Origin of the sequence: Caballeronia humi (assembly GCF_001544475.1) — a bacterium.
Taxonomy (GTDB): Bacteria; Pseudomonadota; Gammaproteobacteria; order Burkholderiales; family Burkholderiaceae; genus Caballeronia; species Caballeronia humi.
The window spans coordinates 1-102,313 of sequence record NZ_FCNW02000020.1 but is presented as its reverse complement, the minus strand read 5'-3'; the positions used below and the strand labels follow the sequence as shown (position 1 = coordinate 102,313).

Genomic DNA, 102,313 nt, shown 5'->3' with positions numbered 1-102,313 from the left:
GCGCCTGAAAGAAGCATTGAGCCTCGCGCATGGGCCCGAGGAACCCTTCGATCAGCCCGCCGACCTGCCGGGCTGAATCGTTGCGCTCATCTCAATGCGCGGCGACGGAATCGAGCCCCGTCGACGTCACCTCTGGCTGCACGGCAGGCGACGCGAGATAGTCGAGCAGCGCTTTCGCTTCCTTCGGATGCTGTGCGCCAACCGGTATTCCCGCCGCGAAGCGCGTGACGGACTGCATCGATTCCGGAATCTTGCCGACGTACGCGGCGCCCTTCACTGGAAGCAACTCGCTCACCTGCTGGAAGCCCACTTCGTAGTCGCCCGTCGCGACCACGGACGCCACCGGGATCTTCGGGATCATCTTCGCCTTGGCCTTCACCTGCTCCTCTATGCCGAGCCGCTTGAACAACTCGCGCTCGATATAGACGCCGCTCGCGCTATCCGAATACGCGATCGACCGGGCGTGCAGCAAGGTTTCCTTGAGCGCCGCCTCGGACCCGATGTCGGGCTTCGGCGCACCGTCGCGCACGACCATGCCGATGCGTGAATCCGCGAGTTCGACGCGGGAATCGGGAATCACCTTGCCCTCTTTGATCAGGTCGTCGAGTGCGTAGCCGACCATGATCACCACGTCGGCAGGCTCGCCGCGCTGAAGACGGTTCGGAATGGCCTCCGGCGATTTGCCCATCGACGGGCCAAGCGCGGTATCGAGCGTATCGCCGGTCGATGCCGCGAACTTCGGGCCAAGCAGCTTGTATGCCGCGGTGAAGCCGCCCGAACTCATCACATGCAGATCGGCGGCCTGTACATTCGCCGCGACGGCCGCGCTGCCGACGAGCGCGGCGGTACAGAATTTCAGAAGAATGGATTTCATGTTCGAAAGGATGCGATGTTTCAGGACCCCGCATGCAGCGGAACGGGACGGCGCCGATACAGTGCCAGCGTCGCACCGAGTCCGCACACCGCGGCGAAGCTCATCCAGTAGCCGGGCGCGGCCTTGTCGCCGGTCATGTGAATGAGCGCGGTCGAGATAACGGGCGTAAAGCCGCCGAAAACCGCCGTCGCGAGGCTGTAGGCGAGCGAGAATCCGGCGACGCGCACTTCGACCGGCATCACCTCGGTCAACGCGACGACCATCGCGCCGTTGTACATGCCGTACATGAACGAGAGCCACAACAGTACGAGCAGCATGTTGATGAAGCTCGGCGCGTGGGCGAGCAGCGACAGCGCGGGGTAGGCGGTTGCGATCGCGAGGATCGTCATCGCGAGGAGAAGCGGACGGCGTCCGATCCGGTCCGAGAGCGCGCCGCCGATCGGCAGCCAGATGAAGTTTGAGATGCCCACGCACAGCGTGACGAGCAGGCTGTCGGCGGTGCTCAGATGCAGGACCGTCTTGCCAAAGGTCGGCGCGTAGACCGTAATCAGGTAGAAGCTCGTCGTGGTCATCGCGACCAGAAGCACGCCGGCGATCACGACAGTCCAGTTCTGCACGAGCGTTGCAAACACTTCCTTCATGCTCGGACGATGCTGACGCTGCTTGAATTCCTGCGTTTCCTCGAGATTGCGCCGAAGAATGAAGATGAAAGGCACGATCATGCAGCCGACGAAGAACGGCACGCGCCATCCCCACGCGGCGATCGCCGCCGTGTCGAGCCATTGATTCAGCGCGAAGCCGAGCGCCGCTGCCACCACGATCGCCACTTGCTGGCTGGCGGATTGCCAGCTCGTGAAGAAGCCCTTGCGTCCGGGCGTCGCCATCTCGGCAAGATAGACCGATACGCCGCCCAATTCCGCACCCGCCGAGAAACCCTGGAGCAAGCGACCGATCAGAACCAGCAACGGCGCGAAGAGTCCGATGGTCGCGTAGCCGGGGACGAACGCGATCAGGATGGTGCCGCTCGCCATGATCGACAGGGTGACGATCAGGCCCTTGCGTCGGCCGACATCATCGATATACGCGCCGAGGATGATCGCGCCCAGCGGCCGCATCAGGAAGCCGGCGCCGAACACCGCGAACGTCATCATCAGCGAAGCGAACTCGCTCGCCGCCGGGAAAAAGACCGCGGCGATCTGCGTCGCGTAGAAGCCGAACAGAAAGAAGTCGAACTGCTCCAGGAAGTTACCCGCCGTCACGCGTAGTACGGCGGATGCCTTCGATTGCCCGGGGGCCAGGGTGGTTGAGGAGGGATGCATCGAGGTGTCTCCAGAAATTTTGAACTTGCGGTGTTCAGGCGATTTATTGTTTGTCGAATACTCGCCCGAACGGTGCGAAACGATAAGTGCTATTTTCGGAACGATTGATGTGCGCTGGTTATCAGTCCCGGTCAAGCATTCACGCCACGAAGCGGCACTGGGAAGCGGGCGTGCGCGTGTCCATGTTGCGTCCGCGATTCAGGTGATCGTCGATTTCCGCCGCGCATCCGAGCATGCGGGGATAAAGGAAGATCGTGAACGCGGCGGTTTCCAGATCGGACTCGGCCAGATCGCCGCGTCGCAAGGGTTGCCACAGCATTTTGAGCAGCAACGCCGCGATCACCGCATCGACGTTCACGCAGTACACGTTGCGTGACACGCCGGCATCGAACAGCGCCTGCACGAGCTCGCGATAGAACGCATGGAACGCGTTGTATTCCCCGCGTTGCTCGCACAGGTTTGCGATAAACACCTCGCGCGGGTCGTGGTTGACGGGCCTGTCCTTGAACACCGGATGATTGACCCCTGGCAGCTTCGCTATGTCCAGGCTGCCCGCGCTTTTTTGCCGCGCCTTGTATTGCGCGTAACGCTCAACCGACCGCGCGGCCAACGAGCGCAGATCGACGCCGTGTTCAGCGTCCGACGGATCGCCGAGCGAAGTGTCGCGGAACGCTTCGATCAGGAAGGCAATCCCCTCGTACCCGTTGCCGCCATGCGTAAAGCCGGTATGCGAAAGGAAGCCGACGAGCGCCTTGTTGAGCTGCACGCGCTCGGGGCTTTCCGGACCGTCAGCCGATACCGCGCCTTTCGCGCCTTGCGCCGAGATGGCTCCCGGACCGTTGGTGAGCAGCAGTCCGGCGAGCGTCTTGAAGGCGAACAGATCGTCGGGGCCGGGTTCGAGATCGAGCAGTGCCGCAAAGCAAATCTCGGTGAGGCTGCGTTCGTTCAGGAGCGATTCGGTGGTGAAGCCGCAGAATCCTTCCGGGGCGTGACGAGATGCATCCGCCGAAGCGCCGATCAAACGTCCGAACAGCATGGTCCACCAGGGCAAGCTCTCGGCGGTCACGCGCGACACACGCTTGCGCATGAGCGGGCCCCACGCCAAAGTCGTGGTGATCGCGGCGAGGACGGCGTCCGCCGTCGGGTGCGCCGGCTGCGACGCCAGCCAGCGGATCAACACCGATCTGGCGCCACGCTTTGCAAGTCCCGCGAGCATCGCTTCGGCGCGCGGATCACGGGCATCGGCGAAGAGCGGCTCGCAGCCGGTGGTGTCGATCTGGCCGGTGTCGAAGCTTTCATCGAGCGCGTTCGTGAGGCCCGCAGCCGCGAAGTGATCGATCAGCCATTTGGCGGCATTACGCGCCGCGCGCTGACGATTCGGCCCGACGATCGATGCCGCAGCCGCCAAAATCGCGTTGGGGGCGTTGCCCGCCTCGCGCGCCGCCTGGGCCGCGACGAGTTCCGGCGTTCCATGCAGATTGACCGATGCCGCGATCGCCACGTTGATCAGCTTCTCGTCGTTCTCGCCGCCGGATTCGTGCAGCAGGGCAAGGTTCACGTTCGCTTCGAGTGAGCGCGTCGCGGCGTCGAGCATCGAGGTTCCGTGCAGGCTGCTGACTTGCGTTTTCGCATCCATTTGCGACGCGCCCGATGCGTCCTTGAGCGTCTGACGTGGCGTTATCGCCCCGATCTGGCTGTTGACCTGCAAGACCTGCTCGTCGTACGGGGCGACCGCGCCGACCACGGGAATCGCAAGCTCTGACGGAAGTCCGATACCCTGATCGGAGCCGAACCACGGCTTGAGCGCAAGGCTGCCTTCGGGCTCGAAGTCGGGCATCGTCGCGTTGGCGCGCATGACGGCGGTCAGCGCCGCCGGGATATGCGCGATGTTCGTGACGACCGCGCCCTTGGCCGAGCAGCATGGATTGTCGGGGCTGAAGAGCTGGTCGACGCCGACCTTCTCCATGAACCAGCGTTCCTTCGCTTGCGCGTCGTCGGAACCACCAGCCATCGCGCCCGCATGACCGACCGCGCGCGTCAGCCGGCTTTTCCACCGACCCACCACGCAGGCCACGACCGGCTTCGTGAAGGTCGCATCGGCTTCGTAATAGCCGCCCGGTTCGCAATAGAGCACGGCGGCCTTGCTGCGCGAATCGTTGGCGAGTGCGAATGCAAATTCCGGCGCGGCGTAGTGAATGTAGACGTCCTTGCCGCTCGAAATGACAGTCGACGTGCCCCAGCCGCTCATGCGCAGGTACTGCGCGATCGTCGTGCTGAAGCCGCCGGAGTTGGAGAAGATAGCGATCGAACCTTTGCGCAGCGAATCGTCCGGATTGTCGCCCCCGAGCGCTCCGCCGATCCTCACGCGATTCCACGAGTCCGCGACGCCCAGCCCGTTCGCCCCGAAGATGTCGATGCCCGCTTGCTGACCCATCGCGCGGATTTCGCGGGCGTCATGCACGGCGATCTTCTCGGTGATGATGAAAATCTTCTTGAGGTCGGGATTGACGCGGATCAGTTCGGCGACGCCGTCACGGGCAGCCGATGGCGGCAGATACACCACGCCGCAATTGAAACGGTGCCCTGCCTCCAGCCCTTCGCGGACGTTGTTGTACACCGGGATATCGCCGATCGATGTCGCGAGCGTTTGCCCGCCCTTCCCCGGCGCAGTGCCGAAGACGATATTGCCGCCCGAGAAGTCATGGCTGACCGGCGTTACGTCCGACGATTCGCCGCCGAGGATGTTGAGGATGCACACGCGATCGTCGCGGGTGGCAATCTGCGCGAGCGAGTTGACGCCGACGAAATACTTGAACGGGTTGCTGTGTTGTTTGTGCATGTCGCTCTCCTCAAGCCTGAGCCGTTTCGGTTTTCATCGTGGTCGCGCCGATCCGTGCTGCCACTTCGGCCCGGCCACCCTCGCGCATCCACGCGTCCGCCTTGCGTGCGTACTGGATGACTTCGCTGATGTCGGAGTCGAATCCGAAAAGTCTGTAAGGCAGGCCGAGCGAGTCGCAGGTGTCTCTCAACGCCGCCATGCCTCGCACGAGGTTCGGCCCGCCCCGGCCCAGCACCACGTAGAGCGGCGTCGGTCCATGCTCGCTGAAGTGTTCGCGAAGGGCATCGGCCATCGCGCGCAGCGTCTCGAAGATGTCGGTGTTGTTCGACTTGCCCCCGATGATGAAAAGCACGTTCGACTGCTTGAGCCAGTGTTTGAAGCAGATACGGGCGACTTCCTTCATCTTCGCGTAGGGCGGATTGCCCCCGAAATCCGACGAGATGATCGCGGCGTCGCCGAGCATTTCGGTGACCAGCGAGTTGGCACCGCCGCCGAACGTCGGCGCGAGGATCGTTCCCTTGTCGTTGATCACGTACACATCGCTTTGGCCCTGATGCGTGCGCAACTGATTGATCTCCTGCTCGAAGTCGGAGTAGTCGGCGGCGAACAGGTGTTGCGGCAATCCAAGACGCGTCCAGCGCGGATCGTCGCGATCGAAGCCGCACTTGAAGTCGCAGGCGACCGGTGTCAGCCGTCCATTCTTGTCCTCGCGCATCCGGATCGGATTGAGCTCCAGCGTCGTCATGCCGAAGTCGTGAAAGAGCTCCCAGAGTTTCGGCAACTGCTGCACGAGCGGAGAAATGATCTCCTTCGGCGCGCCGATCTCGCTCAGCGCGTTCGCCACGACGAACGCCTTGAGGCCCGTCAACGCATCGAAAGGCACCATCGCCACATGCTTCGGATCGACCTCTTCGATGTCCATGCCGCCCTTGTGCGAGAGCGTCATCGTCGGAGCACGAAAGCGGGTGGAATCGGTGATCGAGAAATAGACTTCATGCTCGGCTGGCACGCCGGCCTCGAATGTCACGCCATTCGCCTTCGCTTTCAGGTGGCCGACGGTGTGCTCGGCAAAGTACAACCGCTCTTTTTCGATCAATGCAGTCTTGAGATCGGTGGCGCGGCCGAGCAAGCCCGCCTTGCCCTTCTTTCCGACTCCGCCCTTGAAGACGGGCTTGATGAAAATCTGGCGATGACGATCGATCAAGGTCTTGATCTCCTCTTCGCTGGCGCTCGGGCCCAGGATTTCGCTCGCCGGGAATCCGACGAATTGAAGCAGGCGCGCGCCGTGCAACATACCGGTGATTTGCATGAAGTTTGTCTCCTGAAGGGCATTGCGATAGAAAAGAAACGAGTGTTCGGGCGTGACAACGCGGCCGCTGCGCCGCGGGCGCTCGGATCGCGATGTCTGGTATGCGTTGAGGCTGGACCGCGAGGCCGGGCGGCCTCGAGTGGCAATCGCTAGCCGCTTCGAATGCGTCTTGCGTCGTGCATGGCTTGTCTCCGATGCGTTTTACTTGCGTTCCAATTTGGCTGGAATCTTGAGTACAGATACTCACGCAAATAAATTGACGCGATAAGTGCATTTTTTAAAAGCATTGATGTGCGCACGTTATCAATTCCCGGATATTTGACGGTCGGCGCGAAATTCACTTCACACGCCAGCAGCTAATCAATGCACGGGATCGAGCAAAAGCATCCGTGAAATGATCGGTTTGCGTTGAGCACGCACGCGTCGAAGATGAATCTCCACCTTTCAGGCACGCCACGCTCATGTCCGTCACCTCTGCTTCCACCGCCGCGCCGGCGCTCATGCGTCGATTCGCGAGGCGCCCCGTATGAGCACGCTGCCAACGCCCCGGCGAAATGGCCACGCGAACTTGCGCGTGTTCAAGACGCGCGCCGCAAGCAGCAAGCGTCAGGTTTCGACCAGGGAACTCACGCGCCTCATCTTCCCGCTCGCATTGCTGCTGATCTGGCAGTTCGCGGCAACGGCGGGATGGATCGATTCTCACGTGCTCGAAGCGCCGCTCGATGTGGCCGCCGCCCTCGTCGATCTCGCCCGCAGCGGCGTCTTGTGGGACAGCCTCGTCGCATCATTGCAGCGCGCGGTCGCAGGCTTTCTGATCGGCGGCGGAATCGGCCTCGTGCTAGGTCTCGTGGCCGGCTTGTCGCGCATCGGCGAGCGCACCTACGACGCGCTCCTGCAGATGCTGCGGATGATTCCTTTCCTCGCGCTGATTCCGTTGTTCGTGATCTGGTTCGGCGTCGACGAGAAGCCGAAGATCCTGCTCATTGCCATCGCGTGCGTGTTTCCGGTGTACCTGAACACGTTTTCCGGCGTGCGCCATGTCGATGCGAAACTCGTCGAAGCCGCGCAGGTCTTCGGCGTGTCGCGCGCGGCGATCGCGCTGCAGATCGTGTTGCCGCTCGCGATGCCTTCGATTCTCGTCGGGGTCCGCTACGCGATGGGCACCGCGCTGCTCGCACTCGTCGCGGCCGAGCAGGTCAACGCGACTTCCGGCATCGGCTATCTCGCGCTCAACCCGCGCGCCGCGCTGCGCACCGACATCATCCTGGGCGTCGTGCTCGTCTACTCGTTGCTCGGCCTCACGATCGATGCGCTGCTGCGCGCCGCCGAACGCATCGCGCTGCCCTGGCGTCGCACACTTAACGAAGAGCGCCGCCGATGACACGCGACACCACCGCACGCGAGCCCGATCTCGCGGTTTCCATTCGCCAGGCCAGCAAGCATTTCGGCGAGCGCGCGATCTTCGAGCGTCTCGATCTGACGATACGGCGCCGCGAATTCGTCGCGCTGCTCGGCGCATCCGGCTCCGGCAAGACGACGCTGCTGCGCACCCTGCTCGACCTCGATTCTCTCGATGCCGGCGAGGGTTTCGTGGCCACGCCGCGCGCGGCCGTGTTTCAGGAGCCGCGCCTCATTCCGTCGCAGCGGGTCTGGCAGAACGTGCTGATGGGCGTACCGAGAACATCGCGCGCTCGCGAGCTCGCCATCGCGACACTTGCCGAAGTGGGCCTCACGCGCCACGTCGATGCCTGGCCCGCGACGCTCTCAGGCGGCGAGGCGCAACGCGTCGCGCTGGCTCGCGCATTGATCCGCGACCCGGCGTTGCTGTTGCTCGATGAGCCCTTCGCTGCGCTCGACGCGCTCACCCGCCTGCGCATGCAGGACCTCGTTCGCCAGCTCGTCGCGCGGCATGGCCCCGGTGTGCTGCTCGTCACGCATGACGTGGAAGAAGCCGTGCGCCTCGCCAGCCGCATCGTCGTGCTGCGCGATGCGCGTCTCACGCTCGATGTCACGGTCAGCGATGCAGCAGGGCAGCGCGATTCGTCGCATCCAGAAGGCGCCGCGCTGCGTGATCGTCTCTATGCCGAGCTCGGCGTGCGGCGCACGGCGATCAGCCCTAGCGCCGTCGCCGCGTGAACTTCCAACCAATCTCAACTCGAAGACGCCTCATGTCCATTGCCCGCCCTTTGCTTCATTCGCTCTTCGCTTTGATCGGCGTCACCGCTTGCGTCGCTTCATCGTCCTACGCCGCGCAGCCCGTCCTGCGCGTAGGCATCTTTCAGGACGTGACGCGCGAAGCCATCGAGGCGACCGATTTCCTGAAAGGCACACCGTATCGCATCGAATGGGCGCGTCTGAACGGCGCGGGGCCGACCGTGCAGGCGTTAGGCGGCAACGCGATCGACATCAGCTGGGGCCTGAGCGATACGGCCGCGCCGAAGGCATCGTCGGAGGATCGCCGCAACTGGACCGCTGAAACCGCCCCGATCAAGCTCATCGGGCTGCTCGCCCCGGTCGACAGCAAGCGCTACTCGCCGATGCTCGTGATTGCGAGCAAGGCATCCGGCGTCACGAAGATCAGCGACTTGCGCGGCAGGACGTATGCGTTCAACGAGGGCGGCAACGCGAACGCAGTCGGCCTCCTCGCCCTCGACAAGGCCGGCCTCAACGTGAAGGACGTGAAGCTGCGCCTGCTCACGTACGACGCCACCGCGCCCGCCGTTGTCGCGGGCGCTGTCGATGCGGCGCCGGCCACCCGCTCCCGGGTCGCGGACGCGCTCGCGAGCGGCGCGGTACGCGAGCTCGCGACCGAGAACGAAGTGGGCTTTCCGGGCTTCGTGTCCGTCACGGCGCGCACGGGCGCGCTGAAAGACCCGCAATTGAGCGAGGCGATCGGCGATTTCATGACGCGCCTCGCGCGCTACCTGAACTGGGCAGCCACGCACGACGCCGAAACAGCCGCCGCCTACGCCAAAGCCCAGCAGCTCACGCCGGATCAGGCGCTATTCGCGGCAAAAAGCGGCGCCTATCGTCTCGTTCCGGTGAAACACGACGGCGCGCCCTTCAAGGCCGAAGTCGAAGCGACCAAAAAACTCGGCGAGATCGGGTTCTATCCGCGCCCGGTCGATTTCTCGACGGTCGTCGACGACCGCTACACCGCGCAGATCGAGGCGGGCAATCGCTGACCTGATCCATCATTCATCGGAGCACTGTATGAGCAAGCTGTTTGAAGACCGCGTCTTCTGGATCACTGGCGCATTCGGCGCGCTGGGCGCGGCCACCGCAAGAAGGCTCGCACTCGCGGGAGCGAACGTGATCGCGTCCTCGCGCAACGTCGATACGCAGCTTTTTGCGGATTGGCCGCACGTCGTGCCGCTGTCGGTCGACGTCGCCGATGACCGCAGCGTACGCTCGGCCTTCGCGCAGATCGAAGAGCGCTTCGGCCGTCTCGATGGCCTCGTGACCAGCACGAACGTCGCTGCATTCGGCGACTTCCTCGACCTCACCGACGACGACTGGCAGCGCGTCATCGACGCCAAGCTGCTCGGCTCGGTGCGTCCGATACGCGCCGCGTTGCCGCGCTTCATCGCTCAGGGGCACGGCGCGATCGTCGCGATCTCCGGACGCGGCGGTATCGCGCCGCCGCCCAATCACTTTCCCGGCTCGAGCGTCAATGCAGCGCTCGACCTGCTGGTTCAGGGCCTCGGGCGCAGGTACGGTCCGCTCGGCGTACGGGTGAACGCGGTCGCGCCGGGCCCGATCCGCTCGCCGCGTTTCGATTCGATGGCCACCACGCAGGCGGCGACCGAGCCGACGCGCCTCACCGCGCTCGACGGCCCCGGCACGCCCGAAGACGTCGCGGCCGCGGTCGCGTATCTGCTCTCCGACGACGCGCGCTTCGTGACCGGCACGCGGCTCTATGTCGACGGCGGCGGCCCCCCTTACGCGTGATTCGCGCGCCCGCTTCGTCTTCCAAACTCAACTCAAAGGACTCACCGTTCATGTCCCGCCTCGTCTCTCCGGCGCAATTGCGCACGCTCATCGGTCAACGCACGGAACTCGCCCTGCTCGACGTCCGCGAGGAAGGCGTCACTGCGCGAAAGCGCCTCTTCTACTCGTCGATTGCGCCGGTCGGCCGCCTGGGTCTCGTGATCGAGCGTCTTGTGCCGCGACGGACCACGCCCATCGTGCTTGTCGACACACAGGGCGAGCACACGGTGCGCGCCGCCGCGCTGCTCGGGCGCTGGGGATACACCGACGTGTCGATCCTCGAAGGCGGCGTCGATGGCTGGGAACGAGCCGGCTTCGAGGTGTTCAGCGGCACCAATGTGCCCGGCAAGGCGTTCGGCGAATTGATCGAGCACCGGCTCCATACGCCCAACGTCGACGCGGTGACGCTCAAGGCTCGCCAGGATGCGGGCGACGATCTCGTCGTGCTCGATTCGCGTCCGTTCGGCGAATTCAACGCGATGAACATTCCGGGCGGCGTCGATTGCGCGGGCGCGGAACTCGTTTATCGGGCGCTCGCTGCGGCACCCTCGCCGGACACGCTGATCGTCGTCAATTGCGCGGGCCGCACGCGCAGCATTCTCGGCGCGCAATCGCTCATCAACGCGGGCGTGCCGAATCCCGTCGCGGCGCTGACGGGCGGCTCGATGTCGTGGCTGCTCGCGGGATTCGAACTCGAGCATGGCGAGATTCGCACCGCGCCGCGCCCGGATGCGGCGACGCTTGCCACGGCGCGCGAACTCGCCGCCGCCGCCGCGCGCAAAGCCGAGGTGCCGGTGATCGACGGCGCGACGCTCGCCCTGTTCGAACGCGAGAGTGGCGAGCGCACGCTGTATCGCTTCGACGTGCGTGATCCGCTCGAATACGAAGCGGGCCATCCGGCGGGCTGGCGCTCGGCGCCGGGAGGGCAACTCGTGCAGGCGACCGATGAATACGTGGGCGCGCTGCACGCCCGCGTGGTCCTGCGCGATGACGACGGCGTGCGCGCCCGCATGACCGCATCGTGGCTCAGGCAACTGGGCTATCTCGACGTGCATGTGCTCGACGACGCAGCAAGCGCCGCGCTTACTGCCGATACATACGAAGCCGGACCCGAGCCATTGAACATCCGTCCGCACGGCGCGCGCACGCACTGGATCGAGCCGGATGCGCTGTCGCGCGCGGTCGGCGAAGGCAAAGCGCAAACGATCGATATCGACAGCAGCGTCGCCTTCAGGCGCAATCATGTACCGGACGCGCGCTTCATCGCCGCGAGCGAACTGCGCGCGCGTCTCAACGGCTTTCCGCGCGACCAACAGATCGTGCTGACCTCCGAAGACGGCGTACTCGCCGGACTCGTCGCGGCGGAACTCGCGGCGCATCGTCCGGATATCGCCGCGCTGATCGGTGGCACGCGCCGCTGGATCGCGCTCGGGCTGCCGCTGGAATCGGGCGATGCCAACAACCTCACCGGCGACGACGATGCCTGGTACAGCCCGTACCACGCCGAACCCGGCCGCGTTGCCGAGCAGATGAACGCGTATCTCACGTGGGAACTCGAACTCGTCGAGCAAGTGGAGCGCGATGCGATCGCGTCGATCAATGTGCTCGACTTCGAAACCGCGACGGCGGAGCGCAGCCTCGAGCGTTTGAGCGAACCGAGCAGTACCGCCGCATGAACTCGATCGTCCTGCCCGCATTCGACGGCGCGTCGAGCCCCGCCGACATCCCCGGCAGCCCGCTTCACGCCGCGTTCGCGCAGCCGCTGATGCTGGGGCTGTTCCTGCCGATTCAAAACGGCGGCTGGTCCATCTCGACGCTGCCGCGTTCCACCGACTGGCGCTTCGACTACAACGCACGTTTGACGCGCACGGTGGAGGCGCTCGGCTTCGATCTCGTCTTCGGCCTCGCGCAATGGCTCGGCAAGGACGGGCATGGCGGCACGCTCAAGTATCGCGAGCAATCGCTCGATGCGTTCATCGCGACGAGCGCACTCGCCGCGATCACCGAGCGCATCCTGCTGATCTCCACCGTGCACGTGCTCTACGGACCGTGGCACCCGCTGCACCTCGCCAAGTTCGGCGCAACGCTCGACCATATCTCCAACGGCCGTTGGGGCCTCAACCTCGTGACGGGACACGTCGAAACCGAATGGGCGATGTTCGGCCAGCCGATGATCGCGCACGACGAGCGCTACGAGCGCGCCGCCGAGTTCGTCAGCGTGCTCGACACCTTGTGGCGCAGCAACGCGAATCTGAACATCCGGACGCCGCACTGGAATCTGCACGACGCGTTCGTGAGCCCGCGCCCACGCTATCACCGCCCGGTGCTCGTGAACGCGACGGGGTCGGCTGCGGGCATCGAGTATGCCGTGCGCCATTCCGACCTCGTCTTCATCACGAGTCCGGCGGGCGCGCATTTCGACGACGCCATCGAAGCGCTGCCCGCGCATACGGCCAGGATTCGCGAAGCAGCGCAGCGCATTGGTCGGCGCGTGCGCACGCTCATCAATCCGACCATCGTGTGCCGGCCGACCGAGCGCGAAGCGCGCGATTACCACGATGCGATCGTCGCGCATGCCGACGAGGGCGCGCTCGACGGATTCGTCGGTCAGGCTGCGCGTAGCGATGCAAAGGCGTGGGCGAAGCACAAGCGCGAGCAGCGCATTCTCGGCGGCAATCTGCATCTGATCGGCTCGCCCGAGCAGATCGTCGAACAGTTGCTCGCGTTGAAGCGCGCCGGATGCGACGGCGTGCAGCTCACGTTCTTCGATTTCGAGCCCGATCTCGCCTACTTCGGCGAAGCCGTCCTGCCGCTGCTCGTCGAAGCGGGCTTGCGGCATCCCGCACCGGCACCGACACATCAACCGATTCTCCAGACAACGCCATGACCCAGCCACGCCAGTTGCATCTGAACACCAACATTACGGGCGTCGGGCGCCATCCGGCCGGCTGGCGCAAGCTCGACAACCCGCGCGCGATCATCGACCTGAACTTCTTCAAGGAGATCGCGGCCATCGCCGAACGCGGCAAACTCGACGCCGTCTTCCTCTCCGATCTGCTCGCGCTGCGCAATCACGCCGAAACGCCTTCGCAGGCGCTGGAGCCGACCGTCCTGCTCACCGCGCTCGCGGGCGCGACGCAACACATCGGGCTGATCGGCACGGCCTCGACCACGTTCAACGATCCGTTCAATCTCGCGCGCCGCTTCGCGTCCGTCGATCACATAAGCGGCGGGCGCGTCGCGTTCAACGCCGTGACGACCTACGACGGTTCCGCCGCCGCCAATTTCAGCCACGACGTGCCGCTCTCGACCGAGGAACGCTACGCGCGTGCGCAGGAATTCGTGGAAGTCGTGACCAAGCTCTGGGATAGCTGGGAGGACGACGCCTTCGTCGCCGACCAGGCGACCGGGCGCTACGCCGATCCCTCGCGCGTGCATGCCATCGAGCATCGCGGGACGTACTTCTCCGTGCGCGGACCGCTGACGGTTCCGCGCAGTCCGCAAGGGCGGCCCGTGCTCGTGCAGGCCGGGTCGTCGGAAGGCGGCCGCGCGCTCGCCGCCCGTTTCGCCGATGCAGTCTTTACGTCGCAAACCACGTTGCCAACCGCGCAGAGCTTCTACGCTGAGATGAAGGAACGCGTGCGGCGGTATGGACGCAATCCCGATCATTTTCTGCTGCTGCCGGGCCTGTATCCGGTTGTCGGCGGCACCGAGCGTGAAGCGCGCGAGCGCAAGGCCGAACTCGACGCCCTGCTCGACACCGACCGCGAGGTCGCGCGTCTCGCGGGTCAGCTCGGGCTTGCGCCGGACGATCTGCGCATCGATGCGCCGCTGCCTTACGAGCGCATCGAGAAGGTCGCGCGTTCGGACATTTCGCGCGGTTTTGTCGATTCGACGGTCGCGCTCGCGAAGAGCGAAAACCTCACCGTGCGCGATCTGCTCGATCGCAATCCGGGTGCGCACCGGATCATCGTCGGCACGCCGGAACAGATTGCGGACGACATCGCGCGTTGGTTCGACGAACGCGGCGCAGACGGCTTCAACCTGAACGCCGATGTCTTTCCTTCGGGGCTCGCCGCTTTTGTCGATCACGTCGTTCCGCTCTTGCAGCGTAAGGGCATTTTCAGGCGTGAGTATGAGGGCTCGACACTGCGCGAGCACCTTGGCCTGCCGCGCCCCGAGAGTCAATACGTCCGCGCGCATCAGGCCGCGTAAGGCGATTCAATCAACACGGGAGGACCATGACCATCATTCTGGAGCGCCCGGGCGCCATGCAAACCGCCATCATTCCCTCGGACGAAGAAGCGCTCGATGTTGCACGCCGCCTCGCACGCGAGTTCGAAGCGGACGCACCGAACCGGGATCGCGAGCGTCGCCTGCCGCGCGCCGAAGTGGAGGTGTTCAGCCAGTCGGGGCTGTGGGGCATCAGCGTGCCGCGCGAGTTCGGCGGCGCTGATGTCTCGGTGCGCACCATTGCGGACGTCTTCGAATCGATCTCGGCGGCGGACCCGTCGCTTGGGCAGATTCCGCAGAATCATTTCGCCACGCTTGAACGATTGCGCTACGACGGTACGCCGGCACAGCAGGAATTCTTCTTTTCGCGCGCGCTCGCCGGTGAACGTTTCGGCAACGCCACCGCCGAGCCGGGCGACCGTCTGCCGTCCGGGCACGAGACACGCATACGGCGCAAGGACCGCGGCTTCGTGCTGTCGGGTCACAAGGTCTACTCGACCGGCGCGCTCTTTGCGCACTGGATACCGGTGGCCGCACGCGACGACGAGGGCTTGCCCGTGACCGCGTTCGTCCCGCGTCATGCGCGCGGGGTCGAAGTCATCGACGACTGGTCGGGCTTCGGCCAGCGTACGACGGCAAGCGGACAGGTGCGGCTGACCGGTGTCGAACTCGACGCGCTGCAGATCGTGCCGCGCGGGTGGCATGCAAGGATCGATACCGCCAATGCCGTGTCGCAACTCGCGCACGCCGCGATCGATCTGGGCATCGGCCGGGCTGCGCTCGACGATACGAAGCGCTTTCTACGCGAGCTGTCGCATCCCGCGCGCGGTAGTGCCGCAACGCATGCCACCGACGATCCTTTTACGCTGCGCGACATCGGCGCGTTGACGATCGATCATCACGCCGCGCAAGCTTTGACCGCGCGTGCCGCGACGCTCATCGATTCAGCGCGCGGCGATGCTTCACGCGAGGCCGTGGCCGCCGCCATCGTCGCGACGGCGGAAGCCAAGGTCCTCACGACCAATTTCGCCCTGACCGCCGCGAACAAGCTCTTCGAGCTCGCGGGCACGCAATCGACGCTCGAAGCACACAACCTCGACCGCCACTGGCGCAACGCGCGCACTCACACGCTGCACGACAGCGTCCGCTGGAAGTATCACGCGGTGGGGCAATACGCGTTGAATGACTTGCTCTGCGATCCTTTCACCTACGCGCATCCCTATTCGCCGGTCGCCGGTTGAGACACAAAGGGCGTGCATCGCGCACGCCCTCGCCACTTCATTGAAGCCGGTCAGCGCGCAGCTACGGCCTGCCCGTCGTAGACCGGATTGAACTCCAGATCGACCTTGATCTCATTCTTGATGTCACCCGAGCGATAAAGCGTATCGGCGATGCGCTGCTCGCGCGCCACGAGCGACTTGTCGAGCGGATAGAACACCGAGCGCCCGTTCTCGGCCGAAAACTTTGCGCGCGCGGGGCTCTGCTTCATTTTCTCCAGATAGATCTTCTCGACGGCCGGCACGTTCTGCGCCCACCACGCCCACGAGTTCTTGAGACGCCCGAGGAAGTCACCGAGCGCGCGGCTCTTCGCCGGATCGCGCAAGACGTCGGTGCGTGCGGTGAACACCGACAGCGCGGGAATATCCAGTTCGTCGCTCTTGATCACGATACGCGCATCGCCCTTGTCGACTGCCTCTTTCACCGGGCCGTATCCACCTGAATAGACCGCGACCTGTCCCGCATTGAACGCGGAGGCGGACACGTTGCCGTCGCCGAACTTGACGCTCTGGATGTCCTTCGGCTTCAGCCCGGCCTTGTTATACGACAGCACGTATTGCAAGTAATTGAAGCCGCCGAAGTTGTAGCCCCACGTCTTGCCGCGCAGATCGGTGAGGCTCTTCACCTCGGCCTCCTTGCGCACCACGGTGACAATCGGCGGATAGCTGCTGTCCGGATTGCGCCATCCCGCGATGATCTGCAGCGGCGCGGTCTCGGGCGTCCACGGCACGCGCGCGTTGCCCTGCTCGATGATGAGCGACGTATCGCCCATCAGGCCCACGTCGAGCACCTTCGAATAGAGCGCCGACAGTTGCGCCGCCGGGCCGGTGAGCACAGCCCACTTGACTTTATAAGGCGCGCCGTCAAGCACGTGCGACGCCTCGACGATGAGCGGCCACGCGGCGTCCTGCGTGCCGATCTGCAAGGTAAGCGGCTCCTCTTCTGCGAAGGCGCCGCTCGAGCCCGCCGATACGAACAGGCTCGCCACGATTAGAGCGGTAAAGCGTTTTCTGGTGCGCATGTGTGTTCGATGAGTGAAGGAAATCGTCATGCCGCGTCTCTCGACGCAGTCTGGAAAGCGTCCGCCTGGCCCACGCCGAGCGCGGCGAGCAGCCGCGTTCTGAGCGCGACGGCGGCTTCGTCGCCGCGGGAGCGCGGCCGCGGCAGATCGACGGCAATGTCGGCGCTGATCTCGCCCTGCGACAGCACGACGATGCGGTCCGAAAGCAGAATCGCCTCGTCGATGTCGTGCGTGACCAGCACGACAGCGGGCGTGTGCGCGCGCCAGAGCCGCGCCACGAGTTCGTACATGCGGATTCGCGTGAGCGCGTCGAGCGCGGCGAACGGTTCGTCGAGCAGGAGCAGCTTCGGCTCGCGCACGAGCGCGCGCGCCAGTGCGACACGCTGCGCCTCGCCGCCCGAGAGCGTCTTCGGCCAGCCGTCCGCCTGACGCGAGAGGCCAACCTCCTCCAGCGCCGCGAGCGCCGACGGTTTCGTCGCACGCAGCCGCTCGTGGCCAATCACGACGTTTTCCCACACACGCTTGGCGAGCACGAGGCGCGGCTCCTGGAACACGACCGAGCGCGCCCCAGCCACGCGCACGCGGCCGCTGTCGGCTTGATCAAGTCCAGCGAGGATGCGCAGGAGCGTCGTCTTGCCGGCTCCCGACGCGCCGAGCATCGAGACGAACTGGCCGCGCTTCACACTGAGCGAAACGTCCTTGAGCACGGCGCGTCCGGAAAACACGCGGCTCACCGCGTTTAGTTCGAGCGCGGTTTTGCGCTCGCCGTGACGGGTCTTCAATGCGTCGATATCAGGCGAGTTCAAAGCGCGGCCTCCAGGGCAAGGCGAGATGTTCGAGCGCGCGCATGATGAGGTCCGTCGCGATGCCGAGCGCCGCGTACACGAGAATGCCCGCGATGATGATGTCCGCGCGCTGGTTCTGGTTCGCGTTCACAAGGATGTAGCCGATGCCGTTCTGCGCGTTGATCTGCTCGGCGACGACGAGCGCGAGCAACGCCACGGCGGACGAGTAGCGCACGCCGACGAGGATCGAAGGCAAAGCCGTCGGCAGGATGATGCGCAGCGCCACTTGCCGGCTCGACAGCCCGAACACCTTCGCCGCTTCGAGCAGCTTCGGATCGACGCCGCGTACGCCCGCGTATGTATTGAGATACATCGGGAAGATCGTGGCGGCGAGGATGACCGCGACCTTCGCGCCCTCGCCGATGCCGAACCATGTGATGAAAAGCGGAATGAGCGCGATGAACGGAATGGTGCGCAGCATTTGCAGCGGTGCATCGACGATCTCTTCACCCACACGCCACAAGCCCGCGAAGAGACCCGCGAAGAGTCCGATGCCACCGCCGATCGCAAGCCCTGTCGCCGCGCGCAGCAGCGACACGCCGATCGCGTTCTGAAGCTCGCCATCGGCGATCAGTTCCTTCAGCGCCGCGAGGATGACGGTGGGCGGCGGCAAGGTCTCGGGTGCCACGAGCTTGAGCGACGAAGCGAGTTGCCACAGCACCACCAGCGCGACCGGCACGCCGACGCGCAAGGCGCGCGATCGCAGGAGTGACCATTGCAGCGCGGTGTTGTTCGCGGCGGCGCGAGTCGGCAGATCCACGAGAGCGGGGGTGTCGCTTGAGCGCGGGGCTGTCCGTTCTGGCGGCGTGGCCGGGTCGAGCCCGATCACGGCGGAGGGAAAGCGAGGGACGTTCATGGGCGTTCGTCGAGGATGAGTGGAACGAACGATGGTACGGTCGCGCGCCTGGGCCTCCAACAAACGGTTTTCCAGATGCTAAGCGCTGCCAGCGTGATTTGAAATCCCGATCGAATGAAATCGATAGCGAAAACCGTTATGCGCTGCATTGCTTATCAGATTCACTTGGTTGGCGAATCAAGACGGCTTGAATAGTGTGTGCAGATTGCGGTGCACCGATCAACAACTGGACAACCGAGCGTCAATGGGACATATCGAATCGAACCTGTCTGCCGGTCGCGGACGTGGCGAACATACTCAGGCCGTCAGACCTGCTTCAACGGCTCTGCGCGAACTCGTTTCGGCAATCGAAGAAGGCGCGCATGCGCGTGCGAACGGCGACGCGGATACTCGCGACGCGATCGCGCTCATGCGCGAGGCGCGTCTCGGCGTGTATCGCCTGTCTGTGGCGGAAGGCGGAGGCGGTGCCACGTTGCCGCAGCTCTTCGAGCTCGTGTTCGATCTCGCACAAGCCGACTCGAACATTCCGCACATCCTGCGCAACCACTTTGCCTTCGTGGAGCGCGCGCTGCGCACGCCGAATCAAGCCCCCTACTCGCGCTGGCTCGACTCCGTCAAGGAAGGCGCGCTATACGGCCTCGGCGCGAGCGAACTCGGCAAGCAGAACATCGGGGACGGAGATGGCGCCACTTCGCTCGCCCCCCAAGGCGACGGCTTCGTGCTCGACGGTGTCAAGTACTACAGCACGGGCAATCTCTACGCGGACTACATCGTCGTCAACGCGAAAGCGCAGGACGGACGATTCGTCGCGGCGCGCGTCGCAGTGGGGCAAAAAGGCGTGGACGTGCGCGACGACTGGGACGGCATCGGCCAGCGCCTGACGGCGAGCGGTACAACCGTCTATGACCACGTCGAGGTGTCGCGCGACGACGTGCTCTATTACGACGACGAATTCAAGGTCCCGTGGCAGGCCACTTTCTCGCAGCTGTGGCTGACGACGATCATCGCGGGCATTTTGCGCCGCGTGGTGAAGGACGCCGTGGCGCTGCTCAAGCGTCGCGATCGCAACTATTACCACGCGGTCAACGCCCGCCCGGCCGACGACCCGCTGTTGCAGCAGATCGTCGGGCGTCTCGACAGCGCGGCCTACGTCGCGGAATCGAGCGTGCTGCGTGCCGCCGATGCGTTGGGCCGCGCCTACGATTCCGCGCTTGCCGGCACGCCCGACGAGGCGCTCTTTCTCGAAGCGGCATTGAATGCGGCGCGCTCGAAAGTGCTGATCGACGAACTCGCACTCGACGCCGCGACGAGGCTCTTCGACGTGGGCGGCGCATCGGCGGGCAAGCAGAGCGCGGCGCTCGACCGGCACTGGCGCAACATCCGCACGATCGCCTCGCATAATCCGGTCGCGTACAAGGCACGCGTGCTCGGCGAACATGCGCTGCACGGAACGCCTTTACCGAAGGCCGCGTTTTTCTGAAAGCCTGCTTCCCGGCGCGTGATGCGAGCCTCGCTTCACGCGCTGCGGCGATATCCCTCATATCCTTAGCGCAATTCGTGCTTTCCCGTGGACACTCTTGCTCGGTAGCATGTTCTTCCTTAACGAGCGCAGAACGGGCGCGCCGCAGTTTCCCTCTTTCAAATCCCTGGAGTGTTGATCTTGTCTCGAACCCCTTCATCGCAGAGGCCGCTGGTCGTCGGTATCGGCGGCACGACGCGACCTGCGTCATCCACGGAGCGCGCGCTCGCTTTCGCATTGAAAGGCGCGCAGGAAAGCGGCGCGCGCGTGCAATTGTTCGGCGGCGCATTCCTCTACAGCTTGCCGCACTACGCACCTGAAACGGGCCACTTGACCGACGAGCAACGCGAGCTCATTGAAGCCGTGCGCAACGCGGACGCGCTCATCGTCGCGTCGCCCGGGTATCACGGCGGCATCTCGGGGCTGGTGAAGAACGCACTCGACACACTCGAAGAACTTCGGCTCGACGAGCGCCCTTATCTCGATGGCCGCGCGGTCGGCAGCATCGTGACCGCGTATGGCTGGCAGGCGGCGGGCACGGTGCTCACGTCGCTGCGCTCGATCGTGCATGCGCTGCGCGGCTGGCCAACGCCCTTCGGGGCCGCGGTCAACACGCTTGAAACACGCTTCGAAACGCCCGATACGTGTTCGGACCCGAAGGTCGTCGAGCAGCTTTACACCGTGGGCCGGCAGGCGGCGAGCTTTGCGCTCGCGTTCGGCGCGAACCGTACGGATGCATATCACGAAGCGCAACCGCGCGTGGCGGTTGCGCAGAACTGACTTGTTAGTCAGCCTGCCGATTCGACATCGGTCTCGCGATAAATCCGATGTTCGTATTGCGCGGTGTCGAAATCTGCTGGAACGCCGGAATTCATTCGCGCCTCCTGTGCATCGAGATCTTCGAGGAACAGGTCCTGGCTGATCCGACGGATCACGGCGGGAATGTCGCGCTTCATGCACGGCACGTCGCCGACGGGCACGCCACGGCTCACGAAGCCGGCCGGGTTGAAGACGTGCACGTTTTTCGGAAACGGCGCCGCGCCCGGAGACTTTTCCAGATATTCGAGCGCGTCGCCGAGATAAGGATGGGCGCCGAGCGCATCGTCGCGTTCATCGGACGCCGGGACGTAGCAGTCTCGACATAGCAGCACATGATCGGCGATTTGCGCGAGTTCGGGCCGCGCATGGAGATCGACGGCATAGCCTGTGCCAGCAATCACGAAATCGAAGTCGAACGACGTGTCTCCTGCGCGCGCTCGAACGCGACCGTCGACAACGGCGGCGTCATGCCACGGCGCGCCGAGATGCAGATGAAAGTTGGAAAAGCGCGTCGCGCGCTGCACGGCATCGGCGGGCGCCGTCGAACCCGCGCGCCGGAAGCGCAACGCCTGCCGCCAGCGCACCGCATTGGGCAGCGCGGGATAGTTGTCGTAAGCGCCCGGATAAGCACGCGCGCGGCTCACCGGCACCGCGGGCAGTTCGGCGCGTCGCACGAACAGATGCACGTCGGCGGCGCCCGCTTCGAGCGCCGTCGCAGCGGCATCAAACGCCGAGGCCGCGCCGCCTATCACCGCCACCGACTTGCCGGTGAGCGACGCGAAATCGATCGCATCGGACGTGTGGGCAAGATGCGACGAAGGCAACGACGTAAGCGGCGGCACGATATTGGGTTTGCCGTTGCCCGCGAATCCATTGCCGAGGATGATCTTGCGCGCGGTCTCCACGCGATGCTCGACGCCCCTTGCCGTGCGAATCGTCAGATGCAGCGCGAAGTGCATGCCCTTCGGTTCGATCAGCGTGAGCGTCGTGCCGTATCGAATCGGTATGCCGAGAAAGTGCCGGTACCACGCGAGATACTCGGCCCATTGCCCACGTCCGATGCGCTCGATGTCCGCATACGACGCCTCGCCGAAACGCGCTTCGTACCATGCCTGAAAGCTTAGTCCGGGCAAGCCCGCTTCCGGCCCCGCGAGCGACTTCGGCGTGCGCAGCACGTTCATCCTTGCATACGTCGTCCAGCTTCCCGCGCGCGTTTCATCGGGCGCGGCATCGATCACGCTCACGCGGCCGATGCCCGCGCGCCGCAGTCCGAACGCAAACGCTGAACCGGTCTGCCCGCCGCCGATGATCAGGACGTTGTGATCGATGCCAGGACGGCCGATCACCCAGTCCTCTGGGTCGGGGCCGATGAGGCGCAGCGTTTCGCGCGCGTGATCGTCGTGATGAAGCGGTCGTGTCATAAAAGGCTTCCAGAGCAAGGACCATCAAGTATCGATCGCGCACCGCCCGTCGCAAACGAACGATTCGTGCTTTCGAATTTCACGAAGCGTGAGGTCGACGACCAAATGACATCTGCTGCAAAGGTCGTGAGCGCCCCTTCGATATCGATATGCGATTAAGTCGCTTCGAATCGACAAGGGACCGGTTCATCATGATGAATTCAAGTTCAACCATCCCCGGCGAGCCGATGTCTGTCTCGCCCAGCACTTCGACCCATCCATGCGCACGCTTTCGTCAGTCCTTCGCGGACTGGTTTTGTCCGCCGCTTTGTCCGGCGCTTTCATCGACCCTTCACTCGCGGCGAGCACGGCTCCCGCAGTCGATCGCGACACCGTCGTGATCGGCGTCGAAAAGGAGTTCTACAACCTCGATGGGCTGGTCGCCGTGAGTGGCGATTCGCTGCGCTACGGCTGGCAAATCTACGACACGCTCTACGGATTCGACACCAAGGGCAATCTCGTGCCGCGTCTCGCCACGAGCGTCAAGGTATCCGACGATGCGCGCGTATTCACCTACAAGCTGCGTCCCAATGTGAAGTTCCACAACGGCGCGACGCTCACGTCGCGCGACGTGAAGGCATCGCTCGAACACGTGCTCGATCCGCGCAGCAAGAGCACGCGCCGGCCGTTCTTCGCGCCGGTCATCGATACCATCGAGACGCCCGACGACCTCACCGTCGTATTCAAGCTGAAGACGCCCGATGGCGCGTTCGCGAACAAGGTCGCGGGCTACCTGTACATCGTCCCCGCCGACTATCTCGCGAGCCTGCCGAATCCGGATGCGTTCGCGCAGAAGCCGATCTCGCTCGGACCGTACAAGTTCAAATCGCTCGCGCCGGGAGGAAGCGAGCTGGTGCTTGAACGTTTCGACGACTACTGGGGCGAAAAGGCGCGCGTGAAGACGCTGATCTTCCGCGCGATCACGGAGCCTGCGAGCCGCGTCAATGCGGTGCTGCGCGGTGAAGTCGATCTTTCCGTGGCGTTGCCTTTCTCCGACTATCAGCGGCTCAAGAAGGAAACCGGACTCGATGTGATCGAGAGCCGTGTGGCCTCGCCGGTCTATGTGCGCGTCTATACGAACGACAAGGCCTCGCCCTTCTCCAACATCAAGGTGCGTCAGGCGCTGAGTTACGCAATCGACACCAAGGCGATCATCAAGAGCGTGCTGTACGGCGTGGGCGAACCGCTCGGCACGATGATCTCCAACTATTACCCGTATGGCGCGGACCGCACGATCCAGCCGTACCCATACGATCCCGCCAAGGCGAAGGCGCTGCTCGCGGAAGCGGGCTATCCGAAGGGCTTCGAGACCACGCTCAACATTCAGGGTGACATGCCTCAGGGCGTGGCCGAGGCGCTCGCCGCCTACTGGGGACAAGTCGGCGTGAAGGTCAAACTCAATCGCCTGACCTATGCGACCTTCCAGCGCCTGAACAACACGCATACGTCCGGGCCGCTTGCGTTGAGCCAATTCACGAATGCGCTGTACGACCCGGTGCATCCGGTGAGCGGCGCGTTCGCATCGAACGGAAGCTGGTCCGACTATTCGAACCCTAAGATCGATGCGCTGCTCGCCGACGTCTCCAAGGTGAGCGACACGACCAAACGCGGCGAAGTCTTCCAGCAGATCGGCCGCGAGTTGCACGACGACGCCGCCGCCTTCTTCATCTCCGAGTTCACCTATGTGTACGCGAAGAAGAAGACGCTGCAATGGCAGCCGCAGCAAGGCGGCGGGTTCCTGAATTTCCGCAGCATCCAGTGGGCGCCGCAGAACGTCGCCGGGAACTGATCGATGCTCGTTTATGCCCTGCGCCGCTTCGGTTCAGCCCTGATCACGGTCTGGCTGATGTCGGTCCTGATCTTCGTGCTGGTGCGCATGGTGGGCGACCCCGCCTATCTGCTGATGCCGCCCGAGGCGACCGAGGTGGACCGGCAGCTCTTTCGCGAGCAGCTTGGTCTCGCCGATCCCGTACCGCTGCAATATGCGCGCTTCCTCGGCGGCATTCTGCACGGTGACATGGGCAACTCGTTCCACTTCGGCGCGCCCGCGCTTTCGATGGCGCTCGGTCGATTGGGTTCCAGCCTCATGCTCGTGGGGATTTCACTCACGCTGGCGCTTGTGGTCGGGCTGTTGCTCGGCGTTGCGTCGGCGGTGCGGCGCGGTTCGTGGATCGATCGCGCGGGGTCGCTCTTCGCCGTGCTCGGGCAGGCCGCGCCGCCGTTTTTTGTCGCGCTGCTGCTGATCCGTCTTTTCTCCGTGCAATGGGGCTGGCTGCCGACTGGCGGGCACGGCACGTGGAAGCATCTGATCCTGCCCGTGACCGCGCTCGCGTGGTATTCGGCGGCGGGCATCGCGCGTCTCACGCGGGCGAACATGCTGACCGTGCTCGAGGCCGATTACATCCGCATGGCGCGCATCAAGGGGCTGCCCGAGCGCGTCGTGATCGGCACGCATGCGCTCAGGAACGCGGCGCTCCCCATCGTCGCATTCACGGCTTCGCAGTTCGGCGTGTTGATCGGCGGCGCAGTGGCAATCGAAACGGTGTTTTCGTGGCCCGGTTTCGGCAGCCTGATGGTCGAGGCCATCAGCACGCTCGACTTTACCGTCGTGCAGGCGGCCGTGATCGTGTCCGTGCTGCTGTTCGTTTCGATCAATCTCGCCGTCGATGTGCTCTATGCGCTCATCGATCCACGCATCCGGTATCGGTCATGAGCGTTCGCTTTCTCTCCTTCGACGGTGGGCACGCCGGGTCCCGCATGAGCGTGACGTTCATGTCCGGCGTGCTCGCTGCGATCGTCGCGGGATCTGCGTTCGCGCCCTGGCTGTCGAGCGTCGATCCCAACGCGATCGATCTGTCGGCCACGTTTCAGGCGCCCGGCTGGCATCACTGGTTCGGCACGGACCAGATGGGCCGCGACGTCTTCACGCGCACGCTCTTCGGTGGCCGCATATCCCTTTCGATCGCGTTCTGCGCCGTGCTGCTCGCGGGCTTCTTCGGCGCGCTGGCGGGTCTCCTGTCGGCGTATCTCGGCGGACGCTTCGATGCCACGCTGATGCGCATCGTCGATGCCCAGTATGCGCTGCCGCCAGTGTTCCTCGCGATGCTGATCGTCGGCATCTGCGGGCCGAGCATCACGAACATCGTCATCGTCGTGACGCTCGCGAACTGGGGACGCTTCGCGCGCATCATCCGCGCCGAGGCGCTCAGCCTGCGCGAGCGCGACTTCATCCTGATCGCGAAGCTGGCGGGCGCGTCGCCCCTATATGTCGCGTTGCGCCACCTGTTGCCCAACGTGCGCAATACCTTCGTCGTGCTGCTGACGCTCGACGTCGGCCTCGTGATTTTCATGGAAGCGGCGCTGAGCTTCGTCGGTCTCGGCGTGCAGCCGCCCGATCCTTCGTGGGGCGGCATGATCGCCGAGGGCCGCAATTATCTCGATACCGCGTGGTGGCTCTCCGCGCTGCCGGGTCTTGTGCTCATCGCTACCGTTTTGTGCAGCAACCGCATCGGCGAGTTCTTGCAGCGCGGCGATGGCGTCGACGGAGATTGGCGATGAATGGTCCGGTGCTGGAAATTGATGATCTCGTGGTCGAAGCACGGTCTTCCGACAAGCAAGTACGTATCGTGGACGGCGTGAGCTTTGCCGTACACGCGGGCCGCACGCTGGGTCTCGTCGGTGAGTCGGGTTCCGGCAAGAGCGTGACGTGCCTCTCTCTTTTGGGCCTGCCGCCGCGCGGCGTGAGCGTGACCGGGGGCCGCATCCTGTTTGACGGTTGCGACCTGCGCGGCAGGACGCCCGCCGAGCTGAATGCGTTGCGCGGCCGCGAGATCGGCATGATCCTGCAGGACCCGATGACCTCGCTCAATCCGCTTCTGACGATCGGACGGCAGATCACCGAAATGTTCCGCTATCGCGACGGCATCAAAAGCCGAGAAGAACGCGAGGCGCGCGCGATCGACCTGCTGCAGCAAGTGCGCATTCCCGCGCCCGAGAGCCGCCTGAACAGCTACCCGCATCAGTTCAGCGGCGGCATGCGTCAGCGCGTGGCGATCGCGATGAACCTCGCGTGCAATCCGCGCCTGCTGATCGCGGACGAGCCGACTACCGCGCTCGACATCACCGTGCGTCTGCAAATTCTCGATCTGCTGCGCGAAGTGCAGACCGAGCGCGGCACGGCGATCGTGCTCGTCACGCATGACCTGCATCTGGTGCGCCGCTATTGCGACGATGTCGCCGTGATGTACGCAGGGCGCATCGTGGAGCAAGGTCCGGTCGAACAAGTCTTCGCGCGCCCTCGGCATCCCTATACGAAGGGGCTGCTCGGCGCGGTGCCGCGTCTTTTCAGCGCGCAGCGCCGGCTGACGGTGATCCCGGGGCAGCCGCCGCTGCCTGGCAGCATCGCAGAAGGATGCCGCTTCGCGCCGCGCTGTCCACGCGCGCAAGCCGATTGCCTGAGCGCGTATCCCGCGACGCGCGATATCGATACGAATCGCACCGTCGCGTGCTGGCATCCGGAGCCAGAAGAGATGGCGCCGGAACCGCTTCTCGCGACGGAGGCTTCATGAGCACGGCGATCCGCGTGACGGACCTCGCTCGCACATTTCCCGTGCGCGGCGGCCTGTTCTCGCAGCCAAGGATGCTGCGCGCCGTGGAGAACGCGTCCTTCGCGTTGCCGAGCGGCGGCACGTTCGGGCTGGTCGGCGAATCGGGATCGGGTAAATCGACGCTCGCGAAAATCGTTCTCGGCGCAGATCAACCGACGCGCGGCGAAGTGCGCTTCGGCGATCGCGTATTCGGCAAAGAGACGCGCGATAGCGACAGGCGCTGGCGCCAGCGTGCCGTGCAGGCGGTGCTGCAGGACCCGTTCGGCTCGCTCGATCCGCAGATGAACATCGGCGATATCGTGCTCGAACCGTTGCGCATCCAGCGCCGTGGATTCGCCCGCGACGCGCTGGAAAAACGCCTCGACGAACTGCTCGCGCAAGTCGGCCTGCCCGCCGAATTCAAGCGCCGCCGCCCGGGCGAACTGAGCGGCGGCCAGCGTCAACGCGTCGCTATCGCGCGCGCGCTCGTGCTGGAGCCGGAGATCCTCGTGCTTGACGAGCCAGTCTCGGCACTCGACGTATCGATCCAGGCGCAAGTGCTCAACCTCCTGAAGGACCTTCAGGACGCGCTCGGTCTTTCCTATCTGCTGATCTCGCATGATCTGGCCGTCGTCGCGTTCATGAGCAGCCATATCGGCGTGCTCTATCTCGGGCGCTTCATGGAGCAAGGCACGCGCGAGGATATCGTCCAGCGCGCGGGCCATCCCTACACGCATGCGCTCATCGCCGCGTGCGAACCGGATGCGCTCGACGTTCAGGCGATCGGTGGCGAGATTCCGTCGCCGCTTGCACCGCCCGCCGGATGCGTCTTCCATACGCGCTGCCCTTGCGCGCGCGATGTCTGCCGCGAGGACGCTCCACCCGTGCACCGGCTCTCCGCGACGCACCACGTCACGTGCCACTTTCCCCTCACATCGAAGGCCTAAAGGATTTGCGCCATGTCGAAGGAAATCCGCATCAACGCGTTCCTGGCCTTCGCGCCGACGCATCTGTCGCCCGGACTATGGGCGCACCCGCAAGACCGCGCGCTCGACTACAACTCGCTGACACTCTGGACCGATCTGGCGCGCACGGCCGAACGCGGCGGCTATGACGCCCTCTTCTTCGCCGACGGCATCAGCCAGTACGACGTCTACGGCGGATCGAATGCGGCCGGCGTGCGCTGGGGCTTGCAGTTTCCGCGCCTCGATCCGCTCCTGCTGGTCTCTGCGATGGCGCAAGTCACCGAGCATCTCGGCTTCGCCGTCACGAGCAGCGTGAGCTACGAAGCGCCGTTCCTGTTCGCGCGGCGCATGTCTACGCTCGATCATCTGACGCGCGGACGCATCGGCTGGAACATCGTGACGAGTTTCGGGCAGAGCGGCTCGCGCGCGATCGGCCAGCAGGACGCGCGTCCGCACGACGAGCGCTACGACCTCGCCGATGAATACATGGAGATCGTCTATCGGCTATGGGAGGAAAGCTGGGAGGATGGCGCGGCCGTGCGCGACACGCAAGCGCGCGTGTTCGCGGACCCGCAACGCGTGCATGAGATCCGGCACGAGGGCAAGTTCTTCTCGATGCAGGGCACGCACTACGCCGAGCCTTCGCCACAGCGCACGCCTTTGCTGTATCAGGCGGGCACGTCGAATCGCGGCAAGGACTTCGCCGCGCGCCACGCCGAATGCGTATTCCTGAGCTCGCCCACCGCGCATCTCGTCGAACGCGATGTCGTCGAGATTCGCGAGCGTGCCGCGGCGCTCGGACGCGACCCGGCGAAGGTGCTGTTCTTCGCGCTCGCGACCGTGATCGTCGCGCCGACCTCGGAAGAAGCGCAGGCGAAATGGGAAGACATCCAGCGTCACGTGAGTCTCGAAGGCGCGCTCGCACTCTTCTCGCGCTGGAGCGGCATCGACCTGTCGAAGTACAGCCCCGATGATCCGCTGCGCTACGTGAAAAGCGAAGGCATGCAATCGGCGATCGAAGCGTTCACCGTCGCTGATCCTGAACGCGTGTGGACTATCGGCGAGCTGGCGATTTTCAATGCGATCGGTGGCAAGGGGCCCGTGTTCATCGGCTCGCCGACCGAAGTGGCCGACGCACTGGAGCGCTGGAAGTCGGAGACGGGTATCGACGGCTTCAATCTCAGTCACGCGCTGTTGCCCGGCACGCACGAGGATTTCGTCGATCTCGTCGTGCCCGAGTTGCGGCGTCGCGGAGTTTATAAACCCGCGTACCGCGCAGGCACGTTGCGAGAGAAGCTCTACGGCGAAGGCGCAGCGCACCTCACCGCGCCGCATCCCGCCGCCCTGCATCGCGCGGCTCATCAACCCACTGATTCGCGCGCCGCGCCCATCGAGGACGAAACTCATGCTTGATACCGCTTACGAGACCATCACCGTTCACCCGCTCACGCGCCATATCGGCGCGCAGATCGGCGGAATCGATCTGACGCGTCCGCTTTCCGCACAACAAGTAGCCGACGTACGCCGCGCGCTGCTCGCGCATCAGGTCATCTTCTTCCGCGACCAGCCGATCAGCCTCGATCAGCATCTTGCGCTCGGCCGCTACTTCGGCGCGCTGCACGTGCATCCGAACAGCCCCGGCCCCGACGGCTATCCGGAGATCCTGCAGATTCACAGCGATGCGACCACGAAACGCATCGCGGGCGATCGCTGGCATTCCGACGTCTCGTGCGACGAGGAACCGCCGCTCGGCAGCATCCTGCATCTGCATACCCTGCCCTCGCACGGCGGCGACACGCTCTTTTCCAGCTCGTATGCGGTGTACGAATCACTGTCGCCGGGCTTCAGGACTTATCTGGAAGGACTGACTGCCACGCACGACGGCGAGCCGACCTACCGGCAACGCAACCGTCTGCGCGGCATCGACGATGCGGGCAAGACGTTTCCCAAATCTTCGCATCCGGTGGTCCGTACGCATCCGGAGACCGGGCGCAAGGGCGTCTTCGTCAGCTCGAACTTCACGACCCATATCGACGGCGTGCCGGAAGCGGAAAGCGAAGGTATCCTTCGCCTGCTGTACGAACGCTTCGCCTCGCCCGAGTTTCAGGTGCGTTTCAAATGGGAGCCGCATTCGATCGCCTTCTGGGACAACCGCGCGGTCCAGCATCTCGCCGTGTGGGACTACTACCCGGAAGTGCGCTCGGGCTACCGCGTGACGATCAGCGGAGACAAGCCGTACCTATGACTTTCGCCGCATCGAATCCGAAGAAGGAGATCCGCGTCAACGCGTTTTCCCTGCATAGTTTGGTGCATCACTCGCCGGGCATGTGGCGGCATCCGCGCGACCGTTCGCTCGAGTACAACACGCTCGATTACTGGGTCGATCTCGCGAAGACGCTGGAACGCGGCCTGATCGACTCGCTCTTCATGGCCGACAGCATCGGCGTGAACGACGTGCACGGCGGCAACCTCGACACCGCGTTGCGTCATGGCGCGCAGGTGCCCAAACAGGACCCGCTCATGTCGCTCTCGGCGATGGCCTACGCCACGCGCGATCTCGGCTTGTGCGTGACGAGCAACGCCAATCACGAGCCGCCCTACGTGTTCGCGCGGCGCATGTCGACGCTCGATCATCTGACGCGCGGGCGCATCGGCTGGAATATCGTCACGGGGTTTGCCAGGAGCAGCGTGAAGGTGCTCGGCAAGGATCAAGTCGCCTCGCGCGACGAGCGCTACGACATCGCCGACGAATACATGGACGTCGTCTACAAGCTCTGGGAAAGCAGCTGGGAAGACGGCGCGAGCGTGCGCGACACGGCCACCGGCGTGTTCGCCGATCCCTCGAAGGTGCATCGCGTCGATCACGAGGGCAAGTACTTCAGGGTGCAGGGCATCCATATGACCGAGCCTTCGCCGCAGCGCACGCCGGTGCTGTTTCAAGCGGGATCGTCGGCTCGCGGGCAGCGCTTCGCGGGACGTCACGCGGAAGGCATCTACCTGAGCGGGCCGAGCAAGAAGGTGCTCACGCCCGTCGTCGCCGGAACGCGTGCCGAAGCGGTGAAGGCCGGGCGGGATGCGCGCGACATCCAGTTCTTCACGATGGCGACGATCATCACGGGCCGCACTACGCGCGAGGCGCGCGACAAATACGAGGACTATCGCCGCTACGTGACGCCGGAGGCGGCGCTCGCGATGTTCTCGGGCTGGACCGGCATCGACTTCTCGACCTACGACCCCGACGAACCGATCCGCTACATGCAACTCGACGCGGGCACCTCCTCGGCGCTGGAGGGCTTCACGCGGCTCGATCCCGAGCGCATCTGGACGGTGCGTGAACTCGCGCTGCACAACGCGATCGGCGGACGCGGACCGGTTTTCATCGGCGCGCCAAACGAAGTGGCTGATGCGCTCGAAGACTGGGTCGACGAGACCGATATTGACGGCTTCAACCTGAGCTATGCGGTCACGCCTGAAGCCTACGAGGACTTCGCCGAACTCATCGTCCCTGAGTTGCAGGCGCGCGGACGATACAAGACGCGCTATGCAACCGGCACCTTGCGCGAAAAGCTCGGCGGGCGCAGCGGCCTTCTGAACGAGCGCCACCCCGGCGCGGCCTTTCGCCGATAACCCTCCACACCCCTACGAAACACACCATGAGCATCTCCAGACAACTTTCCGATGCGCTCGCTGCCCTGCCCGCGCTGGCCGAAGAAATCGGCGTGGATGCCGCAGAACGCGAGATTCGCCGGGAACTGCCATTCACCGCCTTCGACGCGTTCCGGCGTTCCGGGCTCGGCGCGCTGCGCATTCCTGTCGAACGCGGCGGGCTCGGCGGCACGCTCGAAGATGCCATTCACGTGGTCACGACGCTGGCTGCTGCCGAATCGAACGTTGCGCACGCGCTGCGCGTACATTTCGACGTGGTCGAATCGATGCGTCTTGCGCCGCTTACGCCGTTTCACGACCGGCAAGTGCGCCGCATCGTCGAGGGTGCGCTGTTCGGTGGCGCGTCCGGCGAACAGGGCACGGCGCGGGCGGGCGAGATCGAAACCGTCCTGCGGCGTGAGGGCGATCATTTCCGCGTAACGGGCAAGAAGTACTACACGACAGGCACCGCTTACGCGGATTTCGTGCGCACGAACCTCGTGAACGAAGATGGCAAAGGCGTGACCGCGATCATCCCCGTGCGCGCCGAAGGACTCCAGGTGCTCGACGACTGGGACGGCATGGGCCAGCGCATGACGGCGAGCGGCAGCGTGGTCTTCGACAACGTCAGGGTCGATCCGAATGAAGTGATCGAGAAGGGCTATTCGTCGCTCGTCGGGCGGCATGGCGGCGCATATCGGCAACTGCATCTGGTGGCGGTGGCGGCGGGCATCGTGCGCAATGTCGTCGCCGATGCCCGCAAGTACGTGACGGCGCACGGCCGTCCGGTGCTGCACTCTACCGCGCCGACGGCCCGCGAGGACGTGTTCATTCAGCAGGTCGTGGGCGAACTGTCCGCGCTCAGTCATACGATCGACGTGCTCGTGCGCGACAACGCGCGCGTGCTCGGCGTTTCGTCCGATGCGATTCTGCATGGCGATCCGGCGGCGGACGAGCTCGTGCTGCAAGGGGCGCTCGCGACGGCGCGCACCCAGGTCGTCGTTGGCAAGCTGGCGCTGCAGGCGGGCGAGCGTCTCTTCGACGCGGGCGGCGCATCGGCGACGTCGCGAAAACATAACTTCGACCGGCACTGGCGCAATCTGCGCACGATCTTCAGTCACAACCCGCTGCATCACAAGGCAAAGGTCGTCGGCGACTATGTGCTCAATGGGGTGAAGACGCATTTGGTGGAAGGACGCACCTTCTAGGCGAATCCCGTTGCGCGCGCGGCATGGAAGACCCGCAGGCGGCACCGGTGACTGCTGCGTCGGATTTCGTGAAGCACGGCGACCCGCTTGACGGCGGACGACGCGTAAATCGCGTCTTCGTTGGATTCGCGTGCTCGTTCGCGCGGGTCTGAGTCGGCCCCGCTCACCTCGCTCTGAAACTCGCTGCCGGTGGGCATTGGCTGCACACTCAAGCGTTGAGCGACTCGATGGCCGCTGGCAAGGGAACCCGATTTAGATCAGCACCCAGCGGTCGCCGCCTCATCCCTGGCAGCGCCACGCCACGCATCGACATCAGGCGCGATGTCGGATGGACGACGATTTCGTCACCAGGGTTCGCAGTTCAAGCCTTGAAGGCCGTCCGAACTGTGTGTTATTGGCCCCTGCTCTTACCAGTGCGCGTTTTGTTGAATACATATCCCGAAAAGCTATCTCTAAGGTCCGGGTACTTTTCGATCATGGCTTCCGCGAGATCAGTCGATGGGCCGATACCCAGCCTGCGCAACGTGAGCTTTCCGCCCGGGCTCGACTTGTAAGTGCGCCTCCAATCCTCGCGTTGCTTCGGCGTTGCGCCCAGATACACCTCCCAGCCACGACGAACTTCATCGACGATACGGTTCTGGGCATGGACATCCTGGGCCGCGATTTGCAACGCCATACGGGACTCGGCCTGCGCCTTCGCTTCGGCCTCCCGCTGGTCGGTGAAGGCCAACCCTTGCTGGACTTGCACCATCTGACGCTCAGCATCCGAGACGATCCAGCCTTCTTTCAACGCCTTCATGAAAAAGCCCGCTGGGCTCTTTGACACCTTCCCCAGTTTCAGACTAAAGCGTGTACGCTCGACCGCCTGCTCCAGGCGCTCGTCGGAGTAGGTATCCCTGTCCGATGCGATCTGATTGAACTGTGCGCTGGATAGGCCGATCTCCCGCTTCAAGGTTTGATAGAGCGCCTGTGCCTGTTCGTGCGAATGCAGCAAGCGCTCAGCCATCTCCTTGCGCTCGACGCGGAACCGCATGCGCCCAATTTTGCGGGAGCCGGGTTCGTTTCGCGTCTCGTACGATAGCGAGAGGTCGGACACTTCGTTGATCTGGTCCACGGCGGGGGCGAGCCAATCCCGTTTGAAGTACTTGAATTCCAGCGCCTTCGCGCCCATCGATCCCTGCCACTCCCGGAGTTCATCCAGCGTGAACCAATCGGTCACGCCCTCGCTGGCGTAAGGAAGGAGGTGGTCGTACATCACGCGCGCATAGCTAAGGGTAAAGAGCGATGTTATGCGCAGGCTTAGCCAGTGAGACTTGCCAGGGCCGCGAATGATCCCGATGACGTCGGGTGGTACTCGGAATTGGAAACGCCCACCTACGTACGAGATGCGCCCGATCAATTGAACTGATCCGAACGGCTTGGACCCGTCGGCCTCGGGCTCTGCGGTAGCCTGAATGAGCGCCCGTTGCGCCTCTGTAATGACCTGTTCCAGGTGTGCGTTGTTCCGACTCGAATACCGCATGAGCCACTTGAAGTAATCCAACTCGACGTCGTACAGGTCGTGAACCTTTTCTTCCTGCGCGACGATAAAGTAGGCTGCGTCGATCAGGCGCCGAGCCGCCACGCCGAGGTCGACAATACGAATTAAGACATTCTTGCGGGCGAAACCGATGTCGGTTCGGGCAGCTTCTACAGGGAGGCCTTCAGCGCTCGCGTCGTCGAATAGGGCCAACGCCAGTTGCCTCGACGTGGCGACCTGCCCTGCTCTCGTCATCCCGCCTCCTAGACCCGCTACAGTTTTGTTTTGTTGAGCACGTACGGTACCCACCGCAAAGTGAGCTGTCAACACAGATCACCTCACCTTGATCCGGCCGCGACACAGAACACCTCACCTTAGTCGCTCTGGAATCACAATTCCCCTCACCTTTCCTGCCCAAACACCTCACTTCCAGCGCCAAATCACCTCACTTTCGCGTGGTAAACACATCACTTTTCTTCTCAATCAACATCACCTGCAACACAGAACACCTCACTTTTCAGCGATAACTATCTGATTTATATAGCAACATCGCTGCGCTGTTAGTGGTGGGTTGGTTTTTTTATTAGATAACAAACAACGGATTAGTAGTCATCCGAGTTTTGAGCATTGGAACCGGCGATGTGGAAAGCGAGGTAGCTCGCCGTTAAGATCCGTTTTCGTTGCTATGGATTGCCCGAAACTAACCTGCCACGGCGGTAAATATAGAGCGGGACGATCGTTCACTACGATTTCTATGGTGAGGTCTTTTGTGATGGAAGGTGGGCTTGGAGGGAGTTCGAACTGCCTGCTTGTTCCGCACAGCCTGCAAAACGCCACCTTCGACGGCGCGAGTATCCATGCAAGTAATTGATTGTAAAGGACTTTGGTGCGGGAGAGATGGACGCAATATCAGCGCACCATATCTGTTGGCTATTCTCTGGCTGGCCGAGTATTCTACGGTTTGGAGCAAAGTCTCACCAAAACCGTTGAAACAACGCTGAGTGTCGATAAATTGCCTCACCGTGCACACATAAAGGAAAACGCGAATGAACCTAAGTGAACTCCCCGGGATTAACCGAAGGGTGAAACTCTCAAACTTGGGAGAGTTCGCCGAACGCTTGTCGGTTATGACAAACGAACTTCGCGACCAGATCCTCGCACCGAGGCCCAGGAAGAATGCACCCGTCTTTACGATAGGCGAGCTATCGGAAATGTGTGGCCTAGACCGTCAAAAAATAAACTATCTGGCAACAAAGGAAGGCAGCGAGTTGCCACCCGGCGAAGCGCACGGGACCGGGCGCGCCCGGATTTTTTCTTTGAAAGACGCTCGAGCGTGGGTGCAACAAGTATCCGACATTTACCAGACTCCGCTCGTCACCGGCACGCGCGAGCACCGGGGTCGTGTTTTGATTACAGCCAATTTCAAAGGCGGGTCATGCAAGACGACAACGTCCATGTGTATTGGCCAAGGCTTGAGCCTGCGTGGTCGGAAAGTTCTGATGATCGACCTCGACCCGCAGGCATCGCTGTCGGAACTGTGTGGGTTGTACGCGGAGAAAGACGTGACGTGGGAGGATACCGTCCTGCCGTTCATTTACGATCCTGCGCTTGAGGGGGGGCTCGCATCAAAGGTGCAAAGCACTTATTGGGACGGGCTCGATGTTATTCCGGCCCATAATTATTTGCACGACGCCGAATTTCATCTTCCCACGGCGCAGAAGACGCAGGAGAACTTCGAGTTTTGGTCTGTGCTGCGCAAGGGCATCGAGCCGTTGCGCGCACAATATGACTACATCATCCTCGACACCGCGCCTTCGCTTTCTTATATGACGCTCAATGGTCTGATGGCGGCCGATTCAATGGTCATGCCGCTCGTCCCCGAGAGTCTCGATTTCATTTCGTCAGTATCGTTTTGGTCGTTGTTCGCGGAAGTGGCGAACGGCTTTGTCGAGCACGAGGTCGATAAAACTTACGACTTCGTTTCAGTGCTGCTCTCAAGAGTGGATTACGGGACGACTTCTTCGGCGCCGGTCGTTCGCTCCTGGTCCCAACGCGCCTATGGCGACTGGCTGCATACGATCGAGATTCCGGCGAGTTCCGTCATGAGCAACGGCGCCTTGGCGTTCTCGACAGTTTTCGACCTGTCGCGCGCGGAGACAGTGGCGAAAACCTTAGCGCGGGTGAAACAACCCATGGTCGACTACTGTAAGTGGATCGACGAACAATACGTTGCCCAATGGAGGGCCGGACAATGAGCAGCCTTCGCGACCGCATGATGAGCAAGACCGCTGAGGTACGAGCAGCGAAAGATATTCAGCTCGATCCGCAACAGGAGAAGTCTGTCAGTCCGCGAACGGCGCCTGGAATGGCTGCCGCCCTAGCGACTGCGCAACAGCGAATCGTACAACTCGAGAAAGCTGGCTCCGCGTCGGAGGCCATGGTCTCCGAGATCGTTCCGAATCCGTGGCAACCTCGACAGGTCTTTAACGATGCGAAGCTTGCGCAGCTTGCGGAGTCCATCCGCGAAGCCGGGCTCGTCCAGCCGATTGTGGTCCGCCGCGCTGGCGCGGTCTATCAAATTGTCGCCGGCGAGCGCCGCTGGCGTGCGCACAAGATGATCGGTAAAGACACTATTAAGACGTTGGTTGTTGATCTCTCCGATGAAGAGATGGCAATGCTCGCCCTCGTCGAGAATGTTGCTCGTGAAGATTTGTGCGATTACGAAATCTCGCGGTCGATCCGGCGGACTGAAAAGGAATTTCCGAATCGAAAGCGGATGGCGGAGGCGCTGGGAATTTCGCGCTCTGAACTCTATCGCTATCTGTCTTTTGGCGAACTCCCTGAATTCGTCGTTCAGGACTTGGACGTACAGCCGCGGCTGCTAGGCGCCACGGCTGCGGAGAGCGTTGTCTCTGCACTTCGCGGACAAAACGACGGTGCGCTTGGCACTGCAAGAGGCCTGTGGTCGCAAGTAGTGTCTGGCGATCTCGATCAGCTAAAGCTCGGAAAAGCGATCAAACACGCCTTGGCCGGGGACGGCAAGACCATCGCAGGCGTTAGTGATCGCAATATCGACAAGATATTTGCAGGGGGTGCCCACGCTGGTTCGATCACAAAAGACTCGGTTGGACTGACGGTCAAAATCAAGGCCGGAATGCTCACTGCGGATAAAGAAAAGCAGATTCGAGAACTGGTCGCGCGACTGTTTTCAGACGGTGAAGAATCTTGACTGCGGACGCGACGGTCTGATTCGAATGATCTCGCGCCAGCGGGTTCATCTGCGAGTGTCCCGAGTTGGGACACTTCATTCGTATTCCGCGCCTCGTTTGATGTAGTTGCCCAGAGTGTCCCGAGTTGGGACACTCTGGGCAACTAGTCATCCCGCGACGACATTCCATAGCGACGTGCGTAATCGCAGTCGACATCTCACGCGTAAGGCGTCAGCTGACGCAAAGTCAAATTAGTCAAGACGCGGTGTCCCGACCTTCAGCAAGAAATATCCGCCGCAACAGGCGAGTTCTCGATCCAATCGTTGGCATTTCCTGAGTAATTAAATCGACGTGCAACCGAGTGATGCTGATATAACGACACGTCTCAGCAAACCATCATTTTTCGGGCGCCGTTCAGTAGATGAGAGCAACGACCCGTTATTGATCGCTGCGTACGGCCTGTGCACCCCAGAGCGAATTTGAGCGCGTGGAGAGTCGCCGAACTGTGCCAGGAATGAAGAGAATCAAAAAAATAAATTCAGGTTATCTGGCCCAGCGGAGCAAGGGCGCCGACGCCCTAACGTGCGTCGCCCCTAGTCATCACCTTCAGGTTTCAAGTACATCAGACGGACGACGAATCTCGCCGCGCGTCTACCCTGCTGGTGGCTAGACGACAGGGTTCTCTCCACGTCCTGGAGTGGAGGTAACGCTCGGAGTTCGATCGGAAGCGAACGAAAAGCCGACATTTGGCGAGTATGCGGCGCCGCGCAAACAGGTCCGTCCAACTTCTCGAGTGGCCTTCGGACGTCTGCCTCCGCACCCCATTGCGATGGGTTATTACGACGCACTTGGGTGCGCCTACTTGAACGCGGTTGCATGACAGCCAAGTGAATAGCTTTGCGCAACGTGCTTTCCTCACTCATGGACTCGCATTGGCTATCCAGCCGCGGACCGAATCGATGAGTTGATTGGCCGCCCGCCGCCCCTCGCAGGGACGCGATGCTATGCGCACACGTAGTGTTTGTCCCGCAGCCGCTTCGGCACGCTGAGCAGGCTGATGGAACGCTGACTAGATGTCAGCCACCAAATACGAGTGGGGTCGACGCCGCGCAATCGGTACACCGACATGCAACGACGAGGGATGGCATCCGTGGAACATCATAAAGTTTTACATCAGTTAACAAAAATGTTTAAAATCAACAGTTTATACGACGATTCGCAAGTTGTTTCACGGTAAAAAGCTGTGTAGTGGCAAAGAATTCGTCATTAAAGAAGATGCGGCCCGTCTAGCCGATTTTTGCGCGGAAGCTGTAGGGCGCAACACACCTTCTGTAGCGTCCGATACGTTCCAACCTTTGCATCAAGATCGGCGAGCAATTCAAAACGCTTTCGAAAAGGTTGAGTCGCTCTGAATGCGCCGAGGCCGAATCATCAGATTGAGAGCGGGCACGCCGGGATCCCTCTCGCTGGAAAATGGGAATCGGCGGTGCCGACACATCGCCAGGCGGAACCTGCTTGAGGAAAAGCCTATTCATGCTAGTGCCGGGCCCTCCTTCGAACTCGTGGTCTCGATGCGCCATAAATCAATGCCCGTAATGGGAGACGTCGATTAGCTTCTTGACACGGTCTTGTTCATGAGCCAAGGAATCCAGGGAAGTCTGGTCGAGGCGCGTGACGCACGCTCTGCGAGGGCTGAGCACAGAGACGCGCAGTCAGGCCGAAGGTGCAAATCTTATTCCGAGTCGGTGTGGAAGTTCCCGTGCTGCTAATCAGCGCAACCGCCCACGCGGTCGGGCGAAATCAACATTTCTCTGCGTGGTCGCTTGTCGGAAAAAAGTATGAAAACAGATCGTCCGAAATCGGGACGTGATCCATTCGATTATCGTCCAGGCCGGCTCCTCAATCCCACGAAAACTGGCGGACGCCGCTAGTGAGGCTTCGAGCATTTCTGCTTCCGCTTGGAATGCCGAGCCTCAATCCAAAATAAACCGTGCGCAAGCGGGAATAGTCGTTCGCCAGATTGCCGACTTTTTGCTGAATATTGGCGCCAGGATAGAAGCGTCTCCAACACAGACAGCACCTTTCACCGTCTACAGCATAGATGGGCACTCGCAGGGAAGCAGAAGCATGCACAGCACAGTTTGGACAAGCGCAAGTGCAAGGTGGTCTGTCGAGTCGCTAAACACGATTCGTACGCTTTCGCGAAATCGTTGCATCCGAGGCGCTGTGTCATTTGCGAGCGACGTTCAGGCAATCGGCGAACAACTGACGGTCACCAGGTTCGGACGATTTCGCAAATCTTCAGAAGTCGGCGCCTGAAAACGGTCTCCGTAAAAGGCGCCGATTCGGGAATGCCATAGACGTGACGCATGTCGCCGCGTCGTTCGACGTTTTGTTGCTGCTTGTTCAAGGTATCTGTTGGACAGGCTATAGGGCTCAATTGGCTGATGAGCAAAATCGCCGGACGCTCATCCAAGAATCGATATACTGAATTTGTCCAGCTTAGTCAAAAAGTTAAAACCAACGCGGCACACAGATCCGTTTGTCGAGGGCGCTGTTGCCAATCCGGTGATCGTCGGTGGTGAATCCTCCCGAATGACAAAACGTGCGCCACCGCGACCCGATGTCCTAGCCGCGGTTTTCGGCAAAGGGAAGGGCGCTACTCAACGTTTCCGGTATAGCCGCTATGCGTTAGCTCCCTGCAGCCAGCCGCCGAAAGCGATGCCGCCGCGCACGCGGCGAAGGTGATTACACAAGGAGCGAGGGCTGCCTCCCATCGTCAGTGAATGTGACGGTGATGAATGTCGGGAAAATGCGCATGCGCGTGCGTAAGAGGCGCGTGTCGATGAGGGTGAGTGTGTGGCTCCCTTCCGTCCCATTCGAAGTCGTGAGTGTGCTGATGATGCTCGTCATGCCGATGTCGATGGTTGTGAGCAAGTGCCTCGTGGATGTGCGTATGCTCATGCCTCTCGCGAATGTGTAGCCAGATCCCCAGGCCCATGAGCGCTGCTGCAATACAGAAAGGCAGCGGCGGCCACTCGGGCCAGAGAACGAGAGATAGCCCCACGCCGAATATGGGTGCAACGGAAAAATATGCCCCGGTCCTCGCGGTACCGAGGTTTCGAAGCGCGACGACAAAGAGAACCAGGCTCACGCCATAGCCAGCAAAGCCGGTAAGCATGGCCGCCGCCGCTCTCCCGGCACTTGGGAGATGCGCACCGAGGAGCAACGCGATACACAGATTGACGCAGCCGGCGACAAGACCTTTCAGGCAGGCGATGACCATCGCGTCGTTCGCTGACACCTTTCGCGTCAGATTGTTGTCAACTGCCCACGCAAGGCAGGCTGCGACGATCAGCAGCGCTCCCGGCGAGACGCCAGCGTCGCCAGGCTGCCACGAAAGCACGATTCCACCGGTCACGATCGCGACCATCCCGAGGAATATCTGCACGTCGACATTCTCGCGGAACACCACCCAGGCGATCACCGCCGTCAATACGCCTTCGAGGTTCAGCAGAAGGGAACTGCTTGCCGCTGGCGTCGTACTCAGGCCGAGCATCAGCAGCGCGGGGCCGGCAACGCCGCCTGCGGCTATCGCGCCGATGAGCCAGGGTATTTCAGCCCTCTGGATACGACTTTCGTTTTGTTTCGCAGCCTCCGTTCGGCGTGTACGTCGAATGAGTATTGCGATGGCCAGTCCAAGGCCGCTGCCAAGATAGAACAAGCCCGCGACCATGAAAGCCGAGAGCGTTCCTAGCAGTGTTTTGGCGAGCGGCGTCGTCGCGCCGAATAGCGCGGCTGCGAGAAGAGCTGTAAAAGCAGCTTGGTGACGGCTATACATTGCGAGGAAGCTCCATATCGTTGGATCGCTTCGTTGGCCCTGTGCAGCAAATCGAGCGTCATTCAATAAGATACTGCCGCAAGCTTACGGAATACGATGCGTTCAAAAGCGTCAGAAGTTGACACGGTATCGTCCTGACCGCGCGACGTTGCACTTCCCATCCTTGCCTTGCCGGGTCGTTTCGCAGACCGGCGCTTGGCCCAAAGTTCCGAGGCAAGTCCGACGCCGCGCTCAGCCGGATCTCACCAAGCTTGGCCGAAGCCCGTTGCCGCCTGCAGTCTGGAAGCAGTGTCGGACAACGCGAGCGCTGTCATCGTCAATAATTGAACCGGAAGTGTTCTTACACTGCTCTCGTTTGAATTGCACTGCATTGAATGGAGTTGTTGATATGCCTGAAACGGTTTCCGATCTGCGTTCGTTTTCGTTCGTTCTTGCGGTACCAAACCTCGAGCGAAGTGCATCATACTTTCGTGACGCACTCGGCTTTCGCCTTGAGTGGCCCGAAGGATCTGGTTGGCAACTCGCGTCGAGGGGCGCTGTGCGCATCATGATGGGTCATTGCCCGGACGCAATGGCACCGTCTGCAACCGGAGATCACAGCTATTTTGGCTACGTCAAGGTAAACGACGCGGATGCACTTCACGACGAATTCGTGAGTCGTGGTGCCATCATCCTTCAACCTCCTGCCGACAAACCACATGGTATGCGAGAGTTTCTAGTCGGTACGCCTGATGGGCACCGGATGATGATCGGGCAGGAGCTCGCGCGACCGTAAATTTGAATCAGGAAAACATGCGACCATCGTTCAATCGAATATTGCTTTATGTGAAGGACGTGCAAACCACTTGTGCTTTCTACACGCGACACTTCGGGTTCCAATGCAAGCTCCAACCCGATGATCAAATAGCCGAGTTGATTTCACCGCATGGAGGCGTCATTCTCATGGTGCATAAGGCAGCGAAGAGCGTGAAGACGGGTCAAGTCACAGTCAAGCTTGTTTTCGACATCGAGGACATCGAGGCTTTCAAAGCCCAGTGCGCGACACAGGGTCTCGAGTTCGGTTCGTCCCGTCAAGCGGACGGTTATAGATTCGCCAATGCGAAGGACCCGGACGGCAACTCGATATCCATATCGAGCCGAAGCTTCGCGACTGGCTAATAGACGCCTTTCACGACCCAAAAACCTCGGAGACTTGCCACGGTTTGACCTGACGCGGTTATCCTGTGTGCAACAGATAGTGAGATTCGCGGCGCCCAGGACGTGCGCGCTTGCACCTGACGAAGTGAGACATCGGAGGACCTCGCATCATGTCAGAAACGACGGATGTGCTGATCATCGGAGCCGGCCCCGTCGGCATGCTGCTCGCGACTGAGTTGCGCCGCAGCGGCATCGATGCTCGCGTGATCGAGACACGCGCCGGCCGTGCGTTCTTCGTCAAGGCGCTGGGCGTCACGGCGCGCACACTCGAAGTCTTCGAGGACCTTGACATTGCACGCGAGGCGATTGATGCGGGCGTGTGGCTCACGGGCGCCGAGACGTTCCAGGACGGCGAGCCCGCCTTCCGTGTCGAAGTGCCGCGCGAAGGATTGCCGTATGGCGCGCTATCGCTCGCCCAGTACGAGACCGAACGCATTCTGGAAACGACGCTCGCGCGACACGGCGGACACGTGGAATACGGCTCGACCCTCGTGAGCTTCAGGGAAGACGTCGACGGCGTCAGTGCGCAACTGCAAGACGCCGCAGGCCAGACGCGTGAGCTGCGCTGCCGCTGGCTCGTCGGCTGCGACGGGGCGCGGAGCACTGTCCGGCGTCATCTGAACCTGGGCTTCGAAGGCGATCAGTTCCCGCAGACCTTCATGCTCGCCGATCTCGACGTCGACTGGAATCTGCCGCGCGGCCCGATGTATCGCTTCAACGTGATGGGCGCGAGTACGCAGGACGCTACTGCGCTCGCTGCATTGCCCGTGCGAGGATCGGTGCGCCGCTATCGTTTCTCGATGGTACTGCCGTCCGCCGACGCCACGCGGCTCGCGCAGATCACAGCGCCTGAATTCGACGAGATCCAGCGTATCGTGTTGCCCATTTTGCCGAAAGAAACGCGCTTGTCTTCGATGCGCTGGTCGTCGGTCTATCGGGTGAGTCATCGCATTGCGGAGGCGTATGCGCGCGGGCGCGTCTTTCTGGCGGGCGATGCCGCGCACATTCATCCACCCGTGGGCGGGCTCGGGATGAACACCGGCTTGCAGGATGCGCACAACCTCGCATGGAAACTGGCGCTCGCGGCGCGCGGCTTGGCGGGCGTTGGGCTTCTGGCGAGTTACGAGGCAGAGCGGCGCCCGGTCGGGCTGGATGTCGTCGAGTCGACTAGCCGCGCGCTCAACACGGTGCTCGCACACGGCGAGATCAAGCCCGCCATGCGCGAGACGCAACTGCTCGTCGGCTATCGCGACAGCCAGATCGTCACGGACACATGCCCGGAACTCGCGGCTGAATTGCCGGCGCCAGGCGATCGCGTACCGGAGGTCGGCGGCTTGCGGCAGGGTTTCGTCGGACACGCGCAACGCCTGCAAGCACACATCGGGCGAGGACGCCACGTACTCATCGGTTTCATCGATGAAGATGCGGACGGCGCGCGCGTCGCCGCATTCAGTGCTGCCGCCGAAGCGTTGCGCGCAGCCTTCGATACGGCGGCGGGCGCGGCGTTGATCGCCGGCGTGACCAAGTCATTTGGCGACAACGAGGATTTCCCCATCCTGACCGATTCCGCCGGCGAGTTCGCTACCGCTTTCGGCGCGCGCAACGGAATGATATGGGTCGTGAGGCCCGACGGTCACATCGGCTACCGGAGCGCGAACTGCTCGGTCCCGGAAATGATTCGCTGGCTCACGCAAGCGCTCGCGCGAGGCTGAAGGGCAACAAATCGACGCACACGTTGTTCGAGCAGTTCGCACGGCTCGCTCGTGCGAGCGATCGCGATGGATGTTCAGACGCGTTGCGCCATGAATAAGGATTGACGATCAGCGCGCTTGCGCATCCATCGAGTCTTGCGCAGCGTAACGCTGGTCGGATCGCGATCGTCAACGGAGGCACTGACGGCTTCATCCCGGAGCGTTCATGCAGGCCGTCAACAGGCCGCCCGCCAGCTTGACGAGCTCACGCTTTCGTCCAGTTCGGCCAGGGTCATCGGCGCGGCGATACTGGATATATCATGACCGTGTGTGCGCCGAACGCGAACATGCACATTCCTCCGACGATCAGCGAGTGGTTCCCGGCGCTGCTCGACGGACCTTCGCCTATGGCGCGAAAGTTGACGTGAGGTCGAGCCATGCAACTTCAAACGGGTAACCTGTTCAGCGTCGAAGCGAAGCGCGGCGACGAAGAGCGGATCGACATGCTCATCACGGGGCAGCGCCTGAACGTGGAGCGGATCGTGTCGATGGGGCATGCGAGTCCTGAAGGGTTCTGGTACGACGACTCGCGCGCCGAATGGGTCGTGCTGCTGTCGGGTTCGGCCGCGCTCGAGTTCGAAGAAGACGCGACGATGCACGACATGCGTCCCGGCGACTACGTGCTGATCGACCCGCATTGCCGGCATCGGGTTGCGTCGACGCATGCCGAAGAGCAAACCGTCTGGCTTGCGATCTATCACGAACGCTGAATGGAGTGCCGGTTCATCGCTGCGTCCACGCACATACAACGACTAGTCCGGAATCTGCGCACCACGCCATATCTGACACTGCTGACGGACGACTTCATGCAACGAATCGTGCGCGCCATAGATACGGCGTAGCCGCATGGCATCGCTCAAACCGGAAGTCACCGTACGCCTGACGATATCCAGGCCTTCCTCCGCGCCCAGAACTTGCGCATGGCTCGCGATCGCGTCCAAGGTGGCAAGAATTTCGCCTCTGATCGGGCCGCGACTCCCCGTCTCCGGGTTCACGCATGTTCCATCCAACCCGTAGCGGCAGGCCATGAACCGGTTCGCCCGGTACACGTCGTAATCCTGCTCGCTTAGGCGCAAAGGCTGCTCGACCAGCAGATACCGCGAAAGCGCCTGGATGTAAGCGGCAATCGCGGCCGCCCATTCGACGCGTAGCGGCGTGTCCATCACACGTACTTCGACGGTGCCATACCCTGGGCTCGGACGAATGTCCCAGTAAAAGTCCTTCAAGCTTTTGACGAGACCCGTATTGGTCATGCGATCAAAATAGTGTTCGAATTCAGACCACTCGGTCACGAACGGCGCTCGCCCCGACAAGGGAAATGGGGCGATTGAGTTTAGACGGGCGCACTGGAAATTCGTGTCGGTTCGCTGAACAAACGGAGACGAAGCAGCCAGGGCTATGAAGTGCGGGACGTAACGCGAAAGCGAATGCAGGAGAACGAGCGCCGAGTCAGCGTCCGGGCAGCCTACATGCACGTGCTGCCCAAAGATCGTGAATTGCTGGTAGAGCGCCCCGTACAGCCCCATCAGGTACTCGGAACGTTCGCGTCCGTCGGAGCGCTGGTCGTACCAATTCTGGAAGAAATTCGTGCCTCCGCCGCAGACGCCGACATTCAGAAAGTCGGCGGCCCGTACCAGCGTATCGCGAAGGGTCAGCAATTCGCTCTTCGCCTGATCGAAATTCCTGCAAATGCCGGTCGACAACTCGATCATTCCCTCTGTCGTCTCCGGATTGATTGCCCCTGCAAACGTCTCCTCTCTCACTCGATTCAGCAATTCCGTTGTTGCCTTCGTCAGATTGTAGTCGTGGGTATTGACGACTTGGATTTCGAGTTCGACTCCAATCGTGAACGAATCGGATGATGCAAATGGCTGCAGCATGGGATGTCCTCTTGCACGACGGTAGAGACCCAAAGGAGCGATCTCATTCTACGCGCCCTGGTTTGTGTCAATCGGGCCCGCTTTGCGGACGCGCGTACCAATCTCAGCCTGCCGATGAAGCGTTCGCCCTACATCGGCGACCCTGCATGCACGCCGTCGCGGGCGTTCAGAGCGTCAACCTGAAGCTGCGCGCGAGCAGCCCTGGCAGCTGCATGCCACCGGTCGAGCGCTCACCCCATGTCCAGTCGTTCAGGAGCAACTCGGGCGTGGCGCCGAGGTGCTCAAGTTCGCTTCCGAGCAGCCGGTAGAGGCTGTCGTCGAAGCGCATTGCCTCGACGGGCGCGACGATCTCCCCGCGCTCCACCCAGAACGTCGCGAAGCGCGTCATGCCGGTCAGCCGGCAATCCATCCGGTCGGAAAAGTTCACGTACCACAGGTTGCCGATGTAAAGCCCGGTGTCCAGCGCCGCGAGCACGTCGGCGTCGGCGAGATCGCCGCCTTGCATCGAAAGCGAGACCGGCATTTCGCTCGCGAGCGCGCCATTGGGGCGCAACCCGTATTCGCGGGCCGTGCGCGCGCTCGTGAGCTGCTGCGCGCTGCGGCCCGCCTCGACGAGCGGCACGGTCTCGCGCTGGAAGCCGTCTTCGCTGAAGCGCGGCGCGATGCCGAGATCAAGGTCCTCGGTCAGCATGACGCGCGGGTCCAGCGATATTTCCCCGCGATTGAGTCGATAGAGTTCGCTGCGCGCCGTCGCTTGCTGGCGGGCCGAGAACGCCGTGAAGGAAGCCGTGCCGATCAATTCGACGAGCGCGGCTGGCGCCAGCCACGCGCGATAGAGCCCCGGGTCCAGTGCGCGCGGCGTGCGAGCGAGCACTGGTATGCGCGCGGCGGCCGCTTCGAGTTTCGTCGCGAAGGTCTCGTCGCTCCATTCCTCGCCCGCGTAGCTGGACTTGAGCGCGCGCCCGCTGGCGTCGTACAGGGACCAACTGAAATTGAAGTTGTCGACCGCGTACCAGCCGCGGCTGCCGCTCGACGAAGCAAAGCCGCGCGCCATCGATCCACCTGCATAAAAGCCGACGAAGTCGAGCCCGGCTGCGCCTCTTTCGACCGCGCTCAAGAGCGATTCGATATCCGGCAGCGTACCGCGGCGCCGCGTGGTCTGCGTCCACGCCGAGGTATCGACGAGCAAATGAGGATCGGGGCTCGCGTCGCGCAGCGCCTCGCGCAGTGCGGCGAGCGCTTCGGCGATGGCCTCGCCATCCGCCTGCGCGTCGCCGCACACCGTGAGCGTCGAATAGGCCTGGCGTTCGTCTTCGATGAGCCGCACGGTCAGCGTGCCCTGCGACACGTGGCCGATCTGGCGCACCTTGCCTGCATTGAAGCGCACGAAGTCCGATTCTTCGGCGGCAAGCGTCGTCAACGCCGTTTCGCCTGCGGCGAGCCGGTGCTCGATGGCATCGGCAAGCATCGTGAAGTGGTGCTGCCAGTCGATCGTCCCGGCCGTCATCGCGTGCCTCCGAAGACATCCACGTCGCTGAACACGCACGCGGGCGACGCATGGCCCACGCGCACGATCTGCATCGGCTCGCCCTTGCCGCACATCGCGGTGCCGAACACGCCGCGCGTGTCCTCGTTGCCGACAGCGGCAAGGCTCTGCCAGAACGTTGCCGATATGCCCCGGTAGCCCGGTTGCCTCACCACCTGCGAGAGCTGGCCGTTCTCGATCAACTGCCCGAATTCGCAGCCGAACTGGAACTTGTTGCGATGATCGTCGATGGACCACGACGTATTCGTGCGCATGAGGATGCCGCGTTCGATGCCGGCGATCATCTCATCCAGTGAACTCGCGCCCGGCTCGATATTGAGGTTCGCCATGCGGTCGATGGGCGGGCGGTTCCAGCTCGATGCCCGCGAATTCGCGACGCCCGCGAGCCCCGCGCGCTGCTGCGAGAGCGTGCCACCGAGCGCGCGCTCGAGCACGCCGTCGCGGATCAGGTAGTGCTTGCGTGCTGCGGCGCCGTCGTCGTCGAACGCATAGGCAGCGGCTTCGCCGGGCAAGGCGGGATCGAACGTGACGTTCAGGAGCGACGAGCCGTATCGATAGGTGCCGAAGAATGCCGGCTTCACGAAGCTCGATCCGGCGAAGTTGCGCTCGTCGCCGAGAATGCGATCGAGTTCGAGCGGATGCCCGATCGATTCGTGGATCTGCAGCATCATCTGGTCGGGCATGAGGAGAAGGTCGCGCGCGCCGCTCGGACAGTTCGGTGCGGCGAGAAGCATGAGCGCTTCGCGCGAGAGCCGGTCGCCCGCGCCATCGAAGTCGAAATGGCCGAGTATCTCGACGCCGCCTTGCGCGATCGTCCCGTAGTCGCCGCCGAGCGTGCGGACCTGCGTATCGCCGTCAGCGTGCGCTACGACCGTGAATTGCGGCATCACGAACCTGAAGCGCTGCTCGATGCGCACGCCGTCGCTGGTGATCAGGATCTGATCGCTTTCCGTGACCTGCACGGACGCGATGCGCTCGACGATGCGCGCGTCGATCCGTGCCGCCGCGCATTCGTGTGCGAGCCGCGCGAGCCATTCCGGCCGTGTCGGCAGCGCCGTCGTCGTGCCCGGCGACTCGTACACGCCGCTTTGCGACGGCCGCGCGGCGTGCCGGTGATCAACGAGTGAGAGACGCGTGCTCGACCCGGCGCGACGCGTGGCGATGTCGAGCGCCGCCTGCAGGCCCGCGGCGGACAGGTCGGGCGTCGCTGCGTACCCCGCGCCGGCGCCGCGCCATGCGGTGAGCATCGCGCCGCGGTCGCGCACGCGGCGCACGGGCTGGGCGACGTCGTTGCGCACCTGATGATCGTCGGTGCGTTCGTCGACGAAGCGCACCGAGTAGAAGTCCGCCGCGCTTGCCAGCGTGCTGACATGATCGATGGTCATATCGGTTCGCATGTGTACGTGTCTCTCATATGCGATTCGCGAACCGCGTGGCGAGCGCGGCCCTGAAGCGGTCGGCGATTCTGGCGAAGCCGGCGCCAGTCGGGTGCAGTTCGTTGGCCCAGTCGCCCGGCGCGAGCGTGCCCTGCGTTTCGACCAGCACCATGTCGTGGGCGGGGACGCTCGCGAGCCGCTGCAGCATCGCGCGGAACTCGACGAGGATCGTCTTCACGATCAGCGTGCCGGGCGCAAGGCCCGACCAGCCACGATCAACGAGAGAAGGGCGCAGCCACGGCCCCGCGAGATGGCAGGCCGAGACGCCGGAGGGAATCGCAAAGTCGTACGCGTGCACGAAAATCGGCGCGTGAGGCGCGAACTGGTCGCGGATACGGATCAGGTCGAGATAGGCGCTCTCGACCACGCCGAAGATGTTGCCGAGGCGCTGGGCATCGACGCCCTGCGCAGGGTTGTTGCCGACTGCGCTCGCGTCGTTGAGCCAGAAGCGGAACTGGTCGCCGACCACGTCGTTGCCGCCGCCGGAGAAGAGCAGGGCGTCGATCGGTCCGTTGGCCGGGTCCTGTAACTGGGCGATGAGGCGTTTGCGCTTGGTCACGCCGAGGAGCGTCGTGGTGGCGTCGCTGTAGTGCGCGAGCTTGAGGATCATCGGGGCGGGGTCGCCTGTGTCCCTGAGCGCCTGCAAAACATCCGTGGCGTGGAGCGGGTCCGGGAGCGGATAGTCGAACCAGGAGTCGCCGTCGCCGATCAGGATGAGCGGAGCGGGCGCGCTGGCGGGCTGAGCGTGCAGCGCTTTCGCCTGCAGTACGTCGTGCTGGTGTGTCTTGACGCGCGCCTTCAGATCCTGCTCGATCTGTTCCTGCCAGCGCTCGTATTGGTTGTTCGCCGGACCTGTCATGGTGTCTCCGTTGCGCCTGCAGGGAGTGCGCCGATGCACGCGCGTTCACGGAGTCATTGTACTTGCACGGGCGACCGGTCGAATCGGTGCAGCGTGCATCACTTCTGGTCGTTTGCGAGCGGCGAGCCGTTCAATCGCCCGGATAGGGTCTGGGGGTCGTGCCCCAGGGCAGCTGAATGGTGTCCCGATCCAACACAACGAGATCTTGCCTGTTGGCATCTTTCAGTTGCTCAACAGCATTGGAGGCGCTCGTGGATCACATCACCCCGTGCGAGCAGCAAATGTCAGATTCCCACCGGGAAACCCTTGCAGCCTGCGCAGAGTTCATCACTTAACTAGTTAGCGAGGCGATTCGCTTTTCGCCAACGCGCCGCAGCATTGGCGCCATCCCCGCTGGATAGATCATCGAGGCACATAAACCAGCGTCAGTGTCACAGTGCAGCAACCAATTGAATACTGAGCCGCTAGTATTGATGGAATGCTCCTTTAGGGAACGCCGCGTTCACGTTCTCCTCTAGACGCCGGTGAACCCAGACTGCCGTGCAAAGCGCTCAACGAGCGTACGGTCGGCGCAAACCGATTGCGCCAAGTCAGAGCCGTTCGCTTCGGTCTCGACAGGAGGCAACCATGTCACAAGGTTCCGAGGCGTCGCGGGTTTCCCGGCGCGATATTTTATGCACGTGCGGAGCGGCGATGTTCAGCTCGCTCCTCGCCGGTGCGCCTGGCAGTATCAAGTCTGCCCGCGCGGCCGCGCTGAACACACCTGTGCCCGAAGTGGATCGTCTCGCGGTGCGAGTCGTCACAGATAGCTATCACCTGGCTATCGCACCGAATATGAAGGTGGGGGAGGTGGAGGTCGTGCGCTTCGGTATGCCTCCGGCAGGTAAATCCCTGCTTGAGGAATTCGGATTGGCGATGCACCTCGAATCGAAACGGGGCGATGAGACGAGAAACGTCCTGCTAGATTTTGGATTCACCCCGGAGGCGTTGAACAACAATATCGCCATGCTCGGGATTTCGCCTCGATCTGTCGATGCACTGATCCTGAGCCATGGCCACTACGACCACTTCGGCGGGTTAGTCGGCTTTCTCAAACAGAATCGGGGGAAACTCCGCGCGAATCTTCCTCTCTACGTAGGCGGCGAAGAAACCTTCTGCACTCGCGAATGGACCGCCGGTAAAGTGGAAGACTTTGGCTATCTCGATCGAAATGCGCTGCTCGGCGCTGGAGTGAAGATCGTCTTCGCGCCAAATCCCTCTGTCGTGGCGGATCATGCTTTCACCGCCGGCACGATTCCGACTACATCGTTCGAAAAAGTACTGGCACCGACGCGCATGACGGTCGGCGTCAAAGACGGTATCGGTTGCTATCCCGACAAACTCCCCGCGGAAAAGCAAACTGCCAAGGTCGTGCCCGACGACTTTCAGCATGAACTGGCTACTTGCTTCAGCGTCAAGAATCGCGGTTTGGTCGTGATCACGTCTTGCAGCCATCGCGGTGTCGTGAATTCGGTAAAGCGGGCTGTCGAAGTGTCCGGCATCGACAAGGTGCATGCGGTGATGGGCGGATTCCATCTGGCGCCGCACAAGGTGGACTACGTACGCGAAACCGTAGCGGCCCTGAAAGAAATCAATCCCGATGTCGTCATTCCGATGCATTGCACCGGAGAGACCTTCATCGAGGTGATGCAGAAGGAAATGCCCGATAAATTCGTTCGATCTTACGCGGGCAGTCTGTACATCTTTGGAACATGAGCGCGATGCCCGCTGCGCACCAAGGATCGAACGGACCGGCTCGACCAGCGCCGACAGATGAAACGAATGCTCATAAAGCGTCCCGAGACCAAGCAGGCAAGGACCAGGTGAATACATCGTGTTCAAACGGTCTGATTGACGTGCGTTCCAGGCATGCCGATGACGGACTCACCGCGCCTAGCTCCCGGGTGCGTCGTTGAACGCAGCGGCGGTGCCTGGCACGCCCTGCGTCCGGCTGCTGCGTTCGAGTTCTTCTTTCAGCGCTGCGGTCTTGGATGCGCTCGCAACCGGCCGGGTCGATGGCGTCAGTGCGGGAAGGATGAAATCGTTCACCATGTGACGGTACTGGTTGAGATACGTCGCATCACGCAAGCCCCCATCCGTCGGCAGGAGGCTCGTCATCACGACGACCGCATGCTGCGCGGGCAGTACGGTGATGAATTGGCCCTTGAAGCCCATCGCGCCGAATTCCGGCTGTCCTTTCTCGACGACGTGCTGAATCCAGCAGTAGTAGCCGTAGTCGGCGGCGGCCGGCGAGGGCGACTTCATCTGCCTTATCCATGCTTGCGGGACGATCTGCTTGCCTTGCCAGCGACCGTCGTCGAGCATCAGCATGCCGATCTTCGCCATGTCTATTGCGCGCAGACGCAGACCCCAGCCGCCCGCGACTGCGCCCGTCTCGTCGACGCCCGTCCAGCGGTAGTGCGACATGCCGAGCGGCTTGAAGAGTTTCGCTTCGGCGAAACGGTCCTCACGTTCGTGCGCGGCGACGCTGACTGCCGTGCCGGCCAATACCGGATTCACGTCGATGTAATCGAAGTCCGTACCGGGCGCCTTCGCGGCGCGGGCCGTCACCGCGACGCGCAACCGGTCTGGCGCGCCGTAGTAGAGCGGATCGGTGCCTTCGCGCGTTTGATAGCTGAGGCCGCTCGACATCGACATCAGGTGGCGCAGCTCGATGTCCTGCTTGTCTGCGAGTTGCGACGCGAGATCGGGCCGCGCTTTCGCGATCAACGGCGCAACTCTGGTGGTCGGGCTCAGCTTGCCCTGCCCCTCCAGCACACCGACGAGCAATGACGTAATAGTCTTCGTGACCGAATAGAGCTCGTAGTTGTTGTCGCGCGTGAGGCCGTCCCCATAGCGCTCGAACACGATCTTGCCGTCCTTCACGACGACGAGGCTGCGCACGTCCATCTTGCCGGCGCGCAACCACTCGGACAGGTGCACGAGCGGCGCAGAATCGACGCCGACCGATTCGGGCACAACCGTGGGCATGTCTTTCGACGAGTCGCCAGCGGCATGCGCGGCGACGCACAATAATGACGCCGCCACCGAAGTCAGGATCAGTTTCATTTTTTGCACCTCAGTCGAGATTGGGTTTGCCTGCGGCGAGAAACCGTCCGCGTCCCGCTTGGGCGTTCAGAAGCCTGCCGTCCTCCACGAGCAGTTCGCCGCGAGAGAAGCAATGGCGCGGCCAGCCGATCACTTCGATGCCTTCATAGGGCGTGTAGTCGACGGCGTGATGCAACGAGGCATTGGCGATCGTCACGCGCTTCTCCGGATCCCACACGACAATGTCCGCATCCGCTCCGACCGCAATCGTGCCTTTTCTCGGATAGAGGCCATAGAGTTTCGCGGGCTTGAGCGAGGTCAGTTCCACGAACTGATGCAGCGAGATGCGTCCTTCTTTCACGCCTCGGAAGAGCAGAGGCAAGCGAGTCTCGAGCCCGGGAATGCCGTTCGGAATGTGTTCGAACGACACTTCCTTGCCGCCCGGTTTTTTTCCTTGAGGATCGTCGTACGAGAAGGGCGCGTGATCGGACGACACCAGCGAGAACACGCCCTGACGCAATGCCTTCCACACCGCGTTCTGATTCGCGGGATCGCGCGGCGGCGGGCTGCATACGCACTTCGCACCTTCGTATTCGCCGCAGCCGAGATCGTCGGCCGTCAGATACATGTACTGCGGGCACGTCTCCGCGAGGATCGGCAGGCCGCGCGACTGCCCCCAACGGATTTGCTCGATCGCATCGGCGCCCGATACGTGCACGATGAGAATCGGCACGTCGACCAGTTCCGCGAACGCGATCGCGCGATGCGTCGCCTCGCGCTCGACCACGGCGGGCCGCGCGAGCGCGTGTGCGTGCGGTGCCTGAATGCCCCTGCCCAGCAGCCGCTCGGTGAGCCAGCCGATGCAGTCCGAGTTCTCTGCATGGACCATTACGAGCGCGCCATGTTCGCGGGCGACCGTGAGTACGTCGAGCATCTGGCGATCGTTCAGCTTGAGGTCGTCGTAAGTCATGTAGACCTTGAACGACGTGTAGCCGCTGGCAATCAGACGCGGCAGCTCTTCTGCGAGCACATGCGGCGTGGGATCGGCGACGATCAGGTGAAAACCGTAGTCGATGAGCGCGCGGCCCTCCGCCCGGCGATGGTAATCGTCCACCGCCGCCTGCAGCGATTGCCCCTTCGCCTGCGCGGCAAACGGAATCACCGTGGTCGTGCCGCCGCAAAGCGCCGAGCGCGTTCCGGTGAGAAAGTCGTCGGCCATGCGCAAGCCGTCGGGCATCGGCTGATCGAGATGGCAGTGGCCGTCGACGCCGCCCGGCAGCACCAGCATGCCGCTTGCATCCAGTTCGCGCGGCGCTTCGGGCAAGCCTTGTCCGAGCATGGCCACGCGACCGTCGCGAATGCCGATGTCGCAGGTGAAGCGGTCCGACGCGGTGACGACGTCGGCGTGACGGATCACGAAATCCAGATCGTTGTGCATGGCCTCGTTCCTTTAGATGACTTCGCTGAAAAGACGGCCCCAGCCTTTCACGCGGCGCGTGTCGTAATCGGCGAGCTGCAGCGATTTCCAGACGACCGTGGTGATGGTGTCGTAGATCGGAATGCCCGTTTCTTCTTCCAGCTCGGGCACGAGATGCGCGGCATTCAGATTCGTGCAGAAGATCGAGATCGCGCGCGGCTTGTCTTTTGCGACTTCGCGCACCATGCGGCGGATTTCATCGGGCTGCACTTCGGAAAACGAGAAATTCACCTTCAGGTTCAGATGCCGCTCGGCGATGCAGTTCAGGCCCTCGCTGCGGTAGTTGGCGATGATCTTTTCCTGCACGTCGTCGAGATACGGCGTGACGAGTCCGAATTCATGAGCGTCGGTCTTCTTCAGGATCTCGTTGAGCGCGAGCACGGAGGTCGTCGCCGGAATGCCGGTCGCCTCCGTGATGCGACGGCAGAGGCGCTCGTCGGCTTCGAAGCCGAGCCAGCCCGACGACGTCCCGTTCCACGCGATCACGTCGACCTTGGCATCGGCGAGCAGTTCGGCTGCCTGCAGGATCTTCGAATCGTCGAACTGGCCGAGCGCCTGGTCGCTCAAGGAAATCTCCGTGACCGGAAAGCGCGCGAAGTGCGCCGAGACGTCGGGGAGCCCCGCGACCATCGCGCTCGTCAGCGGTTCGAGCGACGTGTTGGACGAAGGCGTGAGCATGCCGAGCAGAGTGCGTTTTTTCATCGTGATGTCTCTAATGTGAAATTGAGCGAAGCGTTGTTGCGTGAGTCCCGTTCATACCGGAATCTTCTTTTCGTAATCGATGGCGCTGGAGCATACGAGCAGGCCGATCCCGGCTGCCGCGAAGAACATCAGCGCGAGGAAATAGGAGCCGGTGAATTGCACGATCGCACCGACGATGATCGGCACCGCGATGCCGCCGATGTTGCCGCCGAGATTCATGACGCCGCCGAGAAAGCCGATCTTGTTGCGTGTGCCGATGGACGACGGAATGCACCAGTACAAACCGCACCAGCGAAGGAAGAAGAGCGTGGTGGAGAGCAGGGCGACGACCACCACCGGATTGGTCACGTAGGCGACCGAGAAGATCGAAACCGTCGCGATGATCGCCGCGATGCTGAACAGCGTGCGCATCACGACATTGGGGCGTCCGCCCGCGGCCTTCCACTTGTCGGCGATCCAGCCGCCGAGCAGTTCGCCGACGAAGCCGCTGAAAAAGATGATGAAGCTCGAACCGCCCATCTGCTTGATGTCGAAGCCATGGACCATATGCAAGTAGTTCGGCATCCACGTGAGCAAGCCGTAGAACACGCTGTTGAAGCACATCCAGCCGAGGAACATGCACCACACCGAGCGGTACTTGAAGAAATCGCTCGAGCGGCCTGAGAGCGACGGCGGTTCGAGCGCGGCGTCGCGTGCGTGCGACTCCTCGATGTATTCGGCTTCGAGTTCGTTCACGCCGGGATGCTCGCGCGGCGTATTGCGAATGTAGAACCACGCGAGGATGCCCGCCAGCACCGTGCCGATGCCCGCCACCGCGAAGGCGATACGCCACGAGCCGAGCATCGCGATCAGTCCCGTGATGATGATGGCGCCGAGCGCCGCACCGAGCGGCGCGCCGCCGTCGAGCAGCGTGGCACCGCGGCCGCGCTCGGTCTGCGTCATCCAGATGGCGTTGAGCTTGCCGCCCGCCGGATAGATGGGCGCCTCCGACGCGCCGAGCCCGAGACGCGTGAGCAGCAGGCCCGGCGCGCTCGTGCAGACGGCGGCAATCGCCTGGAAGAAGCCCCAGAAAACGGTTGCTATGGCGATCACGATGCGCGGCTTGAAGCGGTCCGCGAGCATGCCGCCCGGGATCTGCATGACCGCGTAGGTCCAGAAGAAGGAGCTGAGGATCAGCCCTTCCATGGCCGGGCCGATGTTGAACTCCTTTGAAATCAGCGGCATCGCGACGGAGAGCGACGCGCGGTCGATGTAGTTGATCGCGATGAGGCTCAGCATGACGACGAAAATCTTCCAGCGGACGGTGGACCTTCCCACCGCCATTGCGGCAACACCGGATGTTGAAGACATGAACGGGCTCCAGGATAGACGGATGTTTTCGTGACGTCGCGCAACGTGAAGCAGAGTATAGGATTAGAAATTTATAATTACAAACAGTGTAAACGCTTGGTTTTATTGAAAAATAGACTGCACGATGGCGGTGCAGGGTTTTCACCAAGTTCGTGATAAGCTTGCACTGCGATGAACCAGACCACTAGAAGCCCTCTCCTTTTGCGCACCCGCGGCATGGCTGCGGAGATCGCCGCGCGCCTGCGCGTCATGATCGACGAGGGCGAATTGCCGCCCGGCGCCCGAATCGACGAAAAGGAGTTGAGCGCCGCGTTCGACGTATCGAAGACACCTCTTCGTGAGGCGTTGAAGGTGCTGACTTCGGAAGGGCGCGTCACGCATAGGCAGTACATCGGTTATCGCGTGGCCGAGATCGATCTCGACGATCTCGTCGCTACGTTCGAGATGCTGCACGGGCTGGAAACCATGGCGGGCGAGCTGCTACAACAGCGTGTGACGAACTCGCAGGTTTCGGCGATCGCGGCGAAACACCGGCGCATGGTCGAATGTCACGAGGCGGGCAAGCGCGTGGAGTATTTCAGGCTCAATCAGCAGATCCATCAGATGATCGTCGACGCTGCGGCGAATCCGGTGCTCGCGGCCATTTATTCGACGCTGATGTCGAAGGTGCATCGCGCGCGCGGCGCGGCCAATGCCGATACGCTGCGCTGGGCCGAATCCGCGAGCGAGCATGAGGCCATTCTGGCTGCGCTCGAAGACGCTGAGCGTCGCGACTTGCCGCGCATATTGCGCGAGCATTCGGAGAACACGGCGCGCGAAGTGCTCGCCGTATTGATGCGCGCGCGAGGCGATGCGCCTGCCGGAGATCTGGCGCGCAAGGAAGTGTCGATCTAGGCACCCTGGCCGTTGCGGGCACTCATGAAGCGTCTGAATCGCCAGCGTGAGGCGACACCGATCCCATCACATTAGAGTCAGGCGCCCCGGCGCGTGATTGCGCTCACTCGTGCGCAAGTGCCGCGGGAGCAAGCCGGCGATCTGGAAAAGGAGATAGATCGTCACCCGAGCAAACCCTGCACGCGATTGACGATTGCCTCGATACTGAAGGGTTTGGTGATCATTTGCATGCCTTCGTCGAGCAACTCGCCTTGTGCGGAAGCCAGTTCGGTATAGCCCGTCGTGAACAGCACGCGCAACGCAGGGCGCTTCGATCGTGCGGCATCGACCATCTGGCGACCGTTCATGCCGGGCAGGCCGACATCGGAAATCAGCAGGTCGATCCGCGTGTCGGACATCAGTGCCTTGAGCCCGGACGGACCGTCGAACGCGTGCAGCACAGTGAAGTTCAGCTCGCTCAGGACTTCGATCACGAGCTCTCTTACATCCGGATCGTCTTCGACGACGAGGATGGTCGCGGTCGATTTCGTTTCGGGCAGACCTGCGTCTTGCGAGGGACCCTCTATGGCAGCCTGCTCCAGTTGACCGTCCCGCTCGGGCAGGAAAAGCCGGACGGTCGTGCCCGTACCCGTTTCGCTTTCGAGTGCAGCGAAGCCGCCCGATTGCCCCGCGAAGCCATACACCATCGATAGTCCCAGGCCCGTGCCCTGGCCGAGCGGCTTGGTGGTAAAGAATGGCTCGAACGCTTGTCTCAGCACGTCGGGAGGCATGCCTGCGCCCGTGTCGCTTACCGCAATGCAAACGTACATGCCCGCTGGAACGTCGTGTCGAGTGGCCGCCTGCTCTTCGTCGACCCGCTCGCGCGAGGTTTCGATCGTCAGCGTGCCGCCGCCTTCGTGCATCGCGTCGCGTGCATTGATCGAGAGATTCAAGAGCGCGCTTTCGAGCTGGTTTGCGTCGCAACGGGTCCAGCAAGGCTGCGAGTCCAGCTTGAACCCGATACCAATGGATTCACCCATGGTTCTGCGCAGCAGCTCTTCGAGGCCCTGAACCAGTTCATTGACGTCGACGAAGTTCGGGTCGAGCGGCTGCCTGCGCGCAAACGCGAGCAGGCGTCGCGTGAGTCCGGCGGCGCGCTGGGCCGAAGACATCGCCATGTCGATATAGCGGTCGAGCGTGTTCGTCCGACCCAGCTCGACGAGGCGCCGGATCAATTCGAGCGGCCCGGTGATGCCCTGCAGCAGATTGTTGAAGTCATGCGCGAGACCGCCCGTCAATTGCCCGACGGCTTCCATCTTCAGGCTTTGGCGCAGTTGGTCTTCGAGCCGCCGCTGCTGCGTCATGTCGATGCCGACGCCCGTGCGGCGCACCGGGTTGTTGCTTTTATCGAAGTACGTGTGGCCGCGCGACAGTACCCATCGGGTAGAGCCGTCGGGATGAGCGATGCGATATTCGAGTTCCAGGTCGCCGCTGCGCTCGAGGCCGCCTTCCATCGTCGCTCGCAAGGCGGCGCGGTCGCCTTCATGGACGTTCGCGAGGAATGCCGTGCGTGCGATGCCATTGAGCGCCACTGTCGCATCGATGCCATACAGTTCCGAGATGGCCCCGTCGCAGAAGAAGCGATCGGTTGCCACATCGTAGGTCCATACCCCGACGCCACTCACCGCGGAGAGCGCGAGCCTGGCGAAGTCCATGGAATCGCTCAGAGCGAGTTCGTGTTCGCGTTCGCGCGTGACGTCGCGAGCGACGCAGAACAACCGGTTGTCGAACGGCTCGGCGCGCCAACTAAGAATGCGGTAGTCACCGGCGCGGGTTCGATAGCGGTTCTCGAACGTGAGCGTGGTTTTGCCTGCAGCGAGGCGTTTGACCTCGTCGCGCGTCTTTTGCCGATCGTCAGGGTGTTCGAGCCACTCGGATGTTTTTCCGAGAATTTCGTCCGCTTCCCAGCCGAGCACGGTGGTCCAGGCGGGATTCACGCTTGTCCAGACGCCGCGCGTATCGGCGATGCCGAGCATGTCGTGGCTTACCTGCCAGAACAGGTCGCGCTCACGTGCGCCGAGGGCGGCGTATGCGTTCGATGCTGTTGACTGGTGGGAAGCGTGAAGAGCGACGAGTTCGTTTCGCAGGCGCTCGTTCTCTGTCTGAAGCAAACGTTCTCGAGCGGAATAGTTGGGGTCGGAGATCATTCTTGACAGGATAAGGCGTAGCGGCGGGCGTTGCACGCAAGGTCTCGAGTTATGCGGCTTGCTAAAACGCCGTAAAGAAGGTTCTATCCGCGGCGCTGGCCGGCGCGGAAGTGGTTTTGGAGGCGGTAGGCGGCGAGAGCGGAACGCCCAAGAGTCTGGGCGGACATCCGGAGACGCGTATCCTCGGCGAGACTTTTTACGCGGCGGTCCCGTTTCTCCTTGGGCCTTACTTTGCCAGGCTCTTCGTCGCGCCTGTCTCGCCCGGGCTGACGGCGCTGCCCGATGCGCCGTTTGATGTGAATGGCAACCCAATGGTCTGCGCGACGCGGTGGACGAGTTCTTTGCCAACAACGACGCCGCCCGGGAAGTCCGGGTTCAAATTGCCACCGGCATCGGGGAAGATGCCTCGGCGCAATGGCCCCGAAGACGCAAGCGCGTACGTGACGGTTGCGCGCATCGGAGTCGCGCCTCAAGCTGCCTGGAGCGAGGCGCCCGGTAGCGATCGAAGGCGGCATGGCGCTCATTCCCTGGCATTGTCTGCAGGCGCACCGGCCGCCGGGCGGGGTGATGCGTTCGCGCAAGCCGTCATATGAAATATCGGATGGGTTTCGCGGCGAGCACAACGGATGTACGGCGCATGAGCCGCGCGCTTCCGTAAGGTTGGGCGACTCCCCCATCGCCGACCCAATCAGTCGGCCAGCGTGAAGGTGATGTCCTGAGCGCCCGACCACAAGACCAGCTTTCCAAAGTCTGCAAGGTGCTCGTGGCCTTCGAGCAGGGTGAAGAAATGATTCCCGGCAAGCTGGCCCATCTTGCTTGCGAAAATCGAACTGCCGTAGACAAACAGGAACTCGGTTTCGCTGAATCCACCTGGATAGAGCAGAATGTCTCCCCGCGAGGCGTGGCTCGTATGGTTTTCGAAACCTAACCCGGTATCGAAATCGCCCAACGGAATCCACACCGCTTCACCGCTCCAGCGCGAATGGATTACCTTGTTCTTGAAAGGCAGCAATTCGAGAAAGCGCTGACAGGTCAGCGGGGCCTTCTCTTCTTCAAGCCGCCCGATAAAGTGGAACGGTCCGGCTTCTACGTTGATTCTCGTCATGTCGCCTCCCGAATTCGGTAACAGTGCCGCTTTCATGCAAGAGAAAGACAGATGCGTGAAGCGGCCATCGAGGAAGAGTCATTCGCCCCCGTCGCCGGAGACTATCAAAGTTCGAACATGAAATTCAAGAGGCGAGCGGGTGCTTTCCGATGGAGCGGGCGTACTGTATTCCGGTGCAGCGCGCCGAATGTCACCGGCGCGGCGATGCGCAACAGGCACGTTTTCTCCAGGCCACGCGGCGCGCGGTTCGCGCGGGCAGATCGAGGCGACGACCGACAGGTTTCAAAGCCCGGGTTCAGTCCGTCTCAGTCATCGGACCGGGGACGATGAGGCGCGCCGGAACAGGCGACCGCGCGAGTCGCGACACGGCGTAGTAAAGCACGCCCGGCACGACGATGCCCACGATCCACGACACGTCCACGCCGCCGAGCGCGTCGACCCACGGACCCGTGTAGAAGCCCGTAGCGACGAACGGCATCTGTACGAGCACGCCAACCGCATAGACCACGATGCCGGCGACGTTCCATCGTCCGTAGCGTCCGTTGATGTCGAAGAGGGCGGGCACGTCGTAGCGCTCGCGCGTGACCCAGTAATAATCGACGAGGTTGATCGCGCTCCACGGTGTGAAGAACACGAGCAGAAACAGCAGGAAGGAGGAGAACGCCTTCAGGAACGAGTGCTGTCCGGCGAGCGCGAGTCCGCTCGAAGCGGCGACGCTGAGCAGCACGAAGACGAGACGCGTGCGGGCCGATATCTCACGCTGTCCGCCGAACCCGGTGACGATCGTCGCGACCGACATCACGCTGCCGTAGGCGTTGAGCGTGGTGATCGTCAGTTTCCCGAGCGCGATCGTGAAATAGAGCACGGCGGCAATCGCGCCGGTCGCGCCGAGTCCGACAATGAACGAGACCTCGTGCCCGGAGAAGTGATCGCCCGCGAGCGCGGCGGCCAGCACGCCGAAGGTCATCGAAACCTGCGCGCCGATCACCGTGCCGCTGAATACGGCGAAGAAGGTCTTGAGCGCGGAGGTCGACTTCGGCAGATAGCGCGAATAGTCCGCAACATAGGGTCCATACGCGATCTGCCACGAAGCGGACAGCGAGATGGCAAGGAGGAAGGACGCGACGGTGAAGTGCCGGTTCGCGAGCAGGGCGTCAAGCGCGTGGCCGTGGAGCAGGCTCGCGAAAAGATACAGAAACGCAAGCGTTCCGACGATGCTCGACAAGCGGCCCATCGCATGGATGATGCGGTAGCCGAGGCCGGTGAGCAGCACGACCAGTGCCGAGAAGATGAGGATCGACGTGGTGTTGTCCGTGTGCAGTAGTTCGGCGATCGCCTGTCCGGCGAGTACCGTGCCGCCCGCGGAGAAGCCGATGTACATCACGCAGACGAGCACCAGCGGAATGATCGCGCCATACAGGCCGAACTGCACGCGGCTGGAGATCATCTGCGGCAGGCCGAGTTGCGGACCCTGCGCGCCGTGCAATGCCATCACGGCGCCGCCGATGATCTGGCCGATCAGGAGCCCGATCAGCGACCAGAACACGTCGCCGCCGAGCACGACTGCGAGCGCGCCGACGACGACCGCCGTGACCTGAAGATTCGCGCCTAACCACAGCGTGAACTGGCTGAACAGATTGCCGTGGCGCTCGGAGTCGGGGATATAGTCGATTGAGCGGCGCTCGATCAGCGAGTCTTTGACGGCGAATGTCGTGGTTTCATGTTCCATGCTCGTCTCCTGAGCGGTGAGGAACTGCTATGAAAAGGATGATGCCGAGGTTTGCTACCTTCATGCCGCGTCGACGAAAAACTCCGTCAAGCAAATAGCGAGCGCGCGATGACGGTGCGCTGAATCTCCGATGAACCCTCGTAAATCCGCAGGATTCGCGCGTCGCGCACGAGGCGTTCGATTCTCATCTCGCGCGTGAAACCGTAGCCGCCGTGAACCTGCAGCGCGGAGTCGGTGACGAACGCGGCCATTTCAGTGGCGTAAAGCTTGGCCATCGACGCCAGCTCCGTGAACGGCTCGCCGACGGCGCGCCGCGCGGCAGCCTGAAGCGTCAGCAGCCAGGCCGCTTCGAGCTGCGTCTTCATATCGGCGAACATCCACTGCAGACCTTGTTTGTTCGCGAGCGGTTCACCACCGACATGACGCTGCTTCGCCCAGTCGACCGCGTCGCCGAACGCGGCTTCCGCGATTCCGAGGGCGGTCGCCGCGACGTCGAGGCGGCTGTTGTCGAGCACCTTCATTGCAGTGCGAAAGCCGCTGCCTTCCTCGCCGAGCCGGTTCGCGGCCGGCACGATGCAGTCGAGCGCGACCTCGTGCGCCGGCGCGCCGCGGATGCCCATCAACTTCTCGGCGGCCGATACGGTCACGCCGGGTGTGTCGCGATCGACCACGAACGCGCTGATTCCGCGCGTGCCTTGTTCGGCCGACGTTTTCGCATACACGACGATGAACTGCGCCGCGTCGGCGTTGGAGATGAAGTGCTTGACGCCGCGAATGTGATAGTTATCGCCGTCGCGCACGGCTTGCGTCGTCATGCCGGCCGGGTTCGAGCCTGCCTGCGGTTCCGTCAGTGCGAACGCGCCGAGCTTCGCGCCCGTCGCGGCTTCCGGCAAATAGCGGTCGCGCAAGGCATCCGAGCCGCCGATCAGAATGGAGTCGGTGGCCAGGTAGTGCGCGCCGATCATCGACGCCGTGGCCGCACACGCCTTCGCGATTTCAGCAAGCGCGAGAATGATCGCAGCCGGTGATGCGCCGACGCCGTTCCAGCGCTCGGGCAGGTTCATGCCCATCACGCCGAGTTCGGCGAGCGCGCCTACATAGCGCGTCGTCGAAACTTCCTCGCGGTCGACTTGCGCGGCATGCGGCGCAAGTTCGGACTGCGCGAAGCGGCGAATCGCATCGGCGATTTCGAGGTCGGCGTCGGTGACGCCCAGTCGCTTAGACATGGTCCTTCTCCTGAACGAATTCGGATTTCGTATCGCCTTCGCCGATGCGCACGACGCCAGCCGCAGCGAGCGAGGCGATCGCTGATGTGTCGAGGCGGAGCAGGTCTTCGAGGACCGTCGAGGTGTGTTCGCCGATGCGCGGTGCGCGCGTCGTGCGGGTTGTCGCGTAGGCCGAGAACTTGACCGGCTGAGCGGGAACGCGCACCGTCGAGCCATCGGCCGCGACGGTGTCGACGAGCAGGCCCCGCGTGCGGGCATGCTCGCTGTCGAGAGCCTGCTGAACGTTCTGGATCGGCGCGGCGGGAACGCCCGCGTCGCTCAGCGTCGCATTGACCTCGGCGACCGAACGCGTCGCCGCCCATTGCTCGATGCGCACGCGCAGTTCGCCTTCGTGCGAGCAGCGCGACGTGTCGCTCGCAAAGCGCGGATCGTCGGCGAGTTCGGGATGGTTGATCGCATCGGCAAGGCGGCCGAACAGCTTGTTGTTGAGCACCGCGACGACGAAGTGACCGTCCGACGCCCGATACGCCCCGAACGGCGCCGAGCTTGGATGACGATTGCCGACGCGCTGCTGCGTGACGCCCGTGGTGGCGTAACGCGCGACGAGCGTGGCGGTGAGGCTCAACGTGGCGTCGAACATCGACACATCGACGTGCGTGCCCTTCCCGGTGCGATCGCGCGCGACGAGCGCGGCCAGCACGCCCCACGACGCGAAGATGCCGCTGACGACGTCCGACACGGAGTCGCCGACCAGGGTCGGCTCGCCGTCGGGGGCGCCCGTGGCGTCCATCAATCCGCACAGCGCCTGCAGGATGATGTCGTACGCGGGCCGGTGCGACTCGGGACCGGTCTGCCCGAAGCCCGACACGCTCGCGTAGACGAGCTTCGGATGCCGCGCCGACAAGGTCTCGTATCCGATCCCGAGCCGATCTGCGACGCCGGGACGGAAGTTCTCGACGACGACATCCGCCTGCGCGCACAGCGATTGCGCGAGCATTTGCCCGTCAGCCGTCTTCAGATCGATGACGACGCTGCGCTTGTTGCGGTTCATCGCGCTGAACAAACCGCTCTCGCCCCGTGCGAACGGACCGATTGCGCGGTAGTCGTCGCCGTCCGGCGATTCGATCTTGATGACGTCGGCGCCGAGATCACCGAGCAGCGCCGAACACAGCGGCCCGGCGAGCACCCGGGAAAAATCGATCACGCGTATGCCGTCGAGCGGCAGCCTGGACACAGTCATGGCATCGTCTCCTGAAGGGGCGGCCAAGGCAGCCGATGTCATGATTCTGGTCGCGCCGGGCAATTAGATAAAATATCGGAATAAATTAGGCCCTATAGGATTTTCGTATGGCTTTGTCGATAAGGCTGTTACGCTATTTCGTCGCGGCCGCGGAACTGGGCGGCACGACCGCCGCGGCGAACCAGCTCAACGTGTCGCAGCCCTCCATCTCGGTCGCAATCCGCGAACTCGAAGCGCTGTTCGACGATCCATTGTTCACGCGCGGCGCCGGCACGCGCATGGCGCTCACGCATTTCGGCGAGCGCAAACTCGCGGAAGCGCGGCAACTGCTGGCATCGGCGTCGGCGTTCGCAACCGACGACGTCGGCGATGAAGAGAGTGGCGAGGTGCAGATCGGCGTCTTTCGCACCATCGCGCCTGTCTATCTGCCGCGCGCGCTGGAGCTTGCGCAAGAGCGTCATCCTCGGCTGTCGGTTCGGTTCGTAGAAGGAGATCTGGCGCAGCTCGAAGCATGGTTGCAGAAAAGACAGATCGACTTCGCGCTGATGTACGACGTGGGGCTCCCCGACGACATCGAGCGGGAACAACTTGCCCAACTGCGGCCATACGGGCTCGTGCCCGCAGGCTCACGGCTCGCGAAGCGCAAGCGGGCCCTGTCGCTGCGCGATCTCGCGGCAGAACCTTTCATCCTGATCGACTTGCCGCAAAGCCGTGATTTCCTGATGACGCCGTTCTGGCAATGCGGGTTGTCGCCGAACGTCCGCTATCGGGCCGCGTCGATCGAACTGGTGCGGGCGATGGTCGCGAGCGGACTCGGCGTGTCGCTGCTGATTACGCAAAGCCCGGCGGGCACGCAATCGCCGCTTGTGGTCGAGTGCCCGATTCAGGAGTCGACCGTGATTCAGCCGCTAGTGATTGCAAGACCTGCGCGGGCGGCGCACACGCGGGCGTCGGAATGGATGTCGGCGTGCGTGCGCGATGCGGTCGCCGAATCGATGCGCGCGCGGGCAGGGCGCTAATCGGGAAGCCTGCGATGCAATCGTAAGTTCAATTGTCCGGCGCACCTCTCCATGTCCTCCTCCGACACCTGAAGATGCGTGCATGAGTGTCAGGGAATTGGACAGCACGCGTCTGGTTCCTTGACACTGCGCCGCACTTCATCACGCTGATCCTTGAGCAGCGGGGCTTTCGATCGATGGCATGGCCCTTGCAGAACAATCCACGCCAAGTGAAGGAGTGGATCATGCCATCGACATTGACGAACCTAAGCCATCGCAACGCCCGCGTCCTGAGCGCAATGAATCTCGCCGTGCTCCTGGCGATCAGCACGGGTTGCGCTGCGCAGACTCAGCCCGAGACACCGCCCGTCGCGCCTGCGCCGCCAGTCGCGGCTGGGGGCTTGCCGCCTGCGCCGCCAGGAGACGCACCTTTGCCGCCGCCGAGCGCTGGCCCGGCTCCCATAGTCGAGGAGGGAACGGCTGTCACCGCGCAAGCCAGAGTGTCGCGTTTTCTCATCAACCCGGAAGGCGATGTCGACGGCTTTCTGACCAGCGACGGCGCGCTCGTGCGCTTCCCACCGCACATGAGCGCGCAGCTCACGTCAGCGGTGCATCCGGGCGACAACGTGCAGGTCAGCGGCTGGCGCGATGCGGGCGGCGATCTCAAGGCCCAGCGCATCATCGATGCGAGAAGCGGCCAGCAACTCTTCGATCAGCCGCCGCTGCCAGGCGCTCAGCCGTTGCCGCGTGAACTGCGTGGCGCGGGGCTTTCTCGACTGAACGTGCAGGGACAAATCGTGCGCATCACCACCGCTCCGCGCGGCGAGCCTGACGGCGTGATCCTCGTGGATGGCACCGTCATCAAACTCACGCCTCCCGTGGCGCAGCAGTTTCCGAGTCTCGTCCAGACGGGTGCGCGCGTCTCCGCGCAAGGCTACGGCACGCGCAACCAGTACGGTACTGCGCTCCAGGCGACGGCATTCGGTTCGCCGGGCAACCTGACCCGGCTCTATGACCGCGCTCCGCCGAGCCCATGAGCGCCTCGACTGCATCGAAGTGAACGGATTCGCCGAACTCATGGACGCACCGGTCGCCGCCTGACGCAGCACGGCGGCGCACTCTGGGAGAAAAAAGACATGCTGAGCTGGGTGCATTTCGGGGACCTTCATGCTTCGTCCGACGACGACTACGAGAGCCTCAACCACTTCAAGGCGATGGTCGGACGGGTGAACCAGTGCCTGTCGGACCGGATCGACTTTGGGTTCCTGCCCGGCGACAACGCCAATAACGGCACGCCCGAGCAGTTCGGGCGGATTTTCGGCATCGCCCGCGAGCTGAAGCTGCCGCTCTATGCGATTCCCGGCGACCACGACTTCGAGCCGGGTCATCTGGACGCGTTCAACGCTTTTGCGACCGCGCCGCTGCCCATGTCGCGCGTCGTGAAAGGACATCGTTGCATCTTCCTGGATGTCGTGACCGCGGGGCGCGGCGGGCCGGATTTCCGGCTGTCGGCGGCAGACCGGAAATGGCTCGACGATGAACTCGACCGCTCGGCGTCGGATCGTGCGCCGCCGGTCGTGTTCATGCACGCGTATCCGGGCGATGTCGCCGGTGGCGAATCGCTGGCGCATGCTTTCGCGCACGCCAACGTCGCCATCGTCGATACAGGACACACGCACTACAACGAACTTCTCAACGACGGCTATGTGATCTATGCCGCCACCCGTTCGACCGGACAGATCGAAGAAGACGAGGGTCAGCCCGGGTTCTCCGTAGTCGCGGTGGACGGCGGAGCGGTGAGCTGGAAGTTTCATCGCCTCGATGCTGAGCTTCCCTTCGTCATGATTACGCAGCCGTGCGACTGGCGTCTCTATCGAAGACGCTTCGCACTGAACGCCGCGCAAGCGAAACCGCAGATACGCGCGCTCGTGTCCGATGACGACATCGTCTCCGTCTCGGCCGATCTGGACGGGATTCAGATCGCACTCGCGCCCGACGCTGAAGACAAAGGAATCTGGCAGGCGCCGTTGCCATCGATTGCGGCATCTGACCGGCTGCGTCTGACCGTGACCGCAACGACCGCCGACGGCCGGACCGGCCACGATTCGATCGAACTGCCGGCCTTGAGCGCTGTCACCAGTTGTTCGCCGCGAACTGGTCCGTTGGGTTCGGACGCTCACGCGGTGAACGCATGGCCGGAGCACGGCATCCTCGGCTCGCAACTGGGGCCCAACAAGAACGGACGACACTGGTGATCGACCCATGAACCCCCTTTACGCGCTCGAAGGACTGAACTTCTTCATGGCCGATGTGCAGGCCGGCATCGGCCCATTTCTGGGCGTCTTTCTGCAGGCACAGGGCTGGCATCCGCAGGCGATCGGAACAGTGATGACGCTCGGCGGCATCGCGGGCATGCTCGCGACCTCGCCAGCAGGCGCGCTCGTGGATGCGACGCATCACAAGCGCGGCCTGATCGTGGCAGCCGGCGTGCTGACGACGCTCGCCTCGCTCGTGCTGTGGGTGTCGCATAGCTACTGGATGGTTGCCGCATCGCAGGTCTTCACTGCGGTGACGGGCGCGGCGCTCGGTCCGGCGCTGGCGGGCGTGACACTCGGCATCGTGCGCGAACGCGGGTTCGACCGGCAATTCGGGCGGAATCAGGTGGCGAACCACGCGGGCAATGTCGTGGGTGCGGGACTCTCGGGGTGGCTCGGGTGGCGCTACGGATTCGGCGCGGTGTTCGCGCTCGCGGGCGTGTTCGGCGTGATGACCGTGATCTTCACGCTGCTGATACCGCGCAATTCAATCGATCACGAAAGCGCGCGCGGACTCGGCGCTTCTTCGTCATCGTCGTCTTCAGAGCGCGAGCACGCGAGCGGGTTTCGTGTACTGCTGACCTGCAGGCCACTCCTCCTGCTTGCCGCCGCGCTAGCGATGTTCCATCTTGGCAATGCGGCGATGCTTCCGCTCTACGGCCTCGCCGTGGTCGCCGCACATAAGGGCGATCCGAGTGCCTTCACCGCGCAGACCATCGTGGTTGCGCAACTCGTGATGGTCGCGGCAGCATTCTTCGCGAATCGGCTCATCCAGCGCATGGGTTATTGGGGCGTCATCTTGATTACGTTTCTTGCGCTGCCGCTACGCGGTCTGGTCGCGGCGATGTTTATCGGCGAGTGGGGCGTGTGGCCCGTGCAGGCGCTCGATGGCATAGGCGCGGGGCTACAGAGCGTCGCGGTCCCGGCGCTCGTCGTGCGGCTGCTGCAGGGTACCGGGCGGGTCAATGTCGGGCAGGGCGTGGTGATGACGGTGCAGGGCGTCGGCGCAGCGCTCAGTCCCGCGCTGGGTGGCGTGCTCGCGCAGCACTTCGGTTATGCCACCGCGTTCCTCGTGCTGGGAGCCGTGTCTACCGGTTCGCTCGCGCTCTGGATTTTCTTCGGCGCGGCGCTCAAGAAAGCGTGCGGCATTCATCGCGACGTTACCAACGATCCGTCTCTCGCCACATGAATCCTATTTTTCTCTCCTGGAGCATCGGACTCGCCGCTACGGCGGGCGTCATTCTGCGGCCGTTCAGATGGCCCGAGGCGATCTGGGCCGTATCGGGCGCCCTGCTGCTCGTCGCCCTCGGACTCGTGCCTGTGAATCTCGCGTGGCAGGCGGTCGGAAAGGGCGCGGACGTGTACCTGTTCCTCATCGGCATGATGCTGCTCTCCGAACTCGGCCGTCGCGAAGGCCTGTTCGACTGGATCGCGGTGCTCGCCGTGAATTATGCGAAGGGTTCGCCGCGCAAGCTCTTTCTGCTGGTGTATCTGGTCGGTGTCGTGGTGACGACTTTCCTCTCGAACGATGCCGCCGCCGTCGTGCTCACACCCGCCGTGTTCGCCGCCGCGAAGAAGGCGGATACCAAGCCGCTGCCGCTCTTGTACGTGTGCGCGTTCATCGCCAACGCGGCGAGCTTCGTGTTGCCGATATCGAATCCCGCCAATCTCGTGCTCTACGCGAATCACACGCCTGCGCTGGCTCTGTGGGTAGCGCGGTTCGCCTTGCCCTCGGTGCTGTCGATCGTCGCGACGTTTTTTATGCTGCGCTGGACTCAACGTAGCGAACTCGATGGCGTGTGCGCCAGCGATCTGCCCGTCGACAAACTCAGCACGAACGGCAAGGTGACACTCGCGGGCATCGGCGTGACGGCGATCGCGTTGCTCACCGTCTCCGCCTTCGACATGCAACTCGGCTTGCCGACTGCCATCCTTGGCATCCTCACGGCGCTGGTCGTGCTGGTGAAGGAGCGTCAATCTCCGGTCGAACTCGTCAGCGAAATCTCGTGGAGCGTGCTGCCGCTCGTCGCGGGCCTCTTCGTGCTCGTGGAGATGCTTGCGCACACGGGTGTCATCACGGCCCTTTCGCATCTGCTCGCCTTGGCGGCGCAGCAGAATCAATCAATCACCGCCGCGGTGTCAGGGGTCGTCATCGCTTTGAGCAGTAATGCGATCAACAACCTCCCGGCGGGGCTCATCGCGAGCGCAACCGCGTTGCAGGCGCACAGTCCAGAGCGCGTGATCGACGCGTTGCTGATCGGCGTGGACCTTGGACCGAACCTGTCGATTACAGGCTCGCTCGCGACGATTCTCTGGCTCTCGTCCATTCGACGTGAAGGCGAGGAGGTGAGCTTCATGCAGTTCTTCAAGGTCGGCGTGGTTGTCATGCTGCCCGCGCTCATGCTGGCGCTGGGTGCGCGGCTTCTCATCGGAAATTAGACAAGAGCAAACGGAGGAGAAAAATGAGCAGCGCGTGGATATATCCGTTCATCATCGTCGGCGGCATCCTGCAAGCCGCGGGCGCACCCATCAACGGTCAGCTCAAAGGTTCGCTCCTCAATCCGTGGCTTGCGTCGAGCGTTTCGTTTCTCCTGGTGACGTTCCTCGCCATCGCGTTGTTCTGCGTTCAGCCGACCCCGCTGCCCACGCTCGACGACTTGCGCAGCATGAAGTGGTGGGCGCCACTCGGAGGCATTGTCGGCGCGGTGGCCGTCTTTGCTGGTCTGACACTTGTGCAGAAAGTCGGCGTCGGCACGCTCAACGGACTGACCATCTGCGCGAACCTCGTCGCGTCGGTCGCGATCGACCACTTCGGTTTGATTGGCGTGGCGGAGCACCCCATCACCTGGCTGCGCTTGCTCGGCACCTTGTTGATGGTGGCAGGCGTCGCGCTCGTTATGCGTTTCTGAGCACTTGCGATGAATCCGTGGCGTGGCTGGCAACACTACTGCAAGTCATTTGACTGGCGTGTTTTGCCTCTTGTTGCGTTGACAGTAGTCGCCGCGGCCACCTCGTATGGCTACCATCGAATCTTGCTTGCGCAGCGCGACTGGATCGAGCACACCTACCAGGTCATGTCGGCCCTGGAGATGACACTACAGCTCATGACAGATGCCGAAACCGGGCAGCGCGGCTACATTCTCACGGGCGACAAGACGTACCTCGAACCGTATTCCCGAGCTGTAAAGCAAGTACACGTACTACCTGATCAGATCCGTAATCTGGTAACCGACAGTCATGTTCAACTCGTTCGGGTTGACGAACTCGAACAAGTGTTGAACGACAAGCTCGAAGAACTCGCTGAGACCTTGCGAATCAAGGAAGAAAACGGATCGGACTGGGCGCGAGACAACATCTTGCGTAACGATGGCCGGGAAAGTATGGACAAGATAAGAACGTTGATCGCACAAATGCGCCAGGCTGAGGCAGAACTGCTTGTGCAACGCACGAACCGCGCGTCTCGAACGGAGAGAATGATGCTGGCGGTGACAATCGTGCTGACCATACTTTCGATAGCGGCTCGGATTGCCCTTTACTTCCTACGAGAACGCGTTACGGGGGTGACCTAGGTATCATGAACCACCGCTGTCAGGTTAACGCGCCGTTTTTTCGGTTGGCGTAAAGGGCGCGTCTTCGAATCAATCCGTCTTCAGAGGAAGGGGTTCAATTGTCATCCCGTCGACTTGAGCAAGCCCGCCGCTTGCTGGCGTTGGCTCAAACTGGCCTGCATTACGCAGGTGGGGCGTTTGACGAGGAGCGCTACAAGGAGATTGCTGCCATTGCTCATGACCAGCTCGCAGAGCTCGCCGAAATGGATGCCGGGAAGGTCGCTGAACTCTTCGTTCACGAAGCCGGTTATGCGAATCCGAAACTCGACGTCCGATGCGCGGTTTTCAACGCCGCAGGAGAGATTCTGCTCGTGCGCGAGGCCAGCGAGGGCCTTTGGTCGTTACCGGGAGGATGGGCGGATATCGGCGCATCACCGGCTGAGAACGCAGTGAGGGAAGTGCGTGAAGAAAGCGGATATACGGTCCGGATAAGCCGACTGCTTGCGGTGTGGGACATGACCAGGCATCAACATCCACCATCTGTCTTTCATATATGGAAGCTCGTTTTCCTGGGCGATATCGTGACGCCAGGCGATGTCGTTGGCGTAGAGACCGACGGTGCCGAATTTTTCAACATCAACGCGTTGCCTCCACTTTCCGTAGCCCGCATATTGGCCGAACAAATCCGCCGACTCGACGAGCTTCGCCGGATTGGGGGCATCGATTTCGACTGACGGCAATACCCATTCAAATGCCAGCAGCGACGCAAGCCGTTCGTAAAATGACTCGAGACAGAAACGCTTGCCTGCTCGCGCGGCAAGCCGCTGATTTCACTGCGGAGCCGCCTGGCAACCGCAGGAGTTGCGTATCGTGAAGGCGGGCTCCAGCCGGATGATCGCGGTTTTTGCGGTCGTGAAGTCCATTCTCTTTTTTAGCAAGGTTGCCGCCGTCGAGCCTATTTCGTGGCACGGCTGAACCATGGCAGTCAGGCGCGGCTCGAACGCGTTGGCCCAATCGAAATCATCGAAGCCCGCTACGGCGACATCCGCCGACACGCGCATTCCGCATCGACGTGCTGCGAGCATGATGCCGATTGTCGTAAGGTTATTGCCGCCGATCAAAGCGGTGACGGGGTTGGCCGATGTGAGCAGATGCGCGGCGGCATCGGTGGCCGTGGCAAGGTCGGTATGGCCAATGGAGATGCGTTCTTCATGGACCGCAAGTCCGTGGCTGCGCAAACCGTCGCGGAAACCTTCCGCACGCTCCAGCGCGGTCGTGAAGTTGGCTTGGCCGGCGAGGAAGCCGATCCGCTCGTGTCCATGATGGATCATGTGCGTGACCAGCGTGGCGAGGGACTGCCGGTTCTCGACGCCGACGCCATCGAGGTCGACATCGGGGAGCCGGTCGACCATGACCGAGGGGATGCGATGTTCGCACAGGTACATCAACGCGCTGTTATTGCACCCGCACGACGGCGCGATGATGATCCCATCGACTCGCCGCTTGTGAAGCGCGGCCACGATCTCGAGTTCCCGGTTGGGATCGTCCTGCGTGTTCGCGAGAAGAACCATCATGCCGAGCTTCGCGCATTCCTCCTCGATGGCGTTGATGACGTCGGCAAAGTACCGGTTTCTCGTGGACGAAATAGCGAGGCCGATCGTGCTCGTGGTCGATCGTGCCAAGGCTCGCGCCACCGTGTTGGGCGTGTAACCGAGCGCGCGAACGGCCTCGTTGACCGCCCGGGTCGTGTCGACGCTGACGAACCGTGTGCGATTGAGAACATGGGAAACGGTGGACGTCGCGACCCCGGCAAGCCGCGCGACATCAGCAATGGTTGCCACTGCGACCCCGGCACGGTCCGGAGTACGTGTAGTTGAAATACATTCGTAATCCTTTGGTAAGCAGTTTTGAATGACGTCATGCGTGGGGGCAATCTCGCTGCTTTCAGCATATGAGGGTAAACGACCCAAGGCAAGCGCTTGCGCAAGCGCTTGCCTGTGCCTAAGCTTCACTCGCGAAGAGAGAGGAAAGTCTCGCGCATCGCGCATCCGTGACTGTGGCGCTGCAGTTTGCTCAGGGTCATCGTGCAGCCGCAGCGCGCTGCTCAGGCCAACGCGAAAAAAGCTAGTTAGGAAGGGGAAATTCAGGCTCGACAGGACCGCAGGCAACGCGTTGCCCGGAGCATCTCCCCGGCAACGCCCGGCAATACCAGCACACGAGGCGTACGAACATGAGCAAGTCCACTGCGGCAACTACGGGCGCGAAACCCCGGCCCGGATTCGCCGGGAATCTCCTGCGGTCACGGGAGACGGGCATCATCGGTGCGCTGCTGATCATGGTCATAGCGCTGTCGATCTTTGCGCCCGACTTCGCGAGCGTCGACAACCTGCTCAACGACGCGCGCAACCTCGCGTTCATCGGGATCGTGGTGCTCGGCCAGGCCGCGGTGATGATCACCGGCGGCATCGACCTGTCGGTGGGCAGCGTGTGGGGACTTGCCGCCGTCGCGTCGGCCGCGATGATGCACGCGGGCATGGGCGTCGTGCCGGCCTGCGCGCTCACGCTACTGATCGCGGCATCCGTCGGCCTGTTCAACGGTTTCTGCGTGACCAAGCTGCGCATGCTGCCCTTCGTGCCGACGCTCGCGACCATGAGCATTGCGCGCGCGCTCGCGCTCATCATCACGCGTGGCAAGGCAATCGACGGGTTCCGCCCCGACGGCGACGCCTTTTTCGCGCTCGGCGGCGGCGATTTCCTGGGACTGCCGGTTCCCTTCCTGATCTTCGTGGCGCTGTCGATCATCGCCGCGATCGTGCTGAAGCGCAGCGTCTTCGGCCGCCAGCTCTACGCGGTCGGCGGCAACGAGCGCGCCGCGATGCTGACCGGCCTCAACGTCGACCGGCTGAAGATGAGCGTCTATGTCATGTCTTCGGTGCTTGCCGGGCTCGCGGGCATCATCGAGGTCAGCTACCTCTCGTCCGCGATTTCGAACCAGGGGCTGGGCAAGGAACTGAGCGTCATCGCGGCTGCCGTCATCGGCGGCACCGCGCTCAGTGGCGGCGAGGGCACCGTGATCGGCGTCTTCATCGGCACGGTGATCCTCGAGGTGCTTCGCAACGGGCTTGTCCTGCTCGGCACCGATGCCTATTGGCAAGGGGTCTTCGTCGGTTCCGTGATCGTCCTTGCCGTGTTCATCGACCAGCTCAGAAAGGGCGTCTGGCGACGTCGCTGAGTGTTTTGCCCATAACGACCCTCTGGAGAAAACAATGACACGCATTGTGCTCGGCGCCGTGACCGCCGCCGTTCTGTTCGGACTTGCGGTGGCTCCCCACGCACAGGCCGCCGACAAGAAAGTATTCGCCGTCGTCCCGAAAGCGCTCGGTGTGCCGTTCTACGCCGACGCGGAAAAAGGCTGCAAGGAAGAGGCCGCCAAAATCGGCGCCGAGTGTCTCTTCACCGGCCCGGCCCAGCTCGACGACGCCGAACAGGGACGCATCGTGCGCGACCTGATTACCAAGAAGGTCGCGGGTATTGCGATCGCGCCGAACAATCCGGATTCGATCAGCGGCGTCATCAGCGCCGCGATGGCGAAGAACATCCCGGTCGTGACCTTCGACTCCGACGCGCCGAAGACGAAGCGTGTCGCCTTCATCGGCACCAACAACGAAGCGGGGGGCGAGTCCGGCGGCGAGGCATTCGCCAAGGCGCTGCCGAAGGGCGGGAACTATGCGGTGATCACGGGCGGTTTGTCGGCCGCCAACCTCAACGATCGCATCAAGGGCTTCAAGTCGAAGCTCGGCCCCAACTTCAAGGAAGTGTCCGGATCGCCCTTCCCTTGCAATGACGATTCGAGTACCGCCATTCAGCTGATCCAGGACATCCTCGCCAAGAACCCCAATATCGACGGCATTTTCTTCGCGGGCGGCTGGCCGATGTTCGCGCCGGAGGCCTACATGCGCGCGCTGAAGAACAAGGCGGCGGACCTCAAGGGCGGCAAGTTCGTCATCGTCTCGTTCGATACGTTGCCGACGCAGATCAAGCTCCTGAAAGACGGCTATGCGACAACGCTCATCGGTCAGCGGCCGACGAAGATGGGTTCGGAATCCGTCGATCAGTTGAACAAGATACTGAAGGGCGAGAAGGTGCCGCCGGTCACGGATACCGGTGTGGACATCGTGAATTCGTCGAACGTGGACAAATTTACGGCCGGCAAGTAACCCTCGCGCGGGACCGCGCCTGCGAGGACCGTCCCGCGTATTCCTTGCAACGAGTGCCGCCATGACCGTGCTTTTGAGCGTTGAACATGTTTCAAAGACCTATCCGGGCGTCAAGGCGTTGCAGGATGTCTCCTTCGAAGTCGAGGCGGGGACCGTGCACGCGGTCATGGGCGAGAACGGCGCCGGCAAGTCGACCTTGATGCAGGTGATCGCGGGCGCGCATTCGCCGACCTCCGGGCGACTGGTATTCGACGGCCACGAGCTACAACTCTCCGGCACGCGCGACGCCGCGCGCCAGGGCATTTCGATCGTGTTCCAGGAACTGATGCTCGCGCCGAACATGACGGTGGCGGAGAACATCTTCCTCGGCGCGGAGCCGCGCGTGGCGCGCGTGCTGGTGGATCGCGGCGTGCTGATCGCGAAGGCGCGCGCGGCGATGGAACGGCTCGGCATCACGCTCGATCCCGACACGCGCCTTGGCGACCTGACGATCGCGCAGCAGCAACTGATCGAGATCTGCAAGGCGCTGATCCACGAGCCCCGTCTTTTGATTCTCGACGAACCCACGTCGAGTCTGTCCGAAGCTGATTCGCTGACGCTCTTCAAGGTCGTGCACGACCTGCGCGCGCGAGGCGTCACGATCCTCTATATCTCGCATCGCATGCGCGAAGTGTTCGACAATTGCGATGCCGTGACCGTGCTGCGCGACGGCAAGCATGTGCGCACAGCGCGGCTCACGGACACTTCTCCGGACGAAGTAGTGCGCCTGATGGTGGGGCGCGATCTAGCCGAAGTGCGGCGCATCCGGCCCGAGCACGGCGACCAGCCGATTGTCCTGGCGGTGGAGGGCCTGGGCGACGACGAACGCTACCGAGACGTGTCCTTCGCGTTGCGGCGGGGCGAGATCGTGGGTCTCGCGGGACTGGTCGGGGCCGGCCGCTCCGAGGTTGCGATGGGCATCTTCGGCGCGCCACCACCGACGGCCGGAACCGTGTCGGTCGAAGGCAAGCCGGTCAACGTAAGGAAGCCGCGCGACGCCATGAAGCTCGGCATCGGACTGGTTCCCGAGGACCGCAAGGACCAGGGGCTCGTGCTCGGGATGTCGGTGGGCAGCAACCTGTCGCTCGCCGCGCTCGGTCTTGGCCGGCTCTCGACCGCGAGCGTCATTCGGCCGATGCGCGAGTCGCGCATGATCGAGGGCTACGTGGGGCGTTTCCAGATCAAGACACCGTCGGTCGAGCAACTCGTCGGCCTGCTGAGCGGCGGTAACCAGCAGAAAGTGGTGCTCGCGAAATGGCTGGCGTCGAAACCGCGTGTGCTGATCGTGGATGAACCCACGCGCGGCGTCGATGTCGGAACGAAAGCGGAGATCTACGCGCTCATGCGCGAGCTTGCGCATGGAGGCCTCGCGATCCTGGTGATCTCGAGCGACTTGCCCGAGATACTGACGATCTCGGACCGCATTCTCGTCATGCGCGCGGGCCATCTTGCAGGAGAGATCAGCTTCGATGACGCCTCCGAGGAGCGCATCATGTCACTCGCCGCGCTCGAACATGCCGACCCGGCGCATCCCGAGGTCAAGCCAACGGGGTTCGTTGCGTAGCAGCCGAATGGTTCCACAAGTGGCGGATAGATGGCTTTTGCCTCCGACATCGTACCTACTCTGATGCGGTGCATTTCGAAGGCGCCCGGCTATCGCGATGTGATCCGTGCAAGCGGAAGCCTCTCTCGAACGGATCAAACCGCCTGAAGCAGATACCGCGCCCCCCGCTTTTCACGTATCCCGCTTCGTGCTTGCCTGCATCGAATGGGCACAATCTTTGCCCTCCTGCAACGCGTCGCGCCGACGAGCGATTGTCCGAGGCCGCACACTGCCTTCGATACAGCTAATTCCATCCCGGGTCGCTTCTGTCGTATCCTGTTCAGACCTTCCCATCCGCAATTGCACGCGTAGTGAATGGAGGCCTCGAGATGAACAGAAAGAATTCCGCAGCCATCTGGATTCTGATCGCGATGCTGGTGGGCATCGGAATCGGCTACATGATCTACTCGAGCTTTCCGGACAGAAAGGTGGCTACCGAGATCGCGGGCTACATTTCGCTCGTGTCGGACGTGTTTCTGCGTCTCATCAAGATGGTGATTGGCCCGCTCGTCTTTTCGACGCTGGTCGTCGGGATTGCGCATATGGGGGACGCGGCCTCGGTCGGACGCGTGTTCGCCAAGGCGCTTGGCTGGTTTGTCACGGCGTCGCTGGTCTCGCTGCTCCTTGGACTTTTCATGTCCAATCTGCTGCGGCCCGGCGAGAACCTCGGACTGCCGCTCCCCGACATCGGCGCGTCGGCGAACCTCGCGACCTCCAAGTTCACGCTGAAGGACTTCGTTGGCCACATGGTCCCCAGGTCCTTCGCCGAGGCGATGACCAACAACGAGGTCCTGCAGATCGTGGTGTTCTCGATGTTCTTCGGCGTCGCGCTCGCCGCGCTGGGGGACAAGGCGAAGATTCTCGTAGGCGCGATCGACCAGCTTTCGCACGTCATGCTCAAGATCACCGGTTACGTGATGAAGCTCGCCCCGCTGGCAGTAATGGCGGCGATGGCCTCTACCGTGGCGGTCAACGGGTTGACGATCCTGCTCAAGTTCGCGGTCTTCATGGGAGACTTCTATCTCAGCCTGTTCCTGTTGTGGGGGTTGCTCGCGGCGGCCGGCTTCCTGTTCCTCGGGCCGCGCGTACTCAAACTGCTGGCGCTGATTCGCGAGGCGTTCATGCTTTCATTCGCGACCGCGAGTTCCGAGGCCGCGTATCCGAAGATCCTCGATGCGCTCGACCGCTTCGGCGTGAAGCGCAAGATCTCCAGCTTCGTCATGCCGATGGGGTACTCGTTCAACCTCGACGGCTCCATGATGTATTGCACCTTTGCGACGCTGTTCATCGCCCAGGCATACAACATCCACCTCTCGCTGGGTACGCAGTTGACGATGCTGCTCGTCCTGATGCTGACGTCCAAAGGAATGGCCGGCGTGCCGCGTGCTTCGCTGGTGGTGATCGCCGCCACGCTCAACCAGTTCGGCATCCCCGAGGCCGGGCTGCTGCTGATCCTGGGCGTGGACACGTTCCTCGACATGGGCCGTTCGGCCACGAACGCGGTGGGTAACTCAATCGCGAGCGCGGTGGTCGCCAAGTGGGAAGGGGAATTGTTGTCGGAAGCCGACGCCGAGGCCAACGCGGCACGCCTCGATACCGAACTCGACGCTACGATCGCCCACCCGGCCGAAAGCTGACAGGGGCCGAGCCATGAAGACGCCGCGATTCTGGTGGATGCTGGCCATCGCAGGGCTGCTGGTTGCCGGTGCCGCAGCGCGGGCAGAGGACGCGCAGCCGTCCCGCTCGACTCCCGACAGCTTCTCGCCGGCTGCACTGACCGGCACGCTGTCCAAAGCGCGAAATTCCGGCATCATCGCGCTGGGCTACCGCGATGCCTCCGTCCCGTTTTCGTATCTTAATGCGCGCAACGAGCCGATCGGCTATTCGATCGAACTGTGCAAGTCACTGGTGTCGGCGATCGAGACCGCGGTCAACCGGACGCTGACCATCCGCTGGGTGCCTGTCACCTCCGACAACCGCATTGACGCGGTGGTTAGCGGGCGGGTCGATCTGGAATGCGGCTCTACCACCAGCAACCTGGAGCGTCAGAAGCGCGTAGCTTTCTCGCCGATCTTTTTCGTGGCCGGCACAAAAGTGATGGTGAAAAAAGGCTCGACGGTCGGGTCGTTTCGAGACCTCGCGGGCAAGAAGGTCGCCGTGACCGCCGGGACCACGAACGAGAACGCGCTGCGGGCCCTGGACCGGCGGTTCAAGCTCGGGATTCAGTTGCAGGTGGTGCCTGACCACGCGCAGGGCTTTGCCGAGGTGGCGGACGGCCAGGCCGACGCGTTCGCCACCGATGACGTCCTGCTGTATGGCCTGATCGCGGAGCATGCCAGCGCGGGGGCGGAGTATCGCGTCGTTGGCGATTATCTCTCGTACGACCCGTACGGAATCATGTTCCGCAAGGACGACCCGCAGCTTGCGCAGGTCGTGAAGGATACATTCCAGGAGCTTGCGGCGGATGGAGAAATCGATCGCCAATATACGCGCTGGTTCCTGCGCCGTCTGCCGTCGGGCACCAGCCTCAACCTACCGATGAGTGCGCAGCTTCAGGCCATCATTGAAACGATGGCCGGCGGCGAGGCGCAGTGAGCGCCGCGCTCGCGGCGCTGCGCGTTCGCTCGCTGACCGGACACCCGATGCATGGGCGTTCGTTCCACGCTTGCAGCCGCTGACCGATTGCGCAAACGCCGTTCGCAGCGGCGTGTAATTCGGCCAACAGCGCCTCTCCGGTCCACGAGGGACGCACGTCGCTTCGTTCGGCTTCGTGTACGAGTTCGCAAAGACGTTCGTCTACACCGAGCGCGCGGGCACGAGCGACGCCCCGGTGGTGAGGCCGATCGCGGAGGCGCCGACGCGCTCGCACGCGTTGCGTAACGCCTGCGCCAGATGATGGAAGAAGCGCGCGGGTTCGTCGTCGTCGGAATCGAGCGAGAGCCACGCCACGAAGGCGCCGCTCGCGGTCAGCGGGTCGATCCACGTGAGCGCAAGAGATGTCTTGCCAAAGCCGGCCGGCGCCTTGATGACAGTGAGGCGTTTGTCTTGCGCTCTTCCGGCGAGCGAGACGAGCCGTGGCCGATCGATCAAGCCGGCGGGCAGGCGCGGCGGAAGCACCTTCGTCGCGAGGAAGAGGGGCGCGCTTCTTGAGGGCGTCGCTTCTGTCACGTGCATCGGCTGCTCCTGGCTGCTCTTGACGTCCGGGTCGCCCCCGGGCGCGATTCGCTGTCTACAAGACGGGGACATTGCGCTGCGTCCCGCTGAGACACCATGGTCGAAATGATACGCCCACCCCACTTGAGCGAGTGTTCGAAACTTATGCAGGCCGGATCTCCTCGCGCTGCCGCCCGAGATGACGCAGATCGAGGGCGGGATCAGACGCCGTCAGCAGCGGCAACATGACAGTTTCGTAATTTCGCCCTGATCCGATCGCGTAACATCCTCCATTCCGATAGCTGGAAACGAGGCGGCACTCATGCGAATCCTGGTCGTAGAAGACGAACTGAAAGCAGGCGCCTACATCAAAAAGGGGCTTGAGGAAGCGGGCTATCTCGTTGACGTCGTGTCCGACGGCGCGGAAGGGCTGATACTCGCGAAGGAAGAGAACTACGACGTGATCGTGCTCGACGTCATGTTGCCCAGCATGGACGGCTGGACCGTCGTGCGGGAATTGCGCGCGACGAAAACAACGCCGGTCCTCTTCCTCACCGCGCGCGACGACGTCACCGACCGCGTGCGCGGACTCGAACTCGGCGCCGACGATTATCTGGTCAAGCCGTTCGCGTTCGTCGAGTTGCTCGCGAGAGTGCGGTCACTCGCGCGCCGCGGACCGCCGCGCGAAACCGATCTGATCACGGTGGGCGATCTGGAGATCGACGTGACGCGCCGCAAGGTGCGCCGCGCGGGCAAGCGCATCGACCTCACGCCGCGCGAATTCGCGCTGCTGCAATTGCTGGCGCGGCGGCACGGCGAAGTACTAAGCCGCACGCAGATCGCGTCATACGTCTGGGACATGAACTTCGACAGCGACACGAACGTCGTGGAAGTCGCGATCCGCCGACTGCGCGCGAAAATCGACGACGACTTCGAGGTCAAGCTGATCCAGACGGTGCGCGGCGTCGGCTACGTGATCAACGTGCCAGAGACGGACTGATGCGCTCCCGCTCGCTGACGACGACGCTCGCGCTCGCGTTCGCCGCCACCACGCTCGCCGTGTTCGCACTGGTCGGCAGTTTCGTGTACTACGGTCTGGAGCGCCAGGTGCGCGTACAGGACGATCTCGACATCGTGCTTGCGGCTCGGCACACGCGCAGGCTGCTCGATGAACTGCACGACTTCGCGGATATCTACACGTATCGTGAGCGGCTCGAAAGCCAGGTGCTGGGCAACGAGGCGCTGTCGATCAGGATCGTGGATCGCTCGGCCCGGCTCCTGCTCGAGCACAATCTCGATGCGGACATCGCACGCGTGCCACTGCCAACCGAGCGCGTGCCCGCGATGGACAAGATCACACCGAATTCGATCGCCGCCTTCACGACAAAGAATGGCGACCCAGTGCGAAGCCTCGCAGCCGACGCACAACTGAAGGACGGCTCGATTGCCACCGTTGTCATCACGCGCAACATGCGCGACCGGTGGCTGCTCCTCGATCACTACCGCGACCGCCTCTGGATGGTGGGGATCGCCGGCGTGCTGCTCACATTTGGCATTGGCTACGTCGTGGTGCGCAATGCGCTGAAGCCGCTGCGCGACATTGCGCGAAGTGCGGGCGCGGTGACCGTTGACCGGCTCGACACGCGCATCGCCGTGAAGCAGGTTCCGAGCGAATTGGAGCCGCTTGTGACGTCGCTGAATTCGATGTTTGCGGGCCTCGAGCGCAGCTTCCAGCGGCTTTCGCAATTCACGGCCGATCTCGCGCATGACATGCGCACGCCGCTCGCCAATATGCGTGGGGCAACCGAAGTTGCGCTCGCAAGGCCACGCTCAGGCGACGAATATCAAATGCTTCTCGCCTCGAACCTGGAGGAATGCGACCGTCTTTCCCGAATGATCGAGAACGTGTTGTTTCTCGCGCGCGCGCAGCATCCGCAATTCGCGCGCAATGCGCGCGAGTTCGATGTCGGCGAGGAGTTGCAGCACATCGCGGAATACTTCGAAGGACTCGCGGAGGAGGCCGGCGTGCATCTTTGTGTGCAGGGTTCCGGGCTTCTCAAAGCGGATGTCGAGCTGTTCAGGCGCGCGGTGAGCAACCTGCTTGCCAATGCCGTGCGTTACACCCCGCGCGACGCATCGATCACGCTCGGCGCGCATCCAACCTCGGATGCGCTGCTCGTGACCGTGGAAAACGAAGGGCCGCCGATCGATCCCGCGTTACTCGAGCGCATCTTCGATCGCTTCTATCGCGGCGATCCGTCACGTACGAGCGGTAGTACTTCGAGCGGATCGTCCGGGCTGGGGCTCGCCATCGTGAAGACGATCATGGAACTGCATGGCGGCAGCGTGCATGCGCAAAGCGATGCACGCTGCACGCGATTCGTTCTGACGTTCCCACTTCCCCGATGAATCGCCGTATCGCAAGATAACGATCTTGTAACGTAACGGTCAGCATCGCGCCAGCGTCCGCCGCCGAAAATAGACACAACGCCACTGAATCAATGAGCGGCGTTCTCTACTTTCGACAAGGTGACCTGACATGAAAAAGACTCTGTGCACTCTACTGGCGGCTGCGATTCTCGCGCCTTTCGCATCGTTCGCGCATGCTGCGGACGGACAACTCACCCGTGCACAAGTGCGCGCGGACCTGGTGCAAATGGAAGCAGCGGGCTATCGGCCGAGCACGCATGACGCCGACTATCCGAGTGCGATTCAATCGGCTGAAGCGAAGGTGCAGGCGATGAACGAGCGAAGCGTTGCGCAAGACAACGCAAGGAACGCCGCGCAGGTTGTGCATGCTGCGCAGTAACAGAATGCTGACGAGGGCGCTTGTGGGCCTGATGCTGTGTTCGCTCGCACAGGTCGTGCTCGCGCGCGATCATGGTCCCCGCTTCGCGTCATCGGGGAGGCAGGGTCACACATGCTCGCGCTCCGGTCAGTGAGAAATTCCCGCGAGCGTGACAGTGACTTGCAAGCCGTGCGGCGCCGCGTCTCCGAGTTCGACCTCCGCGCCGATGCGCGCAGCAATACTCCGCACGATCGACAGTCCGAGCCCCGACCCGTTCTGCACGTTACCGATCACGCGATAGAACGGGTCGAAGACGCGCTCGCGTTCTTCACGGGCGATGCCCGGTCCGCTATCGACGATGCGCACCACCGCCTGGTCATCGACCGCGCACACCGACAGATCAATGCGGCCGCCCTCGGGCGTATAGCGGATCGCGTTATCGACGAGATTCCTGAGCAGTATCCGTAGATCCACTTCGGGTACGCGCACCGTGACATCGTCCTTGCTCGTCACGCCCATATCGATGCGCTTCGCTTCTGCGAGCGGCATCGACTCTTCGAGGACATGGCGGAATACGTGCTGGATGGAGAGCGTGTGCGTCGGGCCGCTCGCCTGATCCTGCACGCGCGCGAGCGTCAGCAACTGCTCGATCAGCACGCGTGCTCTCGTGAGGCCACGTTTCAACGCCGCAAGCCGTTCGCGTGCCTGCGGCGGCATTTCTGTCGCTTCGAGCCGTTCTGCCTGCAGCGATAGTGCGGTAAGCGGCGAGCGCAACTCGTGAGCGGCATCGGCGACGAAGCGGCGTTGCAAAGCCACCGTTTGGCCGATGCGCCCGAGCAACCGGTTGATCGCCACCACGAACGGCACGATTTCGCTCGGAAGCCCGGCATCGGGCAGTTCCGACAGGTCGTGTTCCGTGCGATGGTCGAGGCTCGAAGAGAGCGCCGTGAGCGGCATGAACATGCGCCGCACGAGGAAGCCGAGCATGAAGATCAATACAGGCACGAGCATGACGAAGGGCATGATCGTCGCGAGTGCGCTGTTCCGCGCAATCTCGTCGCGCCCTGCAGTCTGCTGACCGACCACGACACGCGTATCAGCATCGAGCGTCTTGACGACGATGCGCCACGGCGTGCCCGCGACGTTCACGGTCTGAATACCGTCGGGGAGTGCCGCCGGGAGCGTGAGCGGCGCGCGCGTGGCGAGTGTTTGCACGATGAGCTTCGCTTCATGATCGGTGCCCGGCACGCTTGCGAGCGCCTCGTGCTCCATCGCGGCGAGACTGCGCGGCGTGACGAGTGCGGAGACTTGCGCCAGTTGACCGTCCTGCAGTTCGTTGGCTTCGCGAAACGCGGTTTCGAACGCGATCACGCCGGCCACCGCCGCAATGCCGGCGATGAGCAGCGAGAGCCACGCGGACAACCGGAAGCGAAGCGAACGCATCGATCAACTCACGCTTTCCCGCCGACGCGATCCATGACGGCCAGCAAGTCCCCGAGCGACTGCTTGCATGCCACGGCGTCCGGCTTGCTGGCGCGCAGGGCTTCGAGCGCGCGGTCGATCGCTTTGTCGACGACGTGCCAGTCGCTTGCCGAGCGCGGCTTGAGCGACGGCTCCGCCTCGTCCCACGAAGTCTCGAGATCCTTGATGCGCGTCTTCGCGCCCGGCAGGTCGTTCTTGTTCACGAGCGCGGCTGTCTCGACGACGATCATCCGAAACGGTGACAGGTCACCGAGTTTTGAAGCGTTCGCGGCCTGCGCGGACGCGATCGGCTGCATCGCAGGCGAAAGCGGCGCGATGGCGATCGCAAAAGCGAAAGCGAAAGCGAAAGCGAGGGACGTCCCGATGATTGTGCGTGCCTTCATTGTGTTGCTCCTTTGGCGTTGATGTTCAGACGATGCGCGAGCGGTCGATGCGCCCCTGCGCAATGCTCACGAAAGCGACGAGCGCGACGATGATCGCGAGAAAGACAATGCTGGTCGTGACGTTGCCGAAGCCGAGGCCGCCGTAGGAGCGCGCTTGCGACAGCAGGTCGCCGAGCGACGCGCCGAGGGGCCGCGTCAGGATGTAGGCGATCCAGAAGGTCAGCACGCGGTTCGCACCGATATAGGAAGCGAACGCCGTAATCGCGATCAGTGCACCGAACACGAAGACGCCGAGGCGGAAGCCGAGTCCGAGTGCCTCAGTCGCGAGATCACCCGCCGCGGTGCCGAGCGCGAACGTGACGAGGATCGCGGCCCAGTAGAAGAGCTCGCGGCGGCGCGTATCGATCGCGCGGATCGAAAGCGTGTGCTCCATGCGATACCAGACATAGAAGATCACGGCGAGCGCCACTGCGAAGACGGTCGTACTCGCGTAAAGACTTACGCCGAGGCCGTCGGTCAGCGCGTCGGTGATCTGCGTGCCCACGACGCTCACGAGCACAACAGTCAGCCAGTAAATCCACGGCACGTACTGGCGCGCCCTGAGTTGCAGGGCCAATGCGGCGGCGAGCAACGCCATCATGATCGCAGCGGTCATTGCGGTGCCGAGGCCGACGTGTACGGCGAGATAGTCGGCGCCGGTTTCGCCGACAGTCGTCGACATGATCTTGATGACCCAGAAAGCCGCTGTGACTTCTGGAACCTTGTTGATGGCCTGGGTGAGGTATGGAACGCGCGAACGGTTCATCGGCAGGTCTCCCGGAACGAATGGACTGGCGCGACCGATGTCGCGCGCTTCCGGGAACTATGCGGAGCAACACTTAGTGGCCCCTTAGGTACATCTACATTCCGCGCGTGTCATGCGCCGGCACACCAAAGAGCGCAAGCGACGCTCTAAATGATTCCGGGTGGGATCGTTCGGTTGACGAGCCGCAGATTGAGAACCTCTTCAGGGCCGCCAAGCCGCGCGTCACCGCTGAACCTGGAGACGCCCAATCGTCGTGACGCATCGCTGAAGCTGAGACTTTCCGCCACTCTGGCGAAAGATTCGCATCGATTCGATCTGGTTCATGGCTGCCATGGGTTCATGCGTTGCCGACAGCTTGAGCAGGCTCACGCGACGGCAAGTGGACATTCGAATTACGAGCTTGATATCCAGCGGTCGCTCATTGCCCGGATGACTTCGCGGCTTGCTGCCAGTCGCCGCCGAGCGACACCAGCAAGCCAACGGATGCGATGGCCCGGCGAGCATCGATCTGTTCTGCGGTCCGCTCGTTGTCGAGTGCGATGGTCTGCGCGGTCACCACGTCGAGATAGCTCACGGCGCCAGCCTGATAGCGGTTCGTGGTGAGCTTGAGCGAGAGTGCCGCTGCGTCCGAAGCGTGACGCTGACTCCGCGCCTCATCCGATAGCGCGCCAAGCGACGTCAGGTTGTCCTCGACTTGCTGAAACGACGTGAGCACGGTTTGCCGATAATCCGCCACGGAGCCGTCGTATTGGGCACGCGCGCTGGCGAGCATCGCATGATGGCGCCCGCCATCGAACAGCGTCCCCGCGAGTTGCGGACCGAGCGACCAGAAAAGGCTCGGCGCGGTAAGCCAGGGCGCGTAGAACGTGCTCTCCAATCCAGCACTGACGCCTAAAGTGAGGCTCGGAAAAAAGGCCGCTCTTGCCTCGCCGATTTGTGCGTTGGCAGCGAATACGCGACGTTCCGCCGCAGCGATGTCCGGGCGTCGTTCGAGCAACTGCGACGGCAATGCGCTCGGCACAGTGGGCAACTTTAGTTGTTGCACGTGCGTCGCGATCTTGAAGGTAGACGCCGGTTGGCCAACGAGCGTCGCGATCGCGTGCTCGAGCTGTGCGCGCTGCGACGCCGTCTCGGTTGCTTGAGTGCGCGTGCTTTCGAGTTGCGCCCGTGCCTGAGCGACGGCGGAGGCATCGATCGCACCATTCACAAGCTGCTGATTCAAGAGGCGCAACGCCGCGTCGTAAGCCACGACCGAATCGTCGAGCAGCTTCTTCTGCATGTCGAGCGAGCGCAGGTTGAAATAATCGACGGCGAGTTGGCTCGTGATCGAAAGCCGCACTGCTTCGACATCCGCCTGGGTTGCGTCGGCATTCGCTTGTGCGTTGACTGCCGCGTCATGGATGCGCCCGAACAGGTCGGGCTCCCAGGACGCTGAGACGCCAGCTGAATAGTCGGGCACGGTCTTGCCGGCGAGCGATTTGCCTTGCACGTTTTGCGACGTGCGTGCGCGGCTTTGCGAAAGTCCGGCCGTGACCGTGGGCCAGAACCCTGCCTGTTGGTAATCGAACATGGCTCGCGCCTGCTGCAATTGGGAGACCGCCTTCTTCAACGACTGGTTCGAGACATCGACCTGTGCTTCGAGTTCGTCGAGCTGCGGGTCCTGAAACAGCGTCCACCACGGACCACGCGGCGCCTGATCCGTTGGCGCGGCGATCGACCACCCCGGCGCTGATGAAAATTGAGCGGGAACGGCAACCTCCGGTCGCTGGTAGGGAGGTATCGTCGAACAGGCGGCGAGCGCGGCGCAGATCAGTGCCAGGCTTGCACGACGCATGAAGGAGGGTGCCTGCTTCATTGTCTCGACCTTCACGATGTGCCCGCCTGCTTGGCGATTCTGACCGGTTCGCCGCTTGTCATCGCGTCGCCCGGGTTGTCGATCACTCGTTCCGTCGCTTGCAGGCCGGTCAACACCTCGACGTGAGTGCCGAAATCCCGGCCGATTGCAACCGTCTTCAACTGGGTCCTGCTGTTTTGGTCCACGGTCGCAATGGTTACGCCGTTCGGGCGGAATAGAAGCGCACTGACAGGAAGATCGAGGGCCGGTCTGCTGTTCTCCAGCGCGAGATGCACTTGCGCATACGCGCCAGGAAGAAGCGCGCCGTCCCGGTTGTCGACGTCGACCTCCACTCGCAACGTGCGGCTCTCCGGGTCCATCGCGCCCGAGTTCCGCGCGACCTGCGCGGCGAACTGCCGCCCCGGATACTGCTGTACCGTGAGATACGCGCGCGTGCTCAAAGAGACATAGGGCGCGTCGCTTTGCGGTACGTCGATGAATACCCGCAACGTATCGCGTTGCGCGACATGAAAGAGCTCACCCGCCGATGCGCCAAGACCCGGAGCGCCGCCTGCCGTGACGAGCGCGCCGACATCGACGTTGCGTGCGGTTACAACACCGTCGAACGGTGCTACGACCTTCTCGTAAGAGACGAGTTCGGTCAGACGCCGGACATTGGCCTGCGCCGATTGCAACATGGCGCGTTTGGCGAGCATGTCGCCGGACTTCGTGTCGGCGTCCTGCTGCGAGACGGACTGCGTCTTCAGCATGTCTTGCCATCGCTGCGACGTGGCTTTGGCATAGTTGAAATTCGCTTGTGCGGTTGCTTCATCAGCGCGTGCCTGTTGAAGCTGCGCATCGAGTTCAGGCGTCTGTATGTCGGCGAGAACCTGTCCTTTGTTCACATGTGCGCCGATATCGGCGTACCAGTGCTGGATGTAGCCGCTCGTTCTCGCGAAAACCGCAGTATCGGAGAAAGCCGTGACCGCGCCCGGCAAGAGCAATTCCTGCGTGGCGGGCGCTTGTCGCGGCACGATCACCGAAACGATTTGCGCGGCCTGCACATTGGTTTGTGCGGCAAGCGCGTTCTGTGCTTCCATGCGAGGAACGATCCCCGCGGCAAGAAGCGCGGCAGCCACGCCAAGCAGGATGGCGGGAACGAGGAAACGACGGGCGCGAGGCCTGGGCGGACGAGCGTCTTGCTGATTCATGATCGATCTTGTAGGTGATAGGGTTCACTGAGTGCCGGCCGGCGAATCTGTCGGGACCGGACCGGCGGGCGTTCCGCGCGAAAGCTGCCGGCGCGCGAGCCACGCGTGCACCATCGCGAACATCACCGGTACGAAGAGCAACGTGGAGACCGTGCCGAGCGCCAGCCCACCGATCACCGCGCGGCCGAGCGGCGCGTTTTGCTCGCCGCCGTCGCCGAGGCCGAGCGCCATCGGCATCATGCCGATCAGCATCGCGAGCGCGGTCATCAGCACCGGGCGAAAGCGGGTGAACCCGGCTTCGAGCGCCGCGCGCAGCGGTTCCGTGCCTTCGTGCAACATCTCGCGTGCCGCGTTGATCACCAGGATGCTGTTGGCCGTCGCGATACCGATGCAGAGAATGGTGCCGGTAAGCGCGGGCACGCTCAGCGTGGTGCCCGTTGCGAAGAGCATCCAGGCGATGCCCGCAATCGATGCCGGCAGACCGCAAACGATGATGAGCGGATCGATCCAGGACTGGAAGTTGACGACCATGAGCAGATACACGAGCGCGATTGCGAACGCGAGGCCGAGGCCGAGACCGCTGAAGGATTGAGACATCGACTGCACCTGTCCGCGCATGACGATTGAAGAACCCGCGGGCAACTGCGGCTTGACCTGATCAATGAGCTTCGTGACATCGGAGGCGACGCCGCCCAGATCGCGCCCTTGCACCGACCCGTAGATGTCGAGCACGGGCTGTATGTTGTAGTGCGATACCACCGCCTGCTGCGACGCGCGATGCAGCGTCCCTAGCGAAGCGAGAATGCTTTGCGGCGCGCTCGACGCACTGCTTTTGTTCAGTGGAAGATTCGCAAGGGTCTGAAGCGAATGAATGTCGTATTGCGGCACTTCAGTCATCAGCGGATGACTCACGCCGTTTTTTGGATCGAGCCAGAAGTTCGGCGTGGTTTGCGAACTGCCCGACAGCGAAATCAGCAGGTCCTGCGCAACTTCCTTCTGCGTGAGGCCAGCCTGCATGGCCTTGGTGCGATCCACTTCGACGTTGATCGCTGGCGCGTCTCCGGGTTGCTGGATACGCACATCGACGAGTCCATGCACGGTCCGCAGCTTCGCAAGCAAGGCATTCGCCACCACGCGGTTCTGGGTGAGATTTTTGCCGACGATCTGAATATCGATCGGCGCGGGCTGGCCGAAGTTGAGGATCTGACTGACGATGTCCGCCGGCAGGAATGAAAAAGTCGTCCCGGGGAACGATGCGGTGAGCACGTTTCGCAGCTTCGCGACGTACGAAGCCGTCGGAGCGTGATGGCTCGTCAAGGCGATCATGATGTCCGCGTCTTCCGTGCCGATCGGTGCCGACGACGAGTACGTGAGATTGATGCCGCTCACCGGCACGCCGATGTTATCCAGTAACGATGCTTCCTCGGATCTGGGGATGACGGTGCGGATCTTGGATTCCACTTCGTCCGCGAGGCGCGCGGTTTCCTCGATGCGAGTCCCGGTCGGCGCGCGCATGTGCAGGCGAATCTCGCCCGTGTCGACGCTCGGGAAGAAATCGCGGCCCGTGAACGGCACGAGCGCCATCGAGCCAAGACAGAAGGCCACGAAGAGGACGATCACGATGCGCGGGTGATCGATGCCGCGAGCGAGCGTTGCCTTGTAACTTTCGCGCAATGCCTCGAAGCGGCGTTCGAACGCGGCTTGCCAGCGAACGAGAAAGGCAAAGCGCCCCTCTGGCTCTCCCTGCTTGCGCGCCTTGAGCAAATACATGGCGAGCGTTGGAATGAGCGTGCGCGAGAAGAAATACGATGCGCACATCGCGAAGACGACCGCCTCCGCCATCGGAACGAACAGGTATCGCGCGACGCCCGAGAGCAGGAACATAGGCGCGAACACGATGCAGATGGACAGCGTGGAGACGAACGTGGGTACTGCGATTTCACCCGAGCCGTTGAGAATGGCGTCGGTGAGCGGAGCGCCGTTCTCCAGATGATGCGTGATGTTCTCGATCGCGACCGTGGCATCGTCCACCAAAATGCCGACCGCGAGCGCGAGACCGCCGAGTGTCATGATGTTGATGGTTTCACCCAGCGCGGAGAGCGCGATGAGTGATGTGATCACCGAGAGCGGGATCGTCACCGCGATGATGACCGTAGCGCGCCAGCTCCCCAGGAACAGGAGAATCATCATCGCGGTGAGCGAGGCGGCGATCAGCGCTTCGCGCACGACGCCGAGGATCGATGACTTCACGAAGACCGACTGGTCCGCGAGTGGCGTGATCGTCAACGCCTTGGGCAATCCCGCGGAAATGCCGGGAAGCATCGACTTGATCTGCTGGATGATCGTGAGCGTGGAGGTGCTGCCGGTTTTCTCCACAGTCAGAAGCGCGGCTCGCTTGCCATCGCTGCGCACGATGTTCGTCTGCGGCGCATAGCCGTCGCGCACCTGCGCAACATCCCGCAAATACACGACGCCGCCCTTGATCGTTTTGATGGGAAGGTCGTTGAGGGCCGCGACGGAATTCGTGCTGCCGTTCATCTGAACGTTGTATTCACGCGCTCCGATCTTGGCGGTGCCGCCGGGCAGGATAAGGTTCTGTACGTTCACCGCGTTGACGACATCGCTCGGTGAAAGGTCTTTCGCCTGCAGTTTGCGGGGGTCGATATCGACCATGATCTGGCGGATTTTTCCGCCGTAAGGCAATGGAACCGCGGCGCCCTGGACCGTCGCCAGTTGCGTGCGCACGGAGCTGTTACCCAGGTCGTAAAGCGCCTGCTCGGGAAGCGTACTGCTGGACAGACCGAGTTGCAGGATGGGGACCGTCGACGCGTTGTAGGTGATGATGTTCGGCGGGAGGGTCCCCGGTGGCAGGATGCGGAGAATCGAAGCCGAGTTCGATGTGGCTTCGGCGACTGCCCGGTTGATGTCGGCGCCAGGATGGAAAAAGATCTTGATGACCGACACGCCGTTGAGCGATTGCGACTCGATGTGTTCGATGTTCTCCACGTCCGAGGTCAGGGCGCGCTCGTAGTTCGACGTGATGCGGTTCGCCATGTCTTCAGCGGAGAAGCCGCTGTACGACCAGACGATACTGACCACCGGAATGTTGATGTTCGGAAAGATATCGATCGGTGTGCGCAAGATGGCGAGCGGACCGATCATGAAGAGCAGCAACGCTAAAACAACGAACGTATACGGCCGGCGAAGGGCGAGTCTGACGATCCACACGGAATGTTGTCCTGATCACGGGGCGCTGTTTCGGTGCGCCGGGCTGCGGGAGAGGCTTGACGGAACGAAGTGTCGCCTCCCGCGCCTTACCCGGTTCTGACCGGAAAATGACGATCTTGTAATCCGCGCAGGCAAGGGTCCGAGGAAACCGGCTATGTCATGGATGCCATAGGCGATGGCGCCGAGTAGCTGATTCCCAGCGGCGCAGGAAGGAAGCTATGACCGTATCGTGCTCGATGTGATGTTGCCCGCGATGCACGGCTAAACCGTTGTGCGCAATTTATGCGCGGGGACACTTAGGGGCCGCTTAGGAACGTCTGCATGACAACGTGTCATGTCGTGAGCGACATCGACTTGGCCGAAGTTATCGGTTTTGTAATCGCTGCGTTAGTGTCGCGCAATGAGTCGCAACGCAAAATGAACCTGCCTGATCGTCATCGAAGGACGAGATGGATCGAGGCTTCACTTATTTAAGTCGGAGCCGGTCTATACCTAACCAAAGAGATCCACATCATGAAATGGTTCGCTTGCGTCATCACTGCTGCAGTTGTCATTGCGTCGCCCCTGACGACCTTTGCGCAAAGTACAAACCAGCCGGTCACTCGCGCACAGGTCAAAGCCGAACTCGTTCAACTGGAAAACGCGGGCTATCGGCCGAGCATGAACGACTTGTACTATCCGGCGAAGATCCAGGCCGCCGAAGCCGCGGTTCAGAAGATGAATCCCGCTTCCCGTTCCTATGGCGGAGCGGCGGATACCACGGACTCGGGTTCTAAACCAGCGCAGATCGGAACCGTCGCGCACTCCATCTACTACGGTCATTGAGGAACGCAGGCTTTTTGATCATGCTAAGCCGCCCATAAGGATGGGGAACCTATGCTTGTACCAGGCGGCTGCAATTTCGTTTGCCGCACTCACATGGAGAACGAGCATGTCCCGTCAATCCACGGCTCGCGTTACGTTTATTCTCAATAGTGTCATCGGCTTGATCGTCATGGCGGAAGCGGTCTGTTTCTATCCGGGTGGCCCGAATGTCGCCGAGTGGGCTTCTGCGTTACCGTTGAAGAATGGCTTCGCATCGACTTTCAACGTCGACTTTGCGCCGTTGTCTCGTGAGCAGCGGGCCGTCCTGTCGGAGGGTTTTGACTGGCAGCGGTCCTAGGCGAATCAGATCGAGCGACGAAATGTTGAGAACGTCCGCGTCAAGGCAGGCAGCGGCTGTTTGAGGTCATCTAAGGATGGCCTAAGCCTTTTGCCAAAGGATGGTGGTTTTCACACAGCCAAGGTGCCTTATGACGATCACTGCTGAGATCAATGGCGGCTTGCTCGAACCCATCGAAATAGAGTTGTTGCCTCCGATGGGCGCGGAACCGGCCTGTGTCGCTACCTACTTGCCGCAGCCGAATCCGCCATCGTCACATCGGCTCTGGAATCATCGGCCTGATGGAAGCCGCTACGCAGTGGACCAGCAACTCGTGGCTTTGTCGGCGCTCGTTGACGATTGCATTCTGATGTCGGGAGTTGACGGGGCCGCGCTTCTCGAACTCGCCGCGACCTTTGAACAGTGCGCGGCGCGAATTCGGTTGGCGTCCGTGCGTTGAACGCTTCGGGCACCGAGAGAAGCAGCGAGATAGCGTGCTTCACGCGAGTTTCGGCCCCTTTATCGTGCTGTGGGCCTCGGCTGCGTGGAGGTCTGTGCGGACTGCCCGACCCAGCGATTCAACGCGATCGTGCCCAGCAACGTCGCCACGTAGACAATGATCTGGATGCCGGCCGGACGCGCCGTATAGCCGATCAGCGTATGCAGCATCTTCCCGACGATACTGGTTTCATCGAGCAGCCACGAGGTGTCCCAGACCTGCTCGCCCAACGCCGGCACGAGTCCGGCCGACAGCAGATAACCGGCACACTGGCTCGCCATCCCGGCGGAAAGCAGCATGATCAGCCAGTTCGTCACGCTGAAAAGGCGCTTGACGGGAATCTGCAACAGGCCGAAATACATGCAGGCGCCGAGCCCGACGCCGCCCAGCACACCGATTGCGCCGCCGAGCGCCATCTGCGAGGTCTGTCCCGGATCGCCCGCGGCGATGCCGTAGAGAAACAGCACGGTCTCCGAGCCTTCCCGCAACACGGCGACGGCTACGACAATGGCGAGTCCCGTCAACGGCTTGGCACCGCTCGCGACCGCTTTTCCCACCGCGCTCAACTGCTGCGCCATTTCCCGCCCGTGCTTGCTCATCCAGACGCTGTGCCAGGTGAGCATCGCGACGGCGAGGAACATGATGGCCGCGTTGAACATCTCCTGCCCCATGCCCGCCGCGAGCGAGCCGATCGTTTCAGCGAATACGGCGACGAGCGCGGCGCCGACGATGCCCGCAATCAATCCGCACGACACCCAGAAGCCGCGTCGCGCGACGCCCTTTGTAGCGGCCATCACGATGGAAATGACGAGCGCGGCTTCGAGCACTTCGCGAAACACGATGATGGCGGTCGACAGCATGCAAAAGCTCCAGAATGGTTAAAAACGGGTTGTCGATAAGAATAGGATTGGTTCTCAATAACTACCAGGATTTTTTGGATTGCGGGAAATCGGCGTCAGCGTACGTGTCGCCGATGACGGCCCGGGCCATCGCTCACGAGGTGCGCGAGGCGGCGCTGAGACGCTTTCATCGCGGAGAGGCGAGCCGTCACACTTCGGGCAACGGACTGGGCTTCAGTCTCATCGGCGCCGTCGCCGGGATGCACCACATGGCGGTGCGCTTCGACGATGTCGAACGCGGATGCAATACCGCGCGGTCGAGAGACAGCAGCACCTTTCTTGATCAGCGATCCGTAAATCCACCGTAACTGGCGCGAAAGCACCGGCAATATCCACGTAATACTCACGACTCGCAGCCGCTCCAGACTGATCGTCCGTACAACACGCATAGTCTGGAGATCGATAGTGAACGTTCGCCTGAAGGCTGGAATCGTCGCGACGCTTGGCGCCTCGCTCGCGCTCGCAGCATGCGGAGGGTCCGACGACAACTCGCCGACCAACGCAATCGCGGGCGCGCAACACGTCCTCCTCGTCAGCATCGACGGCCTGCATCAACAGGATCTCGCCAATTGCATCGCCGCGAAGACGTGTCCGAGCATCGCGACACTGGCGAACAACGGCGTCACGTATTCGAACGCGTTCACGCCGGGCCTGTCGGATTCGTTTCCCGGACTGGCCGCGCTTGTGACGGGCGGTTCGCCCAAGTCTGCGGGGCTTTTCTACGACGTCTCCTACGACCGCACGCTGTACGCACCTAGCGATACGCAATGCACAGGCACGCAGGGTTGGAACGTCGTGTTTGACGAAACCACGGGCATCGACGCGATGAATGGCGGCGACCTCACGCATCTCGACGGCGGAGGCGCTTTTAATCCGCAGGCAATCCCCAATGCAAAAGTGAACGGCGCCTGCACGCCGGTGTATCCGCATAACTATCTGAAGACGAATACAGTGTTCGAGGTCGTCAAGCAGCAGATGGCGACCGCGCGCACCGCGTGGGCCGACAAGCACGCGTGGGGCTATGACTGGGTCAACGGTCCGTCGGGCAAGGGCGTCGATGATCTCGCGCGCACCGAGATCAACTCCACCGATGCCGCGACCGGCACCGACTACACCGACGTCTACACCCACACGGAAACCTTCGACAACTTCCACGTGCAGGCGATCATCAATCAGATCGACGGAAACGATTCGACCGGCAAAGCGAGCGTCGGCGTACCGACCGTGTTCGGGACCAATTTCCAGACGCTGAGCGTGGCGCAAAAGGCGCCCAACGCCAAAGGAGGCGGGTACACGGACGCGCAGTTCACGCCCGGCCCGCAGGTCGCCGCAGCCATCGCCTACGCCGACGGCGCGATCGGCAAGATGGTGGCCGAACTGAAGGCGAAGAACCTGTTTTCGTCGACGGTCGTGATCGTGACGTCCAAGCACGGCCAGTCGCCGTCCGATCACACGAAGCTCGTCAAGAACGGCGACACGCTGTCGGCGCTCCTGCAGGCGAACAACTATCTGAACGCGCAAGGCAACTTCGGACAGGCGGCCACGAAGACCGGCAAGCTCAACGACGGAACCGGACTGTCCGGCACAGGTGTCGTGCAGGATGACGACGTCGGCCTCATCTGGCTGCGCGATCAATCGCAGACGGCCAGTGCGGTCGCGACCTTGCAAGCCAACCTCGCGTGCAGCGCGACGGGCATCTGCGCGGACGGGCCGCAGGCGTCGATTCTTTCAGGCGCGGCGCTCGCCGCGAAGTTCGGCGACCCGGCACAGGGCCGCGCACCCGACATCATCGTGCAGCCGAACCCGGGCGTTATCTATACGAGCAGCAAGTCGAAGGACGCGGAGCACGGCGGCAATGCGCCGGACGACAGCCATCTCGGCCTGCTCGTGGCCTTCCCGGGACTGCAGGCCGCGACGAATGCGACGACGGTCAGCACCACGCAGGTCGCACCGACGATTCTCAAGTCGCTGAAGCTGGATCCGGCGTTGTTGCAGTCGGTGGCGGCTGAGGGTACGCAGGTGCTGCCGGGGCTGGGGTTTTAGTCTTTCGAACGCCGGCCATTATGAGTGACGCGAATCGATTCACGACGCTTGCGTCGATTCGCGTTATTTGCATGTCCACGTATGGGATTCGCTGGAACGCTGCTGAGGGACGTTCGATTATTGCTGCGTGCGCCGCCCGGTCGCCGTGCGCTCGTCCACGTTCTTCTGCGTGGGCAACGATTCGACTGTCTGCCAGAGCACGATCGCGATCGTGCCCCAGGCGAGTTCGCGCATGCGCCGCACGAGAGCGAGCGACAGCGCGGCGTCGCGATCGATGCCGAATGCGCCCGCCAGCGCGACCATGGTGACCTCCTGCACGCCGATGCCCGCCGGCGCGATGAACACGGCCTGGCGCACGGCCTGCGTGAGCGCCTCGATGGCGATCGACGCACCGATGCCGGCAGGATGCCCGAGCAGCGCGAGCGCGAAGTAGATTTCCGCCGAGCCCAGCAGGTAGCCGGCCAATTGCCACGCGAAAGCAGCTGCAAGCAAACGCGGCTGGCCGAGCAGCGCGCGGATCCGTGCATCGAGCGCGCGGCCGTCGATGCGCGGCACGAACCGTTTCGCGATTCGCCCGAGCCTCTGAAAGATTCCGCCGCGGCGCAACAGCGCGAACAATACGACGGGCAGCGGTAGCGAGAGCAATAGCGCGATGCCGACCGCGCGCGCCACGTCCGCGTTCGCGCTATCAAGAAAGAGGAGCACTAACCCGAGCATCGCGAGCGCGTATTGCACTGCGATCGTCACCAGCACCTCGACAACCACCGACGCGCTCACATAACCCGTATCGCGCAGATAGCGCCCCGCGAGCCGAATACCAACCAGTTCTCCGCCTATGCCTAACACCGGTAACAGGCGGCTCACGGCCTCACGCACGGCGGCGATCCACCACAGCGTGCAGAGCGCGATGCGGCGGGCGAGCAGCAGATGCCAGGCGCGCGCGTCGAGCAGGAGCGGCAGCGCGTGCAGCGGAACGAGCCACAGCAGCAGCGGACCGGCGCGCTCGACCAGACGCCACGCATCGCCGATGCCGTTGTGCAGCACGACGTACGCGAGCAGCGCGATCGTCGCGGGCCAGCGCAGGATGTAGAGGCGTCGCATCACGCCGACATCCGCGCTTCGCCCCGTGCGGCCTGCCCGAAGACCGCGGCGAAGCCGCCCAGCATCGCGCCGCTCGACGCGAGCGCGGCCGCCACCGCGGGCGAGCGCAGCGCGGCGAGTTCGTCGGCGTGCCGGTAGCCGTGCATCGCCGGCGTGATCGAACCCGTGCCCACGCTCGCGGGATGGCAGTAGATCTCCAGCACGCCGCGCGGCGGGCGGCGGAGCACGTCGAGGAACGCGGCTTCGTCCATCCTGCCGGTCAGCGCGAGACCGGCGACGTAATCGTTGCGATCGATGCCAGCGCGGTCGATGCGCCCCTTCGCGAGCGCGATCCACGGGCGCAGCATGATCGAGCCGTGCATCTCGTTCGGCAGCCTCATCGCGCGCAGGCCAAAGTCGAGTCCGATGTCGAGAATCAGCGCGAGCACCGTCGGGTGCAGATGAAAATGCTTGTGCGTGTTGACGTGATCGAGCGCGAGTCCGCTCGCGGCGTAAGCCTCGAACTGCGCGCGGATTTCGGCGGCGGCTTGCGCACGCACGTGCGGCAGGCAGAAGAAGCGCAGGCCTTCGAACGTCATCGAGGATGTGAAGCGGCCCTCGCGGTCGACGAGATCGGGGATCGCGGAATGCGGCAGCACCGAGTAGCCGTCGGCGAGAACCAGATGGAGCCCGACGGCGAGCGTCGGCAACTCGCGCGCGCAAGCGATCGCGCCCGGCGCCGCGGGCGCGCCTACCATCAGACTCGCCGCGCTGAGCACGCCGTCGCAATGCGCGAGCACCACGGCTTCGTTCACGCGCGCGTGCAGGCCGAAGTCGTCGGCGGTGACGATCACGCCGCGCATGCTCAAGCCTCGTGCGTACGCAGAAAGCGAAAGAATTCGACGCCTTCGCGCAGCCGCCGCCTGGTCATCTCCCAGCTCACGAGCATCTCGCGCACGATCTCCCAGATTTTCGACGGCCTGAAATAGAAGCGCTTGTAAAAGGTTTCGAGCTGGTGATAGATCTCCTCGCGCGAAAGATGCGGGTAGCCGATCGCCGCCAGTTGCACGCCTTCCTTGCTGACGAGATGAATCACCTTGTTCTCTTCCAGCCAGCCGTTTTCGACCGCCTGTTGGTAGAGCGTGGTTCCGGGATAGGGCGCTGCGAGCGACACCTGGATCGTGTGCGGATTGATCTCCTTCGCGTACTCGATGGTCTTCTCGATCGTCTCCTTCGTCTCACCGGGCAAGCCGAGGATGAACGTACCGTGAATCTTGATGCCGAGCTGGCGGCAATCGTCGCTGAAACGGCGCGCGATGTCGGTGCGAAGGCCCTTCTTGATGTTGATGAGAATCTGGTCGTCGCCCGATTCGTAGCCGACGAGCAGGAGCCGCAGGCCGTTGTCCTTCATGATCTTCAGCGTCGAATACGGGACGTTCGCCTTCGCGTTGCACGACCACGTCACGCCGAGTTCGCCCAGGCCGCGCGCGATCGCCTCCACGCGCGGACGGAAGTCGGTGAAGGTGTCGTCGTCGAACATGACCTCCTTCACGTCGGGCAGGTTGTCGCGAATCCACTTTACTTCGGCGAGCACGTTCGCAACCGACCTCACGCGATAGCGATGCCCGCCGACCGTCTGCGGCCACAGGCAGAACGTGCAGCGCGAGCGGCAGCCGCGTCCGGTGTAAATCGACACGTACGGATGCTTCAGATAGCCAATGAAGTAGTTGCCGATCTTGAGATCGCGCTTGTAGACGGGCGCGACGAACGGCAGCGCGTCCATGTCTTCGAGGATCGGGCGCGCCTCGTTGTGTTCGATCGACCCGTCCGGCAGGCGATAGCTGAGTCCGCGAATCTCGCTGAACGGCTTGCCCTCGGCGATCTCCTTGCAGGTGAAGTCGAATTCCTCGCGGCAGACGAAATCGAGCGCGTCGGAGGCGGCAAGCGAATTGTGCGGATCGACTGCCACCTTCGCACCGACCATGCCGACCCGCACGGCGGGATTCAACGCCTTCAGCCGCCCGGCGAAGTGTGCGTCGGACGGAAACGACGGCGTGCTCGTATGAATGATGACGAGCTCGTATTGCGCGGCGATCGCGAGCGTTTCCTCGGCATGAAGGCCGTCGGCGGGTGCGTCGAGCACGCGGCTGCCGGGCACGAGCGCGGCGGGCTGCGCAAGCCAGGTCGGATACCAGAACGAGCGGATCTCGCGCTTCGCCTGATAGCGCGAGCCGGCGCCGCCGTCGAAGCCGTCGAACGACGGGACCTGCAGGAACAGCGTCTTCATGACGAGACCCTCATTCATGATGGATCGGATTCAGCTTCGGAGAGATCAACGGCTTCGCGGATGGCGCGCGCGCCATCGACCGGCACGCTCACGCCGCGCCACGACACGGTGCTGCCGAACGCGGCTGCGATCCATTGCAGCCAGAGCAGCGCGTCGCGCAAAGGGACGAGCGGCAGGTCACGCCAGAAGCTGCGCCAGTCGCGCGCGCTGCGCCTGTGCAGCAGTAGCCGCGCGCTCAGGCCGAGCGACGTGCTCAGGTCCACGATGGTATCGACATACGAATGCTCGATGTTGCCGCCGCTTGCATCGATGCCGAAACCGAGCAGGCCGCTCGCAATCAGCCACGGCGACGTGAACGTGATGAACAGAAACGCGAAGCCCAGCGGATTCACCGAGCGGATCGTGCGCAGCCACCGCGTCTCGCGGCGCCATAGCGAGAGAAAGCCACGGTCGGCGACGTCGGTGGTGACAACGACGTCGGAGAGCACCGTCGCGAGGCCGAGCGCGCGCACGCGTTCGGCGAGGCGATAGTCGTCGGCGAGGCAGTCGGAGAGCGCCTCGAAGCCGCCGGTCGCCGCGAGCGTCCTGCGCGTGAGCGCGAGCGTCGCGCCGAAGCCGAAACAGCGCGAACCTGCCGCGTGCGCGATATGCACGGAGGGCGCGAACCATTCGTCGATGAAGAGCGCGCCGAGACGCGCCCAAAAGCCGCCGAGCGCGCGTGCGCGATAGAGGCACGTCACGATCCCGACGCCAGGCTCGGCGAGGGCTGCCGTCACGCGTGCGACATAGCAGGGGTCGACGGCGATGTCGCTATCGGCGATCACGAGCACGTCGTGCCGCGCACGCCGCGCGAGATTGATCAGATTGCCGACCTTGCGATTGCTGCCGTGACGCGTGCCGTCGATCACGAGTTCGATGTCGAGATGCGGGTAGATGCATCGCAAGCGCTCGACGACCTTCACCGCAGGATCGCTCGCCGACGACACGCCGAACAGAAGTTGATACGACGGATGCGTTTGTATGCAGAAGGTTTCGAGGTTCTGCATGAGCCGCGGCTCCGCACCGCAGAGTGGTTTGAGCACCGTGACCGGCACGTTGCGCGCGTCGTCTCGATCGCCTGCGCCGCGCAGTCCCGAACGCACGAGCGCCGCAGCGGCTGCGTGGCACGTCGCGACACAGCAGAGCGCGATCAGGATCCACTCGGCGAGGGGCAGCGACGGCGCCGTCACGAGGGTTCGCGCATCGCCGGATGCGTCGTCGCTTGCTTACGATTTAACGATCGGCTGGCTGTCGGAATGCTGTCGGGCACGGCGCCTCCTTCGCTTGGGCGATTGGGTAATCGTCATGCGTATGCAAGGCGGAGTGCTCCGCGCTGCGAACTCGAAGGCTGCATCAGAGTTGCTTAAGAGATGCTTAAGCAGTGGCGTCGCGCCCGTACGCGCTACGCGTTGGCTGCTCGGGTTACTGCAATATCGCCTCCCGTGTGCCTCAACATTCCCGCCGCCAGACCGTACGACGCCGAAGAAGAATCCAGCAAACAAGGCTAGGAGCTTCACGATTGAGGTTGTAATTCGTCAGCGCAATGACCACCGGTTGTTGGGGTAAATACCGAGCAAACTATTAATTAACCGTCCGGACGGTTTGTTTATAATCGGTCCACCGCAGCGCACCAAGGAAAATCGGATGTACACCCAATCCCTCGATATCCCCGGCAACGTCCAGCCGATCGGCGCATCGGCCGATGTGAACGCCTCTCCCGA

Annotated in this window: 86 protein-coding genes; 48 read left to right on the top strand and 38 right to left on the bottom strand. The window is 62.8% G+C overall.

Annotated elements, in window-relative coordinates:
- Positions 1 to 91 precede the first annotated feature (91 nt).
- The 4 genes from AWB65_RS19055 to AWB65_RS19040 form a co-directional block, all read right to left on the bottom strand.
- Positions 92 to 874 carry a substrate-binding domain-containing protein gene (locus AWB65_RS19055; protein WP_087668617.1) on the bottom strand — a complete coding sequence of 261 codons (783 nt, stop codon included), beginning with the start codon at positions 872 to 874 and terminating at the stop codon, positions 92 to 94.
- 20 nt (positions 875 to 894) lie between these two features.
- Positions 895 to 2,193: an MFS transporter gene (locus AWB65_RS19050; protein WP_087668616.1), complete on the bottom strand. Its 1,299-nt coding sequence runs from the start codon at positions 2,191 to 2,193 to the stop codon at positions 895 to 897.
- A gap of 139 nt (positions 2,194 to 2,332) precedes the next feature.
- Complete coding sequence (locus tag AWB65_RS19045; protein WP_087668615.1) at positions 2,333 to 5,032, bottom strand: CoA-binding protein; 2,700 nt, start codon at positions 5,030 to 5,032, stop codon at positions 2,333 to 2,335.
- A gap of 10 nt (positions 5,033 to 5,042) precedes the next feature.
- Entirely contained in the window at positions 5,043 to 6,341 is a 1,299-nt protein-coding gene (locus AWB65_RS19040) for an ATP citrate lyase citrate-binding domain-containing protein (RefSeq protein WP_087668614.1), read from the bottom strand.
- Positions 6,342 to 6,867: 526 nt separating this feature from the next.
- Between AWB65_RS19040 and AWB65_RS19035 the strand changes: the two genes are divergently transcribed.
- From AWB65_RS19035 to AWB65_RS19000, 8 genes are read left to right on the top strand one after another with little or no spacing between them, the layout of a single operon-like run.
- Entirely contained in the window at positions 6,868 to 7,722 is an 855-nt protein-coding gene (locus AWB65_RS19035; RefSeq protein ID WP_087668613.1) for an ABC transporter permease, read from the top strand.
- Positions 7,719 to 8,477, top strand: coding sequence for an ABC transporter ATP-binding protein (locus AWB65_RS19030; RefSeq protein ID WP_087668612.1), 759 nt, complete (start codon positions 7,719 to 7,721; stop codon positions 8,475 to 8,477). Before AWB65_RS19035 ends, AWB65_RS19030 begins: the two co-directional genes overlap by 4 nt.
- Before the next feature lie 32 nt (positions 8,478 to 8,509).
- Positions 8,510 to 9,526: an ABC transporter substrate-binding protein gene (locus AWB65_RS19025; protein ID WP_087668611.1), complete on the top strand. Its 1,017-nt coding sequence runs from the start codon at positions 8,510 to 8,512 to the stop codon at positions 9,524 to 9,526.
- A gap of 28 nt (positions 9,527 to 9,554) precedes the next feature.
- Positions 9,555 to 10,292 carry an SDR family NAD(P)-dependent oxidoreductase gene (locus tag AWB65_RS19020; protein WP_087668610.1) on the top strand — a complete coding sequence of 246 codons (738 nt, stop codon included), beginning with the start codon at positions 9,555 to 9,557 and terminating at the stop codon, positions 10,290 to 10,292.
- Positions 10,293 to 10,342: 50 nt separating this feature from the next.
- Entirely contained in the window at positions 10,343 to 12,007 is a 1,665-nt protein-coding gene (locus tag AWB65_RS19015) for a rhodanese-like domain-containing protein (protein ID WP_087668609.1), read from the top strand.
- Positions 12,004 to 13,218 (top strand): LLM class flavin-dependent oxidoreductase, encoded by a 1,215-nt coding sequence (locus AWB65_RS19010; RefSeq protein ID WP_087668608.1) that lies wholly within the window; start codon positions 12,004 to 12,006, stop codon positions 13,216 to 13,218. The genes AWB65_RS19015 and AWB65_RS19010 overlap by 4 nt, the downstream gene beginning before the upstream one ends.
- On the top strand, positions 13,215 to 14,546 hold the full coding sequence (locus AWB65_RS19005; RefSeq protein ID WP_087668607.1) for an LLM class flavin-dependent oxidoreductase: 1,332 nt from the start codon (positions 13,215 to 13,217) through the stop codon (positions 14,544 to 14,546). Before AWB65_RS19010 ends, AWB65_RS19005 begins: the two co-directional genes overlap by 4 nt.
- A gap of 26 nt (positions 14,547 to 14,572) precedes the next feature.
- On the top strand, positions 14,573 to 15,805 hold the full coding sequence (locus AWB65_RS19000; RefSeq protein ID WP_200821743.1) for an SfnB family sulfur acquisition oxidoreductase: 1,233 nt from the start codon (positions 14,573 to 14,575) through the stop codon (positions 15,803 to 15,805).
- A 50-nt stretch (positions 15,806 to 15,855) separates the two neighbouring features.
- On the opposite strand, the gene AWB65_RS18995 is transcribed toward AWB65_RS19000, so the two are convergent.
- From AWB65_RS18995 to AWB65_RS18985, 3 genes are read right to left on the bottom strand one after another with little or no spacing between them, the layout of a single operon-like run.
- Complete coding sequence (locus AWB65_RS18995) at positions 15,856 to 16,863, bottom strand: ABC transporter substrate-binding protein (RefSeq protein WP_087668606.1); 1,008 nt, start codon at positions 16,861 to 16,863, stop codon at positions 15,856 to 15,858.
- 26 nt (positions 16,864 to 16,889) lie between these two features.
- Entirely contained in the window at positions 16,890 to 17,669 is a 780-nt protein-coding gene (locus AWB65_RS18990) for an ABC transporter ATP-binding protein (RefSeq protein ID WP_087668605.1), read from the bottom strand.
- Positions 17,656 to 18,564: an ABC transporter permease gene (locus AWB65_RS18985; protein WP_087668604.1), complete on the bottom strand. Its 909-nt coding sequence runs from the start codon at positions 18,562 to 18,564 to the stop codon at positions 17,656 to 17,658. The genes AWB65_RS18990 and AWB65_RS18985 overlap by 14 nt, the downstream gene beginning before the upstream one ends.
- A gap of 244 nt (positions 18,565 to 18,808) precedes the next feature.
- Here AWB65_RS18985 and AWB65_RS18980 point away from each other — a divergent pair, with 244 nt between their 5' ends.
- Entirely contained in the window at positions 18,809 to 20,044 is a 1,236-nt protein-coding gene (locus tag AWB65_RS18980; protein WP_087668603.1) for an acyl-CoA dehydrogenase family protein, read from the top strand.
- A gap of 180 nt (positions 20,045 to 20,224) precedes the next feature.
- Complete coding sequence (locus AWB65_RS18975) at positions 20,225 to 20,863, top strand: NADPH-dependent FMN reductase (protein WP_087668602.1); 639 nt, start codon at positions 20,225 to 20,227, stop codon at positions 20,861 to 20,863.
- An 8-nt stretch (positions 20,864 to 20,871) separates the two neighbouring features.
- Here AWB65_RS18975 and AWB65_RS18970 read toward each other — a convergent pair whose 3' ends face one another.
- The gene (locus tag AWB65_RS18970; protein WP_087668601.1) at positions 20,872 to 22,323 is read right to left on the bottom strand and encodes an NAD(P)-binding domain-containing protein; all 1,452 of its coding nucleotides are present in this window, start codon (positions 22,321 to 22,323) and stop codon (positions 20,872 to 20,874) included.
- Positions 22,324 to 22,582: 259 nt separating this feature from the next.
- On the opposite strand from AWB65_RS18970, the gene AWB65_RS18965 reads away from it, so the two are divergent.
- From AWB65_RS18965 to AWB65_RS18925, 9 genes are read left to right on the top strand one after another with little or no spacing between them, the layout of a single operon-like run.
- Complete coding sequence (locus AWB65_RS18965; RefSeq protein WP_087668600.1) at positions 22,583 to 24,151, top strand: ABC transporter substrate-binding protein; 1,569 nt, start codon at positions 22,583 to 22,585, stop codon at positions 24,149 to 24,151.
- A 3-nt stretch (positions 24,152 to 24,154) separates the two neighbouring features.
- The gene (locus tag AWB65_RS18960) at positions 24,155 to 25,075 is read left to right on the top strand and encodes an ABC transporter permease (protein ID WP_087668599.1); all 921 of its coding nucleotides are present in this window, start codon (positions 24,155 to 24,157) and stop codon (positions 25,073 to 25,075) included.
- Complete coding sequence (locus tag AWB65_RS18955) at positions 25,072 to 25,920, top strand: ABC transporter permease (protein WP_087668598.1); 849 nt, start codon at positions 25,072 to 25,074, stop codon at positions 25,918 to 25,920. Before AWB65_RS18960 ends, AWB65_RS18955 begins: the two co-directional genes overlap by 4 nt.
- Complete coding sequence (locus AWB65_RS18950) at positions 25,917 to 26,930, top strand: ABC transporter ATP-binding protein (protein ID WP_087668597.1); 1,014 nt, start codon at positions 25,917 to 25,919, stop codon at positions 26,928 to 26,930. Before AWB65_RS18955 ends, AWB65_RS18950 begins: the two co-directional genes overlap by 4 nt.
- Positions 26,927 to 27,895 (top strand): oligopeptide/dipeptide ABC transporter ATP-binding protein, encoded by a 969-nt coding sequence (locus AWB65_RS18945; protein WP_087668596.1) that lies wholly within the window; start codon positions 26,927 to 26,929, stop codon positions 27,893 to 27,895. Before AWB65_RS18950 ends, AWB65_RS18945 begins: the two co-directional genes overlap by 4 nt.
- 12 nt (positions 27,896 to 27,907) lie before the next feature.
- Entirely contained in the window at positions 27,908 to 29,326 is a 1,419-nt protein-coding gene (locus AWB65_RS18940; protein ID WP_087668595.1) for an LLM class flavin-dependent oxidoreductase, read from the top strand.
- Positions 29,319 to 30,158 (top strand): TauD/TfdA dioxygenase family protein, encoded by an 840-nt coding sequence (locus AWB65_RS18935; RefSeq protein WP_087668594.1) that lies wholly within the window; start codon positions 29,319 to 29,321, stop codon positions 30,156 to 30,158. Before AWB65_RS18940 ends, AWB65_RS18935 begins: the two co-directional genes overlap by 8 nt.
- The gene (locus tag AWB65_RS18930) at positions 30,155 to 31,540 is read left to right on the top strand and encodes an LLM class flavin-dependent oxidoreductase (RefSeq protein WP_087668593.1); all 1,386 of its coding nucleotides are present in this window, start codon (positions 30,155 to 30,157) and stop codon (positions 31,538 to 31,540) included. The genes AWB65_RS18935 and AWB65_RS18930 overlap by 4 nt, the downstream gene beginning before the upstream one ends.
- A gap of 26 nt (positions 31,541 to 31,566) precedes the next feature.
- Positions 31,567 to 32,766 carry an acyl-CoA dehydrogenase family protein gene (locus AWB65_RS18925; protein WP_087668592.1) on the top strand — a complete coding sequence of 400 codons (1,200 nt, stop codon included), beginning with the start codon at positions 31,567 to 31,569 and terminating at the stop codon, positions 32,764 to 32,766.
- A gap of 391 nt (positions 32,767 to 33,157) precedes the next feature.
- Here AWB65_RS18925 and AWB65_RS18915 read toward each other — a convergent pair whose 3' ends face one another.
- Positions 33,158 to 34,540, bottom strand: coding sequence for a replication initiation protein (locus tag AWB65_RS18915; protein WP_087668590.1), 1,383 nt, complete (start codon positions 34,538 to 34,540; stop codon positions 33,158 to 33,160).
- Positions 34,541 to 35,331: 791 nt separating this feature from the next.
- On the opposite strand from AWB65_RS18915, the gene AWB65_RS18910 reads away from it, so the two are divergent.
- Positions 35,332 to 36,540: a ParA family protein gene (locus tag AWB65_RS18910; RefSeq protein ID WP_087668589.1), complete on the top strand. Its 1,209-nt coding sequence runs from the start codon at positions 35,332 to 35,334 to the stop codon at positions 36,538 to 36,540.
- Positions 36,537 to 37,514, top strand: a complete 978-nt coding sequence (locus AWB65_RS18905; protein ID WP_087668588.1) for a ParB/RepB/Spo0J family partition protein — start codon at positions 36,537 to 36,539, stop codon at positions 37,512 to 37,514. Before AWB65_RS18910 ends, AWB65_RS18905 begins: the two co-directional genes overlap by 4 nt.
- Positions 37,515 to 40,273: 2,759 nt before the next feature.
- Here AWB65_RS18905 and AWB65_RS18900 read toward each other — a convergent pair.
- Positions 40,274 to 41,335, bottom strand: coding sequence for a DMT family transporter (locus AWB65_RS18900; protein WP_087668587.1), 1,062 nt, complete (start codon positions 41,333 to 41,335; stop codon positions 40,274 to 40,276).
- Positions 41,336 to 41,723: 388 nt separating this feature from the next.
- On the opposite strand from AWB65_RS18900, the gene AWB65_RS18895 reads away from it, so the two are divergent.
- The 4 genes from AWB65_RS18895 to AWB65_RS18875 all read left to right on the top strand — a co-directional run bounded on the left by AWB65_RS18895 (position 41,724) and on the right by AWB65_RS18875 (position 44,993).
- Entirely contained in the window at positions 41,724 to 42,110 is a 387-nt protein-coding gene (locus AWB65_RS18895) for a VOC family protein (protein WP_087668586.1), read from the top strand.
- A gap of 17 nt (positions 42,111 to 42,127) precedes the next feature.
- Positions 42,128 to 42,493: a VOC family protein gene (locus AWB65_RS18890; protein WP_087668621.1), complete on the top strand. Its 366-nt coding sequence runs from the start codon at positions 42,128 to 42,130 to the stop codon at positions 42,491 to 42,493.
- Between the two features lie 149 nt (positions 42,494 to 42,642).
- Positions 42,643 to 44,244: an FAD-dependent monooxygenase gene (locus AWB65_RS18885; protein WP_087668585.1), complete on the top strand. Its 1,602-nt coding sequence runs from the start codon at positions 42,643 to 42,645 to the stop codon at positions 44,242 to 44,244.
- Positions 44,245 to 44,660: 416 nt separating this feature from the next.
- Entirely contained in the window at positions 44,661 to 44,993 is a 333-nt protein-coding gene (locus AWB65_RS18875; RefSeq protein WP_087668583.1) for a cupin domain-containing protein, read from the top strand.
- Positions 44,994 to 45,035: 42 nt separating this feature from the next.
- Here AWB65_RS18875 and AWB65_RS18870 read toward each other — a convergent pair whose 3' ends face one another.
- From AWB65_RS18870 to AWB65_RS18855, 4 genes are all read right to left on the bottom strand, one after another.
- The gene (locus tag AWB65_RS18870; protein WP_087668582.1) at positions 45,036 to 46,163 is read right to left on the bottom strand and encodes a YbdK family carboxylate-amine ligase; all 1,128 of its coding nucleotides are present in this window, start codon (positions 46,161 to 46,163) and stop codon (positions 45,036 to 45,038) included.
- A gap of 166 nt (positions 46,164 to 46,329) precedes the next feature.
- Entirely contained in the window at positions 46,330 to 47,670 is a 1,341-nt protein-coding gene (locus AWB65_RS18865) for a metallopeptidase TldD-related protein (protein ID WP_087668581.1), read from the bottom strand.
- Positions 47,667 to 49,094 carry a TldD/PmbA family protein gene (locus tag AWB65_RS18860; protein WP_235007675.1) on the bottom strand — a complete coding sequence of 476 codons (1,428 nt, stop codon included), beginning with the start codon at positions 49,092 to 49,094 and terminating at the stop codon, positions 47,667 to 47,669. Before AWB65_RS18860 ends, AWB65_RS18865 begins: the two co-directional genes overlap by 4 nt.
- A 25-nt stretch (positions 49,095 to 49,119) precedes the next feature.
- A complete protein-coding gene (locus AWB65_RS18855) occupies positions 49,120 to 50,004 on the bottom strand; it encodes a hypothetical protein (RefSeq protein WP_087668579.1) in 885 nt (294 codons plus the stop codon).
- A 627-nt stretch (positions 50,005 to 50,631) separates the two neighbouring features.
- Between AWB65_RS18855 and AWB65_RS18850 the strand changes: the two genes are divergently transcribed.
- Positions 50,632 to 51,759: an MBL fold metallo-hydrolase gene (locus AWB65_RS18850; RefSeq protein ID WP_087668578.1), complete on the top strand. Its 1,128-nt coding sequence runs from the start codon at positions 50,632 to 50,634 to the stop codon at positions 51,757 to 51,759.
- A 177-nt stretch (positions 51,760 to 51,936) separates the two neighbouring features.
- On the opposite strand, the gene AWB65_RS18845 is transcribed toward AWB65_RS18850, so the two are convergent.
- From AWB65_RS18845 to AWB65_RS18830, 4 genes are read right to left on the bottom strand one after another with little or no spacing between them, the layout of a single operon-like run.
- Positions 51,937 to 53,112: a serine hydrolase domain-containing protein gene (locus AWB65_RS18845; protein ID WP_087668577.1), complete on the bottom strand. Its 1,176-nt coding sequence runs from the start codon at positions 53,110 to 53,112 to the stop codon at positions 51,937 to 51,939.
- Positions 53,113 to 53,122: 10 nt separating this feature from the next.
- Positions 53,123 to 54,529, bottom strand: coding sequence for a dihydropyrimidinase (hydA, locus tag AWB65_RS18840; protein ID WP_087668576.1), 1,407 nt, complete (start codon positions 54,527 to 54,529; stop codon positions 53,123 to 53,125).
- Between the two features lie 12 nt (positions 54,530 to 54,541).
- Positions 54,542 to 55,270: a maleate cis-trans isomerase family protein gene (locus AWB65_RS18835; protein ID WP_087668575.1), complete on the bottom strand. Its 729-nt coding sequence runs from the start codon at positions 55,268 to 55,270 to the stop codon at positions 54,542 to 54,544.
- A gap of 51 nt (positions 55,271 to 55,321) precedes the next feature.
- Complete coding sequence (locus AWB65_RS18830; protein WP_087668574.1) at positions 55,322 to 56,620, bottom strand: MFS transporter; 1,299 nt, start codon at positions 56,618 to 56,620, stop codon at positions 55,322 to 55,324.
- 216 nt (positions 56,621 to 56,836) lie between these two features.
- Here AWB65_RS18830 and AWB65_RS18825 point away from each other — a divergent pair, with 216 nt between their 5' ends.
- Positions 56,837 to 57,514 carry a GntR family transcriptional regulator gene (locus tag AWB65_RS18825; protein WP_087668573.1) on the top strand — a complete coding sequence of 226 codons (678 nt, stop codon included), beginning with the start codon at positions 56,837 to 56,839 and terminating at the stop codon, positions 57,512 to 57,514.
- Positions 57,515 to 57,675: 161 nt separating this feature from the next.
- Here AWB65_RS18825 and AWB65_RS18820 read toward each other — a convergent pair whose 3' ends face one another.
- The 6 genes from AWB65_RS18820 to AWB65_RS18795 all read right to left on the bottom strand — a co-directional run bounded on the left by AWB65_RS18820 (position 57,676) and on the right by AWB65_RS18795 (position 65,000).
- On the bottom strand, positions 57,676 to 59,664 hold the full coding sequence (locus AWB65_RS18820) for a hybrid sensor histidine kinase/response regulator (RefSeq protein ID WP_159907706.1): 1,989 nt from the start codon (positions 59,662 to 59,664) through the stop codon (positions 57,676 to 57,678).
- Positions 59,665 to 59,926: 262 nt separating this feature from the next.
- Positions 59,927 to 60,157: a hypothetical protein gene (locus AWB65_RS36375; RefSeq protein WP_159907683.1), complete on the bottom strand. Its 231-nt coding sequence runs from the start codon at positions 60,155 to 60,157 to the stop codon at positions 59,927 to 59,929.
- Positions 60,158 to 60,388: 231 nt separating this feature from the next.
- Positions 60,389 to 60,805, bottom strand: coding sequence for a DUF3830 family protein (locus AWB65_RS18810; RefSeq protein WP_087668620.1), 417 nt, complete (start codon positions 60,803 to 60,805; stop codon positions 60,389 to 60,391).
- Positions 60,806 to 61,100: 295 nt separating this feature from the next.
- The gene (locus AWB65_RS18805) at positions 61,101 to 62,534 is read right to left on the bottom strand and encodes a purine-cytosine permease family protein (RefSeq protein ID WP_087668571.1); all 1,434 of its coding nucleotides are present in this window, start codon (positions 62,532 to 62,534) and stop codon (positions 61,101 to 61,103) included.
- A gap of 86 nt (positions 62,535 to 62,620) precedes the next feature.
- The gene (locus AWB65_RS18800) at positions 62,621 to 63,760 is read right to left on the bottom strand and encodes an acyl-CoA dehydrogenase family protein (RefSeq protein ID WP_087668570.1); all 1,140 of its coding nucleotides are present in this window, start codon (positions 63,758 to 63,760) and stop codon (positions 62,621 to 62,623) included.
- Complete coding sequence (locus AWB65_RS18795) at positions 63,753 to 65,000, bottom strand: CaiB/BaiF CoA transferase family protein (protein WP_087668569.1); 1,248 nt, start codon at positions 64,998 to 65,000, stop codon at positions 63,753 to 63,755. Before AWB65_RS18795 ends, AWB65_RS18800 begins: the two co-directional genes overlap by 8 nt.
- 107 nt (positions 65,001 to 65,107) lie before the next feature.
- Here AWB65_RS18795 and AWB65_RS18790 point away from each other — a divergent pair, with 107 nt between their 5' ends.
- The 8 genes from AWB65_RS18790 to AWB65_RS18755 all read left to right on the top strand — a co-directional run bounded on the left by AWB65_RS18790 (position 65,108) and on the right by AWB65_RS18755 (position 72,595).
- Positions 65,108 to 66,019 (top strand): LysR family transcriptional regulator, encoded by a 912-nt coding sequence (locus AWB65_RS18790; RefSeq protein WP_087668568.1) that lies wholly within the window; start codon positions 65,108 to 65,110, stop codon positions 66,017 to 66,019.
- Positions 66,020 to 66,243: 224 nt separating this feature from the next.
- On the top strand, positions 66,244 to 67,035 hold the full coding sequence (locus AWB65_RS18785; RefSeq protein WP_087668567.1) for a hypothetical protein: 792 nt from the start codon (positions 66,244 to 66,246) through the stop codon (positions 67,033 to 67,035).
- A 99-nt stretch (positions 67,036 to 67,134) separates the two neighbouring features.
- Complete coding sequence (locus tag AWB65_RS18780) at positions 67,135 to 68,253, top strand: metallophosphoesterase family protein (RefSeq protein WP_087668566.1); 1,119 nt, start codon at positions 67,135 to 67,137, stop codon at positions 68,251 to 68,253.
- A gap of 7 nt (positions 68,254 to 68,260) precedes the next feature.
- Positions 68,261 to 69,502, top strand: coding sequence for an MFS transporter (locus tag AWB65_RS18775; RefSeq protein ID WP_087668565.1), 1,242 nt, complete (start codon positions 68,261 to 68,263; stop codon positions 69,500 to 69,502).
- Complete coding sequence (locus AWB65_RS18770; RefSeq protein ID WP_087668564.1) at positions 69,499 to 70,752, top strand: arsenic transporter; 1,254 nt, start codon at positions 69,499 to 69,501, stop codon at positions 70,750 to 70,752. Before AWB65_RS18775 ends, AWB65_RS18770 begins: the two co-directional genes overlap by 4 nt.
- A gap of 23 nt (positions 70,753 to 70,775) precedes the next feature.
- Positions 70,776 to 71,222: a DMT family transporter gene (locus AWB65_RS18765; protein ID WP_087668563.1), complete on the top strand. Its 447-nt coding sequence runs from the start codon at positions 70,776 to 70,778 to the stop codon at positions 71,220 to 71,222.
- Positions 71,223 to 71,231: 9 nt separating this feature from the next.
- Positions 71,232 to 71,882 (top strand): CHASE3 domain-containing protein, encoded by a 651-nt coding sequence (locus tag AWB65_RS18760; RefSeq protein WP_087668562.1) that lies wholly within the window; start codon positions 71,232 to 71,234, stop codon positions 71,880 to 71,882.
- Between the two features lie 98 nt (positions 71,883 to 71,980).
- Positions 71,981 to 72,595 carry an NUDIX hydrolase gene (locus tag AWB65_RS18755; RefSeq protein ID WP_268808253.1) on the top strand — a complete coding sequence of 205 codons (615 nt, stop codon included), beginning with the start codon at positions 71,981 to 71,983 and terminating at the stop codon, positions 72,593 to 72,595.
- 96 nt (positions 72,596 to 72,691) lie between these two features.
- Here the strand turns inward: AWB65_RS18755 and AWB65_RS18750 are convergent, their stop codons facing one another.
- On the bottom strand, positions 72,692 to 73,702 hold the full coding sequence (locus AWB65_RS18750) for a LacI family DNA-binding transcriptional regulator (protein ID WP_087668560.1): 1,011 nt from the start codon (positions 73,700 to 73,702) through the stop codon (positions 72,692 to 72,694).
- A gap of 389 nt (positions 73,703 to 74,091) precedes the next feature.
- Here AWB65_RS18750 and AWB65_RS18745 point away from each other — a divergent pair, with 389 nt between their 5' ends.
- The 5 genes from AWB65_RS18745 to AWB65_RS18725 all read left to right on the top strand — a co-directional run bounded on the left by AWB65_RS18745 (position 74,092) and on the right by AWB65_RS18725 (position 80,315).
- Positions 74,092 to 75,093 (top strand): ABC transporter permease, encoded by a 1,002-nt coding sequence (locus tag AWB65_RS18745; protein WP_087668559.1) that lies wholly within the window; start codon positions 74,092 to 74,094, stop codon positions 75,091 to 75,093.
- Positions 75,094 to 75,127: 34 nt separating this feature from the next.
- Positions 75,128 to 76,078, top strand: coding sequence for a sugar-binding protein (locus tag AWB65_RS18740; RefSeq protein ID WP_087668558.1), 951 nt, complete (start codon positions 75,128 to 75,130; stop codon positions 76,076 to 76,078).
- Between the two features lie 61 nt (positions 76,079 to 76,139).
- Positions 76,140 to 77,681 carry a sugar ABC transporter ATP-binding protein gene (locus AWB65_RS18735; RefSeq protein ID WP_087668557.1) on the top strand — a complete coding sequence of 514 codons (1,542 nt, stop codon included), beginning with the start codon at positions 76,140 to 76,142 and terminating at the stop codon, positions 77,679 to 77,681.
- Positions 77,682 to 78,049: 368 nt separating this feature from the next.
- Positions 78,050 to 79,357 carry a dicarboxylate/amino acid:cation symporter gene (locus tag AWB65_RS18730; RefSeq protein WP_087668556.1) on the top strand — a complete coding sequence of 436 codons (1,308 nt, stop codon included), beginning with the start codon at positions 78,050 to 78,052 and terminating at the stop codon, positions 79,355 to 79,357.
- Positions 79,358 to 79,370: 13 nt separating this feature from the next.
- Positions 79,371 to 80,315: an amino acid ABC transporter substrate-binding protein gene (locus tag AWB65_RS18725; RefSeq protein ID WP_087668555.1), complete on the top strand. Its 945-nt coding sequence runs from the start codon at positions 79,371 to 79,373 to the stop codon at positions 80,313 to 80,315.
- A 201-nt stretch (positions 80,316 to 80,516) separates the two neighbouring features.
- Here AWB65_RS18725 and AWB65_RS18715 read toward each other — a convergent pair whose 3' ends face one another.
- Positions 80,517 to 80,894 (bottom strand): hypothetical protein, encoded by a 378-nt coding sequence (locus tag AWB65_RS18715; RefSeq protein WP_235007673.1) that lies wholly within the window; start codon positions 80,892 to 80,894, stop codon positions 80,517 to 80,519.
- Positions 80,895 to 81,195: 301 nt separating this feature from the next.
- On the opposite strand from AWB65_RS18715, the gene AWB65_RS18710 reads away from it, so the two are divergent.
- From AWB65_RS18710 to AWB65_RS18700, 3 genes are all read left to right on the top strand, one after another.
- Complete coding sequence (locus tag AWB65_RS18710; protein ID WP_087668553.1) at positions 81,196 to 81,873, top strand: heavy metal response regulator transcription factor; 678 nt, start codon at positions 81,196 to 81,198, stop codon at positions 81,871 to 81,873.
- Positions 81,873 to 83,282 carry a heavy metal sensor histidine kinase gene (locus AWB65_RS18705; protein WP_087668552.1) on the top strand — a complete coding sequence of 470 codons (1,410 nt, stop codon included), beginning with the start codon at positions 81,873 to 81,875 and terminating at the stop codon, positions 83,280 to 83,282. Before AWB65_RS18710 ends, AWB65_RS18705 begins: the two co-directional genes overlap by 1 nt.
- Before the next feature lie 130 nt (positions 83,283 to 83,412).
- Positions 83,413 to 83,682, top strand: a complete 270-nt coding sequence (locus AWB65_RS18700) for a DUF4148 domain-containing protein (protein ID WP_087668551.1) — start codon at positions 83,413 to 83,415, stop codon at positions 83,680 to 83,682.
- Positions 83,683 to 83,808: 126 nt separating this feature from the next.
- Here the strand turns inward: AWB65_RS18700 and AWB65_RS18695 are convergent, their stop codons facing one another.
- The 6 genes from AWB65_RS18695 to AWB65_RS18670 all read right to left on the bottom strand — a co-directional run bounded on the left by AWB65_RS18695 (position 83,809) and on the right by AWB65_RS18670 (position 92,604).
- Complete coding sequence (locus AWB65_RS18695) at positions 83,809 to 85,104, bottom strand: ATP-binding protein (protein WP_087668550.1); 1,296 nt, start codon at positions 85,102 to 85,104, stop codon at positions 83,809 to 83,811.
- 8 nt (positions 85,105 to 85,112) lie between these two features.
- On the bottom strand, positions 85,113 to 85,526 hold the full coding sequence (locus AWB65_RS18690) for a histidine kinase (protein WP_087668549.1): 414 nt from the start codon (positions 85,524 to 85,526) through the stop codon (positions 85,113 to 85,115).
- Between the two features lie 25 nt (positions 85,527 to 85,551).
- On the bottom strand, positions 85,552 to 86,331 hold the full coding sequence (locus AWB65_RS18685; RefSeq protein WP_087668548.1) for a COG4705 family protein: 780 nt from the start codon (positions 86,329 to 86,331) through the stop codon (positions 85,552 to 85,554).
- 418 nt (positions 86,332 to 86,749) lie between these two features.
- Complete coding sequence (locus tag AWB65_RS18680) at positions 86,750 to 88,186, bottom strand: efflux transporter outer membrane subunit (protein ID WP_087668619.1); 1,437 nt, start codon at positions 88,184 to 88,186, stop codon at positions 86,750 to 86,752.
- Positions 88,187 to 88,197: 11 nt separating this feature from the next.
- The gene (locus tag AWB65_RS18675; RefSeq protein WP_087668547.1) at positions 88,198 to 89,376 is read right to left on the bottom strand and encodes an efflux RND transporter periplasmic adaptor subunit; all 1,179 of its coding nucleotides are present in this window, start codon (positions 89,374 to 89,376) and stop codon (positions 88,198 to 88,200) included.
- Positions 89,377 to 89,400: 24 nt separating this feature from the next.
- Positions 89,401 to 92,604, bottom strand: coding sequence for an efflux RND transporter permease subunit (locus AWB65_RS18670; RefSeq protein ID WP_087668546.1), 3,204 nt, complete (start codon positions 92,602 to 92,604; stop codon positions 89,401 to 89,403).
- 513 nt (positions 92,605 to 93,117) lie between these two features.
- On the opposite strand from AWB65_RS18670, the gene AWB65_RS18665 reads away from it, so the two are divergent.
- From AWB65_RS18665 to AWB65_RS18655, 3 genes are all read left to right on the top strand, one after another.
- Positions 93,118 to 93,429, top strand: coding sequence for a DUF4148 domain-containing protein (locus AWB65_RS18665; RefSeq protein ID WP_087668545.1), 312 nt, complete (start codon positions 93,118 to 93,120; stop codon positions 93,427 to 93,429).
- Between the two features lie 106 nt (positions 93,430 to 93,535).
- Entirely contained in the window at positions 93,536 to 93,766 is a 231-nt protein-coding gene (locus AWB65_RS18660) for a hypothetical protein (RefSeq protein ID WP_087668544.1), read from the top strand.
- Positions 93,767 to 93,896: 130 nt separating this feature from the next.
- Positions 93,897 to 94,205 (top strand): hypothetical protein, encoded by a 309-nt coding sequence (locus AWB65_RS18655; protein ID WP_087668543.1) that lies wholly within the window; start codon positions 93,897 to 93,899, stop codon positions 94,203 to 94,205.
- A 59-nt stretch (positions 94,206 to 94,264) separates the two neighbouring features.
- Here the strand turns inward: AWB65_RS18655 and AWB65_RS18650 are convergent, their stop codons facing one another.
- On the bottom strand, positions 94,265 to 95,104 hold the full coding sequence (locus AWB65_RS18650; RefSeq protein ID WP_087668542.1) for an FTR1 family iron permease: 840 nt from the start codon (positions 95,102 to 95,104) through the stop codon (positions 94,265 to 94,267).
- A 47-nt stretch (positions 95,105 to 95,151) separates the two neighbouring features.
- Here AWB65_RS18650 and AWB65_RS18645 point away from each other — a divergent pair, with 47 nt between their 5' ends.
- Together AWB65_RS18645 and AWB65_RS18640 are read left to right on the top strand one after the other, a co-directional pair.
- Complete coding sequence (locus AWB65_RS18645; protein WP_125474153.1) at positions 95,152 to 95,451, top strand: ATP-binding protein; 300 nt, start codon at positions 95,152 to 95,154, stop codon at positions 95,449 to 95,451.
- Positions 95,452 to 95,548: 97 nt separating this feature from the next.
- Complete coding sequence (locus tag AWB65_RS18640; RefSeq protein WP_235007672.1) at positions 95,549 to 97,186, top strand: alkaline phosphatase family protein; 1,638 nt, start codon at positions 95,549 to 95,551, stop codon at positions 97,184 to 97,186.
- 117 nt (positions 97,187 to 97,303) lie between these two features.
- Here AWB65_RS18640 and AWB65_RS18635 read toward each other — a convergent pair whose 3' ends face one another.
- The 5 genes from AWB65_RS18635 to AWB65_RS36985 form a co-directional block, all read right to left on the bottom strand.
- Entirely contained in the window at positions 97,304 to 98,287 is a 984-nt protein-coding gene (locus AWB65_RS18635) for a lysylphosphatidylglycerol synthase domain-containing protein (RefSeq protein WP_087668539.1), read from the bottom strand.
- Positions 98,287 to 99,129, bottom strand: coding sequence for a hopanoid biosynthesis-associated protein HpnK (gene hpnK, locus AWB65_RS18630; protein ID WP_087668538.1), 843 nt, complete (start codon positions 99,127 to 99,129; stop codon positions 98,287 to 98,289). Before hpnK ends, AWB65_RS18635 begins: the two co-directional genes overlap by 1 nt.
- 2 nt (positions 99,130 to 99,131) lie before the next feature.
- Positions 99,132 to 100,553 (bottom strand): hopanoid biosynthesis associated radical SAM protein HpnJ, encoded by a 1,422-nt coding sequence (gene hpnJ / locus AWB65_RS18625; RefSeq protein ID WP_087668618.1) that lies wholly within the window; start codon positions 100,551 to 100,553, stop codon positions 99,132 to 99,134.
- Between the two features lie 14 nt (positions 100,554 to 100,567).
- Entirely contained in the window at positions 100,568 to 101,782 is a 1,215-nt protein-coding gene (gene hpnI, locus AWB65_RS18620) for a bacteriohopanetetrol glucosamine biosynthesis glycosyltransferase HpnI (RefSeq protein ID WP_087668537.1), read from the bottom strand.
- A 345-nt stretch (positions 101,783 to 102,127) separates the two neighbouring features.
- The coding region (locus AWB65_RS36985; RefSeq protein ID WP_235007671.1) for a hypothetical protein at positions 102,128 to 102,313 on the bottom strand (186 nt) is incomplete at its 5' end.

Excerpts from the sequence above, each read along its gene's own strand:
- AWB65_RS19055 (WP_087668617.1), bottom strand. The coding sequence starts at position 874 with ATGAAATCCATTCTTCTGAAATTCTGTACCGCCGCGCTCGTCGGCAGC.
- AWB65_RS19050 (WP_087668616.1), bottom strand. The coding sequence starts at position 2,193 with ATGCATCCCTCCTCAACCACCCTGGCCCCCGGGCAATCGAAGGCATCC.
- AWB65_RS19045 (WP_087668615.1), bottom strand. The coding sequence starts at position 5,032 with ATGCACAAACAACACAGCAACCCGTTCAAGTATTTCGTCGGCGTCAAC.
- AWB65_RS19040 (WP_087668614.1), bottom strand. The coding sequence starts at position 6,341 with ATGCAAATCACCGGTATGTTGCACGGCGCGCGCCTGCTTCAATTCGTC.
- AWB65_RS19035 (WP_087668613.1), top strand. The coding sequence starts at position 6,868 with ATGAGCACGCTGCCAACGCCCCGGCGAAATGGCCACGCGAACTTGCGC.
- AWB65_RS19030 (WP_087668612.1), top strand. The coding sequence starts at position 7,719 with ATGACACGCGACACCACCGCACGCGAGCCCGATCTCGCGGTTTCCATT.
- AWB65_RS19025 (WP_087668611.1), top strand. The coding sequence starts at position 8,510 with ATGTCCATTGCCCGCCCTTTGCTTCATTCGCTCTTCGCTTTGATCGGC.
- AWB65_RS19020 (WP_087668610.1), top strand. The coding sequence starts at position 9,555 with ATGAGCAAGCTGTTTGAAGACCGCGTCTTCTGGATCACTGGCGCATTC.
- AWB65_RS19015 (WP_087668609.1), top strand. The coding sequence starts at position 10,343 with ATGTCCCGCCTCGTCTCTCCGGCGCAATTGCGCACGCTCATCGGTCAA.
- AWB65_RS19010 (WP_087668608.1), top strand. The coding sequence starts at position 12,004 with ATGAACTCGATCGTCCTGCCCGCATTCGACGGCGCGTCGAGCCCCGCC.
- AWB65_RS19005 (WP_087668607.1), top strand. The coding sequence starts at position 13,215 with ATGACCCAGCCACGCCAGTTGCATCTGAACACCAACATTACGGGCGTC.
- AWB65_RS19000 (WP_200821743.1), top strand. The coding sequence starts at position 14,573 with ATGACCATCATTCTGGAGCGCCCGGGCGCCATGCAAACCGCCATCATT.
- AWB65_RS18995 (WP_087668606.1), bottom strand. The coding sequence starts at position 16,863 with ATGCGCACCAGAAAACGCTTTACCGCTCTAATCGTGGCGAGCCTGTTC.
- AWB65_RS18985 (WP_087668604.1), bottom strand. The coding sequence starts at position 18,564 with ATGAACGTCCCTCGCTTTCCCTCCGCCGTGATCGGGCTCGACCCGGCC.
- AWB65_RS18980 (WP_087668603.1), top strand. The coding sequence starts at position 18,809 with ATGGGACATATCGAATCGAACCTGTCTGCCGGTCGCGGACGTGGCGAA.
- AWB65_RS18970 (WP_087668601.1), bottom strand. The coding sequence starts at position 22,323 with ATGACACGACCGCTTCATCACGACGATCACGCGCGCGAAACGCTGCGC.
- AWB65_RS18965 (WP_087668600.1), top strand. The coding sequence starts at position 22,583 with ATGCGCACGCTTTCGTCAGTCCTTCGCGGACTGGTTTTGTCCGCCGCT.
- AWB65_RS18960 (WP_087668599.1), top strand. The coding sequence starts at position 24,155 with ATGCTCGTTTATGCCCTGCGCCGCTTCGGTTCAGCCCTGATCACGGTC.
- AWB65_RS18955 (WP_087668598.1), top strand. The coding sequence starts at position 25,072 with ATGAGCGTTCGCTTTCTCTCCTTCGACGGTGGGCACGCCGGGTCCCGC.
- AWB65_RS18950 (WP_087668597.1), top strand. The coding sequence starts at position 25,917 with ATGAATGGTCCGGTGCTGGAAATTGATGATCTCGTGGTCGAAGCACGG.
- AWB65_RS18945 (WP_087668596.1), top strand. The coding sequence starts at position 26,927 with ATGAGCACGGCGATCCGCGTGACGGACCTCGCTCGCACATTTCCCGTG.
- AWB65_RS18940 (WP_087668595.1), top strand. The coding sequence starts at position 27,908 with ATGTCGAAGGAAATCCGCATCAACGCGTTCCTGGCCTTCGCGCCGACG.
- AWB65_RS18935 (WP_087668594.1), top strand. The coding sequence starts at position 29,319 with ATGCTTGATACCGCTTACGAGACCATCACCGTTCACCCGCTCACGCGC.
- AWB65_RS18930 (WP_087668593.1), top strand. The coding sequence starts at position 30,155 with ATGACTTTCGCCGCATCGAATCCGAAGAAGGAGATCCGCGTCAACGCG.
- AWB65_RS18925 (WP_087668592.1), top strand. The coding sequence starts at position 31,567 with ATGAGCATCTCCAGACAACTTTCCGATGCGCTCGCTGCCCTGCCCGCG.
- AWB65_RS18915 (WP_087668590.1), bottom strand. The coding sequence starts at position 34,540 with ATGACGAGAGCAGGGCAGGTCGCCACGTCGAGGCAACTGGCGTTGGCC.
- AWB65_RS18910 (WP_087668589.1), top strand. The coding sequence starts at position 35,332 with ATGAACCTAAGTGAACTCCCCGGGATTAACCGAAGGGTGAAACTCTCA.
- AWB65_RS18905 (WP_087668588.1), top strand. The coding sequence starts at position 36,537 with ATGAGCAGCCTTCGCGACCGCATGATGAGCAAGACCGCTGAGGTACGA.
- AWB65_RS18900 (WP_087668587.1), bottom strand. The coding sequence starts at position 41,335 with ATGTATAGCCGTCACCAAGCTGCTTTTACAGCTCTTCTCGCAGCCGCG.
- AWB65_RS18895 (WP_087668586.1), top strand. The coding sequence starts at position 41,724 with ATGCCTGAAACGGTTTCCGATCTGCGTTCGTTTTCGTTCGTTCTTGCG.
- AWB65_RS18890 (WP_087668621.1), top strand. The coding sequence starts at position 42,128 with ATGCGACCATCGTTCAATCGAATATTGCTTTATGTGAAGGACGTGCAA.
- AWB65_RS18885 (WP_087668585.1), top strand. The coding sequence starts at position 42,643 with ATGTCAGAAACGACGGATGTGCTGATCATCGGAGCCGGCCCCGTCGGC.
- AWB65_RS18875 (WP_087668583.1), top strand. The coding sequence starts at position 44,661 with ATGCAACTTCAAACGGGTAACCTGTTCAGCGTCGAAGCGAAGCGCGGC.
- AWB65_RS18870 (WP_087668582.1), bottom strand. The coding sequence starts at position 46,163 with ATGCTGCAGCCATTTGCATCATCCGATTCGTTCACGATTGGAGTCGAA.
- AWB65_RS18865 (WP_087668581.1), bottom strand. The coding sequence starts at position 47,670 with ATGACGGCCGGGACGATCGACTGGCAGCACCACTTCACGATGCTTGCC.
- AWB65_RS18860 (WP_235007675.1), bottom strand. The coding sequence starts at position 49,094 with ATGACCATCGATCATGTCAGCACGCTGGCAAGCGCGGCGGACTTCTAC.
- AWB65_RS18855 (WP_087668579.1), bottom strand. The coding sequence starts at position 50,004 with ATGACAGGTCCGGCGAACAACCAATACGAGCGCTGGCAGGAACAGATC.
- AWB65_RS18850 (WP_087668578.1), top strand. The coding sequence starts at position 50,632 with ATGTCACAAGGTTCCGAGGCGTCGCGGGTTTCCCGGCGCGATATTTTA.
- AWB65_RS18845 (WP_087668577.1), bottom strand. The coding sequence starts at position 53,112 with ATGAAACTGATCCTGACTTCGGTGGCGGCGTCATTATTGTGCGTCGCC.
- hydA (WP_087668576.1), bottom strand. The coding sequence starts at position 54,529 with ATGCACAACGATCTGGATTTCGTGATCCGTCACGCCGACGTCGTCACC.
- AWB65_RS18835 (WP_087668575.1), bottom strand. The coding sequence starts at position 55,270 with ATGAAAAAACGCACTCTGCTCGGCATGCTCACGCCTTCGTCCAACACG.
- AWB65_RS18830 (WP_087668574.1), bottom strand. The coding sequence starts at position 56,620 with ATGTCTTCAACATCCGGTGTTGCCGCAATGGCGGTGGGAAGGTCCACC.
- AWB65_RS18825 (WP_087668573.1), top strand. The coding sequence starts at position 56,837 with ATGGCTGCGGAGATCGCCGCGCGCCTGCGCGTCATGATCGACGAGGGC.
- AWB65_RS36375 (WP_159907683.1), bottom strand. The coding sequence starts at position 60,157 with ATGCGCGCAACCGTCACGTACGCGCTTGCGTCTTCGGGGCCATTGCGC.
- AWB65_RS18810 (WP_087668620.1), bottom strand. The coding sequence starts at position 60,805 with ATGACGAGAATCAACGTAGAAGCCGGACCGTTCCACTTTATCGGGCGG.
- AWB65_RS18805 (WP_087668571.1), bottom strand. The coding sequence starts at position 62,534 with ATGGAACATGAAACCACGACATTCGCCGTCAAAGACTCGCTGATCGAG.
- AWB65_RS18800 (WP_087668570.1), bottom strand. The coding sequence starts at position 63,760 with ATGTCTAAGCGACTGGGCGTCACCGACGCCGACCTCGAAATCGCCGAT.
- AWB65_RS18795 (WP_087668569.1), bottom strand. The coding sequence starts at position 65,000 with ATGACTGTGTCCAGGCTGCCGCTCGACGGCATACGCGTGATCGATTTT.
- AWB65_RS18790 (WP_087668568.1), top strand. The coding sequence starts at position 65,108 with ATGGCTTTGTCGATAAGGCTGTTACGCTATTTCGTCGCGGCCGCGGAA.
- AWB65_RS18785 (WP_087668567.1), top strand. The coding sequence starts at position 66,244 with ATGCCATCGACATTGACGAACCTAAGCCATCGCAACGCCCGCGTCCTG.
- AWB65_RS18780 (WP_087668566.1), top strand. The coding sequence starts at position 67,135 with ATGCTGAGCTGGGTGCATTTCGGGGACCTTCATGCTTCGTCCGACGAC.
- AWB65_RS18775 (WP_087668565.1), top strand. The coding sequence starts at position 68,261 with ATGAACCCCCTTTACGCGCTCGAAGGACTGAACTTCTTCATGGCCGAT.
- AWB65_RS18770 (WP_087668564.1), top strand. The coding sequence starts at position 69,499 with ATGAATCCTATTTTTCTCTCCTGGAGCATCGGACTCGCCGCTACGGCG.
- AWB65_RS18765 (WP_087668563.1), top strand. The coding sequence starts at position 70,776 with ATGAGCAGCGCGTGGATATATCCGTTCATCATCGTCGGCGGCATCCTG.
- AWB65_RS18760 (WP_087668562.1), top strand. The coding sequence starts at position 71,232 with ATGAATCCGTGGCGTGGCTGGCAACACTACTGCAAGTCATTTGACTGG.
- AWB65_RS18745 (WP_087668559.1), top strand. The coding sequence starts at position 74,092 with ATGAGCAAGTCCACTGCGGCAACTACGGGCGCGAAACCCCGGCCCGGA.
- AWB65_RS18740 (WP_087668558.1), top strand. The coding sequence starts at position 75,128 with ATGACACGCATTGTGCTCGGCGCCGTGACCGCCGCCGTTCTGTTCGGA.
- AWB65_RS18735 (WP_087668557.1), top strand. The coding sequence starts at position 76,140 with ATGACCGTGCTTTTGAGCGTTGAACATGTTTCAAAGACCTATCCGGGC.
- AWB65_RS18730 (WP_087668556.1), top strand. The coding sequence starts at position 78,050 with ATGAACAGAAAGAATTCCGCAGCCATCTGGATTCTGATCGCGATGCTG.
- AWB65_RS18725 (WP_087668555.1), top strand. The coding sequence starts at position 79,371 with ATGAAGACGCCGCGATTCTGGTGGATGCTGGCCATCGCAGGGCTGCTG.
- AWB65_RS18715 (WP_235007673.1), bottom strand. The coding sequence starts at position 80,894 with ATGCACGTGACAGAAGCGACGCCCTCAAGAAGCGCGCCCCTCTTCCTC.
- AWB65_RS18710 (WP_087668553.1), top strand. The coding sequence starts at position 81,196 with ATGCGAATCCTGGTCGTAGAAGACGAACTGAAAGCAGGCGCCTACATC.
- AWB65_RS18705 (WP_087668552.1), top strand. The coding sequence starts at position 81,873 with ATGCGCTCCCGCTCGCTGACGACGACGCTCGCGCTCGCGTTCGCCGCC.
- AWB65_RS18700 (WP_087668551.1), top strand. The coding sequence starts at position 83,413 with ATGAAAAAGACTCTGTGCACTCTACTGGCGGCTGCGATTCTCGCGCCT.
- AWB65_RS18695 (WP_087668550.1), bottom strand. The coding sequence starts at position 85,104 with ATGCGTTCGCTTCGCTTCCGGTTGTCCGCGTGGCTCTCGCTGCTCATC.
- AWB65_RS18690 (WP_087668549.1), bottom strand. The coding sequence starts at position 85,526 with ATGAAGGCACGCACAATCATCGGGACGTCCCTCGCTTTCGCTTTCGCT.
- AWB65_RS18685 (WP_087668548.1), bottom strand. The coding sequence starts at position 86,331 with ATGAACCGTTCGCGCGTTCCATACCTCACCCAGGCCATCAACAAGGTT.
- AWB65_RS18680 (WP_087668619.1), bottom strand. The coding sequence starts at position 88,186 with ATGAAGCAGGCACCCTCCTTCATGCGTCGTGCAAGCCTGGCACTGATC.
- AWB65_RS18675 (WP_087668547.1), bottom strand. The coding sequence starts at position 89,376 with ATGAATCAGCAAGACGCTCGTCCGCCCAGGCCTCGCGCCCGTCGTTTC.
- AWB65_RS18665 (WP_087668545.1), top strand. The coding sequence starts at position 93,118 with ATGAAATGGTTCGCTTGCGTCATCACTGCTGCAGTTGTCATTGCGTCG.
- AWB65_RS18660 (WP_087668544.1), top strand. The coding sequence starts at position 93,536 with ATGTCCCGTCAATCCACGGCTCGCGTTACGTTTATTCTCAATAGTGTC.
- AWB65_RS18655 (WP_087668543.1), top strand. The coding sequence starts at position 93,897 with ATGACGATCACTGCTGAGATCAATGGCGGCTTGCTCGAACCCATCGAA.
- AWB65_RS18650 (WP_087668542.1), bottom strand. The coding sequence starts at position 95,104 with ATGCTGTCGACCGCCATCATCGTGTTTCGCGAAGTGCTCGAAGCCGCG.
- AWB65_RS18635 (WP_087668539.1), bottom strand. The coding sequence starts at position 98,287 with ATGCGACGCCTCTACATCCTGCGCTGGCCCGCGACGATCGCGCTGCTC.
- hpnK (WP_087668538.1), bottom strand. The coding sequence starts at position 99,129 with ATGCGCGGCGTGATCGTCACCGCCGACGACTTCGGCCTGCACGCGCGC.
- hpnJ (WP_087668618.1), bottom strand. The coding sequence starts at position 100,553 with ATGAAGACGCTGTTCCTGCAGGTCCCGTCGTTCGACGGCTTCGACGGC.